The 115343-nt window shown below is 66.4% G+C and carries 102 protein-coding genes, 1 pseudogene and 1 riboswitch (1 of these 104 running past the window's edge); of the genes and pseudogenes, 43 read left to right on the top strand and 60 right to left on the bottom strand.

The genetic code is table 11. The features are described from left to right. Both ACW2Q0_RS21985 and nadA read right to left on the bottom strand, forming a co-directional pair. Positions 1 to 479: the beginning of an L-aspartate oxidase gene (locus tag ACW2Q0_RS21985; RefSeq protein ID WP_457192771.1), read on the bottom strand. It extends 1240 nt beyond the left edge of the window; only the first 479 of its 1719 coding nucleotides appear in the window; its start codon is at positions 477 to 479; the stop codon falls past the left edge of the window. Positions 480 to 599: 120 nt separating this feature from the next. Beyond that, complete coding sequence (gene nadA, locus ACW2Q0_RS21980) at positions 600 to 1643, bottom strand: quinolinate synthase NadA (RefSeq protein WP_457192770.1); 1044 nt, start codon at positions 1641 to 1643, stop codon at positions 600 to 602. A 93-nt stretch (positions 1644 to 1736) separates the two neighbouring features. On the opposite strand from nadA, the gene ACW2Q0_RS21975 reads away from it, so the two are divergent. Next, the gene (locus ACW2Q0_RS21975; protein ID WP_457192769.1) at positions 1737 to 2495 is read left to right on the top strand and encodes an NUDIX hydrolase; all 759 of its coding nucleotides are present in this window, start codon (positions 1737 to 1739) and stop codon (positions 2493 to 2495) included. Between the two features lie 94 nt (positions 2496 to 2589). Here the strand turns inward: ACW2Q0_RS21975 and ACW2Q0_RS21970 are convergent, their stop codons facing one another. The 4 genes from ACW2Q0_RS21970 to bioB all read right to left on the bottom strand — a co-directional run bounded on the left by ACW2Q0_RS21970 (position 2590) and on the right by bioB (position 5235). Further along, on the bottom strand, positions 2590 to 3123 hold the full coding sequence (locus ACW2Q0_RS21970) for a DUF1353 domain-containing protein (RefSeq protein ID WP_457192768.1): 534 nt from the start codon (positions 3121 to 3123) through the stop codon (positions 2590 to 2592). 92 nt (positions 3124 to 3215) lie between these two features. Beyond that, complete coding sequence (locus tag ACW2Q0_RS21965) at positions 3216 to 3944, bottom strand: DUF2567 domain-containing protein (protein ID WP_457192767.1); 729 nt, start codon at positions 3942 to 3944, stop codon at positions 3216 to 3218. Further along, positions 3944 to 4159, bottom strand: a complete 216-nt coding sequence (gene bsaP / locus ACW2Q0_RS21960) for a biotin synthase auxiliary protein BsaP (RefSeq protein WP_457192789.1) — start codon at positions 4157 to 4159, stop codon at positions 3944 to 3946. Before bsaP ends, ACW2Q0_RS21965 begins: the two co-directional genes overlap by 1 nt. 62 nt (positions 4160 to 4221) lie before the next feature. Next, positions 4222 to 5235, bottom strand: coding sequence for a biotin synthase BioB (bioB, locus tag ACW2Q0_RS21955; protein ID WP_457192766.1), 1014 nt, complete (start codon positions 5233 to 5235; stop codon positions 4222 to 4224). Between the two features lie 180 nt (positions 5236 to 5415). Between bioB and ACW2Q0_RS21950 the strand changes: the two genes are divergently transcribed. After that, positions 5416 to 6000 (top strand): TetR/AcrR family transcriptional regulator C-terminal domain-containing protein, encoded by a 585-nt coding sequence (locus ACW2Q0_RS21950; protein WP_457192765.1) that lies wholly within the window; start codon positions 5416 to 5418, stop codon positions 5998 to 6000. A 425-nt stretch (positions 6001 to 6425) separates the two neighbouring features. Here ACW2Q0_RS21950 and ACW2Q0_RS21945 read toward each other — a convergent pair whose 3' ends face one another. The 8 genes from ACW2Q0_RS21945 to ACW2Q0_RS21910 all read right to left on the bottom strand — a co-directional run bounded on the left by ACW2Q0_RS21945 (position 6426) and on the right by ACW2Q0_RS21910 (position 15254). Then, positions 6426 to 7655, bottom strand: coding sequence for an MFS transporter (locus ACW2Q0_RS21945; RefSeq protein ID WP_457192764.1), 1230 nt, complete (start codon positions 7653 to 7655; stop codon positions 6426 to 6428). Positions 7656 to 7767: 112 nt separating this feature from the next. Continuing rightward, a complete protein-coding gene (locus ACW2Q0_RS21940; RefSeq protein WP_457192763.1) occupies positions 7768 to 9111 on the bottom strand; it encodes an LLM class flavin-dependent oxidoreductase in 1344 nt (447 codons plus the stop codon). Beyond that, a complete protein-coding gene (locus ACW2Q0_RS21935) occupies positions 9108 to 9857 on the bottom strand; it encodes an ABC transporter ATP-binding protein (protein WP_457192762.1) in 750 nt (249 codons plus the stop codon). The genes ACW2Q0_RS21940 and ACW2Q0_RS21935 overlap by 4 nt, the downstream gene beginning before the upstream one ends. After that, complete coding sequence (locus ACW2Q0_RS21930; RefSeq protein ID WP_457192761.1) at positions 9833 to 10699, bottom strand: ABC transporter permease; 867 nt, start codon at positions 10697 to 10699, stop codon at positions 9833 to 9835. Before ACW2Q0_RS21930 ends, ACW2Q0_RS21935 begins: the two co-directional genes overlap by 25 nt. Positions 10700 to 10701: 2 nt before the next feature. Next, the gene (locus tag ACW2Q0_RS21925) at positions 10702 to 11790 is read right to left on the bottom strand and encodes an ABC transporter substrate-binding protein (RefSeq protein WP_457192760.1); all 1089 of its coding nucleotides are present in this window, start codon (positions 11788 to 11790) and stop codon (positions 10702 to 10704) included. Positions 11791 to 11958: 168 nt separating this feature from the next. Continuing rightward, positions 11959 to 13125, bottom strand: coding sequence for an alpha/beta fold hydrolase (locus tag ACW2Q0_RS21920; RefSeq protein WP_457192759.1), 1167 nt, complete (start codon positions 13123 to 13125; stop codon positions 11959 to 11961). Between the two features lie 306 nt (positions 13126 to 13431). Continuing rightward, a complete protein-coding gene (gene bioD / locus ACW2Q0_RS21915; protein WP_457192758.1) occupies positions 13432 to 14109 on the bottom strand; it encodes a dethiobiotin synthase in 678 nt (225 codons plus the stop codon). Beyond that, positions 14106 to 15254: an 8-amino-7-oxononanoate synthase gene (locus ACW2Q0_RS21910; RefSeq protein ID WP_457192757.1), complete on the bottom strand. Its 1149-nt coding sequence runs from the start codon at positions 15252 to 15254 to the stop codon at positions 14106 to 14108. Before ACW2Q0_RS21910 ends, bioD begins: the two co-directional genes overlap by 4 nt. A gap of 134 nt (positions 15255 to 15388) precedes the next feature. Here ACW2Q0_RS21910 and ACW2Q0_RS21905 point away from each other — a divergent pair, with 134 nt between their 5' ends. Continuing rightward, positions 15389 to 15709, top strand: a complete 321-nt coding sequence (locus tag ACW2Q0_RS21905) for a hypothetical protein (protein WP_457192756.1) — start codon at positions 15389 to 15391, stop codon at positions 15707 to 15709. 10 nt (positions 15710 to 15719) lie between these two features. Here ACW2Q0_RS21905 and ACW2Q0_RS21900 read toward each other — a convergent pair whose 3' ends face one another. Then, positions 15720 to 16988 carry an adenosylmethionine--8-amino-7-oxononanoate transaminase gene (locus ACW2Q0_RS21900; RefSeq protein ID WP_457192788.1) on the bottom strand — a complete coding sequence of 423 codons (1269 nt, stop codon included), beginning with the start codon at positions 16986 to 16988 and terminating at the stop codon, positions 15720 to 15722. Positions 16989 to 17079: 91 nt separating this feature from the next. Here ACW2Q0_RS21900 and ACW2Q0_RS21895 point away from each other — a divergent pair, with 91 nt between their 5' ends. Genes ACW2Q0_RS21895 through treY form a run of 3 tightly spaced genes read left to right on the top strand, consistent with a single transcriptional unit; the run spans position 17080 to position 21916 of the window. Beyond that, entirely contained in the window at positions 17080 to 17286 is a 207-nt protein-coding gene (locus tag ACW2Q0_RS21895) for a hypothetical protein (protein WP_457192755.1), read from the top strand. Between the two features lie 59 nt (positions 17287 to 17345). Further along, positions 17346 to 19466: a glycogen debranching protein GlgX gene (gene glgX / locus ACW2Q0_RS21890; RefSeq protein ID WP_457192754.1), complete on the top strand. Its 2121-nt coding sequence runs from the start codon at positions 17346 to 17348 to the stop codon at positions 19464 to 19466. A gap of 11 nt (positions 19467 to 19477) precedes the next feature. Then, positions 19478 to 21916 carry a malto-oligosyltrehalose synthase gene (gene treY / locus ACW2Q0_RS21885; RefSeq protein WP_457192753.1) on the top strand — a complete coding sequence of 813 codons (2439 nt, stop codon included), beginning with the start codon at positions 19478 to 19480 and terminating at the stop codon, positions 21914 to 21916. A 167-nt stretch (positions 21917 to 22083) separates the two neighbouring features. On the opposite strand, the gene ACW2Q0_RS21880 is transcribed toward treY, so the two are convergent. Both ACW2Q0_RS21880 and ACW2Q0_RS21875 read right to left on the bottom strand, forming a co-directional pair. Continuing rightward, positions 22084 to 22857, bottom strand: coding sequence for an MspA family porin (locus ACW2Q0_RS21880; RefSeq protein WP_457192752.1), 774 nt, complete (start codon positions 22855 to 22857; stop codon positions 22084 to 22086). Positions 22858 to 23191: 334 nt separating this feature from the next. After that, positions 23192 to 23407 (bottom strand): hypothetical protein, encoded by a 216-nt coding sequence (locus ACW2Q0_RS21875; protein ID WP_457192751.1) that lies wholly within the window; start codon positions 23405 to 23407, stop codon positions 23192 to 23194. A gap of 86 nt (positions 23408 to 23493) precedes the next feature. Between ACW2Q0_RS21875 and ACW2Q0_RS21870 the strand changes: the two genes are divergently transcribed. Together ACW2Q0_RS21870 and ilvA are read left to right on the top strand one after the other, a co-directional pair. Then, a complete protein-coding gene (locus tag ACW2Q0_RS21870) occupies positions 23494 to 23928 on the top strand; it encodes a nitroreductase family deazaflavin-dependent oxidoreductase (RefSeq protein ID WP_457192750.1) in 435 nt (144 codons plus the stop codon). Positions 23929 to 24012: 84 nt separating this feature from the next. Then, a complete protein-coding gene (ilvA, locus tag ACW2Q0_RS21865; protein WP_457192749.1) occupies positions 24013 to 25371 on the top strand; it encodes a threonine ammonia-lyase IlvA in 1359 nt (452 codons plus the stop codon). Positions 25372 to 25560: 189 nt separating this feature from the next. Here ilvA and ACW2Q0_RS21860 read toward each other — a convergent pair whose 3' ends face one another. Together ACW2Q0_RS21860 and treZ are read right to left on the bottom strand one after the other, a co-directional pair. After that, positions 25561 to 26811 (bottom strand): serine hydrolase domain-containing protein, encoded by a 1251-nt coding sequence (locus tag ACW2Q0_RS21860; protein ID WP_457192748.1) that lies wholly within the window; start codon positions 26809 to 26811, stop codon positions 25561 to 25563. Between the two features lie 99 nt (positions 26812 to 26910). Next, positions 26911 to 28635 (bottom strand): malto-oligosyltrehalose trehalohydrolase, encoded by a 1725-nt coding sequence (gene treZ, locus ACW2Q0_RS21855; protein ID WP_457192747.1) that lies wholly within the window; start codon positions 28633 to 28635, stop codon positions 26911 to 26913. A 99-nt stretch (positions 28636 to 28734) separates the two neighbouring features. Between treZ and ACW2Q0_RS21850 the strand changes: the two genes are divergently transcribed. Continuing rightward, positions 28735 to 29349: a class I SAM-dependent methyltransferase gene (locus ACW2Q0_RS21850; protein ID WP_457192746.1), complete on the top strand. Its 615-nt coding sequence runs from the start codon at positions 28735 to 28737 to the stop codon at positions 29347 to 29349. Positions 29350 to 29391: 42 nt separating this feature from the next. On the opposite strand, the gene dnaE is transcribed toward ACW2Q0_RS21850, so the two are convergent. Then, positions 29392 to 32943 (bottom strand): DNA polymerase III subunit alpha, encoded by a 3552-nt coding sequence (gene dnaE, locus ACW2Q0_RS21845; RefSeq protein WP_457192745.1) that lies wholly within the window; start codon positions 32941 to 32943, stop codon positions 29392 to 29394. 247 nt (positions 32944 to 33190) lie between these two features. Beyond that, positions 33191 to 33589: a DUF3052 domain-containing protein gene (locus tag ACW2Q0_RS21840; RefSeq protein WP_457192744.1), complete on the bottom strand. Its 399-nt coding sequence runs from the start codon at positions 33587 to 33589 to the stop codon at positions 33191 to 33193. A gap of 365 nt (positions 33590 to 33954) precedes the next feature. Here ACW2Q0_RS21840 and ACW2Q0_RS21835 point away from each other — a divergent pair. After that, positions 33955 to 34026 (top strand): annotated as a pseudogene (locus ACW2Q0_RS21835) (DUF6529 family protein); the annotation flags it as partial. Positions 34027 to 34038: 12 nt separating this feature from the next. After that, positions 34039 to 34494, top strand: a complete 456-nt coding sequence (locus ACW2Q0_RS21830; RefSeq protein WP_457192743.1) for a Rieske (2Fe-2S) protein — start codon at positions 34039 to 34041, stop codon at positions 34492 to 34494. A 63-nt stretch (positions 34495 to 34557) separates the two neighbouring features. On the opposite strand, the gene ACW2Q0_RS21825 is transcribed toward ACW2Q0_RS21830, so the two are convergent. Then, positions 34558 to 35031 (bottom strand): VOC family protein, encoded by a 474-nt coding sequence (locus ACW2Q0_RS21825; protein ID WP_457192742.1) that lies wholly within the window; start codon positions 35029 to 35031, stop codon positions 34558 to 34560. Positions 35032 to 35123: 92 nt separating this feature from the next. Further along, positions 35124 to 36077, bottom strand: a complete 954-nt coding sequence (locus ACW2Q0_RS21820) for a hypothetical protein (protein ID WP_457192741.1) — start codon at positions 36075 to 36077, stop codon at positions 35124 to 35126. 89 nt (positions 36078 to 36166) lie between these two features. On the opposite strand from ACW2Q0_RS21820, the gene lspA reads away from it, so the two are divergent. The 3 genes from lspA to ACW2Q0_RS21805 are packed head-to-tail and all read left to right on the top strand — an operon-like array spanning position 36167 to position 38431. Beyond that, on the top strand, positions 36167 to 36856 hold the full coding sequence (gene lspA, locus ACW2Q0_RS21815) for a signal peptidase II (protein ID WP_457192740.1): 690 nt from the start codon (positions 36167 to 36169) through the stop codon (positions 36854 to 36856). Further along, complete coding sequence (locus ACW2Q0_RS21810) at positions 36853 to 37779, top strand: RluA family pseudouridine synthase (RefSeq protein ID WP_457192739.1); 927 nt, start codon at positions 36853 to 36855, stop codon at positions 37777 to 37779. The genes lspA and ACW2Q0_RS21810 overlap by 4 nt, the downstream gene beginning before the upstream one ends. After that, on the top strand, positions 37772 to 38431 hold the full coding sequence (locus tag ACW2Q0_RS21805) for a hypothetical protein (RefSeq protein WP_457192738.1): 660 nt from the start codon (positions 37772 to 37774) through the stop codon (positions 38429 to 38431). Before ACW2Q0_RS21810 ends, ACW2Q0_RS21805 begins: the two co-directional genes overlap by 8 nt. A gap of 18 nt (positions 38432 to 38449) precedes the next feature. On the opposite strand, the gene ACW2Q0_RS21800 is transcribed toward ACW2Q0_RS21805, so the two are convergent. Both ACW2Q0_RS21800 and ACW2Q0_RS21795 read right to left on the bottom strand, forming a co-directional pair. Next, a complete protein-coding gene (locus ACW2Q0_RS21800) occupies positions 38450 to 39268 on the bottom strand; it encodes a PhzF family phenazine biosynthesis protein (protein ID WP_457192737.1) in 819 nt (272 codons plus the stop codon). Positions 39269 to 39347: 79 nt separating this feature from the next. Continuing rightward, the gene (locus ACW2Q0_RS21795) at positions 39348 to 41774 is read right to left on the bottom strand and encodes an HAD-IC family P-type ATPase (protein WP_457192736.1); all 2427 of its coding nucleotides are present in this window, start codon (positions 41772 to 41774) and stop codon (positions 39348 to 39350) included. Between ACW2Q0_RS21795 and rarD the strand changes: the two genes are divergently transcribed. After that, a complete protein-coding gene (gene rarD, locus ACW2Q0_RS21790; RefSeq protein WP_457192735.1) occupies positions 41773 to 42741 on the top strand; it encodes an EamA family transporter RarD in 969 nt (322 codons plus the stop codon). The genes ACW2Q0_RS21795 and rarD overlap by 2 nt on opposite strands. Positions 42742 to 42987: 246 nt before the next feature. On the opposite strand, the gene ACW2Q0_RS21785 is transcribed toward rarD, so the two are convergent. Continuing rightward, positions 42988 to 43491, bottom strand: coding sequence for a hypothetical protein (locus ACW2Q0_RS21785; protein ID WP_457192734.1), 504 nt, complete (start codon positions 43489 to 43491; stop codon positions 42988 to 42990). Positions 43492 to 43587: 96 nt separating this feature from the next. After that, the gene (locus tag ACW2Q0_RS21780) at positions 43588 to 45024 is read right to left on the bottom strand and encodes a DNA polymerase IV (RefSeq protein ID WP_457192787.1); all 1437 of its coding nucleotides are present in this window, start codon (positions 45022 to 45024) and stop codon (positions 43588 to 43590) included. Between the two features lie 376 nt (positions 45025 to 45400). On the opposite strand from ACW2Q0_RS21780, the gene ACW2Q0_RS21775 reads away from it, so the two are divergent. After that, complete coding sequence (locus ACW2Q0_RS21775; protein WP_457192733.1) at positions 45401 to 46276, top strand: UTP--glucose-1-phosphate uridylyltransferase; 876 nt, start codon at positions 45401 to 45403, stop codon at positions 46274 to 46276. A 102-nt stretch (positions 46277 to 46378) separates the two neighbouring features. On the opposite strand, the gene ACW2Q0_RS21770 is transcribed toward ACW2Q0_RS21775, so the two are convergent. The 23 genes from ACW2Q0_RS21770 to ACW2Q0_RS21660 form a co-directional block, all read right to left on the bottom strand. After that, positions 46379 to 46930, bottom strand: coding sequence for an NlpC/P60 family protein (locus ACW2Q0_RS21770; RefSeq protein WP_457192732.1), 552 nt, complete (start codon positions 46928 to 46930; stop codon positions 46379 to 46381). A gap of 359 nt (positions 46931 to 47289) precedes the next feature. Next, positions 47290 to 50412: an isoleucine--tRNA ligase gene (ileS, locus tag ACW2Q0_RS21765; RefSeq protein WP_457192731.1), complete on the bottom strand. Its 3123-nt coding sequence runs from the start codon at positions 50410 to 50412 to the stop codon at positions 47290 to 47292. Positions 50413 to 50705: 293 nt separating this feature from the next. Beyond that, positions 50706 to 50906 carry a hypothetical protein gene (locus tag ACW2Q0_RS21760; protein WP_457192730.1) on the bottom strand — a complete coding sequence of 67 codons (201 nt, stop codon included), beginning with the start codon at positions 50904 to 50906 and terminating at the stop codon, positions 50706 to 50708. Between the two features lie 87 nt (positions 50907 to 50993). Next, positions 50994 to 51860 carry a DivIVA-like cell division protein Wag31 gene (wag31, locus tag ACW2Q0_RS21755; RefSeq protein WP_457192729.1) on the bottom strand — a complete coding sequence of 289 codons (867 nt, stop codon included), beginning with the start codon at positions 51858 to 51860 and terminating at the stop codon, positions 50994 to 50996. A gap of 80 nt (positions 51861 to 51940) precedes the next feature. After that, positions 51941 to 52231, bottom strand: a complete 291-nt coding sequence (locus ACW2Q0_RS21750) for a YggT family protein (protein ID WP_457192728.1) — start codon at positions 52229 to 52231, stop codon at positions 51941 to 51943. 125 nt (positions 52232 to 52356) lie between these two features. After that, the gene (locus tag ACW2Q0_RS21745; RefSeq protein WP_457192727.1) at positions 52357 to 53133 is read right to left on the bottom strand and encodes a cell division protein SepF; all 777 of its coding nucleotides are present in this window, start codon (positions 53131 to 53133) and stop codon (positions 52357 to 52359) included. A 105-nt stretch (positions 53134 to 53238) separates the two neighbouring features. Further along, positions 53239 to 53988 (bottom strand): YggS family pyridoxal phosphate-dependent enzyme, encoded by a 750-nt coding sequence (locus ACW2Q0_RS21740; RefSeq protein WP_457192726.1) that lies wholly within the window; start codon positions 53986 to 53988, stop codon positions 53239 to 53241. After that, positions 53985 to 54680 carry a peptidoglycan editing factor PgeF gene (pgeF, locus tag ACW2Q0_RS21735; protein WP_457192725.1) on the bottom strand — a complete coding sequence of 232 codons (696 nt, stop codon included), beginning with the start codon at positions 54678 to 54680 and terminating at the stop codon, positions 53985 to 53987. The genes ACW2Q0_RS21740 and pgeF overlap by 4 nt, the downstream gene beginning before the upstream one ends. A gap of 195 nt (positions 54681 to 54875) precedes the next feature. Next, complete coding sequence (gene ftsZ, locus ACW2Q0_RS21730) at positions 54876 to 56114, bottom strand: cell division protein FtsZ (RefSeq protein WP_457192724.1); 1239 nt, start codon at positions 56112 to 56114, stop codon at positions 54876 to 54878. A 322-nt stretch (positions 56115 to 56436) separates the two neighbouring features. Beyond that, complete coding sequence (locus ACW2Q0_RS21725) at positions 56437 to 57129, bottom strand: cell division protein FtsQ/DivIB (protein WP_457192723.1); 693 nt, start codon at positions 57127 to 57129, stop codon at positions 56437 to 56439. 6 nt (positions 57130 to 57135) lie between these two features. Next, positions 57136 to 58575: a UDP-N-acetylmuramate--L-alanine ligase gene (gene murC / locus ACW2Q0_RS21720; RefSeq protein ID WP_457192786.1), complete on the bottom strand. Its 1440-nt coding sequence runs from the start codon at positions 58573 to 58575 to the stop codon at positions 57136 to 57138. A gap of 248 nt (positions 58576 to 58823) precedes the next feature. Continuing rightward, positions 58824 to 59951, bottom strand: coding sequence for an undecaprenyldiphospho-muramoylpentapeptide beta-N-acetylglucosaminyltransferase (murG, locus tag ACW2Q0_RS21715; RefSeq protein WP_457192722.1), 1128 nt, complete (start codon positions 59949 to 59951; stop codon positions 58824 to 58826). Beyond that, positions 59948 to 61504, bottom strand: a complete 1557-nt coding sequence (gene ftsW, locus ACW2Q0_RS21710) for a putative lipid II flippase FtsW (protein ID WP_457192721.1) — start codon at positions 61502 to 61504, stop codon at positions 59948 to 59950. The genes murG and ftsW overlap by 4 nt, the downstream gene beginning before the upstream one ends. Next, the gene (gene murD / locus ACW2Q0_RS21705; protein WP_457192785.1) at positions 61501 to 62943 is read right to left on the bottom strand and encodes a UDP-N-acetylmuramoyl-L-alanine--D-glutamate ligase; all 1443 of its coding nucleotides are present in this window, start codon (positions 62941 to 62943) and stop codon (positions 61501 to 61503) included. Before murD ends, ftsW begins: the two co-directional genes overlap by 4 nt. Before the next feature lie 49 nt (positions 62944 to 62992). After that, positions 62993 to 64069, bottom strand: a complete 1077-nt coding sequence (mraY, locus tag ACW2Q0_RS21700; RefSeq protein ID WP_457192720.1) for a phospho-N-acetylmuramoyl-pentapeptide-transferase — start codon at positions 64067 to 64069, stop codon at positions 62993 to 62995. Positions 64070 to 64225: 156 nt separating this feature from the next. Beyond that, complete coding sequence (locus ACW2Q0_RS21695) at positions 64226 to 65809, bottom strand: UDP-N-acetylmuramoyl-tripeptide--D-alanyl-D-alanine ligase (RefSeq protein WP_457192719.1); 1584 nt, start codon at positions 65807 to 65809, stop codon at positions 64226 to 64228. Next, entirely contained in the window at positions 65806 to 67596 is a 1791-nt protein-coding gene (locus tag ACW2Q0_RS21690; RefSeq protein ID WP_457192718.1) for a Mur ligase family protein, read from the bottom strand. Before ACW2Q0_RS21690 ends, ACW2Q0_RS21695 begins: the two co-directional genes overlap by 4 nt. Before the next feature lie 89 nt (positions 67597 to 67685). Next, positions 67686 to 69608, bottom strand: coding sequence for a peptidoglycan D,D-transpeptidase FtsI family protein (locus ACW2Q0_RS21685; protein WP_457192784.1), 1923 nt, complete (start codon positions 69606 to 69608; stop codon positions 67686 to 67688). Positions 69609 to 69610: 2 nt separating this feature from the next. Continuing rightward, positions 69611 to 70426, bottom strand: a complete 816-nt coding sequence (locus ACW2Q0_RS21680; protein WP_457192717.1) for a hypothetical protein — start codon at positions 70424 to 70426, stop codon at positions 69611 to 69613. Continuing rightward, positions 70423 to 71400 (bottom strand): 16S rRNA (cytosine(1402)-N(4))-methyltransferase RsmH, encoded by a 978-nt coding sequence (gene rsmH / locus ACW2Q0_RS21675; RefSeq protein WP_457192716.1) that lies wholly within the window; start codon positions 71398 to 71400, stop codon positions 70423 to 70425. The genes ACW2Q0_RS21680 and rsmH overlap by 4 nt, the downstream gene beginning before the upstream one ends. Positions 71401 to 71607: 207 nt before the next feature. Then, entirely contained in the window at positions 71608 to 72039 is a 432-nt protein-coding gene (gene mraZ, locus ACW2Q0_RS21670; RefSeq protein ID WP_433598612.1) for a division/cell wall cluster transcriptional repressor MraZ, read from the bottom strand. A 448-nt stretch (positions 72040 to 72487) separates the two neighbouring features. Continuing rightward, a complete protein-coding gene (locus ACW2Q0_RS21665) occupies positions 72488 to 72910 on the bottom strand; it encodes a DUF3040 domain-containing protein (RefSeq protein WP_457192715.1) in 423 nt (140 codons plus the stop codon). A gap of 122 nt (positions 72911 to 73032) precedes the next feature. Next, positions 73033 to 73473 carry an SAV_6107 family HEPN domain-containing protein gene (locus ACW2Q0_RS21660; protein WP_457192783.1) on the bottom strand — a complete coding sequence of 147 codons (441 nt, stop codon included), beginning with the start codon at positions 73471 to 73473 and terminating at the stop codon, positions 73033 to 73035. Between the two features lie 150 nt (positions 73474 to 73623). On the opposite strand from ACW2Q0_RS21660, the gene ACW2Q0_RS21655 reads away from it, so the two are divergent. From ACW2Q0_RS21655 to ACW2Q0_RS21635, 5 genes are all read left to right on the top strand, one after another. After that, complete coding sequence (locus tag ACW2Q0_RS21655) at positions 73624 to 74241, top strand: GNAT family N-acetyltransferase (RefSeq protein WP_457192714.1); 618 nt, start codon at positions 73624 to 73626, stop codon at positions 74239 to 74241. After that, positions 74238 to 75806 carry a phytoene desaturase family protein gene (locus tag ACW2Q0_RS21650; protein WP_457192713.1) on the top strand — a complete coding sequence of 523 codons (1569 nt, stop codon included), beginning with the start codon at positions 74238 to 74240 and terminating at the stop codon, positions 75804 to 75806. The genes ACW2Q0_RS21655 and ACW2Q0_RS21650 overlap by 4 nt, the downstream gene beginning before the upstream one ends. A gap of 140 nt (positions 75807 to 75946) precedes the next feature. Further along, positions 75947 to 76870, top strand: coding sequence for a carotenoid biosynthesis protein (locus tag ACW2Q0_RS21645; RefSeq protein ID WP_457192712.1), 924 nt, complete (start codon positions 75947 to 75949; stop codon positions 76868 to 76870). Between the two features lie 85 nt (positions 76871 to 76955). Further along, positions 76956 to 77732, top strand: a complete 777-nt coding sequence (locus ACW2Q0_RS21640; protein ID WP_457192711.1) for an LppM family (lipo)protein — start codon at positions 76956 to 76958, stop codon at positions 77730 to 77732. A gap of 8 nt (positions 77733 to 77740) precedes the next feature. After that, entirely contained in the window at positions 77741 to 78889 is a 1149-nt protein-coding gene (locus ACW2Q0_RS21635) for a glycosyltransferase (RefSeq protein WP_457192782.1), read from the top strand. Positions 78890 to 78959: 70 nt separating this feature from the next. On the opposite strand, the gene ACW2Q0_RS21630 is transcribed toward ACW2Q0_RS21635, so the two are convergent. Next, positions 78960 to 79658: a hypothetical protein gene (locus tag ACW2Q0_RS21630; RefSeq protein WP_457192710.1), complete on the bottom strand. Its 699-nt coding sequence runs from the start codon at positions 79656 to 79658 to the stop codon at positions 78960 to 78962. A gap of 329 nt (positions 79659 to 79987) precedes the next feature. Next, a riboswitch (SAM riboswitch) is annotated at positions 79988 to 80081 on the top strand. A 10-nt stretch (positions 80082 to 80091) separates the two neighbouring features. Here ACW2Q0_RS21630 and ACW2Q0_RS21625 point away from each other — a divergent pair. The 10 genes from ACW2Q0_RS21625 to ACW2Q0_RS21580 all read left to right on the top strand — a co-directional run bounded on the left by ACW2Q0_RS21625 (position 80092) and on the right by ACW2Q0_RS21580 (position 91336). Beyond that, positions 80092 to 81117 carry an amino acid ABC transporter permease gene (locus tag ACW2Q0_RS21625; protein WP_457192709.1) on the top strand — a complete coding sequence of 342 codons (1026 nt, stop codon included), beginning with the start codon at positions 80092 to 80094 and terminating at the stop codon, positions 81115 to 81117. After that, complete coding sequence (locus ACW2Q0_RS21620) at positions 81114 to 81905, top strand: amino acid ABC transporter ATP-binding protein (protein WP_457192708.1); 792 nt, start codon at positions 81114 to 81116, stop codon at positions 81903 to 81905. Before ACW2Q0_RS21625 ends, ACW2Q0_RS21620 begins: the two co-directional genes overlap by 4 nt. Before the next feature lie 19 nt (positions 81906 to 81924). Beyond that, positions 81925 to 82899, top strand: a complete 975-nt coding sequence (locus ACW2Q0_RS21615; protein ID WP_457192707.1) for an ABC transporter substrate-binding protein — start codon at positions 81925 to 81927, stop codon at positions 82897 to 82899. Positions 82900 to 82903: 4 nt separating this feature from the next. Continuing rightward, positions 82904 to 84040: an LLM class flavin-dependent oxidoreductase gene (locus tag ACW2Q0_RS21610; protein ID WP_457192706.1), complete on the top strand. Its 1137-nt coding sequence runs from the start codon at positions 82904 to 82906 to the stop codon at positions 84038 to 84040. After that, positions 84037 to 85656, top strand: a complete 1620-nt coding sequence (locus tag ACW2Q0_RS21605) for an ABC transporter substrate-binding protein (RefSeq protein WP_457192705.1) — start codon at positions 84037 to 84039, stop codon at positions 85654 to 85656. Before ACW2Q0_RS21610 ends, ACW2Q0_RS21605 begins: the two co-directional genes overlap by 4 nt. A 2-nt stretch (positions 85657 to 85658) precedes the next feature. After that, a complete protein-coding gene (locus ACW2Q0_RS21600; RefSeq protein WP_457192704.1) occupies positions 85659 to 86663 on the top strand; it encodes an ABC transporter permease in 1005 nt (334 codons plus the stop codon). Between the two features lie 101 nt (positions 86664 to 86764). After that, positions 86765 to 87637: an ABC transporter permease gene (locus ACW2Q0_RS21595; RefSeq protein ID WP_457192703.1), complete on the top strand. Its 873-nt coding sequence runs from the start codon at positions 86765 to 86767 to the stop codon at positions 87635 to 87637. Then, entirely contained in the window at positions 87634 to 89385 is a 1752-nt protein-coding gene (locus tag ACW2Q0_RS21590) for a dipeptide ABC transporter ATP-binding protein (protein WP_457192702.1), read from the top strand. The genes ACW2Q0_RS21595 and ACW2Q0_RS21590 overlap by 4 nt, the downstream gene beginning before the upstream one ends. Then, on the top strand, positions 89382 to 90188 hold the full coding sequence (locus ACW2Q0_RS21585; protein ID WP_457192701.1) for a DUF1684 domain-containing protein: 807 nt from the start codon (positions 89382 to 89384) through the stop codon (positions 90186 to 90188). The genes ACW2Q0_RS21590 and ACW2Q0_RS21585 overlap by 4 nt, the downstream gene beginning before the upstream one ends. After that, positions 90185 to 91336: an LLM class flavin-dependent oxidoreductase gene (locus ACW2Q0_RS21580; RefSeq protein ID WP_457192700.1), complete on the top strand. Its 1152-nt coding sequence runs from the start codon at positions 90185 to 90187 to the stop codon at positions 91334 to 91336. Before ACW2Q0_RS21585 ends, ACW2Q0_RS21580 begins: the two co-directional genes overlap by 4 nt. A 32-nt stretch (positions 91337 to 91368) precedes the next feature. Here the strand turns inward: ACW2Q0_RS21580 and ACW2Q0_RS21575 are convergent, their stop codons facing one another. Then, the gene (locus ACW2Q0_RS21575) at positions 91369 to 92421 is read right to left on the bottom strand and encodes a methylenetetrahydrofolate reductase (RefSeq protein ID WP_457192699.1); all 1053 of its coding nucleotides are present in this window, start codon (positions 92419 to 92421) and stop codon (positions 91369 to 91371) included. Between the two features lie 176 nt (positions 92422 to 92597). On the opposite strand from ACW2Q0_RS21575, the gene ACW2Q0_RS21570 reads away from it, so the two are divergent. The 4 genes from ACW2Q0_RS21570 to ACW2Q0_RS21555 all read left to right on the top strand — a co-directional run bounded on the left by ACW2Q0_RS21570 (position 92598) and on the right by ACW2Q0_RS21555 (position 98065). Beyond that, positions 92598 to 93743: a polyprenyl synthetase family protein gene (locus tag ACW2Q0_RS21570; protein ID WP_457192698.1), complete on the top strand. Its 1146-nt coding sequence runs from the start codon at positions 92598 to 92600 to the stop codon at positions 93741 to 93743. Between the two features lie 24 nt (positions 93744 to 93767). Further along, positions 93768 to 95348: a phytoene desaturase family protein gene (crtI, locus tag ACW2Q0_RS21565; protein ID WP_457192697.1), complete on the top strand. Its 1581-nt coding sequence runs from the start codon at positions 93768 to 93770 to the stop codon at positions 95346 to 95348. Between the two features lie 63 nt (positions 95349 to 95411). Next, a complete protein-coding gene (locus ACW2Q0_RS21560) occupies positions 95412 to 97130 on the top strand; it encodes an alpha-(1->6)-mannopyranosyltransferase A (RefSeq protein WP_457192696.1) in 1719 nt (572 codons plus the stop codon). Then, entirely contained in the window at positions 97127 to 98065 is a 939-nt protein-coding gene (locus ACW2Q0_RS21555; RefSeq protein WP_457192695.1) for a phytoene/squalene synthase family protein, read from the top strand. The genes ACW2Q0_RS21560 and ACW2Q0_RS21555 overlap by 4 nt, the downstream gene beginning before the upstream one ends. 4 nt (positions 98066 to 98069) lie before the next feature. Here ACW2Q0_RS21555 and ACW2Q0_RS21550 read toward each other — a convergent pair whose 3' ends face one another. Further along, positions 98070 to 98438 (bottom strand): Rv2175c family DNA-binding protein, encoded by a 369-nt coding sequence (locus tag ACW2Q0_RS21550; RefSeq protein WP_457192694.1) that lies wholly within the window; start codon positions 98436 to 98438, stop codon positions 98070 to 98072. Between the two features lie 358 nt (positions 98439 to 98796). On the opposite strand from ACW2Q0_RS21550, the gene pknB reads away from it, so the two are divergent. Continuing rightward, the gene (gene pknB / locus ACW2Q0_RS21545) at positions 98797 to 100788 is read left to right on the top strand and encodes a Stk1 family PASTA domain-containing Ser/Thr kinase (protein ID WP_457192693.1); all 1992 of its coding nucleotides are present in this window, start codon (positions 98797 to 98799) and stop codon (positions 100786 to 100788) included. A gap of 48 nt (positions 100789 to 100836) precedes the next feature. Here pknB and ACW2Q0_RS21540 read toward each other — a convergent pair whose 3' ends face one another. Then, positions 100837 to 102222, bottom strand: a complete 1386-nt coding sequence (locus ACW2Q0_RS21540) for a class II 3-deoxy-7-phosphoheptulonate synthase (protein ID WP_457192692.1) — start codon at positions 102220 to 102222, stop codon at positions 100837 to 100839. Between the two features lie 123 nt (positions 102223 to 102345). Here ACW2Q0_RS21540 and ACW2Q0_RS21535 point away from each other — a divergent pair, with 123 nt between their 5' ends. Next, a complete protein-coding gene (locus ACW2Q0_RS21535; RefSeq protein ID WP_457192781.1) occupies positions 102346 to 102849 on the top strand; it encodes a polyadenylate-specific 3'-exoribonuclease AS in 504 nt (167 codons plus the stop codon). A gap of 57 nt (positions 102850 to 102906) precedes the next feature. On the opposite strand, the gene qcrB is transcribed toward ACW2Q0_RS21535, so the two are convergent. From qcrB to ctaE, 4 genes are all read right to left on the bottom strand, one after another. Continuing rightward, positions 102907 to 104520, bottom strand: a complete 1614-nt coding sequence (qcrB, locus tag ACW2Q0_RS21530; protein WP_457192691.1) for a cytochrome bc1 complex cytochrome b subunit — start codon at positions 104518 to 104520, stop codon at positions 102907 to 102909. After that, the gene (gene qcrA, locus ACW2Q0_RS21525; RefSeq protein ID WP_457192780.1) at positions 104517 to 105692 is read right to left on the bottom strand and encodes a cytochrome bc1 complex Rieske iron-sulfur subunit; all 1176 of its coding nucleotides are present in this window, start codon (positions 105690 to 105692) and stop codon (positions 104517 to 104519) included. The genes qcrB and qcrA overlap by 4 nt, the downstream gene beginning before the upstream one ends. A 263-nt stretch (positions 105693 to 105955) precedes the next feature. Next, positions 105956 to 106834: a cytochrome bc1 complex diheme cytochrome c subunit gene (gene qcrC, locus ACW2Q0_RS21520; RefSeq protein ID WP_457192690.1), complete on the bottom strand. Its 879-nt coding sequence runs from the start codon at positions 106832 to 106834 to the stop codon at positions 105956 to 105958. 62 nt (positions 106835 to 106896) lie between these two features. Further along, positions 106897 to 107508, bottom strand: a complete 612-nt coding sequence (gene ctaE / locus ACW2Q0_RS21515) for an aa3-type cytochrome oxidase subunit III (RefSeq protein WP_457192689.1) — start codon at positions 107506 to 107508, stop codon at positions 106897 to 106899. A 280-nt stretch (positions 107509 to 107788) separates the two neighbouring features. On the opposite strand from ctaE, the gene ACW2Q0_RS21510 reads away from it, so the two are divergent. The 3 genes from ACW2Q0_RS21510 (at position 107789) to ACW2Q0_RS21500 (ending at position 109754) form a co-directional block, all read left to right on the top strand. Further along, positions 107789 to 108211 carry a hypothetical protein gene (locus ACW2Q0_RS21510; RefSeq protein WP_457192688.1) on the top strand — a complete coding sequence of 141 codons (423 nt, stop codon included), beginning with the start codon at positions 107789 to 107791 and terminating at the stop codon, positions 108209 to 108211. Between the two features lie 67 nt (positions 108212 to 108278). After that, the gene (gene trpD / locus ACW2Q0_RS21505; RefSeq protein ID WP_457192687.1) at positions 108279 to 109334 is read left to right on the top strand and encodes an anthranilate phosphoribosyltransferase; all 1056 of its coding nucleotides are present in this window, start codon (positions 108279 to 108281) and stop codon (positions 109332 to 109334) included. A 141-nt stretch (positions 109335 to 109475) separates the two neighbouring features. Beyond that, a complete protein-coding gene (locus ACW2Q0_RS21500) occupies positions 109476 to 109754 on the top strand; it encodes a hypothetical protein (RefSeq protein ID WP_457192686.1) in 279 nt (92 codons plus the stop codon). A 7-nt stretch (positions 109755 to 109761) separates the two neighbouring features. Here the strand turns inward: ACW2Q0_RS21500 and ACW2Q0_RS21495 are convergent, their stop codons facing one another. Then, entirely contained in the window at positions 109762 to 110037 is a 276-nt protein-coding gene (locus ACW2Q0_RS21495; RefSeq protein ID WP_457192685.1) for an Lrp/AsnC family transcriptional regulator, read from the bottom strand. A 4-nt stretch (positions 110038 to 110041) separates the two neighbouring features. After that, the gene (locus ACW2Q0_RS21490; protein WP_457192684.1) at positions 110042 to 111811 is read right to left on the bottom strand and encodes a DEDD exonuclease domain-containing protein; all 1770 of its coding nucleotides are present in this window, start codon (positions 111809 to 111811) and stop codon (positions 110042 to 110044) included. Positions 111812 to 112416: 605 nt separating this feature from the next. Between ACW2Q0_RS21490 and ACW2Q0_RS21485 the strand changes: the two genes are divergently transcribed. From ACW2Q0_RS21485 to ACW2Q0_RS21475, 3 genes are all read left to right on the top strand, one after another. After that, positions 112417 to 112989: a C40 family peptidase gene (locus ACW2Q0_RS21485; RefSeq protein ID WP_457192683.1), complete on the top strand. Its 573-nt coding sequence runs from the start codon at positions 112417 to 112419 to the stop codon at positions 112987 to 112989. 223 nt (positions 112990 to 113212) lie between these two features. Continuing rightward, on the top strand, positions 113213 to 114250 hold the full coding sequence (locus ACW2Q0_RS21480; protein ID WP_457192682.1) for an NlpC/P60 family protein: 1038 nt from the start codon (positions 113213 to 113215) through the stop codon (positions 114248 to 114250). A gap of 6 nt (positions 114251 to 114256) precedes the next feature. After that, positions 114257 to 115255, top strand: a complete 999-nt coding sequence (locus tag ACW2Q0_RS21475) for a hypothetical protein (protein ID WP_457192681.1) — start codon at positions 114257 to 114259, stop codon at positions 115253 to 115255. Positions 115256 to 115343: the final 88 nt, after the last annotated feature.

Raw genomic sequence — 115343 nt, 5'->3', positions numbered from 1 at the left:
AGTGCCGCGGTGCCGAACAGGACCGGCAGTCCGGCTGCGTTCAGCGCACGCTGCACCTCGGCGCCGGTGGCATCACCCCCGGCGTGGATGATCCGCCGCGCGCTGTGCCCGCCCTCGCGGGTACGCGAAATCTGACCGTCCCGCGCGAGATCGAAGACCGCGCCCAGATCGGTCAGTGCGGCGACAGCGGCCTGTCCGCCTTCTACGATCGAGCGCACCGCCGCCTCGTCGCATAGTCCGGCACCGGCTTCTACCGTGTCGCGCACATGCGATTTCACCGAATCCTCATGCGGCGCAACGACGGCGATACCGCCCTGGGCGTACTGGGTCGCGGTATCCGTCGGGCCGCCTTTGCTGAGGATCAGTACCCGCAAACCGCGCAGCGATGCCGTCCGTGCCGCAGTCAACCCGGCGACACCGCCGCCGATCACGACGAGGTCGGCGGCGGCTTCCCAATCGATCCGCGGCGCGGTACTCATGCCTGCGCCTCGCTGACGCTCGACTGCGCCATGACGACCGGGGTGCTACCGACCGCCACGGCGGTCATTGCGCACCGCCACTCCGGACGAGCACGCACGTCGCGCTCCGATCGCGGCCGCTCATTCGCCGCCGCCCGGATTACCGATTTCGATCATGCGCTGCACCGAATTGCGGGCCAGCGCGGCGGTTCCCAGGTCGACGTGCACCTCGTCGGTGTTCTCCACGAGCGAGCGCAGCAGCGCCGCCGGGGTGATCATCTTCATGTACTTGCAGGACGCACGGTCGTTCACGGCCTGGAAGTCGACGCCGGGGGCGGCCTTTCGCAGCTGATGCAGCATGCCGATCTCGGTGGCGACCAGCACCTGATTCGACTTCGCGGCCTTGGCGGCGTCGATCATCCCGCCGGTCGACAGAATGTGCACCCGGTCGGCCGGGAACGAGCCCTCGCCCGCGAGGTACAACGCCGAAGTGGCGCAACCGCATTCGGGGTGCACGAACAGTTCCGCATCCGGGTGGGTGCGGGCCTGTTCGGTCAGTTCGTCACCGTTGATTCCCGCGTGCACGTGGCATTCGCCCGCCCAGATGTGCATATTCTCGCGGCCGGTGACCCGCTTGACGTGCGCGCCGAGGAACTGATCCGGCAGGAACAACACCTCGCGGTCGGCATCGATGGAGGCGACCACATCGACGGCATTCGAGGAGGTACAGCAGATATCGGTGAGCGCCTTCACCGCGGCGGTGGTGTTCACATACGAAACGACCACGGCATTCGGGAATTCGGCCTTCCAGGCACGCAATTCGTCGGCGGTGATGGAATCGGCGAGGGAACAGCCCGCCCGCTGGTCCGGAATGAGCACGGTCTTCTCGGGGCTGAGGATTTTGGCCGTCTCGGCCATGAAGTGCACACCGCAGAACACGATGGTGTCCTCTGGCGCCTCGGCCGCGATGCGGGACAGCGCCAGCGAGTCACCGACGTGGTCGGCCACGTCCTGGATCGCGGGCAACTGGTAGTTGTGCGCGAGAATCGTCGCGTTGCGCTCGCTGGCGACGCGCTTGACCTCGGCCGCCCACTCCGGTGTGGCCTCGACGCCGGCGAATCCGGTTGGACCATCGAATACCTGCCCCATCAGCGGGAGCGCCAGTTTCACACCCGTCGTCGCCATGGATGGCTCCTCTCCTCGTGCGCCCGGCCCTTGTGCCTATTCACACGCCAGCCGATTCGCACCAAACCAGGTTTTCGACTTACAATCGAAAACGTGCCCCATAGTAACACCATCCATGAAACGCTCACCGCGGTGTTCCAGGTTCGGCGCTTCCCCGACGACATCACCGCAGGTAGCAGCCCTACGCACATAACAGATGAGCTGATTCGGCCATGTCCGCCGGGTCAGCGGACCGAACTCGCGGTGCTGCTGTGGGAGCGTGCATTGAACCCGCAAAAGGGCACCTGGTCGCTACCCGGCGGACGGCTACGCGACGACGAGGACCTCAATGTCTCGGCCCGCCGCCAGCTCGCCGAAAAGGTCGATGTGCGTGAGCTGACGCATCTGGAGCAGCTGTCGGTATTCAGCAATCCGGACCGGGTGCCCGCACCGCGCCGAATCGCTTCGGCCTACCTGGGGCTGGTGCCGCTGACCGCGGACCCGCAACTACCCTCGGACACCACCTGGCATCCGGTCTCCCAACTGCCGCGAATGTCGTTCGATCACGGCACGGTCGTCGAACACGCGCGCACCCGGCTCGCCGCGAAGCTGTCCTACACCAATATCGCCTTCGCTCTGGCACCGGATCGTTTCACCATGTCCACGCTGCGCGAAATCTATTGCGCCGCACTAGGTTACGAGGTCGACACCACGAATCTGCAGCGAGTTCTCGCCCGCCGCAAGGTGATCAAGCCGACCGGCGCGACCGCATCCCCCGGCCGGGCGGGTGGACGCCCCGCGGCGGTCTATCGGTTCACCGACTCCATGCTCCGGGTCACCGACGAATTCGCCGCTCTGCGCCCACCCACCTGACCTCCCCGCGATGTTCTGCCCGACGATCGCCCGGGTTCGGCGACCGCTCCCCCGAAACGATCACCGAGTTCGACATGGACTGTGCCGTGGCCACTCATGCGGTCTTCATCTGTGGTTGTGGCGGCGGGGCCTCGGTGCGCTGCCCGACTCGCGCCACCGCCCAGAACACCAACTCCACCAACCAGAACAGCCACAGGAATACCTGCACCACGATAGCCGGGATCGCCAGGAACAGCACTGAGGGAATCGCGACGAGCAGGAACTGTGCGATATCGCCGAGAGTCGCGCCGCGCAGGCGAGAACCCAAACGCACTGCGGCCCACATCATGTAGCGGCGCGGTATCGAGACCCGGAACTCGCGCAGACAGCGCCGGAAGATGCCGTCCGCGTCGGCCGTATTCACCACATTCGAGCTACGCAGGTAATCGTGGAGGATGGCGGCACGGGTGTAGACGCCGTATCGCGGCACCAGCCAGACCAGAGCCCTTGGCACCGATGCGAAGTCGGTGCGAAAGCCCGCGGGGATGACGAATTCTTCTGTGGCACCGTGATAGACCAGCGGCTCGACGACCCGCCAGAATTTCGCGTCGAGTTCCTCGACCACCGGTCCGCTACCGACGAACGCCATGATCCGTTCCTCTCTGAACGCACAGCGTGTCCCATAATTCTAGGCCGCACTGGACCGTCTGTGCCGCCGCGCGGGCAACGGTTCGGATAACGTCAGCGAGCACGATCCGAACCGGGCGGTCCGAAGCCGCCATGCGGGACACCGTAGGGCACCGGCCCGCCGTTCACAGCGCAACGATTTGAATCGGCATTGTCGACGGTCGCGAATCCGCTTGCGGCAGTGAAGTATGGCCGCGCATCGCCGAACGGTCCGCGCAAGCCGGTGCCGAGATCCTCTGTCGGACTGAGCGCCGCGAGGAAAAGCACGATCAGCGAGGCGAGCAGCGGTTGCACGATCAGCACCAGCCAACTGCCGACCTCTACCGGCAGCCGCACGATCTGGCCGACCGCCGGGTCGTACGGCATCGGATGCTGCCACCGCATGATCTGCTCGCCGACCTTCGCCATCACGTAAGCGCCTGCGCCGGAACCGATCAGCAGGCCCAGTTGCGGCAGCGGTCCGCGCGCGCGACGCCAACGCCATACGCCGATCGCCGTCAGCACTCCCAGTACCGCGCCGATGCAGACGAAAATCGCCAGCGCGTCGAACCGGTGCACACTTTCCCCGGTCAGTGCCGCCCCCTTGGCCGGAACCCCATCGGCACGCGCCTTGACCACCAGATACTGCTCGGTGGGCGCGATGAAGGCCCACACGACACCGCCGAGCGCACTGAGCAGTACCACTGCGACCGCGATCAGACCGGCCGCCCGCACCTCACGCCGCACACCCACCAGCCGGGCCGATCCGACCGGCTCGCTGACATCGCCGTATTCGGCCACCACTAGCGGTGTTCCAGATTCTTCGAATCCAGCACGCCGTGCCGCGAGCACTTCGCCCACCAGCCGTCCGGGCTGACCTGCACGATCATGCGCCGGCCGCACTGCTCGCAGAAGCGCGGCGGTTCCAACCCCAGCGCCGCGGCGGCCGGGATCGGATCGTCGAGACCCGCCACGATGCGTTTGCCGGTGAACGGGTTGTAGCGCTCGTCCATATCCATGACAGTACTCACGGCACCAGCCTCTTTCGTGATGCTTGCGTACCCAGTATTCGGCAGCCGGATCAGAGTGTTTCGTTGAGCGCCTTGATCGGCATCTTCAGCTCGCCGAGCAGATCCAGATCCGCTTCGGCGGGCCGGCCGAGGGTGGTCAGGTAGTTGCCGACGATGACGGCATTGATACCGCCCAGGATGCCTTGCTTGGCCCCGAGGTCGCCGAGGGTGATCTCGCGACCGCCCGCGAAGCGCAGTATGGTGCGCGGCAGCGCGAGCCGGAAGGCGGCCACGGCGCGCAGTGCGTCGGCGGCAGGCAGCACCTCCAGGTCGCCGAACGGGGTGCCCGGACGCGGGTTGAGGAAGTTCAGCGGCACCTCGTCGGGCTCGAGTTCGGCCAGGTTCGCCGCGAATTCCGCACGCTGCTCCAGGGTTTCGCCCATGCCGAGGATGCCGCCGCAGCAGACCTCCATACCGGCCGCGCGCACCATGCGCAGGGTGTCCCAGCGCTCTTCCCAGGTGTGCGTGGTGACGACATTCGGGAAGTACGAGCGGGAGGTCTCGAGGTTGTGGTTGTAGCGGTGCACACCCATGGCGGCGAGCTGGTCGACCTGCTCCTGGGTGAGCATGCCGAGCGAACACGCGACCTGGATGTCGACCTCGTTGCGGATCGCCTCGACACCGGCGGCGACCTGTGCCATCAGTCGCTCGTCCGGACCGCGCACGGCCGCGACGATGCAGAATTCGGTGGCGCCGGTCTTGGCGGTCTGCTTCGCGGCCTCGACCAAGCTGGGGATATCGAGCCAGGCGGCGCGCACGGGCGACTGGAACAGACCCGACTGCGAGCAGAAGTGGCAGTCCTCGGGGCAGCCGCCGGTCTTGAGGCTGATGATGCCCTCGACCTCGACCTCGGGACCGCACCACTTCATGCGCACCTCGTGCGCTAGGGCGAGCAGTTCCTCGAGCCGGTCGTCGTCGAGCCGGAGCACCTCGAGGGTCTGCTCCTGGGTCAGGCCTTCGCCCCGCTCGAGCACTTGCTCGCGCGCGGTCGCCAGAATATCGGTGTGGACGGGTGCCTGGGTCACTGCACGAATCCCTTCGTCCGGCCGAGGTGGCCGTGCAACTTGAACGGTGTTCAGGCTAGGGTAGCGGTAACAGTGAGTCAAAATACGCGCGGCATGAGCGACAGGCCCGGAGGCGGCGGCGAAGCGTAACCACGGACGGCCCGGGAATGCCGCACATCGAATACAGCGGAAGGAAACACCGTGCAGCTGCACCGCGCGGACGTGGTCGACGGCGCCATCGCCATACTCGACCAGTACGGTCTCGCCGACCTGACCATGCGCAGGCTCGCCGGTTCACTCCAGGTCCAGCCGGGTGCGCTGTACTGGCACTTCCCCAATAAACAGGCATTGCTCGGCGCGGTGGCCGACCAGATCCTGGCTCCGATGGAGGATCCGATCGAGGCCGCGGACTGGTCGGGCCAGATCACCGAATTGGCGCATCGACTGCGCGGCTGCCTGCTCGCCTATCGCGACGGTGCCGAATTGGTCTCGGCGACCTACGCCTCCCGGCTCACCACGAGCAAGGGCCGGGAACGACTCGTCGGCGCCGCGATCCGCGGCGGAATGACACGGCCGGAAGCGGAACTCGCGGCGTACACATTGCTGTATTACGTGCTCGGGCAGACGGTGGACGAACAGTCCAGAATGCAGATGGATTCGGCCGGTGCGCTGACCGAAGACGCCTCACCATTGAACGAAACCCCCGACGCGACAGCACGTTTCGACTTCGGTCTGCAACTGTTCATCGGCGGTGTACGGCATCTGCTCGGGACCCGCGTAAACTGAACCCTTCGTCGGCGCATAACGCCCGGAAGGGATATCAGCGATGCCCGTCTCCGATCATTCCGAAGCGGTGGGGTCACCCGAGGTGGTCGGGCGGGTGGTTTCGGCACAGGAATGCGACGCGCTGTGGGCAGCGTGGACGCCTGCCGAAGTCGCGCAGCGGCTGTCGGTGTCGCGACAAAGACGAAGCCGACTTCCGCCGCGCGCTGCCGTTGATGGACCGAACTCAAAAGTCCCGGCTGTTCGACTGGCTGTCTCGGGTACACCCCGATCACCCCTGGCTGGAAAGAATTTCGACCCACCAGGATTGAGTAGGCGCGAACCTCTGATGGAGAACATCACCGGCGGGGATTTCCGACGGACACGGCCGCCGCGGGAACAGCAGCTGCCCCGCTCGCCTGCGCCCGGGTGGTGCGAGTGCGACCAGCTCAGTCGGGTGTCGGGGTACGGGCGTGACTTGCGTCGGCGAACAGGGCGGGGTAGGCACCGGGGAACCAGCGGTGTATGGCCATCGCGCCGGTGAATACCGCTGCGGCGATGGCGAGCGATGAGGCAGCGAGAACTGTTGCGGCGCTGATCAAGCCGACGGCTATGGGACCGGCGAACATGCCTATGTCGTGGGTCAGACGCCAGGCACCGAGGAATTCCGCACGATGGCTCGGCGGGGCGATGTCGGCGCCGACGGTCATGATGATGCCATTGCTGACACCGTTGGCGAGACCGAGCAGTACTGCGGCACCGGTGAGTTCGAGCGCCGTCGAGGTGAGTGGAAGCGCCGCGAAGCCGAACGCGAACAGCAGCATCGACGGAACGCCGGTGGCGCGACTGCCGTACCGATCGAGCAGGATGCCGCCCGGATAGGACAGCAGCACGTCCATTGCCCCGGCGATGCCGAATATCAGGCTGGTAGCGGCCGCGCTGACGCCGATATGCGCGGCCCACAGCGGGAGCAGTGCGGTGCGGGTCGCCCGGGCAGCGCCCATCAGCAGCGCCGCCGAACCGAGTGTGCCCAGCACCCTGCGGTTGTCGAGGACCACCGAACGCAGCGTGTGATCGGCGGCGTACGTATCGTCGCCGTCGGCCGTACGGATGGCGAGCATCGCCGCTCCCGATACAACGGTCGTGCCGAACTGCAACCACAGCGCACCGCTCGGCCCCATCGCGTAGACCATTGCGGCCCCGATGAACGGCCCACAGAACGAGCCGAGGCGCGAACCGGCGGCCAGGGCCGAAAACGCACGACCCCGCTCGTCCGGTGGCACCACGGCCACGATGTAGGACTGTCGTGCCAAACCCCACACCGCACTGGCAGTCCCATTGAGCAGCACACCAACCGCCAGCACACCGGTGTGTGGAGCGAAGATCGCGCACAGCACCCCGATCAGGCCGAGTCCCGAACCCACGGCAATCGCCCGGCGCTCCCCGATGCGCGAAACCACCCGGCCCGCAGGCAGATCCGCCAGCACCATCCCCAACCCGCTCAGCGCAACGACAATTCCGGCGACACCGGCGGACGCGCCGAGGTCCAACGCGCGCAACGCGTACATCGGCGCGGCCGCACCGGATCCGATCCCGTAGAGCACCACCGGCACGAAGACTGTCCACACCAGCGCGCGCAGGCGAACCGACTCCGCGGTGGCGCCGACCCGCTCGCTCACAGTGCCTGCGCCGCGTGCAGCCGGCATCGAAGCGCCCGCACATGAATGCTGGAGCCTATGGCCCGACGATGCCGATCATCTCGCCGGGCTCGATACGGGCTGGTACAGGCGCTCACTGCGCGAGTGCCGGGCGCCGGGCGTACCGGCTCTGCGGTCGCGGTAGACCGAAGTGGTCACGCAATGTCGTTCCGGCGTATTCGGTGCGGAACAGGCCGCGCCGCTGCAGGATCGGAACGACCTGCTCGGTGAAGACCTCCAGACCACCCGGGTAGTAGGGCGGCATCACGTTGAAACCGTCGGCGGCGCCGTTGCGGAACCAATCCTCGATGGTGTCGGCGACCTGCTCCGGTGTACCGGCGAAGACCCGATGTCCGCGGGCACCCGCGAGACGATGGAGCAGCCCGCGCACGGTGGGCCGTTCCCGCCGCACGATCCCCGCGACTACCTGCCGACGGCTTTGGTCGTTATCGGTGACATCGCCCGCGTCGCTGAACAATTCGAGCGGCACGGGTTCATCCAGCGGCAGGTGCCGCAGGCTTTGGCCCGCGATACCTGCCAACTGCTTCAGCCCGTATTCGGGCACGGTGAGCTCGTTGAACTCCCGCTCCAACTGTTTGGCGGCCGCTTCGGTGTCACCGATGAACGGGCTGATACCGGGCAGGATCTTGATCTGGTCGGCGTCGCGGCCGAATTCGGCGGCCTTGGCCTTGATATCGGCATAGAACGCCTGCGCGTCCTCGAGGCGCTGGTGCGCGGTGAAGATCGCCTCGGCGTACCGGCCCGCGAAGGCCCGGCCGTCGTTCGACGCACCGGCCTGTACCAGCACCGGATGTCCCTGCGGGGTACGCGGCGCAGTGAACGGACCACGCACACTGAGGTATTCGCCGACGAAGTCGATGGGGTGGATCTTGTCCGGATCGGCGTAGATGCCCGACTCCTGATCCAGCAGGATGGCGTCGTCCTCCCAGCTGTCCCACAGCGCGACGACCGCATCGACGAATTCCCGGGCCCGCGCGTACCGCGTCGGATGATCGGGATGTTTCTCGAGCCCGAAATTCGCGGCGGCGAGGTCGGTTCCGGTGGTGACGATATTCCAGCCCGCCCGGCCGCCGGAGATGTGGTCCAGCGTGGAGAACAGCCTGGCCAGGTTGTATGGCTCGTAGTAGGTGGTCGATGCGGTGGCGATCAGCCCGAGATGGGTTGTGGCCGTCGCGATCGCGGTGAGCAGCGTGATCGGTTCCAAACCGGAGGCCGCATTGTGCTTGACATTGGTCCGCAGCGCGGGTCCGTCGGCGAAGAACACCGCGTCGAGTTTCGCGGCTTCGGCCGTGCGACCGATCTCCTGGTAATAGGCGACATCGTAGATCCGGTCGGGTCGGCTCTGCGGATGCCGCCAGGCCGCCTCATGATGTCCGGACGGGTAGATGAACGCATTGAGGCTCAGTTGGCGTGTCATGAGGCTTTCTTCGCATCGTGTAAGGCCGCGACGTCGACGCCGAGGCTGGCAAGCAGCAGCTCGCGCAGACGGTTGAAGTCCGGATCGATGTGACGGCGTGGACGTTCCAGATCAATGCGCTGGTCGACGGCGATGCGCCCCTCGTCGAGGACGAGCACGCGGTCGGCAAGCAGTACCGCCTCGTCGACATCATGGGTCACCAGCAGGACGGCGGGTTTGTGCTTGGCGCACAAATCCTGCAGCAGCACATGCATTTTGATACGGGTGAGCGCATCCAGCGCCCCGAAGGGCTCATCGGCCAGCAGAAGCTCCGGCTCCCGGACCAGCGACCGCGCCAATGCGACACGCTGTTGCTCACCGCCGGAAAGCTCCTTGGGCCACGCCTTTTCCCGCCCCGCGAGCCCGGCCTCGGCCAGTGCGGTCCGACCGCGCTCGGCGGCATCGGCACCCGACAAACCGAGCGTCACATTGTCCAGCACCCGATTCCACGGCAACAGCCGCGAATCCTGGAAAACCACCGCACGCTCCGTCGGCACCCGCAACTCACCCGAGCCGAGCACATCACGATCCAGCTCGGCCAGCGCGCGCAGCAAGGTGCTCTTACCGGAACCACTGCGCCCGAGCAGGGCGACGAATTCACCGCGCGCGATATCGAGATCGATACCGTGCAACACCACGCGGTCGCCGAAACCCCTACGCAGTCCACGGATTCGGACCACATTCAGTCCGCGATCGTCTGCCGCCATGACAGTGCCCTCCGTTCCGTCGCGCGCACGGCGAGATCGCCGAACAGTCCGAGCAGGCCGTAGATCACCAGACCGACCACGATGACGTCGATCTGCCCGTAGGTACGCGCCTGCGTCATCAGATAGCCGATGCCGCTGGTGGCATTGACCTGTTCCACCACGACCAGCGCCAGCCAGGAAATCGTGACCGCCAGCCGCAATCCGGTGAAGAATCCGGGTAGTGAACCCGGCAGCGCGATCCGACGAATGAAAGCCCACCGCGAAAGCCCCACTGTCGCCGCCAATTCCACATACCGGCTATCGACGCCGCGCAATTGCGCGTGGGTATTGAGATAGATCGGAATCGCGACACTGGTCGTGATGACGATGAGCTTCATATCCTCACCGATGCCGAACCACACGATGAACAGTGGGATCAGCGCCAGCGTCGGAATCGAGCGTTTGATCTGAATCGGCCCGTCCAGCAGCGCTTCACCGACGCGGCTCAGTCCGGCGATCAAGGCGAGCACCACACCGATCACCACGCCGAGCCCGAGACCCCAGCCCGCGCGCTGCAGTGAGGTGAGCAGATTCGACTGCAACCTGCCGTCGGCGAACAGATCGCGTGCGGTCTCGGCAACGGTCCACGGCGCGGGCAATGTCTGCTCATCCAGTGCGCCCGAGGCGGATCCGATCACCCATGCCGCGATCAGCAGCGTGGGCCCGATGGCGATTCCGAATGGAATCGGGCGGCCCGGTCCGAGCCGGGGCCGGGTCGATTTGCGGCGGGCCGATAACGGCTGCGCGGCAGTGCGCGAACTTTGTCCGATCCGGCCGAGTACGCCGACATCCACAGTAGCCATTGCTATTTCGCCTTCGATTCGAATGCGGCACCGCTCTCGGTCACCGCCTGGGTGACGACGGCGTCGAAACGCAGATCGAAACCGTCCGCCGCACGCACCTTCTTGGGCAGTTCGCCCGCCTTGTCGATCGCATCGATGGTGCTCTGCTGGCGGTCGATGAGCTGCTGATCCAGATGCGGAAAGACATTGGTGCCGAGCGAATCGACAATGCGCTTCGCATCATCGGCGCTGACCTTCTGGTTCTCGACGTAGTACTTGCGCGCCCATTCGTCCTGATGGGTATTGACCCACTGGTTGGCCCGGATGTAGGCGGCGACCAACGCCCGGGTCGCGGCTGCCTTGGCGGGATCGGTCACCGCGGCGCGGCGCGCGTACAGATAGGCAAGGCCGCCGTAGATACCGGTGGTCTCCGAATCCGGAACCAACGATGCGCCAGGGGTGCGCAACAGCCTGGTGACATTCGGCTCGATCAGTGGCGCGACATCCACCTGGCCGGTGCGCACGGCATCCAGGAATTCCGCGAGCTGCAACCGAACCAATTGCACGTCGGTTGGTTTCAACCCGGCCTTGTCCAATGCCCGCAGCACCGCGGCCTGTTGGGCGGTGCCCTCCGCATAGGCGATCTTCTTACCTTTGAGATCGGCAAGCGTGGTGACCGTCTTGCCCGGCGCCACCCCGAGTTTCAGTGCGCTGGGGCTGGATTGAATGGCCGCGATGATCGGCACATCCTGCCCGGCCACCTGCGCATGGATCGGTGGGACATCGCCGACCGTCGCGACATCGGCGGCCCCGGCCCGGAACGCCTCCAGAATGGCCGGTCCGCCGATGAAATTGGCGAATTCCACCTTGAACGGCAGCTTGTCGAGCTCGCCGGAGAACTGGAGTACCGACTTGAACCGCTCCTGTTGATCAGCCAGTACGAGCTTGGTGCCCGCGGGGATTTCGGTGGGCAGCGGGGCGTCGGTTTTACCGACCGGCTTATCGTCGCTCGCGCAGCCGGTCAACCCCAGGCTCGCAACGGTCGCCGCAGCGAGCAATGCGGCAATAGTGCGGCCGCGCAGGCCGGTCAGGAACGTACGTGGTCGGAACATGCGGTGATTGAATCAAGATGGATCCGGCACGCATACGGTTTGTCTTAGCCTGATTCCAACTGTGTTCACCCACCCCGCCGGCTCCGCCGGCTGCCATCCCCCATGTGTTCACCCACCCCGCCGGCTGCCATCCCCTGTGTTCACCCACCCCGCCGAATCCGATCCCCCTCAGCGCGCAGGCGCCGCCGCGATCGTCGCGCGCACCTGTTGCTGGTATCGCTGGATGAACGGCAGGATCTGCTGATCGATGATCTGGTTGTAGGCCTCGGGGCGCTGCATCGGATTGGCGTGCCCGGTATTTCGCGGCATGACCACCAGCAGCGAGCCGTCGACGCCACCGGCCCGCTCGATGAGCACCTGATGGGAATATTCGACATCGACCACCCGGTCGTTGTCCGGATCGCGCGGTCGGATGAAGACAATCGCCGGGCGCGGCTTGTCGTCGACGGGCCGGGACAACGCGCGCAGATCGTTGATCGCACCGCCCGCCACGATCGCCAGGAACTGCATTTCGATCAGGCCGTTGCTGGCCGCGTCACGGGAGAAGATCTTCTCGCGCAACACTTCTCCGACGACATCGCGCAATGGCTCGAGCCGGATCCCGGGCACCCCGTTGGCGCCGCGATCGACGAATCGGTCACGGCGCGCGTAGGTCTCGACAGCCAGTCGCAGGGTGCGGCTTTCCCGCGCCCCGGGCAGCCAGCCCATCCAGCGCACCATATCCTCGCCCGCACCGCGACTCTCCGGGCGCACCGCGTTCAGATCCACCGGTGTGCAGTCCAGGATCACTCCGACCAACCGCCGGTCGCTTTCGAGGTGGATATGCCGCGCGACCTCGAGCGCGATGACCCCACCCATACTGTGTCCGACCAGCACGATGTTCTTCAGCCCGGACATCTGGGCAGCGCGAATGATCAGATCCGCGATCACCTTGGTGTCGATACCTTGATTGTCGTATTCGATGGCCCAGACCACGCCCATCTCGCTGAGGGCGGGCAGTGCGGCCGCGGTATTGCTGGCATCGAGGCCGCCGAGTCCGACCATATCGACGACGACGGTGTCCCAATCGCGCTCGTGCACAGGGGTGGCGATCGGCAGCACGGCGGGTTGGGTGCGCGCGAGGCGATCGCGTTCCGGGGCTACGTCGTGCACCCAGTACTGGGCGAACACGATGAGCCCGGCGAGCAATACCAAGGCGACCCGCAGCAGCGCCAACCTGGTACGGCGCAACGTCTGCCACCCGTGCCCGAGACGAGTCTCCCGAAGCCGGGCCCTCCGTCGCGCGTCGTCCCAGTCCGAGACGGTGGACGGGTGCCGATCGTCCAACGGCGACATCTACTCCACTGTAGGTACGGTTCGCGAGTGCTGCCACGCAACCCGGTAGTGGCGGTGTGGAGCGGCCGCGATTCGCCCGTGGAGCAGTACCGATGATGTACGCACACATCCGGCACTATCCGCGTACCAATATCGAACCGTCGCTTGACGATTGCGGTGCCATTACCCGGTGTACCGCTGAAATCCGGTGCCCGCAGCCGCGCACGGACGGCGTGGTGTCAGTGCTGTCAGGGCAGTTCGCCGGTTTCGGCCAGGGTGGCGAGTCTGCCGAGTGCGAAGGCTACGCTCAGCCGACGAAACCGCGAACTACCGGCTGAGCGCGAACCAACCGGGAGTGAACCAACCGGGTGCCGCGGCACAGAAGCGCTCGCGATCCCACTCACCCACCCCCTCGGGCATCGCCCCGACCAGTTCGACACCGGTAACCCGGGGCAGATCAGTGCGATTGCACTCTTCGGCCAGCCCGGGCTGGTCAGGCCAGGAGCCGATCACCAGCCCCGCACAGCGGACACCGGCCGACGACAGTGCGCGCGTCGTCAATTCGCTGTGGTTGAGGGTGCCCAGCCCGGCCGCCGCGACCACGACCACCGGGGCGTCGAGCTTCTGGGCCAGCTCGAGCAGTGTGAATTCGCCGAGGCGGACCAGCAATCCGCCTGCCCCTTCGACCAAGGTCAGGTCCGCGTCGGCGAGCGCGTCGATGGCGGCGGCGGTTTCACTCAGCGTCAACAGCGGCTGCCCGCACCGGCGCGCGGCCGTATCCGCCGCCAATGGATCGGGATAGCGAGCGATCTCGAGCGTCCTGGTCACTCCGGACAGGCGTTCGACTTCGGCGAGATCACCGGGTTCACCCGGTGCGATACCGGTTTGGGCCGGTTTGCACACCGCCACCGAGCGACCGGAGGCCAGCGCGGCCGCGGCGAGCGCGGCGGTCACCACGGTCTTGCCGACCTCCGTCGACGTACCGGTTACGAAAAGCACACTCATGCCGTCACGAATCCACGCGCCTGCGCCAGCACCTCGCCGAGAACCATTGCGATGGTGTGGAGTTCGTCGGGAGTCAGATCGGCCCGCGCGGTGAGCCGCAGCCGCGATGTCCCCTCGGGCACCGACGGCGGGCGGAAGCAACCCACGTCCAAACCACGCGCGCGACAGACCTGCGCGGCGTCATAGGCGACCTGCGCCTCACCGAGCACCACGGACACTACCGCCGAATCCGGCTCCGCCACACCGGCGATGCGTGCGAGATCGGCGGCCCGCTCCAGCACCCGACCCGCCAGCTCGGGCTGCCGGCGCAACAGCCGCAACGCCGCCCGCGCCGCACCGACCGCGGCAGGCGCGAGCCCGGTATCGAAGATAAATGTGCGTGCCGCATCGATCAGATGCCCGCGCACCCGCTCGCCGGCCAGCACGACACCGCCCTGTGCGGCAAACGCTTTCGAAAGGGTCGCGGTGACAACGAGATCCGGCTCCCCGGCCAAACCGACCTCGTGCACAAGTCCACGTCCACCCACGCCGCGCACACCGAGCCCGTGTGCCTCATCCACGATCAACACCGCGCCATTCGCCCGGGTGACCCGATGCAACTCGGCCAGCGGTGCCAGATCACCATCGGCGCTGAACACCGAATCGGTAAGTACCAGTGCTCGTTCCTCGGTCCGCTCCGCCAGCAGACGCTCGACGGCCGCCACATCGCAGTGCGCGGCGATCTCCACGCGCGAGCGCGACAGCCGGCAGGCATCCACCAGCGATGCGTGACTGCCCGCATCGGAGACGATCAGCGCACCCCGACCGGCGAGCGCGGTCACCACCCCGAGATTGGCGGCATAGCCGGAGGCAAAGACCAAACCGGCCTCGACACCGACGAATTCGGCGAGTTCGGACTCGAGCTGCTCATGCTCGGCGGTGGTCCCGGTGACGAGCCGGGATCCGGTCGACCCGGTACCCCAGCGTCGCACGGCGTCGATCGCGCCCTCGATCACCTCTGGATGACGGACCAGCCCGAGGTAGTCATTGGAGGCGAGGTCGATCGATGGCGATTGCGCCGCGCGCGGGCGCAATTCACGGCGCAACCCGACGCGCGCGCGCTCGGCGGCGCGCTCGTCAAGCCAGCCCAACGGATCGGTAGTCACAGCTCCGCAGCATACTTGAACAGCGTTCAAGACGCATGCGCGGGGGTGGGTGCTGGTAACGTAGGAGCCAATCGTTGAGGGTTCGCCACCGACCAACGGTGGCGCGGCATTTCCGCCAAAGGGAGCAGGGCCGAATGCCACGGTGGGCGATAGTCGTCGAAGAGACAACAGGTTCCGGCGATCACAAGCGTTGGTCGCCGCGGATACTCGCGGAGGTGGTCGGCACTCGTGCGCAGGCTCTGACCAAATTGCACTCGCTCGTACCCACTTTCACCCCGCAGCATCCGAGACTTCCGGGTCGCCGGATTCTGCTGCGCGACGAGGACACCTATCTGCTGATCGCCTGTGGCTGGGCCGACGACTACCACTGCGTATTCCGAGTCTGGGAGATCGTCTCCGATACCGATCGCCCCGAGAGTGCGGGAAACGAGCACAACACCCGCAGGCACGCCTGATCCGGCCGCATCAGACTTGGGCGGCGGCAACCATACCGGCGGTAATGCGTTCGATGTCCTCGGTCGTGCTGATGAAGGGCGGCATGGTGTAGATAAGATCGCGGAAGGGGCGCAGCCAGACGCCTGCTTCGACGGCGGCGTGGGTGGCCTTGCGCAGATCCACCGGATGATCGAGTTGCACAACGCCGATCGCCCCCAGTACCCGCACATCGGTCACCCCGGGCAGCGAACGCGCCGGAGCCAGACCGGCTTTCAGTTCCGATTCGATACGGGTCACTTCGGCGCGCCAATCCCGTTGCTGCAGCAACTCGATCGAGGCCACCGCGACCGCGCACGCCAGCGGATTACCCATGAAGGTCGGACCGTGCATCAGCCCGCCGTGCTCCGCGCTGATGGTCTCGGCGATCCGGGCAGTGCACAGCGCGGCCGCCAGGGTCAGATACCCGCCGGTGAGCGACTTGCCGACACACATCACATCCGGACTCACCCCGACGTGATCGGCCGCGAAAAGCGTTCCGGTGCGGCCGAATCCGGTCGCGATCTCATCGAAGATCAACAGCACCCCGTATTCGTCGCTCAGGCGCCGCAGGTCGGTCAGATACCGCGGATCGTGCCAGCGCATCCCACCCGCGCCCTGCACGAGTGGCTCCACGACGACGGCCGCGAGTTCGTCGGCATGCGCGGCCAGCAGCCGCTCGAATTCGGCCACATAGTCAGCCGAGTATTCGAGCGGCGGCGCCGGGGCGAAGAGCTGCTCCGCGAGCACATCGGTCCACAGCGCGTGCATGCCGCCTTCCGGATCGCACACGCTCATCGGCGTGAAGGTATCGCCGTGATACCCGCCGCGCCAGGTGAGCAGCCGCCGCTTCGCCGGTTTACCCATCGCGCGCCAGTACTGCAGGCACATCTTCACCGCGACCTCGACCGATACCGAACCGGAGTCGCACAGGAATACCTTGTCCAGACCGGCGGGTGTCAGCTTCACGAGCAATGCGGCCAGCCGCGCCGCCGGTTCATGGGTGAGCCCGCCGAACATCACATGACTCATCCGCTGCGACTGCGCCACCAGCGCGGCATCCAGTACCGGATGCCGGTAACCGTGGATGGCAGCCCACCACGAACTCATCCCGTCGACCAATTCCCGACCGTCGGCGAGGGTGAGCCGGGTTCCGGAAGCAGCGGAGACCACCAGCGGTTCGGTTGTCGCGGGAAAGCCGCCGTAGGGATGCCAGACGTGGTCGGCGTCGATGGCGGTGATCTCGGCAGGGGTCAGGGCAATGGCGGCCGGCGGAGCCGGCGGAGTGGGTGAGCTCGATGCCACAGGATTCCTCGCGGTCGCGTGACGGCCCCGGCCTACCAGGGATTGAACGGTGTTCAAGTTACCACTCGAGCTGCACGCACACGATCCCCCGTCGAATTCCGTGGTCGAGCCGACCGCGCGCGGGATTACCTGGACGGCCATCTCGCGGGCGTCCCGGGTGCGGCTGCAGCGTCTGGTATTCGGCGGATTCGCCCGGCCGCCCTCCCAGATCGGCTACCGGCGGCGCCGCCACGAAACCGGCCCCGACCAGGACTGACTCGCCCGGTCACAACCGTCCACACGGAGTACCCGCCGGCTGGCGCTAGTGTCGTTGACATGGCTCAGCCCGACGCAGCGCCCGGTGAGGTGACACCCCTCGGTGTCTGGCCCGGCACCGCCTACCCACTGGGCGCGACCTACGACGGCGCAGGTACCAATTTCTCGGTGTTCTCCGAGGTTGCCGACGCGGTCGAACTGTGCCTTATCGCCAAGGACGGCAGCCAAGCCAGAGTGCCGCTGGAAGAGGTCGACACCTACGTCTGGCATGCCTATCTCCCGACCATCGGACCGGGCCAGCGCTACGGTTTCCGGGTGCACGGACCCTACGATCCCGAGCACGGATTGCGCTGTGATCCAAGTAAATTGCTGCTCGATCCCTACGGCAAGGCTTTCGACGGCGAATTCGACAACGACTCCTCGCTCCACACCTACGGCCAGGATTCGCTGGGGCACACCATGACCGGTGTGGTGATCAACCCATTCTTCGACTGGGGCGCCGACCGTCCACCGAATCGGCCCTACCACGAGACGGTCATCTATGAGGCGCACGTCAAGGGCATGACGATGACGCACCCCGACATTCCGGAGGAGTTGCGCGGCACCTACGCGGGTATCGCACATCCGGCGATCGTGGAACATCTGAAGGAACTCGGCATCACCGCCATCGAACTGATGCCGGTGCACCAATTCCTGCACGACCGAGTCCTGTTGGATCAGGGCCTGCGCAACTACTGGGGCTACAACAGCTTCGGTTACCTCGCACCACACAACGAATACGCGGCCAGCGCACGCGGCGGCGCGGCGGTGACCGAATTCAAGGCCATGGTGCGCGCCCTGCATGCCGAGGGCATCGAGGTCATCCTCGATGTCGTCTACAACCACACCGGCGAGGGCAATCACCTCGGGCCGACCCTGGCCTTTCGCGGCATCGACAATGCCGCCTACTATCGCCTCGTCGACGACGACCCGTCGCACTATATGGACTACACCGGCACCGGTAACAGCCTCAACGTGCGCCATCCGCATACGCTGCAGCTGATCATGGACTCGCTGCGCTACTGGATCCTGGATATGCACGTCGATGGCTTCCGCTTCGACCTGGCCGCCACGCTGGCGCGGGAACTGCACGATGTGGACCGGCTGTCGACCTTCTTCGATCTGGTGCAACAGGATCCGGTGGTCAGTCAGGTGAAACTCATCGCGGAGCCGTGGGATGTCGGCGAGGGCGGTTATCAGGTCGGCAACTTCCCGGGCCAGTGGACCGAATGGAATGGCAAGTACCGCGACACCGTTCGCGACTACTGGCGTGGTGAACCCGCCACCCTCGGCGAATTCGCTTCCCGGCTCACCGGATCCTCTGATCTGTACGAGGCCACCGGCCGCAGGCCGAGCGCGAGCATCAACTTCATCACCGCTCACGACGGCTTCACTCTGCGGGATCTGGTGTCCTACAACGAGAAGCACAACGTGGCCAATGGCGAGGGCAATCGCGACGGCGAGAGCTACAACCGCTCGTGGAACTGCGGGGTGGAGGGCCCCACCGACGATCCGGAGATACTCGCGGTGCGCGCCAAGCAGAGTCGCAATCTGCTGGCCACACTGGTGCTCAGCCAGGGCACCCCGATGCTCGCGCACGGCGACGAGATGGGCCGCACCCAGCAGGGCAATAACAATGTCTACTGCCAGGATTCACCGGTGGCCTGGATGGATTGGTCACTGATGCAGACGAATTCGGACCTGTTCGAATTCACCAAGCGGGTGATCGCGCTGCGCACCGCGCATCCGATATTCCGCCGCCGCCGCTTCCTGGCGGGCCGGCCGATCCGACCGAAAGATCACGCCCACGATATCGCCTGGCTCACCCCGGCGGGTGAGGAGATGACACCCGCCGACTGGGACAGCGGTTTCGGCAAGTCGCTGGCGGTATATCTCAACGGCCTCGGTATCAACGAACCCGGCCCGCGCGGCGAACGCATCACCGACGATTCGTTCCTGCTGTGTTTCAACGCCCACGACCACGGCCTCGACTTCGTCCTGCCCGATCCGGATTACGGCGCCGAATGGACTGTCGCACTGGATTGTTCGATACCCGACGGCCGCGCCGATGCCACCTATCCGGCGGCGAGCACCATCGCCGTCCCCGCCCGTTGTCTGCTCGTCCTCCACTGCCCCGCATAACCGAAACGCCGATGACCGAGACGCCGAAGATCAAGACGCACACCCAGCACACCGACCCCATCTCCCGCGGCCGCAATTCGGCCCGGCCGACGGCGGTCCGCAGCACCTACCGACTCCAGCTGCGCCCCGACGCGTTGACCTTCACCGATGCCCGCGCGATCGCGGAATACCTACAGCAGCTGGGTATTTCGCATCTGTACCTGTCGCCGATCCTGACCGCGGCGGTCGGTTCGACGCACGGTTACGACGTCACCGATCCGACCACGGTGTCGGCGCCCCTCGGCGGCCCGGCCGGACTCAAGGCGCTCGCGGACGAAGTGCGCAGCCGCGGTATGGGTTTGATTGTCGATCTGGTACCCAACCACGTTGGCGTGGCCGATCCCCGCCAGAACCCGTGGTGGTGGGATGTGCTGCGCAACGGCCGTGAATCGCAGTTCGCGCATTTCTTCGATATCGACTGGAGTGCGGGCAATGGCGCGGGTGGGCGGCTGGCACTGCCGGTGCTGCAGAGCGAAAACGATCCGGCCGCACTGACGGTCGACCGGTCCGGTTCGGAACCGATGCTGGCACTGCACGATCTGCGCTTCCCCATCGCGGCGGGCACCGACGGCGACAACGCCCTGCGCATCCACGACAAACAGCACTACCGTCTGGTCAGCTGGAAGGCTGGGCTGTGCACCTACCGGCGGTTCTTCGCGGTCAGCAGCCTGGCCGCGGTGCGTCAGGAAGATCCCGAGGTCTTCGAGCTCACCCACCGCGAACTGGCCGCGTGGTGCGAACACGACCTGATCGACGGTGTCCGGGTCGACCATCCGGACGGATTGTCCTATCCCAGAGCGTATTTGACGAAGCTGCGGCGGCTGATCGGCCCGTACCGGCTACTACTCGTGGAAAAGATCCTCGCCAATCGCGAACCGCTGGACGCGACGCTACCGGTCGACGGGACCACCGGCTACGACGCCCTGTCCGACTACGGCGGCGTGCTGATCGACCCCGACGGCGAACAGACGCTGACCGAACTGTCACGCAAACTCGCCGGGCACGGCAGCGACCGGGCCTGGATCGGTGAGACCGAGCATCGGATCAAACGCGCAGTGGCGGAGAACATTCTGGCCCCGGAGATCCGGCGTCTGGTCGCCGCGATCAAGCGCGACGCACATGCCGAGAGCTTCGACACCATGGCTTTGACCAATGCCACCATCGAGGTGCTGGCCTTCATGCCGGTGTACCGGGTGGATTACGGGCCGCTGGCGGGTATGACCGGCGCGGTGATCGCCGAAGTGGAAAAGCGCAACAGCGAACTGACGGTGCCGCTGAGTGTGCTGGTGGCGGCGCTGGCATCCGACGGCGAGGCCGCCGTTCGATTCAGTCAGGTATGCGGTGCGATCACCGCCAAGGCCGTCGAGGACACCATGTTCTATCAGGCGGCGCGGCTGGTGTCGCTGCAGGAGGTGGGCGGCAATCCGGCCCGATTCGGCCACTCCCTCAACGAATTCCACCTGTCCAATAGCGAACGCGCGCAACGCTGGCCCGCCACCATGACCACCCTGTCGACGCACGACACCAAACGCGGTGAGGATGTGCGGGCCCGGATCGGGGTGCTTTCCCAGGCCGCGGATATCTGGGCGCGGGCCGTCGAATCCTGGCAGGAAATCACTCCCGGTCCCGACGGTGCGACGACATTGTTCCTGTTGCAGAACATGTTCGGCATCTGGCCCGCCGACGGTCGTCCGGCCTCGTCGGTGGCCGGACTGCGCGAGCGACTGCATCTGTTCGCGGAGAAGGCGATTCGCGAGGCCGGTGTCCATACTTCCTGGGAGGAACCGGAGGCCGGATTCGAGACGAAGGTGCACGGCTGGCTCGACGCGGTGATCGACGGGCCGGTCGGCTCCGAAATCGGCGATCTGGTGCATGAACTCGCCCCGCACGCCTGGTCGGATTCGCTGTCACAGAAGCTGCTGCAGCTGTGCGGGCCCGGAATTCCGGATATCTATCAGGGCTGCGAGCTGTGGGAGGACACGCTCGTCGATCCGGACAACCGCCGCCCGGTGGATTTCGCCGCCCGGGCGGGCCTGCTGCAATCCCTCACCGGCACACCGGCTTTGGATACCACCGGCGCGGCGAAGATGTGGATTGTCGCCTATGCGCTGTGGTTGCGTCGCGAACGTCCGGAATGTTTTGTCGGCGGCACCTACCTGCCCCTGTTCGCCACCGGCGAGCACGAGAGCAGGCTGGTCGCCTACGCGCGCGGCCGGACCGGTGAGACGCCCGAGGTGATCGTGGCCGCCACCCGGCACAGCCTCGCGCTGGCCGAAACCGGATGGGGGGATACCACTTTGGAGCTGCCGCAGGGCAACTGGACCGATCGGCTGACCGGCCATACCTTCCAAAGCCGGGCCCGATTGGAAAAGCTGTTCGCCCGGCTGCCGGTGGCGCTACTGGTGCGCTGAGGGCTCCTCCGGCGTGATAAAAGCCAAAGCCTCCGCCCCGGTTGCCGTCGAAACCCGCGTACTCGACTACCCGAATCATCGACCGTCCAATCGGCGACGTTAATGAAAACGCTGCCTTTCAATGGGAACACAGGCGGCAGGCGGGATTGCGCGAGTACCCGACGCGGCTACAACCAGGTGGGGTCGCCGAAGACCGCGCCCGAATCGTCGACCTCGGGCGAACTGGCGTAGACATAGGCGAATTGCCGCAGGGTAACCGGACCGGTGCAGGTATTGACCTTGATGTGGAAGTCCCGGACGACTGTCTGAATGAGCTTGCCGGGGATCATGTCCTTCTCCGCCAGCGCAACCTCCGCGACCTCGCCCGCTTGAAGGTTCACCGTGACCACCGGATTGGGATTAACGAAAACGGGGAAGAACTGGCCGCCCCCGCCCCCCGCCCCGGCCTCAGCCCCGGTCCCGGCCCCAGTCCCGGCCCCGTTCCCGGTCTGCGCGGCGTCCCCGTTCCCCTTTTTCCCGTTGGGCAGGTTCGGCACGTCGGGCAAATTAGGCGCGTTGGGCCTGGTGTTCCTGGTGTCCACGCCCAAGGGCAGAGGGACGATGATGTCGGGTGTCGCGCCAAGTGTGCCCGTACCGATCGTCACCGCACACCCGACGTGATACCCGACCTGGAGCTTGCCCGTGGCCGCCGCATCGATCTGACCGTAGGCGGTGGTGGTGACAAAAGCCTCCCGGGTAGTGGCCACCTGGTTCAGCGGCGCGATCCGATTGATCGTCTCGTCCCTGCTGCCCACCATGATGTTGCCACCGATCGGCGATGCGAAGCTCTTCTCGTGCGGCGCCATCGAGATGACCTCGGCCGACGCAGATGCCATCGATGACCCCGCGGCGACCAAGACGCCGCTGATCACCAGCGTTATCTTCATCAACTTGGAGGGCATAACCGCACTGTAGTAGCACATGGCTATGGAAATGGGCTGTGACACGGTCACGTATCCGATCGAGCAACATCGTGACCAACGGTCTTGGAAACCTTCGATCGTTTCGATGCCGCCCGCTGAACCGAACACATCCGCACCGAACTTCCCCCCCCCCTCGACGTCGAAGAGGTCTCGATCGGGATCAGGTGGAACTGGTGGCGGTGGCTACTCGCTTCGGCGATATCGCCACCGATCCCACCGGATCTTGAAACCCCGCCCCGCAGCTTCCTGCGTCAAGACCGGCGGCGGGCTCAGCGAGCTGCCACTCGACTCAAGCGCGACAGGTACCAGCCGACTACGGTCGACGGCTCGTAGCGACCTGCCCGACAAGCCAGCGGCCCGCCCCGACCCCGGCGGCGACCAGCACCGCAACCTGCAGGGATCCGGTAATCAGCGCGAGCACAACGCAGAGCGCCAACCCCAAGGCGATGGCCTCGAGTTTGTACATCGGCCACGCGCTACCTGCGATATCTACCGCCGTGGATCGGGTCGAAAGGGGGGCTACTGCCATGTAGTCAGGGTACACGGATCAGGAAGTTCGGGGTACCTAACATTTGGGTCGGGAACAGCGGCGGGCGGTGTGGTGTTGCGGGTGTTATGCCATTGACAGGTGAGTACGGGCCGAGCACATCCGATTGGGCCCGTGAGCAGGCCGAGCAAATCGAGAATTCCGGCGGGACCGAGGGCGTCTCCCTGCAGGGCAAGGCCGTCATCGTCCTGACCAGTAAAGGCGCGAAAAGCGGGCTGCTGCGCAAGACCGCGTTGATGCGAGTCGAGCACGACGGCGAATACGCCATCGTCGCCTCGCTGGGCGGGGCTCCGAAGCATCCCGTCTGGTATTGGAATATCAAGGCCGAGCCGCATGTCGAGTTGCGCGACGGCACCGTGAACAAGGACTACACCGCGAGAGAGGTCTTCGGCGCGGAGAAGGCGCTGTGGTGGGAGCGGGCGGTCGAGGTCTGGCCCGATTACGCGATCTACCAGACCAAGACGACCCGTGAGATCCCGGTATTCGTCCTCACGCCACGGTAAATCCGACCGGTAAACCGATCGTTTGCCACCTCCGATACCCACCCGCCGCGTCCGGCCGACGCGGCAGGTGGCAGCATATTTCGGGTGTCCAATCCGCTGGAACTCCTCGACGACCGATCCACATCTCGTCCCGCGCTGACCGCGGACGAGATCGACGCCGCCGCCAAGCGAATTTCCGACATTATCGAGCCCACTCCGCTGCAGCACAGTCCCCGGCTTTCCGCGCTGACCGGGGCGCAGGTCTATCTCAAGCGCGAGGACCTCACTGCCGTGCGCTCCTACAAGCTGCGCGGCGCCTACAACCTGATCGTGCAACTCAGCGATTCCGAACGGGCCGCGGGCGTGGTCGCGGCGAGTGCCGGTAATCACGCGCAAGGCGTGGCCTTCGCCTGCAATGCGATGGGCATCAAGGGCCGCATCTACGTTCCGACCACCACGCCGAAGCAGAAGCGCGACCGCATCCGGGTGCACGGCGGCGAATTCGTCGAGCTCATCGCGGTCGGGGAAACCTATGACGCCGCTGCAGCGGCCGCCGCCGAGGATGTCGAGCGCACCGGCGCGACCACGGTGCCGCCGTTCGACGATCCGCGCACCGCGGCGGGACAGGGCACCATCGCGCCCGAATTACTGGAACAGCTCGGCGGTCGGACCCCTGATCTGGTGGTGATCCCGGTCGGCGGCGGTGGTTGCCTGGCCGGCATCGGAACCTACCTGCGGGAGCGCTCGCCGAGTACCGGAATCCTCGGCGTGGAACCGGCGGGCGCGGCCTCGATGACCGCGGCGCTGGTCGCGGGCGGCCCCGTGACGCTGCCGGAGATCGATCCGTTCGTCGACGGCGCAGCGGTGCGCCGGATCGGCCAGGTGCCCTATGCGGCAGTCGCCGGATTCGGCGGCCGGGTGGTCTCGCACGGCTCGCTGCCGCTGCTGACCGCGACCGAATCACCAAGGGGCGCAGGCGCTTTCCGCTTGATTCAGGTCGACGAGGGCGCGATCTGCACCACCATGCTCGACCTGTACCAGAACGAGGGCATCATCGCCGAACCCGCGGGGGCCCTGTCGGTGACGGCGCTGGCGGAGATCGCGATCGAGCCGGGTTCGACGGTGGTGTGCCTGGTCTCCGGTGGCAATAACGATGTGTCCCGCTATGGCGAGATCATCGAGCGCTCCCTGGTACACAGCGGCTTGAAACACTATTTTCTGGTCGACTTCCCCCAGGAGCCGGGCGCACTGCGGCGGTTCCTCAACGAGGTGCTCGGTCCCGACGACGATATAACCCTGTTCGAATACGTCAAGCGCAACAACCGGGAAACCGGCGCCGCGCTGGTCGGTATCGAACTCGGTGCGCCGCAGGGGCTCGGTCCGCTGCTGGAGCGGATGCAAGAGTCGCCGATCCAGTGCGAGCGGTTGGAACCGGACTCCCCGGCCTACCGCTATCTCACCTGAGCGCCCATTCCGAATCCGAATCGGCCGCGCAGACATTGGTCCGCGCGGCCGGTCGGTACGCGTCCTGCCAGAATTCCAGCGCCACCGGCCGACACCCGGAATCACCGGGCCCAGCAGTGTCACGAGATCGTCAGCGCCAGCCACCGACATCTCCGGCGCTGCCGGGCAGAGGCGATGGCGGACAGTTGATTACGCAGCCTCGGGCGTCTGCACCGGTGCGGCGGGCCTGCGGGTCGTGCGCACACCCGTCATGACCATCGGCAGCAGCCAACCGGCAGTGGTCTGATCGAAGCTCAGCTGCGCGGCCGAGAGGCGGTTGTGGACGAATCCGACGGATAGACCTAGGCGGGGTTCGGCCCAGCCGAAGGAGCCGCCGAGGCCGATATGACCGAAGCCGCCGTGCGCGCCCGGCATCGGCAGCGAGTGATAGCCCAGACGCCAGAGCATCGGAGCGTAGAACAGGGCACGGTCGAGCCGGAAGGTCCGAATTCGACTGAGCGCCTTGATGGTTTGCGGCGACAGATACTGCACATCGCCAGCCATGCCGCCGTTAGCCAACGCGCCGTACATGGTGGCGAGGGCGGGTGCGGTGCAGACGCCGTTGCCCGCCCCGAGTTCGGTATCGAGGATCGGCGGCATCGCGCCCTCCAGGATGGTCTCCAGCCCAGGCAGGAACAGGCACCGCGCCGCGGCGCCGAGCGCACCGGGCAGACCGTAGCTGAGACCCAAAAACCTGGTGCTGACCGAGTTTCCGATCATGCTGAGCTGAGAGCCCGCCAACGGCGCGTAGACGGTCGACGATTGCGCGGACGGCTTGCCCAGATGCAGGCCGTCGATGCCGAGCGGTTCGGATACTTCGGTGCGGAACAGCTCCGCCAGCCCGTGGCCGGTAATGGCGCGGGCCAATCCGGCCAGCAGCCAGCCGAAGGTGAGCGCATGATAGGCCGGCGTGCCGAGCAGACGATCGGGTTTCGCGGCGGCGAGGCGCTGCTCCATGAGTTGGTGGTCGAGCACCTCCTCGAGTCCGGCCGCGATCGGGTTGAGGCCACCGAGTCCCGCGCTGTGCGTCATCACCTGACGAATGGTGATACGGCCCTTACCGTTCTGACCGAATTCCGGCCAGTATTCGGCCATCGGCGCTTCGTAGTCGAGCAGACCGCGATCGGCCAGCCGGTGGATGACGGTCGCGGTGATGCCTTTGGTGGCGGAGAAGACGATCGCGCCGGTGTCCTGGGTCCAGGGCTTGTCGCCTGCGCTCCCGATCCAGATATCGACCAGTGGCTCACCGTGCAGATGTACGGCCAATGCGCCGCCCGCCCCTCGGCGGCGCCCGAAGACCTTCGCGAATGCGCGTACCAATGGCGCGAATTCGGTGGCGGCGCTGCCACCCACCCCATCGGGGAGGTTCGCTAGGTCCCCGGGTGAAGCCACGTTGCTCATATTCCAACGGTAATGGCGCCGGTCATACGCGGCAATGTTGTGTCTCGGACAGTTATATTCAGCTTGTTTTCGGCAATCGCCGGCAGAGCCGAGGTTGCGCTATGAGCTCTCGAGTATCACGAACGAGTGGCCCGATATCTCCGTTCCGGAGACACCGTCGGTCGCGGGTTCCCACGACAGCACCGAAACACCGGCGATCGGTACCGTGACCTGCTCTTCGGAGAGATTGCACAGCAATGTCAGCGGGCCACGGCGCACCGCGATCCAGCGGGCGTTCTCGTCGTAGTCGACCGATACGTGTGTGAGCCACGGGTTCGTTATTTCGGCCCGATCGCGCCGAAGACCGATCAGCTTGCGATAGCAGGAAAGTAGCCTTTCGTGCCGATAATGCTGGTGCTCGGACCAGTCGAGCTTGGACCGCAGGAATGTTTCCGGGTCCTGTGGATCGGGAACGTCGTCACTGTCCCAGCCGTGTTCGGCGAATTCGTCCTTACGCCCGATGGCGGTGGCGGCCGCGATCACCGGATCGGTATGCGAGGTGAAGAACTGGAACGGGGTGCGCGCGCCCCACTCCTCCCCCATGAACAGCATCGGCGTGTATGCCGAGAACAGCACCAGGGCCGCCTTGATCGCCAGCTGCCCATCGGTCAGGTAGGCGCTGGGACGGTCCCCGATCGCCCGATTGCCGATCTGATCATGGGTGCAGGTGTAGGCGAGCAACGCACTCGCCGGGATGAGCCGGGTATCGATCGGACGGCCGTGGCTGCGACCGCGGAAGCTGGAATACGTTCCGGCGTGGAAGAATCCGTGCGTCAGTGTCTGGGCAAGACAGCGCAGCGAACCGAAATCGGCGTAGTAGCCCTGACGTTCACCGGACACCGCGGTATGCACGGCATGGTGCAGGTCGTCGTTCCACTGTCCGGTCAGGCCATAACCGCCGGCCGCGCGCGGGGTGATGAGCCGCGGATCATTGAGGTCACTCTCCGCGATCAACGTCAACGGTCTACGCACATGTGCGGCAAGGGATTCGGTGTCGGTAGCCAATTCGGCGAGCAGGTGGGTGGCAGTGCGGTCGACGAGCGCGTGCACCGCATCGAGGCGCAGTGCGTCGATATGGAAATCACGAAACCAGCGCAGGGCGTTCTCGATAATGAAGCGGCGCACCGAATCCGAGGCGGCACCGTCGAGATTGAGGCTCTGCCCCCAGGTATTGCGTCCCTCGGTCAGATAAGGCGCGAAGCGGGGCAGATAATTGCCGCAGGGGCCGAGATGGTTGTAGACGACATCGAGGGCGACGGCCAAACCCTTTGTGTGGCAGGCATTCACGAAGCGCTGCAAACCATCGGGTCCACCGTAGGGCTCGTGGACCGCATACCAGAGCACACCGTCGTAGCCCCAATTGTGGACACCGTCGAAGGCGTTGACCGGCATCAATTCGACCATGGTGACACCGAGGTCGACGAGGTGGTCCAGACGCTCGACAGCGGCGTCGAAGGTGCCCTGTGGGGTGAAGGTGCCCAGATGCAGTTCGTAGATGATCGCACCTGCCAGCGGGCGACCGGTCCAGCCCACATCGGTCCACCCGACCGGATCGAGGACGTGCAACGCCGAGCGACCGTGCACGCCGTCGGGCTGCCGTGGCGAGCGCGGGTCGGGCAGCACGGTCGGGTCGTCGTCGAGCAGATAGCCGTACCGCGCGCCCGGTGCGGCGCTCACCTCGGCCCGCCACCAACCAGCGCCGGACCTCGTCATCGGATGCACGGCGCCATCGACCTCGATACGCACCCGTTCCGGTAGCGGGGCCCACACCTCGAACACGGTCACCGAGCCAGCATCGCATGTCGCCGGGCATGCGGCCCGTCCACAGCGGACGCACCCTTCCGACCATTGCCTCTGACGTGCGATCCCTGACAGAGTGAGTACGTGGGCATCTACAACGATCAGTTCGTGCCGCGGCTGGTGAATCTGGTCTGCGGGGCCACAATCAATAATCCGCGGCGCCAGCGTGCCTGCGCCGGGTTGCGCGGGCGGGTGGTGGAGATCGGCTTCGGATCGGGACTGAATATCCCCTTCTATCCGGCCGCCGTCGAGTCGGTCAGTGCCGTGGAACCCGCCGACCTCGGCTGGCGCCTGGCGGATAAGCGGCTCGCCGAGGCCACGGTGCCGATCGAACGCGCCGGGCTCGACGGCCAGTCGCTGCCCTTCGCCGATAACAGCTTCGACTCCGCGCTCTCGACCTGGACGATGTGCACCATTCCGGATATCGCGGCCGCGCTGGCCGAGGTGCGCAGGGTGCTCGTCCCCGGCGGGACCCTGCATTTCGTCGAACACGGGCTCGCACCGGATCCGGGCGTGCAGGCATGGCAGCATCGCTTGAATCCGATCGAAAAGGCGGTCGCGGGCGGCTGCCATCTCGATCGCGATATTCGCGGAACCATCGAGAGCGCCGGATTCGCGATCCGCGAGCTCGACGAGTTCTATGCGGACGGACCGAGGTTTTTCGCCGCACTCTCACTTGGAGTCGCGATCTCACCGTAGTCACATCCACCACAACCGACGAACGGCAGACCCGCTCGCGCGCTAACTCGCGAGGCAGCCGGGACCGAGCAGGGCCTTGAGATCGCCCATCAGGGCCGAGGACGGTGAAACTCGCAGGCTGTCATCCAATTTCCACAGCGACGTATTGTCGCGCGCACCCACATGGCGGACGTGGACGTCCGCGGTGCCCGGATGTCTGGACAGGATGCGCTTGAGTTCACCGATCTTGTCCGGGGTGCACAGGCGGGTCGGCATGACGACCGCCAGCGGCTTGGCCACACCGATCGAGGACAGGTCGGGGACGACGAGATCGTTGGCGATCAAGGAGATCCGGTCGTCGCGCACCGACACCCTGGCCTTCACCAGGACGACCGCGTCCTCCACGACATCCGCGCCGTACACCGAATAGGCCTGCGGGAAGAACAGCGCCTCGATACCGCCGGTCAGATCCTCGATCTGCGCCGAGGCCCAGGCCAGGCCGTTCTTATTGATGCGGCGGTTGACCGAGGCGAGAATGCCGCCGATGGTCACCTGGGCGCCGTCTTTGATATCACCCTCGAGAATGGCCGGGATCGCCGTATCCGCCTGTGCCGCGAGCACATGTTCGACGCCGTTGAGCGGATGCCCCGATACGTACAGGCCGAGCATTTCGCGCTCGAGAGCCAGCTTGTGCTTGGTCTCCCACTCATCCTCGGGCACCTTGACATTGAAGACCGAGGCCACCGAATCATCACCGTCGTCCAACCCGCCGAACAGGTCGAACTGGCCGATCGCCTCGGCCTTCTTGGTGGACATCACCGCATCGATGGCATCGGAGTGGATCAGCAGCAGACCCTTGCGCGGATGTCCGAGCGAATCGAATCCGCCTGCCTTGATGAGGGATTCGGTGACCTTCTTGGTGCAGGCGATGGCGTCGATCTTGTTCAGGTAGTCGGAGAAATCGGTGAACTTCGACTTCTCCTTGCGCGCCTGGATAATCGAGGCGACCACATTGGTGCCGACATTGCGCACCGCGCCGAGGCCGAAGCGGATGTCCTTACCCACCGAGGCGAAGTTCTGCTCGGATTCATTGACATCGGGCGGCAGCACGGTGATACCGAGGCGTCGACAATCCGAGAGGTAGACCGCGGCCTTGTCCTTATCGTCGCCGACGGAGGTGAGCAGGGCCGCCATATATTCGGCGGGATAGTTCGCCTTCAGATAGGCGGTCCAGTAGGAGATCAGGCCGTAGGCGGCGGCGTGCGATTTGTTGAACGCGTAACCGGCGAACGGCAGGATGGTGTCCCACAGCGCCTTGATCGCCGCCTTGGAGTACCCGTTGGCCTGCATGCCCTCCTCGAAGCCTTCGAACTCGGCGGCCAGCACCTCGGCCTTCTTCTTACCCATGGCGCGGCGCAGAATATCTGCTCGACCGAGCGAATAGCCGGCCACTTTCTGCGCGACGTGCATGATCTGCTCTTGGTAGACGATCAGGCCGTAGGTCTCGCCAAGGATGTCCTTCAGCGGCTCCGCCAGCTCCGGATGGATCGGCTTGACTTCCTGGCGGTCGTTCTTGCGGTCGGCGTAGTCGTTGTGCGCGTTCATGCCCATCGGGCCGGGGCGGTACAGCGCGCCGACGGCGACGATGTCCTCGAACGCGGTCGGCTGCATGCGGCGCAGCAGATCGCGCATGGGTCCACCATCGAGCTGGAACACGCCGAGAGTCTCACCGCGGGAAAGCAACTCGTAGGTGCGCGAATCATCGAGCGGCAACCGGTCCATATCCAGATCGATACCGCGGTTGGCTTGGATATTCTCCAACGCGTCACCGATCACCGTCAGGTTGCGCAGACCGAGGAAGTCCATCTTCAGCAGGCCGATGGCCTCACAGGACGGATAGTCCCAGCCGGTGATGAGCGCACCGTCCTGGGGCCGCTTCCAGACCGGGATCGCGTCGGTGAGCGGATCACAGGACATGATGACCGCGCAGGCGTGCACACCCGCGTTACGGATCAGGCCCTCGAGGCCGCGCGCGGTCTCGTAGATCTTCGCGACATCCGGATTGCTCGCGATGAGTTCGCGAACCTCGGCAGCCTCCTTGTACCGCTCGTGTTCCGGATCGGTGATACCGGATACCGAGATGTCCTTGGCCATGATCGGCGGCGGCAGCGCCTTGGTGATCTGGTCGGCGATGGCGAATCCGGGCTGGCCGAACAGCACTCGCGCCGAGTCCTTGATGGCGGCCTTGGTCTTGATGGTGCCGAAGGTGATGACCTGGGCGACCCGGTCGGTGCCCCACTTCTCACTCGCGTAGCGGACCATCTCACCGCGGCGGCGATCGTCGAAGTCGATATCGATATCGGGCATCGAGACGCGCTCGGGATTGAGGAAGCGCTCGAAGAGCAGACCGTGTGGGATCGGGTCGATATTGGTGATGCCCAGTGCGTAGGCGACCAGCGAACCGGCCGCGGAACCACGGCCGGGACCGACGCGGATGCCGACGTCGCGGGCGTGGTTGATCAGGTCACCGACGACGAGGAAGTAGGCCGGGAAGCCCATCTCCAGAATGACGCCGATCTCGTACTGCGCCCGGTCCAGATATTCCTGGGGCGCGCCGTCCGGGAAACGGCGCCGCAGCCCGAGGTCGACCTCTCGGCGCAGCCAACTGGCCTGGTCGTGTCCCTCCGGCACCGGGAAGATCGGCATCCGGTCGCGGTGCTGCCACACCTCGTCGTAGGACTGCACCCGCTCGGCGATCAGCAGGGTCGAATCGCAGGCGCCGGGCACCTCCATATCCCAGATCGCCCGCATCTCCTGCGCGGACTTCAGGTAGTAGCCGTCCCCGTCGAACTTGAAACGCGTTGGGTCGCTGAGGGTTTTACCGGTCTGGATGCACAGCAGCGCCTCGTGATTGGTCGAGGCGTCCTTGGTGACGTAGTGGCAGTCGTTGGTGGCCAGCGGCCGGATCCCGAGCTTTTTGCCGATCTCCAGCAGCCCCTCGCGGACCCGGCGCTCGATGGACAGACCGTGGTCCATGATCTCGAGGAAGAAATTGTCCGGTCCGAAGATCTCCTGCCATTTGGCCGCCGCCTCCAGGGCCTCGCGGTCATGGCCGAGGCGCAGGCGGGTCTGCACCTCACCCGACGGGCAGCCGGTGGTGGCTATGATGCCCGCGGCGTGCTCGGCGATGATCTCCTCGTCCATGCGCGCCCATTTGCCGAGCTGACCTTCCAGCGAGGCGAGCGAGGACAATTTGAACAGGTTGTGCAGGCCGGTCGCGTTCTCCGCGACCATGGTCATATGCGTGTAGGCGCCGGAACCCGAGACGTCGTCGCCCTTCTGGCTGGGGTCACCCCACTGCACACGCTTGGTGTCGAACCGGGAACCCGGTGCGATGTAGGCCTCGATGCCGATGATCGGCTTGATATCGGCCTTCTTGGCGGAGTTGTAGAACTCCGAGGCGCCGTACATATTGCCGTGGTCGGTCATCCCGACCGCGTTCATTCCCAGCCGTTTCGCCTCGGCGAAGAGTGGAGAGATTTTGGCCGCACCATCGAGCATGGAGTACTCGGTGTGGTTGTGCAGGTGAACGAACGATCCGGACGAGGCGGCCAAGATGGTCCTTCCTCCCAAGGTCTCGACGGGGGTTGGCCTAGCGATTCTAGGCACGTCGGTGTGACAAGTTTCGGGAGGCTTGCACGCCGTGACGGGACGTCCCAGGAGGGCCCGGCGTGTCGGTGGTGCAGATCACCGGCGCGTCATCTGGGCAGCCTGCGTTGTCGTACGACACGGGCGCGGAGCTGTCCGAATTCCGCGAATGGAGCTTGGGGCGCGGAGCGATCGACACTACTCGATGGCGCGCCTACGATTTCTTCCGCCAGACGAATTTCAAGCCGGACCAATCGTTGTCGAGCGCCGCGACCTTCACATCGACCACGCCGATCGGCAGCAGCAATTCGCGCAGATCGTTCTCGGCGATATCGCTGACGTGCCCGCCCGCCTTGCGCGGCCAGGCGATCCACAGCATGGCCCCCTTCGCCAGCCGGGCAACAAGTTCCGGTGCCGCGTCGGCGAGTTCGGCACGGGTGCGGTAGAAAGCGAGCACCACCTCGGCCCGATCCGGTTGATCGGCGGCGATTTCCACCTCGGGTGGAAGATCCGGGATCCGCCAGCCCGGCGCGGCATTCAGGAGCACCACTCGGTGGCCGGGCTTGATACCGAGCTTCTTGGCCAAAGGGGTTCTGGAGTAGCCCGCGGTCATGGCACGACTGTATGCCGAAAGGATCGCCCGGTGGATTTGTTCGTCCGTCCGGATGACACGGCGTGATCTGCGCGGTTGACCATGTACTCACCGCGGACAACGCCGTAATCGGGCTATGAGATGGCAGCGCCGGCACCGGTCGGCGGGTGCGCTGTGACCACCGCCGTTGTCGCCGTCGGTGCGGCAGGGGTGCTGATCGTCGGCGCGCCGAACGGCTGCCGCGAATGCCCGTTTGAACCGGTCGACGGGTCTACCACGTAGTCCATCCGAACGGCGGCGCCTGACGGCCGCACATCGAGGAGACCGCATGAAACGACTGGGACCGTGGCTCACCCTGGCGGCAGTGGCCGTACTCGGCCTCGGTTCTCGCCGGGCTGACCGGCCTCTGGCTCACCTCCGCCCTGTGGTTCTTCCAGCACAACGGCATCACCTTCTGATCGGAGTCCGATATGACCAACGATGATTTCGTCCTCGACCGCCGCAGCGTGGTAATCGCGGGCGCCGGCGCTGCGGCCACCATGGCCGCGCTGACCGCGTGCACCACCTATGGCAAGGACAACGCCAGCGCGGCCGAACCCCCCAAGGCCGCCGCCGGCTCGACCGGCCAGAATCTGGCCGCCGGACAGCCGAATGCCATCGCATCGACCTCGGAGGTGCCGGTCGGCGGCGGTGTGATCAAGGGCGATGTGGTGGTTACCCAGCCGAGTGCCGGCTCATTCGTCGGCCTGTCCTCCACCTGCACACATGCGGGTTGCAAGGTCGCCTCGGTTTCCGGCGGCACCATCAACTGTGCCTGCCACGGCAGCAAATTCGGCCTCGACGGTTCCGTCGTCAATGGCCCGGCCACCCAGCCGCTCCCGCAGAAGGCCGTACACGTCGAGGGTGACTCGATCGTCGAGGGTTAGCCTTCCCGCACGGCGAACAAGGGCCGCGCGGCACAGCGACCGCGCGGCCTACCCCACGAACGCTCAGGCCCCGCCGAACAATTCGGCTATCCGCCGGTCCATCTCATCCGGCGCCACGTGCTCGACGTGCGTGGCCACGGTCCACCGGTGGCCCCACGGATCCTCGAACGCACCGCTGCGATCACCGTAGAACTGGGTGGTCATGGGGGTGAGCTCCTTGGCACCCGCGGCGAGGGCGGCGCTGAAGGCGGCATCGGCGTCTTCGACATAGACGTAGAGATTGACCGGCGTGCCGCCGACCGTCTTCGGGTCGAGGAAATCCATATCGGGGACCGGATCGCCGACCATGATGAGCGAATTGCCGAACGTGAGTTCGCAGTGTGCGATCGTGCCGTCCGGTCCCGGCATGCGCATCCGCTCCGACGCGCCGAAAATCTTTTTGTAGAAGTCGATGGCAGCCGCGGCGCCATCAATCGCCAATCCGGGCGAGACGACCGGATAACCCTCGGGGATCGGTTTCGGTTTCACATCGGACATGGGATACCTCCGATCGAGGCGTTTGTCGGACAGCTGCGAGCCTATTCCTCACCCGAGCCCGGCATGCCTGATCGGCGCAAACCGCTACGGACTCATTCGTTCCAGGTGACCTGCGTATTGATCGTCTGCTGCAGCATGCTCGCGCTGCGCGGGTCGCGGTAGGCCTGATGTCCGCCGACCGTGATAGTGCCCGCGACCGGCAGCGGCAGACCCAGGTCGACGGTGATCGTGCCCGAGCCCTGCATGAGGTAATCCTTGATATCGAGGGTGCCCGCATTATTGGGCAGCGACCACACCTGCGACTTCGGCTTCTGGGTCACCTCGAGTTCGATGGTCAGCCGGTCACCCTCACGCTTGGTCAGCGTCGCGGTGGTCACCTGATCGAGTGCGACCCCGCCGTCGACCTCCTGCCGCACCGTCCACACCGCACCCTCACCGACCGGTTGGTCGGGAAACGTTATCGAACGGTAGACAGCCTGGTAGAAGGCCTGTTCCAAGGCCGCGCGGGCGGCATTGGAGGTATCCGGTGCCGGGGCGAGGCGCAGCGCGGTGATCGCGCCGAGTTCGCTCATATCGAATCCGGCGTGCGAACCGCCGGCGGCGGTGAGCGCCTTGGCCAGCGACGGATCCGGGGTGGAAATGGTGCCGAGCGTCAACTCGACGCCGTCGCCATCGGTCTGCGCCGTCATCGGAATCGTCAGCGCGGGGGTAGAGAAATCACTCGGCGGCTGATCATTGATCTGCTGCTCGATGTGGTGATCGGTGCGCAGCGTCACCTGCTGCACCGTGCCCGGCGGGTAGTCCGGACGCAACAGCGACAGCGGCTCCTCACCCACCGAGACGACGCTGGCGACCGCGGCCGAAATCGGCACGGTCACCTCCTTACCGATGCCGATCGGCTCGGTGCTGTCGGACTCGACGCGCGACTCGGCACCGTCACTACAGCCGACACCGAGCGCGGATAATCCAACCGCGAGCACCATCAGCAGCACACCCGAACGCGCGATTCGCGGCGCGTGGGGGGAAGACAATACCGTCACGAGCATCAGCGTACGACCGCTTCCTGAGTGTCAGCTGGGACATGCGGGTGACCGCGCGCGTAGCGCATGTCGTTACTCGAGAGATGATGGTCGGCGTGAGTGACGACCGGCCATCCGAGGACAACTCCGCCGATCACGCGGTACCACCCGGCGACGACGCGGAAAATCGAATCCGAACCACCGAGCCGGGCAAGCCCGCCGCACGGCTGCAGCTGGGCACGCTGCTGATCATCGCCGCGGTATTGCTCGGCCTGGACCTGCTCACCAAGACCATTATCGTGGCCGAGCTGACCCCGGGCCATCCGGTGCCGATCATCGGCGATTTCGCGCGGTTGTCCCTGGTACGCAATCCGGGCGCGGCGTTCTCCATGGCCACCGGCATGACCTGGCTGCTGACCCTGGTCGCTGCGGCGGTGGTGATCGGGGTGATCCGCATCGGCCGCACGCTGCGCTCACTGTGGTGGGCGATCGGGCTCGGCATGGTGCTCGGCGGCGCGCTCGGCAATCTGGTCGACCGCTTGTTCCGCGCACCCGGACCGCTCCAGGGACATGTGGTGGACTTCATCGCCATCGGCTGGTGGCCGGTATTCAATCTGGCCGACTCCTCGATCGTGTGCGGTGCGATCCTGCTGGTGGTGCTGACAGTCTTCGGTTTCGAACCCGACGGCACGCGCACCGGACACGGTCACCCCGAACCGGCCGCCACCGAAACCGCCGCAGAGCCGGACACGTCCTCGGACAACGGAGCCAACGGCGCCGCGAGCAGCAAGGGGAATGCGGCGTGAGAGAAACGCGAACCATGCCGGTACCCGACGGACTCGACGGCCTGCGCGTCGACACCGGGCTGTCCCGGTTGCTCGGTCTGTCCCGCACTGCGGTCGCCGCGCTGACCGAGGAGGGTTCGGTACAGCTCGACGGCGTCGCGGCGGGCAAATCGGATCGGCTCGTGGCGGGGGCCTGGCTCGAGGTCGAGTTCCCGGAGCCGAAGCGCGAACTCACCATCGTGCCCGAGCCGGTGGAGGGTATGAAGATCCTCTACGCCGACGATGACATCGTCGCGGTCGACAAACCGGTCGGCGTCGCGGCGCATACCGGCGTCGGCTGGACCGGGCCGACAGTGGTCGGCGGCCTGGCCGCGGCGGGCTATCGCATCTCGACCTCGGGCGCGCACGAGCGCCAAGGCATTGTGCACCGGCTCGACGTCGGCACCTCGGGGGTGATGGTCGTCGCGCAGTCCGAACACGCGTATACGGTACTCAAGCGGGCCTTCAAGCAGCGCACCATCGATAAGCGCTATCACGCGCTGGTACAGGGACATCCGGATCCGAGCAGCGGCACCATCGATGCGCCGATCGGCCGGGCCCGCGGCGATGCCTGGAAGTTCGCGGTCACCGCGGATGGCCGCCCGAGCATTACCCACTACGACACCATCGAGGCGTTCCAGGCCGCCAGCCTGCTCGATATTCATCTGGAAACCGGGCGCACCCACCAGATCCGGGTGCATTTCTCCGCGATCCGCCACCCCTGCTGCGGCGATCTCACCTATGGTGCGGATCCGCGGCTGGCGGAGCGGCTGGGACTGGAACGGCAATGGCTGCATGCGCGCTCGCTGGGGTTCAACCACCCGGCCGACGGCCGCTATCTGGAGATCATCAGCGAGTATCCGGACGACCTGAGACACGCGCTCGACGTGTTGCGCAATGCCTGAAACTGTGCGCCGCATCGCCATTGCCGTCGGAGCCGTCGGTTTCGTGGTACTTATCGTGGTGTTCGGCGTGCTGAATCCGCCACGACCGTCCGGAATTTCGACCGACCGGCTCGGGCCGGAGCGCGGTGAGCAGGTCGCGGACTATCTTGTGCGGGCTCAGGATTCGCTGTCCGGTCCGGATACCGACGAGCACTGGGCGCTGGTCTCGTTCACCGAACCCCTTACGCCGAATCAGATTCCGGCGCACAGTGGCGGCCTGCGCATTGCCGCGGCAAGCCACCATGTGTCGATTCCACGGGTGAACACCCCGATCGTCACGGTGCAACTGCCCGCGGGAAATGCGGTAGCCGTGGCGTCCGCCGATAATGCCGCGTGGCAGCTACTGGCTCAGCAGGCCGCCGATAATCGCACCAACCGCATCAATGCGGTGTCGGCGGCTCGGCTGCGCGCCGGTTGCGCGTGCACCGTCGGCCTCGTGGTCCGCGGCACCCTCCCGCAACTGCGAAATCTCGCGGCCCAGAACCGAATTCGCGCCGTACAGGCCCTGCCCGCCGACGCTGTCGCCACCAGTTTCGCCATCGTTGCCTTACTACCGGAATACGCGGACCTCGCGCTACCGGGTACCGATGACGGCCCCGTCCCCGATCAGTGACGCCGCGGCCCGGGCCGGTCAATCCGGCAGTGTCACAACACCATCCAGATAGCGGCGGCAGCGGCCGATGAGCAGTACCCGATCGCCCGCGAGTTCACAGCGCAGCGTGCCGCCACGCCGCGATAGCTGACCGGCGGTGAGTTCGGCTCGGCCGAATTCGCGGCTCCACAGCGGAACCAGCTGTGCGTGCGCCGATCCGGTGACCGGATCCTCGACCACGCCGCGATGGGGACCGAAGACCCGGGAGACGAAATCCACGGTATCGCCGGGCGCGGTGATCACGGCATCGGAGGCCAGCGGCGGGAAGGCGGCGAAATTCGGCCGCGCGTCGCGCACCTCGCGCTCGGAACTCACCACGATCACCTCGTCGAATCCGGTGTAGGCGCGCACCGCGCGCACGCCGAGCACGTCCACCAGCACCGGATCGGGGGTGACTTCCTCGGATTCCAGCGCGGGCAGGTCGAGCACGTATTCGTCGTCATCGGTGCGGTCCACGTGCAGCCAGCCACTGCGCGTGAAGAAGCTCACCCGATCCTCGCCGGGATGGATGTCCTCGATGATCTGCGCGGCCGCCGCCATGGTGGCGTGGCCGCACAGATCGACCTCCCTGGTCGGGGTGAACCAGCGCAGGTGGACGGCGGGCCACTCGCCCGGCGGACCGCCCGCCTCGACGGGTAATTGCGAGGTGTAGAAGGCGGTCTCGGCGAGGTTGTTCGCCTCGGCCAGATGTTGCAACAGCTCGTCCGGCAACCATGCGGGCAGCGGCATGACCGCGGCCGGGTTGCCCGAGAACGGTGCGTCGGCGAACGCGTCGATCTGATGCAGCAGTACCTCCATAGTCGAGAAGGTACTCCAACTCTGAATGATCGCTTCGCACAAGGTATCTCGTGGCGCGGCGAGTCAGGCGTCCAGTTGTTCAGGCGCTCCCGCCGGGTGAACTCGGAAGTAGCGTGTGCTTCTCGCCCTGAACTGCGGCGGCGATCCACCAGGCCGCCTCGACGAGCACGATGCCGATGGCGCCGCAGAGGAACGCAGCGGTGGTGAGCCCGAGGTTCGAGGGATCGAGTTTGAAGAAATGCCTGGTGAACGGGATTGTGAACAACAGCACATACGCGAGGATCGAAGCGCCGATGAGCACCACCTTCCACCACACATACGGCCGGGCCACGATGGCCAGCACCCACACCGCGATCATGATCAGGGTGATGAGCGCGGTGGTGCCCATCTGCTCCTTCTGCTGCTCCAGGGTGTCATACGACCCCGCGTGGGCGATCAGGTAGGCGACGAACGTGGCGATACCGATCACCACACCGGACGGAATCGCCAAACGCATGACCCGCGAGACGAATCCCGAGCGGGCGCGTTCATTGTTCGGAGCCAGCGAAAGAATGAAAGCCGGGATGCCGATGGTGAACCAGGCCGCGATCGTGACATGCCTTGGCAGGAACGGATATCCGAGCGGTTCGTAGTCGAAGATCTGCGAGCCGATACCGGCGATACCGACCAAGAAGGCGAGCACCACCGAATACACCGTCTTGGTGAGGAATAGATTCGAAACGCGCTCGATATTGCCGATCACCCGACGCCCCTCGCCGACCACATACGGCAGGGTGGCGAATTTGTTGTCCAGCAACACGATCTGGGCCACCGCACGAGTGGCCGGACTGCCCGAACCCATGGCCACACCGATATCGGAATCCTTCAGCGCCAGTACGTCGTTCACGCCGTCACCGGTCATGGCGACGGTGTGGCCGCGAGATTGCAAGGCGCCCACCATGGCTCGCTTCTGATCCGGACGCACTCGGCCGAAGGTGGTCTCACGCTCCAGCACATCGGCGAGCGCGGCACGGTCCTCGGGCAGTTCGCGGGCATCGACCGCATGATCGCCGCGGGGCAAATCGAGCGAAGAGGCTACCGCACCGACCGAGACGGCATTGTCGCCGGAGATCACCTTGATCGAAACCTGCTGGCCGGCAAAGTAATCGAGGGTTTCGCGGGCATCGGGCCGCACCTTCTGCTCCAGTACGACCAGGGCCGCGGGGTCGACGGCGCCCGGTGCGTCGGCGGCGTCGACCGGACGGTCGCTGCGCGCGAGCAGCAGGATGCGCAGACCGGAGGAGCCGAGTTCCTCTGCGACGCGCGCATCTTCCGAACTCGGGTCGAGCAGCACGTCGGGCGCGCCGAGCAGCCAGTCGCCATGCTCGCCGTAGGAGAAACCGCTCCACTTCTTCGCCGAGGAGAACGGCGCGATCGCGGTGTGCCGCCAATCCGGCTTATCGGTGAGCTCCTCACCGATGGCCTGCACGCTCGCATTCGGGCGCGGATCATCGGCGGCCATGGCGGCCAAGGCCTGACGCACCTCGGCGTCGTCGAAGTTGCCGAGCGTCTTGATATCCGACAGGCGCATCCCGTTCTCGGTAAGGGTGCCGGTCTTATCCGCGCACACCACATCGACGCGGGCCAATCCCTCGATAGCGGGCAACTCCTGTACTAGACATTTGCGCCGGCCGAGTCGCACCACACCGACCGCGAAGGCGACCGATGTCATCAGCACCAGCCCCTCGGGCACCATCGGCACCAACGCCGCGACCATGCCCGTGACCGCGGGCCGCCAGGATTCCTTACTGGAGAACAACTGGTTATAGATGCTCAGCAGACCCGCCGGGATCAGCAAATAGGTGATGACCCTGAGGATGGTGTCGATACCGCTGCGCAATTCCGACTTCACCAGCGTGAACTTGCTGGCCTCTTCGGCCAGCTCGGCGGCGTAAGCGTCCTTTCCGACCTTCGTCGCACGGTAGGCGCCGGAACCGGAGACGACGTAGCTGCCCGACATGACCGACGCGCCGATCGGCTTATCCACCGGATCGGCCTCACCGGTGAGCAGCGATTCGTCGACCTCGAGCAGTGCGGATTCCTCGACCGTGCCGTCGACGACGATCTGGTCGCCGGGGCCGAGCTCGATCAGATCGTCGAGCACAACCTCCTTGGGCGCCACCTCGTGCGACTGTCCGTCGCGGCGCACAGTCGGCTTGGCCTGGCTGACAATGGCCAACTGGTCCAGGGTGCGTTTCGCGCGAATCTCCTGGATTATGCCGACCGCGCTATTCGCGATGATCAGCAGACCGAACATGCCGTCGATAATCGAGCCGGTTGCCAGCACCAGGACGAACAGCACACCGAGGATTGCGTTGATCCGGGTGAAGACATTGGCGCGAACGATGTCGCGAACGGATCGGCTCGCCCGGTCCGGCACGTCATTGGTCAGCCCGTCGCGGCGACGTTGCTCGACCTCCGCCGCGGTCAGCCCGGTGAGGGCCGTATGGGGCACGGTTATCGACATGACCGCCAGGCTACCGAGAACTACCGTCGGTAGGGTGCAGCGAAGCAGGGCGGTCCCAGGTGTGGTGTTCGGTACAGGCGCATTTCTGACCTGGGGGCTGTTTCCGGCCTACTTCGGATTGCTGGCCTTCGCCAATCCGGCCGAGGTGGTGGCGCAGCGGATTCTGTGGACACTGGTGCTGGTGCTCGTCGTGCTGGCCATAACGGGGCAGCTCGGTGGGTTGCGCGGAATCGCCCCGCGCACCTGGCGGATGGCGGCCGTGGCCATCGCGGCGCTATCGCTCAATTGGGGCGTGTACGTCTACGGTGTCACTTCCGGACATGTGGTGGAGTGTGCGCTCGGTTACTTCATCAACCCACTGGTGACGGTGGCCTTCGGCGTACTGATCTTCCGTGAGCGGTTGGCCGGGGCACAGTGGGCGGCGCTCGGGTTGGGTGCGCTGGCGGTCGCCGTACTCACCGTCGCCTACGGCCGACCGCCGCTCATCGCACTGGCACTGGCCTGTTCATTCGCCACCTATGGGCTGGTGAAGAAGGTGATTGCGCTGGACGCGCTGCACGGCATCGCGGCCGAGGGGCTGGTCGCCGCACCGTTCGCGCTGGCGTTCGTCATCGTCTTCGCGGTGACCGGGCGCAGCGAATTCGCCAGTGGTATCGCACATTCCGGACTGATGATCTCGACCGGTCCGGTCACCCTGTTGCCGCTGCTGCTGTTCGCCGTTGCCGCGCAACGGGTTCGGCTCTCGACCATGGGCCTGCTGCAGTACTCGACGCCCGCGCTGCAGATGGCCTGGGGCGTGGCCGTCGCACATGAGCCGATGCCCGCGTCACGGTGGGCCGGTTTCGCGCTCATCTGGGCGGCGCTGGCGATTTTCACCGCCGACGCCCTGGTGCGCGGCCGACGGCGAACCAGGGCCCCGCAAGCCGAACCGGCTGGTTCGGCAGACCGAGCTAGTAGGACGTATTGATGTGGCCCGGCGTCCAGAGGCCGGAGTGGCCAGGGTGCGGGGACGCAAGAGCATATTGGACCAGCCGAGCGGGCCGCCACCGTCGTGGCTTTGCCAGAGGGTGGTGATTTCGGCGCCCGGGCGGAGCCGTAACTGCCGAGCATCGGGGTGGTCGCCGGGTTAAGCCCGAAAGGCAGTGCAGCGGTGGTCTCAGCAAGCGCACCGCTGCCGCGGCCGACACCGGGTCCGCCGCGGCAGCTGGTCAACTCAGCCGCAAGCTGTCGACTGCTGGCCGAGGTTGGTCAGCATGGTGCAGGCCCAGGCCTTCTGGATCTTCCACTTGCCGTTCTCGGCGACGAACGGCACGTCGACAATGTTCTCCTGGCCGTTGAGCACGACCTTGGCCTTGGCATTGACACTGTCACCGAAGCTGGTCACATCGGTGACCGTGACGGAGATGTTGGCGCTCTTGGCGGCCTCGGCCAAACGGTTCGGCAGCTCCGGATCGGCCTCGGCGCCCTGTACGCCGTCGAGCTTCTCCGAACTCGGCACCGACGGATCGAGCGCACGCTGCAGCTGCGTGTTCAGTTCCGCGACGGAGGGAACCGGCGGCAGATTGGTGTTCGAGCTCGCACCGGCAGAGGCCTTGGCGCTGGTAGTGGTCTTCGCGGCCGGCTTGCTGTCTTTGTCATCGCTGCAGGCGGTCATGCCGAGTGCGGCGACGACGGCCAGGCCGGCGATGGCGATGCGTCCAGTCTTACGAAGCTTCAACTGCTCGTCCTTTGCGTTCGAGTAGGTACAGGTCGTTCCACCAACGGCAGCCGTCACCCGAACCGGCGACGCCGCACGAATGACCCAGGCTACCTGTCAGTGGAGACTGCCGAGCGGATCCGCCCGGGACAGACTGATGTCGTCGGCGGCAAAGGTACGCGCCGGACCGGGCCCTGTCGAACTGGTCTCGAACCGAACGGTAACCACACCGAGCCCGGCGCCCTGCACCCACCCATGCCCGAATTCGGGGTGCGTGACATCCATTCCCGGATACCACAGTGTCGCGCTGCGCACTTGCGAATCGCCCTGAGCTGCACCGACGCTCGACTGCGCGGTGGTGGCGACCCGGGCCGCACCCAATGCTGTCGCGGTATCTCCCACCGCGACGTCGACCGACGCCTCCGCGCCACCGTCCTCGGCAGCCGTTGATGCGCGCCAACCGTCGGAGTGAGACACATCGCCCTCCCAGACGTCGGTGTCTTCGATCGGTGCCTGATCGAGCTCCGGGAACAACGACTCCTGGCGAACGGTCGACAGCCCGCCATAACCCACCCCGACCAGCCGGATCGGCCCGAGTTCGGCCGGATCAATGGCCGAGCGCTGCGCCGCCGTCGTCAGCGTTGCCAGTTCGGTCGTCGCGTACGGCAAGGTGGACGACCTGGTCACGATGCTCATGTCGGATTTCTTCAGTTTGAGCACCACGGTGCGTGCGGCCCGGCCATCCTTTTCCAGACGACGGTGCGCGGCCGCTGCCATGGTCTCGATCGCCGGGCGCAGCTGGGCCATCGTGACGATATCGGTCTCATAGGTGTTCTCGGCGCTGATCTGCTTGGCCTCGGCCCGCTCGGCGACCGGCCGGTCGTCGATGCCGCGGGCCAGCCGGTGCAGCGCCGCGCCGATGCTGCCGCCGAGGATGGACACCGCCTCCGATTCCGGCAGGGCCGCGAAGGCGCCAACGGTTTCGATACCGAGCGAACGCAGGCGGCCCTCGGCCACCGGACCGATCCCCCACAGCTTGCGTACCGGCAGCCCGGCCAGCAGCCGCTGCTGCTCATCCGGTGAAACCACCCGAACTCCATCGGGTTTGGCCATTCCGGAGGCGATCTTCGCCAGCTGCTTACCAGTGCCGGCACCAACCGAGGCGACCAACCCGGTCCGCTCCCGCACCAGCGCGCGCAACTGCTCACAGAATTCACGCACCTGCTCGACCGTCGCGCCGACCAACTCGGCGGGCTCACCGAACGCCTCGTCGAACGAGAGCGTCTCCAATACCGGGATCCGGCTGCGCAGTGCGTCGAACACCCGCGCACTGACCACGCTGTAGACCGCACCCCGCGGCGGCACCACCACCGCGGTCACCCCGACCAGCCGCCGCGCCTGATGCATCGGCATCGCCGAGCGCGCACCGAATACCCGCGCCTCATAGCTCGCCCCCGCGACCACACCGCGCCCACCCGTGCCGCCGACCAATACCGGACGGCCGCGCAGCGTGGGCCGGGTCAACTGCTCGACCGAAGCGAAGAACGCATCCATATCGATATGCAGCACCCACCGCCGAGCCGTACGCGCGGACGGTGGCCCCACCCCAGCGGCCGCAGCGGTGTACTCGGTGCTCACGCACGGAAATCTACGCCGTCCTACCGACAGGTCGGCCAACCCGCGTAGCCCCGACGCGGGCACATACCAGTGCGCACCGGCGGGTCACCTGGGCACCGGGTGTGCGTCAGCCGGGTAGTTTCTGCGAGATCGCCACCGAACCTGAAGGCGCGATAGCGGGGCCGGTGCGGCGCCCTGCCCTGCGCAACGGTCCGTGACCAGGCCCGATAACGATATGTCGCCGCCTCGACATGCCCGAACCAAGCCTGGGGATCGCCGGTTCGGACCCGGTCGGGTATGTGATGATCGGACCATGAAGATCCGCAAGGCCGTGATACCGGCCGCCGGAATCGGCTCCCGGCTGCTCCCGCTGACCAAGGCCATCCCCAAGGAGATGCTGCCGGTCGGTGATAAGCCGGTCATCGAGCACACCGTCCGCGAGCTGGTCGCATCCGGAATCACCGATATCACCATCGTGGTCAGTGGCGGAAAGTCCCTGATCCAGGACCATTTCCGCCCCAATCCGGCGCTGGTCGCCCAGCTCAGGGCCGACGGCAAGGACGCCTTCGCCGATGCGGTGGAGGAGGTCGGCGAGCTGTCCCGGCTCGGGCATATCACCTACCTCGATCAGCACGGGCCGTACGGTAACGGCACCCCGGTGCTCAATGCCGCCCGCAATCTCGGCGACGAGCCGATGCTGGTGCTGTGGCCCGACGACGTCTTCGTCGCCGGAATACCACGCGCCCAGCAGCTGATCGACGCCTACGAGGCCACCGGTGCTCCGGTCCTCGCGCTGATGCCGATGGATCCGTCCGAATCCCAGCGCTACGGCGTCCCGGTCGTCGCGGACGACCAGGGCAACGGCCTGCTGCGCATCACCGGACTGCGGGAAAAGCCCAAGCCCGAGGACGCACCGTCGAACTACGCCGCGATCGGCGGCTATGTCGTCACCCCCGGCATCATCTGCGAACTGCGCAGGCAGACCGAGCGCTGGTACGAGCATCGCACCGGTGAGGTGTACCTCACCGATGCGATCAACGTGCACGCCGCCGACAACCCGGTCTTCGGCCAGGTCATCCAGGGCCGCTGGTATGACACCGGCAATCCCGCCGACTACCTGGTCGCCCAATTCGCCTCGGCGCTGGCGCATCCGCAGTACGGGCCGCTGCTGCGCCAGCTCGTCGACTGAGATCGGTTCGACCAGCGCGGTCGACGATGCCGAGTCTTGCGCTCGAGCACCTTACCTTCGCTGCGCGACCGCGCTGGTCGGTGGAACCGTAACCGATCCGGATCAGAATCGGCGGATCGTGTAGATATCGAATTTGCTCAGTGGGTGCAGACCGACCGGAACGCCCCAGTCGTGCGCATCCAGGATCTGCCCGAAGCCCGCGTAGATGCCGACATGCGAGGCATCCTCATTGAGGATGACGACATCGCCCGGTGACAGGGCCAGGAGCGGAACCGCCGCTCCGACCTTGGCCTGCTCCCAGGTGGTCCGCGGCAGACTCACCCCGACCTGGCGGAACGCCCACTGGACCAGGCCCGAACAGTCCCAGGAGAACGGGCCGGTGCCACCCCATTCGTAGGGTTTGCCGATCTGGGTGGCGGCCGCGACCAGTGCGCCGAGCCCGGCGCGACTCGGCACCGGGAGGGCCGCGGAGCCGCTGGAACTGCCGGAACTGCCCGAACTGCCCGAACTGCCGGATGCGGAGCCGGAGCCGCCCGAACCGGAGGCACTTCCGGAATCGGCGCGCACCGGTCCGGCCAGTACGAGCATCACAACAGTCGATATCAGAAACCCGAAAGCTATCCGGTGCAACGCCTTTCCATGCTCGCTGGTCATCTGCTCGCCCCTTCCGTCGACCCGGCCTACGCGCGGCACCGGCTTCGTCAGCGACGGATGGAACCGCACGTCACAGCACCTGCCCCGCAACACGTAACCGCATGCGGCGCAAGGTATTTCAGGTAGCGCAGTTCAAGCACGAACATTCACTGCTGCCTCAGAAGTCGATCTGTGCACCAGCAGTAACATCCCGATTGTGACGGGCACTCTGCGACCACGGATGGGAAATCAGCTAATTTACAGAATGTGATCTACATCACATTAAACCCGGTTGACTACGGATACACGTCGGGGCGGGATCCAAAGAACCCGCCCCGACCAGCGATCCAACGACCACGCTCCGGCCGAACCGCCGCGCGTCAGACCTTCGCGATCGACACCCGCACACCACCGACGATTTCGGCGGCAGCCGCGCCCGGATCACCGAAAGTCAGCTCGGTGGCGAGGATTTCACCAGCGACGAGGTCGCGGTGGGTCTGTGCCCACTCCTGCTTATCGGCGGGCACCGCGAGCACCACGGTGATGCGATCGGATACATCCAGCCCCAGCGACTTTCGCGTCTCCTGCAGATCGCGGATCACATCGCGGGCCCAGCCTTCGGCCTCGAGCTCCTCGGTTACCACCGAATCCAGTACGACCAGGCCCGCATTGCCGGGCAGGGCCGCGGTGGACTCCGGCTCGGCCGCGACCAGGCGCTGGGTGTACTCCTCCGGCAGCAGTTCGATGCCCGCCGCGGTGACCACACCGCTGGCGTTCTCGGACCATTCGCCTGCCTTCACCGCCTTGATCACCGTCTGCACCTGCTTGCCGAGGCGCGGGCCCGCAGCGCGCGCGTTCACGACCAGTTCGAAACGGCCGTGCACCGCGACATCGGTGGTCAAATCGACCTTCTTGACGTTCACCTCATCGGCGATGATGTCGGCGAACGGCCGCAGCCGCTCGGCATCGGACGCGGCGATGGTGACCTCGGCCAGCGGCAGGCGCACCCGCAGGTTCTGCGCCTTACGCAGGCTCAGCACCGTCGAGCAGACCACCCGGACCTCGTCCATGGCGGCGACCAGATCCGGATCCTCCGGCAGCTCACCCTCCTTGGGCCAATCAGCCAGATGCACCGACCGGTCGCCGGTCAGCCCGCGCCAGATCACCTCGGAGATCAGCGGCAGCAGCGGCGCGGCCAATCGGGTGACGACCTCGAGCACCGTATGCAGTGTGTCGACCGCATCCCGGTCCTCCTCCCAGAAGCGCGAACGCGACCGGCGCACATACCAATTGGTGAGCGCGTCGGCGAAGGCACGCAATTCCTCACAGGCGCCCGCGATGTCGTAGACCTCGAGCGCCTCGGTCATCGCATCCCGGGTCTCGGCCAGCTTGGCCAGGATGTAGCGATCCAGCACATGCGGCGAATCCGTGCGCCACACACCAACTTTCGAGGCGTAGAGCTGCAGGAAGGTCCACGCGTTCCACAGCGGGCGCAGCGCGTGGCCGACGCCCTCGCGGATACCGCGCTCGGTGACGATGAGATTGCCGCCGCGCAGGATCGGCGAACTCATCAGGAACCAGCGCATCGCATCGGAGCCGTCCCGGTCGAACACCTCGTTCACATCCGGGTAGTTGCCCTTGGACTTGCTCATCTTCAGCCCGTCGTCACCGAGCACGATGCCGTGCGCGACCACGGTTTTGAAGGCCGGACTGTCGAACAGCGCGGTGGCCAGCACATGCATCTGATAGAACCAGCCACGCGTCTGGCCGACGTACTCGACGATGAAGTCGCTGGGGTAATGGTTCTCGAACCACTCTTTGTTCTCGAACGGATAGTGCACCTGGGCGAATGGCATCGAGCCGGAATCGAACCAACAGTCCAGCACCTCCGGCGCCCGGCGCATGGTGGACTTCCCCGTCGGGTCGTCGGGGTTGGGGCGGGTGAGCTGGTCGATGTACGGCCGGTGCAGATCGGTCGGACGCACACCGAAATCACGCTCCAACTCGTCCAGCGAGCCGTACACATCGATCCGCGGGTAGGCCGGATCATCGGAGATCCACACCGGGATCGGGCTGCCCCAGTACCGGTTGCGGCTGATATTCCAGTCCCGCGCACCCTCGAGCCACTTGCCGAACTGTCCGTCGCGGATGTGCTCGGGCACCCAGGTGATCTGCTTATTGAGCTCGACCATCCGGTCGCGGAACTTGGTCACCGCGACGAACCAGGACGGCACCGCCATGTAGATCAGCGGCTGACCGGAGCGCCAGCTGTGCGGGTAGGAGTGCTCGATCGTCTCGTGCCGCAGCAGCTTTCCGGCCGCCTTGAGATCCTTGATGATCACCGGATTGGCGTCGAAGACCATCAGGCCCTCGTACGGCGGCACCATCGAGGTGAACTTGCCGCCCGGATCCAGCGGCTGCACGATCTCGATGCCGTTGGCGCCGGCGACATCCATATCCTCCTCACCGAAAGCCGGTGCGAGGTGCACGATTCCGGTGCCGGAGTCGGTGGTCACGTAGTCGGCGGTCAGCACGCGGTGCGCGTTGGGGTGGCCAACGAAGAAGTCGAACGGCGGTGCGTAGGACAGATCCGCGAGGGCGGCACCATCGAACTCGCCCAGGATCTCGGGCTCGTTGCCGAATTCGCGGGCGTAGTGCGACACCCGTTCGGCGGCCAGCAGATAGCGCTTGCCGTCGGTGCCGCGCACATGCACGTAGCGCACATCCGGATGCACCGCGATCGCGAGGTTCGACGGCAGCGTCCATGGCGTGGTGGTCCAGATCAGCGCGTTGGCCCCGTCGAGGTCGTACAGCGGATGCTCGGCGGGTACACGCAGCACCATATCCACGGTGACGGCCGGGTCCTGACGCATCTTGTAGGCGTCGTCGAGCCGGGTTTCCTGATTCGACAGCGGGGTCTGCTCGTACCAGCTGTAGGGCAGCACCCGGAAGCCCTGGTAGATCAGGCCCTTGTCGTACAGCGACTTGAACGCCCACATCACCGACTCCATGAAGTCGAGATCCAGCGTCTTGTAGTCGTTGTCGAAGTCGACCCAGCGAGCCTGACGCGTCACATAATTACGCCATTCCCCGGTGTAGCGCAGTACCGAGGATTTACAGGCAGCGTTGAATTCCGCGAGCCCCATGGCATCGATCTGTGATTTGTCCGTGATACCGAGCTGCTTTTCCGCTTCGATTTCCGCGGGCAGTCCGTGGCAGTCCCAGCCGAAACGCCGATCGACCTGCTTGCCGCGCATCGTCTGGAAACGCGGAACCACATCCTTCACATACCCGGTGAGCAGATGTCCATAATGTGGCAATCCGTTGGCAAACGGCGGGCCGTCGTAGAAGACGAACTCCGCCGCACCCGAGCGGTTCTCGATGCTGGCGCGGAAGGTGTCGTCGGTGGCCCAGCTGTCGAGTACCCGATGTTCCAGCTCGGGGAAGCTGCCGGCGCCCAGATCGACGCGCGGGTATGCGCTGCTGGAAGGTTCGTCCGCCATCGCGGATCCGTCTCCTCGTGCCGCCGCGCCGTGGCGCGTATGTGTCAGCACGGGGACGATGACGACGCCGGTGCGTCGAAACCGCGGTACCACCCCGCTTGCCCAGGCGGCACGCCGATCCGCGCGACCAACCAGGACCTCTTGTTATGAGCTGTGACGGGCTCACCCGTTCGGTTCTACTGAGTGCGGCCCGCGCACCGTTCTTCCGAAGACTCCCCGGTGATGGCCGGATCTACGCCGATTACATGTTTGATTCTAACCAGGATGGTCAAACCAGTTTGTCGGACCCACGGTTACCGTTTCGCATGCCGACCAGGTGGTGGCGCGGTATCGCTTTCGGAGCTGCGCATGGAAAGCGCGCTCACCAGCAACAGCACAGCACCCACGATGCAGACGAGGATGCACCCCCAGGCCCACAGCACCGACCCAGTGGTCAGCGCGGCCACTAACAGGGCGAACCCGATCGCGGCAAGGACCAGCGTCAAGACGAGCATGTTTACCCCCTAGGCATGCCAGGCGGCTCGGCGTACCTCTAGCTACTCGAATAGCAACTACAGCGGAGATATCTCTCTACTACGAGATTACTTGGCACCCTTGGCGAAGGAGGCGGGAGCGAGATTGTTCGCCGGGCTGGCGTCGACGAAGGCATCGCCGCCGTCCACCGGCACCGCCGAGCCACGGTTCTCCAGCTCCTCGAGCTGGGATTCCAGGTACGACTTCAGCCGCACACGGTATTCCCGCTCGAAGGTCTTGAGCTGCTCGATTCGGCTCTCCAGCACACTGCGCTGCTGGGTGATGGTGGCCATGATCTCAGCGTGCTTGCGCTCGGCATCGGCCTGCAGCTCGTCGGCCTTCTCCTTGGCCTGCCGTAGCTGGTTGTCCGAACGGGTCTGCGCATCCGACAGCATCGCCTCCGACTTCTGCCGCGCGTCGGCGACCATCGCCTCCGAACGGGTTCGCGCATCGCCGACCAGTCGTTCGGAATTGGCTCGCGCATTCGACAGCAGATTCTCCGCTTCGAGCTTCGCATCGGTGGTCAGCCGGTCCGCCATCTCTTGGGCGAGGCTGAGCACCTTGGCCGCCTGCAGATTCGCATCGGCGCTCGGCGCATCCTTGGCAACCGGTGCCGCGACCGGCATCGGAGGCGGCGGCGGAGCCTGCTGAACGGGTGGTTTGATGGGTTCGGGCTGTGGGGGCGGGGCTTGCTGAACCGGTGCTTTCACCGCGGCATTCGCATTGGCCGGACCACGATTCTTCTTGGCATCGGCCAGTTCCGCATCGAGTTCGGCAACCCGTTGGCGCAGGTCGGCGTTCTCCTCGATCAGACGCGAGAGCTCCTGCTCCACCAGATCCAGGAAGGCGTCTACTTCATCCTCGTTGTAGCCGCGCTTCCCGATCGGTGGTTTGCTGAACGCGACGTTGTGCACATCGGCTGGGGTCAGCGGCATGGAAGGATCCCTTCGCGCGTCTTTTGGAGATCTAGCAGATCTAGCAAGCTATCTTCTCGGTTCATTCTGTCACACCCGGGCTACCCGTCGGCGTGGCCGCCCACAAACGTCATCGAGATGAAGACGACGAAAAGCAGGACCATAATCGACAGATCGAGCCGAATTCCTCCCAATGACACCGGTGGTATCAGCCGCCTCAGGAGTTTCACCGGAGGATCGGTGATCGTGAAGATCAGCTCGAGGATCACGACGACGAACCCGCTCGGGCGCCAGTCGCGGGCAAAGCTACGGATGAACTCGACGATCACTCGGCTGATCAACAGCAGCCAGAAGATGAACAGCACGAAGTACAACACCGCAAACAAGGCCACGACCTTACTCTGCCCCAAAATCCGCGCCGCGCAAAGTGACCACACCGCTCGTGACGGCCCCCAGGTCGCTCGAAAACGTCAGCCCGATACCCAACGGGTCTAACAGAACCCCCGGATCACACGCGCTATTTCTGGTTGTAGAAGCCGGTTTCGGCGATCCTGCGGCGTTCTTCGGCCGAGACATCGACATCGGCGGGTGAGAGCAGGAACACTTTGGTCGCGACCTTGTCGAATGAGCCACGCAGCGCGAAGGCGAGGCCGGCGGCGAAGTCGACCAGCCGCTTGGCGTCGGCATTGCTCAGATCGACCAGATCCATGATCACCGGATTGCCCTCGCGGAAGCGTTCACCGATGATGCGAGCCTCGCTGTAGTCGCGCGGGCGCAGCGTCGTGATCTTGGACAAGGGACCTCCGTCCTCGAAGATCCCCGGCCGACGCGCGGGCGCGGGCTCGGGGCGCACGCGCTCCTCCAGTCGCCGCTCCTCGGCCTCGGGATCGACGGCGAGCGCACCGCGCGTGGCTCCCCGCAGCATCGGCGCATTGCCGCCCGCGCGGAATCGGGACGCTCCCGGTGCGGTATCGATCCTGGTGGGACGCGGCCGCGCGTCATAGCGGTCGTCCACGTAGGGCTCGTCGCCGTAATCGTCGCGCCGCGACACCGGGTATCCCGCCTTGTACGGCGACTTGTACGCCGGCTCAGGGTAATCCGGCTCATCGTCGTAGCGGTCCTCGGCATAGCGGTCCGCGCCGTAACCGGCGCGCTCGGAATAGTCACGGGGCCGGGGACGACGTGCGCCGCGCTCGTCCACGCTCCGGGGGGCGGGTTCGGCGACATAGTCGTCTTCGTAATCCTCGAGCGGAACCATGCCGAAGTACGCCTTGAACTTGTGCAGCGTGCTCATTTCATAGACCTTCCTTCGGCCCCGGTGGCGGCCGGGTGTTGAAGTCTTGCTCAGTCCTCTCCAGTCCCAGCATATGTGTCAAATGTGACTGATGAGGTTTCTTTGCTACGCCGAGGTTATCGGTCGAGCGCCCATCAAGGCGGTACCGACACGCACACACGTAGAGCCATGTTCGATTGCCGATTCCAGATCGTTCGACATGCCCGCGGAGAGTTCCGTCGCTTCTGGATGGTTCACACGCACCAGCTCATGCAAATGCGCAAGGCGTGCAAAAGCGTCGTCGGGCACGGCGTCGAGCGGGGGAATCGCCATCAGGCCCGCGAGCTGCAATCCAGGCGCGGTGGCCACCCGATCGGTCAGCGCCGCCAGATCTTCCGGAGCTACCCCACCACGACTCGGATCCTCGTCCAGGCTCACCTGAACCAATACACGAACCGGTTCAGCGCGCTCGCCCGCGTCCAAGGCCGACCGCGCCGCGGTGTCAAGGGCCGTTGCCAGGCGTTCGCTGTCGACCGAGTGCACGGCATGCGCCCAGCGCGCGACGATCCGCGCCTTGTTGCGCTGCAACCGACCGATCATGTGCCAGCGCACCTGCGCGAGATCGGCCAGTTCGGCGACCTTCGCGGTTGCCTCCTGCTCCCTGGACTCACCGAATTCCCTGCAGCCCAAGCGATGCAGGATGGCGACATCGGTGGCTGGGAAGAACTTCGTCACCGGCAGCAGCCGCACCGAGCCCGGATCACGGGCGGCCGCATGACAAGCCGCGCCGATGCGCTTGTTCAGATCGGCGAGATTCGTGGCGAGTTCGGCGGTCCGGCCGTCCATGGCCTCGGCCGCAACGGATTCCGCACTCATGCCTCCGCCTGCATCCAGATGACACCGGCCATGCGCCCGGTCGGTGCGCCGCGGCGATGGCTGAACAGCGTCTTGTCCTCGATCGTGCAGCGCGGATCGATGGCGACCGCGCCGATTCCGGCTTCGGTGAGCTGTCTGTTGATTCCGGCACGCAAGTCGAGTGCGGGCGTGCCCCGCGCAGTGGTTGTCGCGCTCCCGGGCAGATGCGCCTCGACATCGGCGCGCATCGCCGCGGGCACCTCGTACTGCCGACCCGATGCGGCCGGGCCGAGGAACGCACCGATGCGCTCGATGCGGGCACCCGCGGAAACCATTGCGTCCAGTACGCGCGGGACGATGCCGATGCGGGCACCGATCCGACCGGCGTGCACGGCCGCGATCACGCCCGCCTCGTCATCGGATAGCAGGATCGGTACACAGTCGGCGGTGAGCACCACCAATGCCAGCCCCGGCACAGTCGTCACCAATGCGTCGGTGGCGGACACCGGCGCATCCCGTGGCCCATCGACGATTTCGACAGTGCGCCCGTGGATCTGTTCCATCCACACGAGCCGATCCGGTGTCAGGCCGATACCCTCGGCCAGCCGGTCCCGGTTCCGCTGTACGGCCGCCGGGTCGTCCCCCACATGATCCCCGAGATTGAACGAATCGTATGGCGGCGCCGAAAAACCGCCCGCTCTGGTGGTCGTCACTCGTCGAACGACTCGCCCGCCTCCCCGGAACTTTTGCCGGTCGTCGTGCGCGTCGACGGCGCTGTCACGGGCCGACGGTCGTGTGTCCAGCTGGGCGCTGGACGTACCCGACGAGTTACCCATGTACGTACGAGATCAGTTGTTGCTTGGGCATACTGCCCAGTGTGCCAGTTCGAGCTACCGATGTGTTCTTGGCTACCGACGCATGAACGAGGGCACATCGACATCGTCGTCGTCATCGGAATCCGGCGGCTCGATATGCGAGCGCGTATTGTGCGTCACCGTCGGCTCGGCCAGCGTGCGGGTCCGCTCGGAATCCCGGTAGCTGGGCACCGCGCCCCGAGTGGAGCCGGTTTGACCTGCGCCCGAAGCAGTTTCGGTGCGCGCGGCAGCGGCGATCTCACTCGTCCGGCTGCTCTGGCCGATCTCACCGGCCCGGCCCGAACCGATCGCGCTGCGGCCCGCCTCGAAAGTGCGTCGCGCCGGACCGCCGCCGTCGAAACCGGCCGCGATCACCGTGACGCGAACCTCATCGCCGAGCGAATCGTCGATGACGGTACCGAAGATGATATTCGCCTCGATATGCGCGGCCTCCTGCACCAGCGAGGCGGCCTCGTTGATTTCGAACAGACCCAGATCCGAACCGCCCGCGATCGAGAGCAGTACGCCGTGCGCACCATCCATCGAGGCCTCGAGCAGTGGCGAATTGATCGCCGATTCGGCGGCCTTGACCGAACGTCCCTCGCCGCGCGCCGAACCGATACCCATCAAAGCGCTTCCCGCGCCGGACATCACGCTCTTGACGTCGGCGAAGTCGACGTTGATCAGGCCCGGGGTAGTGATCAGATCGGTAATGCCCTGCACACCGTTGAGCAACACCTCATCGGCGGAGCGGAAGGCGTCCATCAGGCTGACCGCCGCATCGCCGAGTTGCAGCAGTCGATCGTTCGGGATGACGATGAGCGTGTCGCAGGATTCGCGCAGCAGGTTGATGCCCACTTCGGCCTGGTTGCCACGCCGCTTGCCCTCGAAGGAGAACGGCCTGGTGACCACGCCGATGGTGAGCGCGCCGAGTTTGCGCGCGATGCTCGCGACGACGGGTGCGCCACCGGTACCGGTGCCACCGCCCTCACCCGCGGTGACGAAGACCATATCGGCGCCCTTGAGCACCTCTTCGATCTCGTCCTTGTGATCTTCGGCGGCCTTGCGACCGACCTCCGGGTCGGCACCGGCGCCGAGACCGCGGGTGAGCTCACGGCCGACATCGAGTTTGACGTCGGCATCGCTCATCAGCAGCGCCTGCGCGTCGGTGTTGACCGCGATGAACTCGACTCCCTTGAGTCCCTGTTCGATCATCCGGTTGACGGCATTCACGCCGCCGCCGCCGATGCCGACGACCTTGATCACAGCAAGGTAGTTGTGCGGGGGCGTCATGGGCTCTCGCCTTCCTTCGATCTAAGTCTGTCGTTTTCGGATTCTCGACATTCGGTCTTCGGCAAGTCCGGGCAAACCCTAAACCTCAACCATAGGGTTAGCGTTATGTCAAGTATCCGACTGCTGCGGAACGCTATTCGCAGCCGCTGCGATAGGCGCGCAGGCGCGCCGAAACGACTGACAGAATCTTGTGTGATCCCTCTCGTCTCGCCGCGCAACACGTCGTATCGTGAACGGTTGCCCCCGAACCCCCGGTCTCGCTGGGCTGTTCCCACTGCGGTCACAGTTCCATCGAAAAACCCCTGGGCACAATGGGTATCGATCACTTTACCGTGACCAGATTCGGACTCGAAACATCGAACACCGTTCCATCGCGGGTCAACAGCGGCATCACCACGGCCGCCTTGCGTTCCGCGTCATTAGTTCCTCCCCACAGTACCGTGCGATCGTCGCGCAAGTTCAGCGAAATGTTCGAAATCGACCGCGCGACAACCTCGTCCACTTGTACGACCAGCGCAGCGGGCAGTGCCGACAAAACCGACACCGCCGCCTGGGTGACCGGATCGGCGCCACCGGGATTTTCGGTGGTGAGCTTCGGAACGCCGATGGGCGCGTCCTCGATCGCGAACTCCACACCTTCCGCATCCATCAGATGCGCGCCTTGCGGACTGTCCCAGAACAATACCGGCGTGCGCTCCACCACCGTCACCTTGACGGTGGACGGAAATACGCGCTGCACCCGTGCGGTGCGGACCTTCGGAATACTCGCCACCCGCCGGGCCATCGCATCGGTGTCGATGCGCAACATCGAGCGGCCGGACGGGATCTCGAGTTCGGCGCGCACCTGCTCCTCGGGCACCGCGACCAAACCGTCGATCTCGACCGTGCTCGCCGAAAACACCGGGGTGAACCAGGACAGTACGAAGACAACGGAAAGGATGCACACGCCGAGCAAGCTCCACCGGCGCAGGCGACCCCGGTGTACCCGGCCGAACCAGTCACCCGCGGTTCGCATCGCGGGTCACCGCCCGTATTGCGGACGCGCTCGCAGCCCATCGAGAATCTGGCTGCCGAGCATCGTCACATCGCCCGCGCCCATGGTGATCACCACATCGCCGGGCAGTGCCAGGCGCGCGACCTGACGGCCGACCCGCGACATATCCGGCTGGTAGTGCACGGGTTTGGTGACGGCTTGGGCGACGAGTGCGCCGTTGACCCCGGGCAGCGGCTTCTCCCGCGCACCGTAGACATCGAGCGCGACGACCTCGTCGGCAAGGCTCAGCGCCGCCCCGAAATCCTGGGCGAAGGTGGCGGTGCGGCTGTAGAGGTGCGGCTGGAACACCACGATGACCCGGCCCTGTCGGGAGCGCGCGCCGTCGCGGGCCTCCTGCTGCACCAGCTCCGCGGCCGCGCCGAGTACGGCACGCACCTCGGTCGGATGATGGGCGTAATCGTCGAAGACGCGCACGCCGTTCTCCCGGCCCACGAACTGGAACCGGCGGTGCACACCGCCGAAACCCTCCAGTCCCTGGACGATTTCGTCCACATCCGCACCGGCGGCGCGCGCGGCGAGCAGCGCGGCCAGCGCGTTCAGCGCCATATGCCGACCAGGCACCGCGAGCCGCAGGGCGCGCGGCGCGGCCTCATCGGCGAGTTGGAACTGGGCGAGTCCGCCGACATCGCGCGGCTCCCAACTGTGCAGCCGCACGCCCACCGGCACCGGCGCGTCGGACAGGTCACCCGATCCGTAGCCGAGCACCCGGACGTCCTTATCCGCCAAGCGCGTACCGACCCGCTCGGCCAGCGCCCGCGAACCGGGATCGTCGAGACACACCACCAGCAGCCCGCCCGGACCGAGCCGATCGGCGAAATCATCGAAGACCTGGACATAGGCCGCATCGGAGCCGAAGAAATCCAGGTGATCGGATTCGATATTGGTGACCACGGCGACATCCGGGTCGTATTGCAGCAGTGAGCCGTCGCTCTCGTCGGCCTCGGCGACGAAGATTTCGCCGGTGCCGTGGTGGGCATTGGTGCCCGCCTCGTTGAGCTCGCCGCCGACCGCGAAGGACGGATCGAATCCGCAATGCTGCAACGACACGATCAGCATGGAGGTGGTCGAGGTCTTGCCGTGCGTACCCGACACCAGCAGCGTGCGATGTCCCTGCATCAGCGAGGCGAGTACGGCGGGACGCAACAGCACCGGAATATCGCGCCGATTCGCCTCGACCAATTCGGGATTGGTCTTGGGGATGGCAGCGTAGGTCGTGACCACCGCGGTCGGGCCGCCGGGCAACAGATCGAGGGCACCGGCATCGTGCCCGATACGCACCTGCGCGCCGCGGGCCCGCAGCGCGAGCACACCGCGACTCTCCTTGGCATCCGAACCGGAAACCGCGCCACCGCGCGCGAGCAGAATGCGCGCGATACCCGACATGCCCGCCCCGCCGATCCCGACCATGTGCACGCGCGCCAATTCGGGCGGCAGGGCCGAGCGCGCCTCGTCGGCACCGGCAGTGTTGGATAGGCCGCGCTCGCGGTGCCCTGCGTGGTTACGCTCCGCTACCGCCTCCGGGCCCGTCGCTCCCGCGGCAGTGTTGGATTGGCCGCGCTCGCGGTGCCCTGCGTGGTTACGCTCCGCTACCGCCTCCGGGCCCGTCGCTCCCGCGGCGCCGACCGCCCCGGATTCGGTGGCATCGGCTCCCGTGGTCACCGGCCGCTCACCTCGACGACGATGCGCGCCACTTCGTCGGCGGCGTCGCGGTGTCCGGCGCCTGCGGCGGACAGGCTCATTTCGATCAGCCGTGCGCGGTCGGTCAGCAGCGGTATCACCTCGTCGATCACGTATTTCGGAGTCAGCTCGGCATCGGGGACGATTCTGCCACCGCCCTGGCGAACGATCGGCCTGGCATTGAGTTCCTGCTCACCGTTGCCATGCGGCAGCGGTACATAGAACGCTGGCAGGCCGACCGCCGACACCTCGGCGACGGTCATCGCGCCGGAACGGCAGACGACGGCGTCGGCAGCGGCATATGCCAGGTCCATCCGGGAAAGATACGGCACGGCGATATACCGCGCCCCACCCTCATCCGCATCCAGAACCTCGAGGGTGTTCTTGGGGCCGTGTGCGTGCAACACGGAAACGCCCGCCGCGGCAAGCTGCGGCGCCGCGCCGGAGATCGCCTTGTTCAACGAGACCGCACCCTGCGAGCCACCGAAGACCAGCAGCACCGGCCCCTCGGCGGGCAGGCCGAAATGGGCACGGGCCTCGGCCTGCAACGCGGTCCGATCCAGCGAGGTAATGGACCCGCGCACCGGAATACCGATGACCTGGGCCTTGGCCAGACCCGAATCGGGCACCGCGGCAAGCACTCTGGCCGCGCGCCTGGCACCGACCTTATTCGCGATTCCGGCCTTGGCATTCGCCTCGTGTACCACCACCGGCACCGGGCGCCTGCGCCCGAGCACACCACGGCCCGCCGCGAGGTAGGCGGGCAGTGCGACGTAGCCGCCGAAGCCGACGATCACATCGGCCTCGACCGCATCGATGACCGACCTGGTCCTGGCCACCGAAGCGCGGACCCGGCCGGGCAGCCGCAGCAGATCCGCGGTCGGCTTGCGCGGCAACGGCACCGGCGGGATCAACTCCAGCGGATACCCGCGCTCGGGCACCAGTTTGGTCTCGAGGCCGCGTTCGGTGCCGAGTGCGGTGACCCGGATCGAATCGTCTAGTCGGCGCAACGCGTCGGCGACGGCCAGCGCGGGCTCGATATGTCCCGCGGTACCACCGCCCGCGACGATCACCGACAGTGTCTTGCGGGGTCGCTCCGCACTCACCTGGATCTTCCCCGATCTCTCGCATGGTTTATCGGATAGCTCGGCTCCCACGCCCTGGTCGCCCGCAGCGAACTCGTCCCCCGGCTCTCGGACGCCCGCCGTCGACCGGGGTCCGACTGGGTCCGCCGGCCCTGCGGCAACGCGGCCCGCGCCCGGTCGGCCTTGGCCCGTTCAGCCCGCGCCCGCTGTTCGGCCACCTTGGCCTTTGCCGCGGCCGAGCGCGCACGCGCCGCTTCCGCCTTGGCCGGTGAATACACCTCCGGCTTGGGCAGTCGCAGCAGTCGGCTGACCCTGCCGTCCTGTCCGGCCTGCAGCGCCGCGATCGCCTCGGGCTCGTGCCGGGCCGCATTGGCGATGATGCCGAACATGAACAGGGTGATTGCCAGCGACGAACCGCCCGCCGAAACCAGCGGCAACTGCAGACCGGTCACCGGGAGCAGGTTGACCACATAGCCGATATTGATCAGCGCCTGGCCGGTGATCCAGGTCGTCGCGGTCGCGGTGAGCAGCCGCAGGAACGGATCGACCGAACGGCTCGCGATGCGCAGGCCGGTGTAGACGAACAGCGCGAACAGGCCCAGAACCAGTGCGCAGCCGAGGAATCCGAGTTCCTCGCCGATGATGGCGAAGATGAAGTCGTTGTGCGCATTCGGCAGGTACTGCCATTTGGCCCGGCTCTGGCCGAGTCCCCGGCCCCAGATCCCGCCGTCGGCCAGCGAGTACAGTGCCTGGCGCGCTTGGTAATTGATGCCCTGCGGATCGTCACCCGGATTGAAGAAGGCGCGCATCCGGTCCGAGCGATAACCGGCGGACAGCGCGAGGATCCCCGCGGCGATCATGCCCGAAATCGCGATGGTCACGAACAGCCGCACCGGCAGCCCGCCGAACCACAGCAGTGCGGCGAGCACGATACCCAGCGCGATGGTGGTCGACAGATTCGGCTCCAGCACGACGAGCAGACACACCAGCAGACCGGCGGGCACCAGCGGCACCAGGATGTCCTTGAGTGCGGCCTGTTCCGAGCGACGTGAGGCGAGCAGATGCGCCCCCCACACCACCAGCGTCACCTTCACGATCTCCGACGGCTGCACCGAGATCGGCCCGAGGAAAAACCAGCGCCGGGCACCCTGCACCTGGGAGCCGATGCCGGGAACCAGCACCAGCACCAGTGCCAGCACCGAGACCGCGAACAGCGGAAACGACCATTGCCGCAGTCGACGCAACGAAATCCGCAGCGCCAGATAGAACAGCACCGTGCCGATCGCGGCGAACATTGCCTGCTGGATGAACAGCGAGTACGCCGATCCGCCGTCGACATACGCCTCGACGCTCGACGCCGACAACACCATGACCAGACCGAGCACCGTCAGCAGTGTCGCGATCGTGACGACCAGATGGAACGACGCGAGCGGGCGTGCCAGCCAAGCGCCGAATTTGGTGGCCGCCAGCCGATTCCGCCGTGTCTGATTTGCGGCGCTCCCGGGGCCCTCCGTGGTCACGCTCCGCTGCCGCCTCCGGGCCCTGAGCTCACGCCGCGGAGTCGTCTCGGTCATAGAGGCCGCCCGATGTCACCGTCTTCCAGTGCGGCCACCGCCGCGGCGAAACTGCGTCCTCGGTGGGTGTAGTCGGCGAACATATCCAAGGATGCCGCGGCCGGAGCCAGCAGTACGGCGTCCCCGGCACGGGCGAACCCGGCCGCGGCACGTACGGCCCGCGCCATGACAGCGTCGGCCGCGGACTCATCGATACCGGCGTCACCCATGCCTGCATGGTCTCCCGCGCGGACCTCGACAAGGGGGACCTCGGGCGCGTGTCGCGCCAATGCGGCAGCGAGCACCGGCGCGTCGGCCCCGATCAGCACGGCGGCGACGAGGCGATCAGCGATCTCCTCGACCATATCCTCGACCGACGCACCCTTCAGTTGCCCACCGGCGATCCAAACCACCTGCGGGTGACCGAGAATCGACGAGCGGGCGGCATGCGGGTTGGTGGCCTTGGAGTCATCGATGAATTCGACCCCGGCCACCTCGCGCACGAACGCGGCTCGATGCGGACCGACCTTGTGCTCGATGAGGCCTTCCCGCACGAACTGCGGTGCCACATCTATGGCCCTGGTCAACGCGGCGGCAGCGAGTGCGTCGGCGACACCGGCGGGTCCCTTGGGGCTGATATCGCCGACCTCGGCCAGGATGGCCGCCTTGGTGAAGGCGCGGTCGAGCAGTTTGCCGTCCACGACACCGAGTTCGCCGTCGGCGGGTACGCCGATCCGGAACCCGACCGTTCTGCGAGCCTTACTGCGCCGGGCCAGCGAGGCGGCCACCGGATCGTCGAGTCCGACGACACCGACCCGGCCGTAGAGCGCCCTGGACTTGGCGCCGGCGTAGGCATCGAGGCCACCGTGCCAATCCAGGTGATCCTCGGCCACATTCAGCACCACACCGGCCTCGGGCCGTACCGAAGGCGCCCAATGCAATTGGAACGAGGACAGTTCGACGGCGAGGACCTGCGGACCGGGATTGCGGCGCAACGCATCCAGGATCGGCAGTCCGATATTGCCGCAGGCGACACTGGCGATACCGGCCGCGCGCAGAATGGAGTGCACCATCGAGGTGGTGGTGGTCTTGCCGTTGGTACCGGTCACCACCAGCCATTTGCGGACCGGACCGTAGATCCTGGCCTGATCGACCCACCAGGCGAATTCGACATCGCCCCAGACCGGGGTGCCCTCGGTCACCGCGGCGACGAGCACCGGCGAATCCGGCCGCCAGCCCGGACTGGTGATGACCAGCGCGAAGCGGTTCCAGTCCGCGGATTCCAGTTCCGTGCAGGTCGCGATGTCCAGACCGAGACCGGCCGCCTCGGCCAAGGCGGCGGCACCGCCGTCGGTGACCACCGGACGCGCGCCGATATCGCGCAGCGGTTCGATCAACGAACGGCCCGAGACACCCCATCCGGCAACCAGTACGTCACGGCCACGCAGGAATTCGAGCATGGGCCCCGGTGTTCGCAGGACCCGCGGAGAATGTTCGACCATCGCTACTTCACCCGACCGCTGAGAGATATTCGCTGTAGAACAGGCCGAGTCCGACCGCCGACGCCATGGCCGCCAGCAGCCAGAACCGAATAATCACCGTAGTCTCGGCCCACTTGCTGAGTTCGAAGTGATGGTGGAACGGCGCCATCTTGAATAGCCGGTTGCGGGTTGTGCGGTACACCGCGACCTGCAGCACTACCGAGGCGGTTTCGGCGACGAACAGCGCGCCGATCACGACCATCAGCAGTTCGGTGCGGGTCGTGATGGACAGACCCGCGAGCATGCCGCCCAGGGCCAGCGAACCGGTATCGCCCATGAAGATCTTGGCGGGCGCGGCATTCCACCACAGGAAGCCCACGCACGCGGCGCCGGCCGAGGCGCAGACCAGCGCCAGGTCCAGCGGATCGCGCACGTTGTAGCAGCCGGCTTCCGGAATCGTCGCGCAGGCATTGCGGTACTGCCAGAACGTGATGATCACGTAGGCACCGAGCACCAGACTCATCGAACCCGCGGCCAGACCGTCCAGGCCGTCGGTCAGGTTCACCGCATTCGACCAGGCCACAACCAGCAGACAGACCCAGCACAGGAAGATGATCACGCCCATCGACACCGTGGTGATATCGCGGACGTAGGACAGGTGCTTACTGGCCGGCGTCAACCCGTTGCCGCCACGGAACTGCAATGCGAGGATCCCGAAAAGGACCGCGGCGCTGAGCTGACCGATGTACTTGCCAGCGGCCGACAGCCCCAGATTGCGCTGCTTACGCAGTTTGATGAAGTCGTCGAGGAAGCCGACCACACCGAGTGCGGTGGTCAGCCCGAGCACCAGAAGGCCCGAGGCCGACGGCCCGTCGGCGTCGTAGCCGATGCCGATCAGATGTGAGCCGAGGTAGCCGGCCCACATGCCGACCAGGATGGCCACACCACCCATGGTCGGGGTGCCGCGCTTGGCCTGATGACTGGCCGGACCATCGACCCGGATCTCCTGGCCGAAACCCTGCCTGGCGAAGATCCGTATCAACAGCGGCGTCAGCAGGATGGAGACCGCCAACGCGATCCCTGCCGCGAACAGAATCTGCCTCACGATTCCGCCTCGCTGACGCTCGGCTCCATCGTTCGGCAGGAAGCCGCTGCATCCATGGTTCGCTCGCTCCGCTCACTCACGATTCCGCCTCGCTGACGCTCGGCTCCACCGTTCGGCAGGAAGCCGCTGCATCCATGGTTCGCTCGCTCCGCTCACTCACGATTCCGCCTCGCTGACGCTCGGCTCCACCGTTCGGCAGGAAGCCGCTGCATCCATGGTTCGCTCACTCACTCCAAGCGCCTCCGTGCTACCCCTGGTTCCCGCACGTTCCGCGCCGGTCAAATGTTCGGCGACCGCCCACAGTCCGACCGCCTTGGACGCCTTGACCAGCACCACATCGCCCGGCTCGACCTCGTCGTCGAGCAGCGCGATGGCCGCGCCGATATCGGGCACGAGGATCGACTCCTCGCCCCACGAGCCTTCCATCACCGCACCCTGGTGCATCGCGTGGGATGGCCTTCCGGTGCCGACCACGATCAGCCTGGAGACATCCAGGCGCACCGCGAGGCGGCCGATCCGGTCGTGTTCGATGACGGATTCCTCGCCCAGTTCACCCATTTCGCCGAGTACGGCCCAGCTGCGGCGCGGGGTGTCGGCCGTACGTGACATGGTCACCAGGGCCTTGAGCGCGGCGCGCACCGAATCCGGATTGGCGTTGTAGGAGTCGTTGACGACGGTGATGCCGTCGGCGGTGGTCCGCACATCCATGCGGCGGGCCGATGCGGCATGCGCGCCGCCGAGTGCCTGCGCGATGGTGTCGAGGTCCGCACCGCATTCGAGCGCGACTGCGGCGGCGGACAGCGCGTTGCCGACCTGGTGTTCGCCGTGCACGGCGAGCCGCACCGGGATGCTGCCCTTACTCGTGTGCAGGGTGAAACCCGCGCGTGCCTCGCCGTCGAGATGTACATCGGTGGCGCGGATTTCGGCATTGCCCGCCTGGCCTACCGTCACCACGCGAGCCCGCGTCCGTGCGGCCATGGCGGCCACCTGCGGATCGTCGGCATTGAGTACCGCCAGCCCCGTCGGCGGCAGTGCCTCGACGAGTTCGCCCTTGGTCTGCGCGATCGCTTCGCGACTGCCGAACTCACCGAGATGGGCGGTGCCGACATTGAGCACGACGCCGATCTTCGGCGGCGCGACCTGCGCGAGCGCGGCGATATGCCCCGGACCGCGCGCGGACAGTTCCAGCACCAGGAAGCGGGTGTCGGCATCGGCGCGCAGCGCGGTCCACGGATGACCGAGTTCGTTGTTGAACGAACCGGGCGGTGCGACGACCGGACCGAGCGGTGTGAGCACGGCCGCCAGCAGATCCTTGGTCGAGGTCTTGCCCGAGGAACCGGTCACCCCGATCACGGTGAGTCCGCCTGCCGCGGAAAGACGTTCGACGCTCACTCGGGCGAGCGTAGCGAGCGCGGCCAGTACCGCTGCACCCGATCCATCCGAATCACCGGCCAGCGCAACGGATTTCGGGGGCACGGTGCCGGGGCTGGGCACTACCACGATCGCGGGTACGCCTACCGGGCGGGCCGCGAGCACCGCGACCGCACCGGCGTCGACAGCGGCCTTCGCATAGTCGTGGCCGTCGGCGTGCTCGCCGGGCAGCGCCAGGAAAAGATCCCCGGAACCGATTCGGCGCGAATCGAATTCGACCGAACCCGTTACCGTCACCTCCGGGTCGGGGGCGTCGTGCAGCGTGCCGCCGACGACCTCCGCGATCTCCCGCAGTGTCATCTCGATCATGAAACCGTCAAGTCCTCCGCGTCCGACCCCTGCGGACTCTGCTCAGTATTGGATCGGCCGCGCTCGCGGGGCCCCACGTGGTCACGCTTCGCTACCGCGTCCGGGCCCGTCGCTCCCGCGGCGGTGTTGTCGTCCTGCGGGCCCCGCTCCCGTCGCTCCAACGCCACCGCGAGCACCTCGCGGTCGTCGAATGGATGCTTCACACCCTGGATCTCCTGCCCTGCCTCATGTCCCTTACCCGCCACCAGCACCACGTCACCCGGACGAGCCCAGTCGACGGCGGCGGCGATGGCCGCGGCCCGGTCTCCGATTTCGCGCACCTCGCCGCGTTCGGCCGCCGGCACCGCCAGCGCGCCGCGGCGCAGCGCGGCGCGGATCGCCGCCGGATCCTCGCTGCGCGGATTGTCATCGGTAATGATCAACAGATCAGCGCCGCGCGCACCGGCCGCACCCATCAGCGGTCGCTTACCCGCGTCCCGGTCGCCGCCCGCGCCCACGACCACGGCCAGCCGACCACCGGTATCGGCCGCGGATTCGCGTTGCTCGCGGTGCCTTCCGTAGTCACGCTCCGCTACCGCTTCCGGGCCTGTCGCTCCCGCCGCCAGATGACCGCGCAGCGTGGCGATCACCGACTCGACCGCCGCGGGCTTGTGTGCGTAGTCGACGATGGCCAGGAAGTCCTGTCCGCGCTCGACCCGCTGCATCCGCCCCGGCACGTCGACGGTCGCCAGTGCGGGTGCGGCGACAGCGGGATCCACTCCGGCCGCGGTGCAGACCGCGACCGCCAGCAGTCCGTTGGCGATGTTGTAGCGCCCCGGAAGCCGCAGGCGCACATCGACATTCGCCTCCGGTCCGGCGGCGGTGAATTCCTGCTCACCGCCGTGCGCGGATACCGCGCCGGTCAGCTGCCAGGTGCCGGAACCGGTGGTGGATACCGTGATCGGATCCGCGAGATCGGCGGCGAGGCGCTGGCCCCACTCGTCATCGACGCAGATGACCGACGTGTGTGCGGCGATCGGCGATTCGGCTTCGAAAAGCCTGCGCTTGGCGGCGAAGTAATCCTCGAAGTCGGCGTGGAAGTCCAGGTGGTCCTGGGAGAGGTTGGTGAACGCGCCAACGGCGAAGCGCACGCCGTCCACCCGGCCCAGCGCCAGCGCGTGGCTGGAAACCTCCATCACGACCGCGTCCACGCCTTGCTCGACCATCAGTGCGAACATGGCGTGCAACTGCGGCGCCTCGGGCGTGGTCAATGCGCTCGGCACTCGGCGACCGCCGATCCTGGTCTCGATGGTGCCGATCAGCGCCGTAGACCGGCCGGCGGCGGCCAGCCCGGCCTCCACCAGATACGCGGTGGTCGTCTTGCCCGAGGTGCCGGTGATGCCGACGATGCGCAGCCGCTCGGACGGATTGCCGTAGAGCGCGCCGGAGAGCTCACCGAGCACCGACCTGGGCTGCTCACGCACCAACACCGGCACATCGAGCTCTCCCACCAGTTCGGCACCCGCCGGATCGGTGAAGACCGCGACGGCACCCCGTTCGACGGCGTCGCGCGCGAATCGGGCGCCGTGCGCCTGCGCGCCCGGCAGTGCGGCGAACAGATCACCCGGCTGCACCGCATGCGAGCGCTGCTCGATGCCGGTGACCTGGATCTGCGCGAGGTCGGCTCGGGACGAGCCGGCACCGGTCATGGCCAGCACGGTGGACAACGACGTCGACCGCGGCTGGGTCGGCCGGAGTACGTGCTGGCTGGACTGCGCGGGCACAGGGCTCCTCTCGGGAATCGGCATGGACGGAACTGGGTGGATCAATAGGAAGCGCGGGAACGTCGAGTCAGGTTACCGACGTCGGCTCACGACCGGGCAATGCGGCTCCAATCTTATGAAGCCTGCAGAACGAATCGTCGCGACGGTTCGGCTGACGGCGGGATCCGATCGCGCTGCAGCGCCCAGGAAGCGATGTTGTGGAACAGCGGTGCCACCGATCCGCCACCGCTGCCGTCGGAGCTGCGGATCGGCGCGTCGAGCATCAGACCGATGACGTAGCGCGGGTTGTCCGCGGGAGCCATACCGGCGAAGGTGATGTAGAACGACGAAGTCGAATAGCAGCCGCAACTCGGGTCGACCTTCTGCGCGGTGCCGGTCTTGCCCGCCACCTGATAGCCATCGATCGCCGCGGACGCACCGGTGCCCATCTGCACACCCATCGGATCGCGCTGCACGACCGCCTGGAACATCGTGCGCAGCGTGGCCGCGGTCTGTTCGCTCACCACGCGCACACCGTCGGGCTGCGGCTCCTCGGTGCGGGTGCCGTCCGGTGCGGTCTCGGCCTTGACGATGCGCGGCGGGATCCGCACGCCGCCATTGGCAATGGCCTGGTACATCCCGGTCATCTGCAGAGTCGTCATCGAAAGGCCCTGTCCGATGGGCAGGTTGGCGAAGGTACCGCCGGACCACTGGTCGCGGGCGGGCACCTGGCCGGGACTCTCGCCGGGCAGCCCGACGCCCGTGCGCTGGCCGAGGCCGAAGCGGTTGACCATATCCGCGAATCGGTCCTCACCGACCCGCTGCGCCAGCATCAGCGTACCGACATTGGAGGACTTGCCGAAGATGCCAGTCGTCGTATACGGCATGGTGCTGTGCTCCCAGGCGTCATGCACGGTGACACCGGACAGCCGGATCTCGCCGGGTACCTGCAACACCTCATCGGGATTGGTCAAGCCGTATTCGATGGCGGCGGCCGCGGTCACGATCTTGTTGACCGAACCGGGTTCGAACGGATCCTGCACCGAGGGGTTCTGCATTTCGGCATTACCCCAGTACTGCGGTCCCAGTGCGGGGTTGAAGGTGTTGTCGTTCGACATCGCCAGAACCTGGCCGGTCTTCGCATCCAGCACCACGGCCGAGGCCGCGTTCGCACCGGACATCTCCTTGGCCTGCTGCACCTGCTGCTGCACGTAATACTGCAGATCCGAGTCCAGGGTCAGTTGGACGGAGTAGCCGTTCACCGCGGGCTGCTTATCGCGCCAGCTGCCCGGAATGACCGCACCGTCGGAGCCGCGGTCGTAGGTCTGCGAGCCGTCGGTACCCGCCAGCAGCGAGTCCAGCGACGATTCGAGCCCCATCTGGCCGTGTCCATCCCAGCCGGTGGTGCCGAGTACATTGGCCGCCAGCGAGCCACCCGGATAGTCGCGCAGATCCTGGCGCTCCGCGGCAACCTCCGGGAACTTCGTTTGGATCGCGGTCGCCGCCAGCGGATCCACATTGTAGGCCAGGTACACGAACGGGTCGTCGCTGCGCAGCTTGGCCAGCAGGTCTTTCTCCGGCGTGGCGTCGCCGAGCTTCTCATGGATGAACGTGGCGATGGCCTTCAGCCGGTCATCGGGGTCCGGAGCAGAGGAGTTCTTCTCGCGCGCCTCGGTCAGTTGCTTTCGAACCTGCACAGGCTGGAAGCTGAGCTTCTTGGCAGCGACAGTGAACGCCAGCAGTTTGCCGTACCGGTCGGCGATCGCACCGCGGGTAGCCGGATCAAGCTCTGTCATCTTGCGCTGCTTAGCCGCCTGCGCGGACAGGCTGGGCGCGGAAATGCTTTGCACCCACAGCAATTGGAGCGCGACGACCGCCAGTGCGACCAGCATGATCACCCTGCCGACGCCGAGCCGCAGGCGCAGCGGACGATCGGGGGTGGCCGTGCGCGGTCTGGATGCGGTTGCCGCCCCCGACGTTGCGGCGGCTCTGGCGGAGCCGGCCTTGGCTGCCGATGGCCCGCGGCGCTGCTGCGATGCGGGCCGGGCCTGCCGCATACTCATCGGGCGCCCTCGTCCGGGGTGAGCGCTGGTTGGGTCGTCTCGGGCTGCGGCACTCGGGCTTGCGCAGGTACGGGGAGCGGAGTTTCCGGTTGCGGCGTCTCCAGCGGAGCCTGCGCGACCGGACTCGGCGTCGGCGCCGGACTCGCGGGTGTCGGGCTCGGCATCGGAGTCGTCTGTCCCGCAACGGCGTTCGCGGGCTGTCCGGTGTTCGGCGGGTTGGATGGCGCGGACGGCGTGGTCGTCACCGGTATCAGTCGTTCACCACGGGCCAGGGCATTGCCCGTCGGTGCGGGCGTGGGGGTGGCCGGCGAGCTGTTCAGCGGCGGCACGGGCGCGCCCTGCGCGGGCGTCGGTTTGCCGATCACCGTCACCCCGCCATCCGGTCCGATCACCAACCGGGCCGGATCCTTGGCCGGGATCATCCCGAGTTCGCGGGCCCGGGCGGCGAGTTCGGGTGCGGAGTCGGCGGCCTCCACCTCACGCTGCAGCGCCGCGCGTTCGTCGGCCAGTTTACGGTTGGTCACCCTGGCGTCGCCGAGCTGATAGCTGTCCTCGGCCGAGCGGGTGGTGAGCAGCAGGGTGAGTGCGAGACCGCAGCTGAGCAGCGCGATGATGGCCGCCACGAACGGAATTCGCGCTGCCATCCCCGACGCGCGCTGCCGGGGCAGATCGTGGTGGTCCCCCGAGTGCTCGGCACGCATCCGGCGCTTGGTGTAGGCCCGTTGTGCGGCACCCGATTTCACCCGTTCGGCGGCCTGAACCCGGCGGGCGATCCGGCCCGGCGCCTCGACGGTACGCGTGCGCACACTCATGCTGTCCCCTCCTGAATTCTCTCCGCCGCGCGCATCCGCACGGGCGCCGCCCTCGGGTTCTCTTCGATCTCTTGTTCGGTTGCCTTCTCGGCGCCCCGGGTCAGCAACTTGAATTCCGGCCCCATACCGGGCAATTCGACCGGCAGGTCGATCGGTGTCCGCGATGTGGTGCGCGGCGTCAACTCCTGTTTGACCACCCGATCCTCGAGCGACTGATAGGACATGATCACGATCCGGCCGCCGACCCGCAGCGAGTCGAGGGCGGCGGGCAGGGCGGCGCGCAGCGAGTCGAGCTCGCCGTTCACCTCCACCCGCAACGCCTGGAAGGTGCGCTTGGCCGGATGACCGCCGGTCCGCCTGGTGGCGGCCGGGATTGTGGCATAGAGCAATTCGACCAATTCGGCACTCGTGCGAAACGGCCGCTGCTGCCGACGGCGCACCACCTCGGATGCGATCTTGCCCGCGAAGCGTTCCTCGCCATAGGTTTTCAGCACACGCGCCAGATCACCGTGGCTATAGGTATTGAGCACATCCGCGGCGGTAATGCCGGTGGTCGGATCCATCCGCATGTCCAGCGGCGCGTCGACGGAGTAGGCGAAGCCGCGCTCGGCCTCGTCGAGCTGCATCGAGGACACACCGAGATCCATCAGAATCGCGCTCACCGAACCGATGGTCGGCAATCCGGCCTGCTTCAGCGCGGCCGCGATTCCGTCATATCGGATGTGTACCAAGGTGATTCGGTCCGCGAACGGCGCCAGACGCGCACCGGCCAAGGCCAGCGCATGGGTATCGCGATCGAGTCCGACGAGATGGATATTCGGGTAGGTCCGCAGGAAGTGTTCGGCGTGTCCACCCAAACCCAGGGTTGCATCGACATACACCGCGCCGGGCCCGGTGAGGGTCGGGCCCAGTAGTGCATCGGCTCGCTGGAGCAGAACCGGAACATGGCGAGGACCGTCCTGTTCACGGTTCACCTCGACCTCCCGGAATCCTGCCTCGCGTCGTCGCGCATCGAGCCGTGCCAGTGGGATCACTCGCTGCGGGGTCGCCTTGTTGCACAGCTACTTCGAAAATACGAATGCCGCGGGGTCTCTGACCGGAGCCTCGGCACCTGGCGTCGGGGAAGTACGTCAGGGTCCGCGCGTCCGGGCAGAGACCGCGTGGCACTCGTTCGCTCAGGGCTAGAAGATTCCGCCCAGCGACTCATCTCTCGCTTGCGCGTAGTCCTCCTCGTGCTCGGCGAGGTAGGACTCCCACGCCTGCTTATCCCATATCTCGAGGAAGTCGACCGATCCGATCACCACGCAATCCCGCGAAAGGTTCGCGTAGCGACGATGATCGGCCGACAACACGATCCGGCCCTGGGCGTCCGGACGCTGTTCATCCGTACCGGCCGCGAGTGCCCGGACGAACGCACGCGCCTGCGGATTGCTTCGAGACGCCGCCGCGGCTCGCCGTGCGAGTGCGGTGAACTCTTCCCTGGGATATACGGCAAGGCTATGGTCCTGACCCTTCGTGACCATCAACCCTCCCGCCAGATCGTCTCGAAACTTCGCAGGCAACGTCAGTCGCCCCTTGTCATCCAACCGAGGTGTGTAGGTACCGAGAAACAACTCGCTACCTCCCGGATCAACCCCGTCTATCGGGGAGCACGATCACCTCGGATGTATGCCCTTCCTCTTGTGCGCGCTCCACATTACCCCACTTTCCCCCACTTTCAATCGAAACTCGGGGTGATCTGGCTCCCCGCGTCACCGATTACGCAGGTCATCCCAGCTATCACGGTGGTGGAGAACTTTTTCCGTGTTCTGGCGACACGCGCCGCACGGCGATACGAGCGCCCGACAACTGTCAGCAAACGCCCTGGTTCCCACGGTTTCGGCGGGTAACAGGGGCACCGCCGAGGTGGATGGTGGGAAGTTGCGGGGGAGGATCGTGGGGCGTTGTGGGAACCGCGCCCGGCGCGCATCCAGCAGCCTGTTGGTTCACCCACGAGAACGCGCCGCCGCACCTGTTCGGTGCGGCGGCGCGTTTCGATATGTCGTTGTCGGCTACGGCGCGCTATTCCTGATCGAAGCGGCGGCGGAACCGATCCTCCATGCGCTCGGAGAAACCACCGGACTTGCGCTGTCGCCCACGTCCGCCCGATCCGCCACTCGCGCCACCGGATTGGGCATTGCCCGACCGGCTGCCCTTGGCGATTCTCTTGGAACCACCGAGAAGCAACAGCACGCCAGCGGAGAACATCACGATGAATCCGATCAGGCTGATGATCGGAAAGTCGCCGAGCTTCACCGGAGCGGCTATGCCGGCGACGAGTAGAAACAGGCCGAGGACGAACAGGGCCGCGGCCTGGAGTCTGCGACGACTCGAGGTCGAGCGAAGGCGTCCGCCGCGGACGGACGACGCGAACTTCGGATCCTCAGCATAGAGCGCGCTCTCGATCTGTTCGAGCATGCGCTGCTCGTGCTCGGAGAGTGGCACGGTACCTCCCCCGGCACTAGGACGTGGCTGTCGCCTCCGGGTAGGCGACAGATAGCCAAGGTCGGCTATCTGCCACCAATGATACGAGTTCGATCAGTGCCGTACCACCTACTCGCCGATAACTAAGCGGTCATGCCGCCGGACCAGCCCGGGGCGGGACGCAATCGAGCCCCGGCATTGAGCAGATCTTCCACGTCGTGGAGGAATGCGCCCACCCGCGAATAGAACTCGTCGGCCAGGTGATCATCCACATCGCGATCCAGCCCCGCCTCCAGCGCCGCCCGGATCTCCGAACGAGCGCTGAAGTAGTCGGCCCACATGACGAATTCGGGCGCGGCGCGCTGCATCAGCACCCAGGCATTGCGCGAGCGCGCCCGCGGCGCGGCGTCCGCCCCGGTAAACGCGAGCACGGCCCCGGCACCGCGCAGTGCGGCCAGATATGCGGTTCGAAAACGCTCGCGCGGGTCGCGTTCCCCCGCTGCCTGCATCAGCAAGCCGTCCGCCCGCTGCAGCAGCTTGCCCGCCTTGCCGGGTTGCCCCGGGTATCCGATCCGACCAGACATCAGCCGTCCCTCCGAGTCGCTCACCTGGCCTATCCTGTGCGCGAGTACCGAGTTCCCAGCACCGCGCGGATCGAACAGGTATTCGAACGTTTGAATTGAGATTGAATATAGGGACACCCACCGACAACTTTCCGCGGACCGACGAGAGCCATGACAGCCGTCAAGCCCAAACACACCCCCGCCAACGCACCTGTCGTCATCGACCTGTCCATCGCGGCGCTGCGCTCCCGGCTGCACGATGCGCTGGCGGTGTACGTCGCGGCAATGGAATATCCACACGGCACCGAACACCATCGCGCGCCGATGTGGACCGAGCACACCACCCGTGTCGGCTGGCAGGGCGTCGCCGCCGTCATCCCGGATGATTCCGGGCAGATCGACCTGCGGACCGCGCCGATCGTGGCCATCGCCTACGGCTATCGCGGTGCCGGCCACCAGTGGTGGCAGCAGCAGGTGCACAGTGGGATGCGGCGTTCGGGCTGGCCGGAACACTCTGCGCGCGAACTGCTTTCGGACTATTTCGAACTGACCGAGCTGCATGTGCATCCGTCGGCACAGGGTCGCGGCGTCGGCGGCGAACTGCTCACGCGACTGCTGGCGAATCGCACCGAGACCGCGGTGCTGCTGTCCACACCGGAGGTGCGTGGCGAGGCCAACCGGGCCTGGAAGCTGTATCGGCGACTCGGCTTCACCGATGTGATCCGGGATTTCGTTTTCGCCGGGGACACCAGGCCGTTCGCGATCCTGGGCCGGCGGCTGCCGTTGTGACGGTTGTCGTCGTCGGATCGGGCCACAATGCGCTCGTCGCCGCCTGCTATCTGGCGCGGTCCGGCGAGCGGGTCGAGGTGCTCGAACGCGACGAGGTGCTCGGCGGCGCGGTGTCGACGGTCGAACGCTTCCCCGGTCATCTGGTCGATCGCGGATCGTCGGCGCATATCATGGTGCGCCACACCGGGATCATCGAGGAGCTGGAGCTGACGCGCTTCGGGCTGCGCTATATCGATTGCGATCCATGGGGTTTCACGCCCACGGGGCCCGACGGCGGTGCGCCGATCGTATTCCATCGCGATCTCGATCGGACCTGCGCCGCAATCGCGGAGGTCTGCGGCGCGCGGGACGCGGCGGCGTATCGGCGCTTCGTCGGCAGCTGGGGGCCACGGTCGGCGCGGGTGATGCGCGCGTTCGGCGGTGCGCCGACCCCGGGTCGGCTGCTGCGCTCGTTCTGGGGGCTCGACGCGCGCGACGGCGGCAGTGCGTTGTCGCGGGAGTTCCTGCAGACCGGCGATGCCCTACTGGACAGCTACTTCGACGACGAGCGACTCAAGGCGTCACTGGCCTGGTTCGGTGCGCAGTCCGGACCGCCGATGTCGGAACCGGGAACCGCGCCGATGGTCGGATTCGCCGCGCTGATGCATACGCTGCCGCCGGGACGAGCGGTGGGTGGCAGCGGGGCGCTGACGACGGCGTTGGTCGCGCGACTGCGCGCCGACGGCGGTGTGGTGTCGGCGGGCGATGCGGTCACCGAGTTGCGGCAGATCGGTGCGGGCTGGCAGGTGCGTACGGCGTCGGGCCGAAATCTGCGCGCGGACACCGTTATCGCGGGCACCCATGTGCTGACCACGCTGGATCTGCTGCGAGACGGCGGCTTCGACGGTGCGGTGCTCGACGACTGGCGGCGGCGGATCCGGGTCGGACCCGGAATCGGCATGGTGGTCCGGCTCGCGAGCTCCGCACTGCCACAATATCCCGGTAGCTCGACTGCCCAATCCGCCAATGGTCTGCAGTTTCTCGTCTCGGATCGGCGGCAACTGCGCCGGGCGCACAGTACGGCGCTGGCCGGTGATCTGCCCCCGCGTCCGGTTGTGCTGGCCATGAGTTTCAGTGCGCTGGATCCGAGTATCGCCCCGGCCGGTGAGCATCAGCTCTCGCTGTGGGCGCAGTGGCATCCCTACCAGCTTGCCGACGGGAGTGACTGGGCCGCGCACGCGGAGTCGGAGGCCGATCGGATCATCGCCGAAGTCGACTCCTACGCACCGGGTTTCGGGGCGAACGTGCTGCGTCGGCATGTACAGACGCCGGTCGATCTCGAGCGCGAACTCGGCTTGCGCGGCGGGAATGTGATGCATGTGGAGATGTCGCTGGATCAGATGATGCTGTGGCGGCCGCTGCCGGAGTTGTCCGGACAGCGGGTGCCCGGCGCGCCCGGGTTGTATCTCACCGGTGCGTCGACGCATCCGGGTGGTGGGGTGTCGGGAGCGAGCGGGCGCAGTGCGGCGCAGTTGGTGCTGCGCGATCGGCGGCGCGACCGGTTCCCCCTGCTGCGCAGGCGATGACGGAGCGCACCGCGCCGGAGCCGCACGAGGGACCAACGCCACAGACCGACGTCCCTGGCCGGAAGAGGACCGGGCGAGCGGAGTCCGCCGATGCACCAGACATCGGTACTGACGCGATACCGGCGAGCCGACGGCGGTCGGTGGCCGCTTGGCGATGGACGCCGCGATTTCTGGCACCCGCTGTCTCGGCGGCGCTGCTCATGCTGGTGCAGATCGGTTATCCGCTCACCTCGGGCGTCACCCGTGACCGGGTGACCGTCGCGGTCGTACTGCTTTCGGCGGGGACGGCACTGGTGCACGCGGTGACGACGCGTGGGGTGCGGTACGCCCTGGGATTCCTGGTGATCGTCTCCGGGCTCGGCCTGCTGGCCGAAATTATCGGCACCACAACGGGTTTCCCGTTCGGTTGTTACGACTATGCCGCCGGCAGGCTGGGGCCCGCGGTGGCAGGAGTGCCGTTGGTGGTCGCACTGGCCTGGACCGGCGGGCTGTATCCGGTGTGGCTGGTGGCCGGGTTGTCGACTCGACGATGGCTGGGGCGAGTTGTTTCGACCGCGGTCGGGGCCGTCGGTTGGGATCTGTTCCTGGATCCGCAAATGGTGGCCGACGGGCAGTGGACGTGGTGTGCCACCGGTCGGGGACTGCCCGGACTCACCGAGATTCCTTACACCAACTATGTAGGGTGGTTCGCGGTGGCGCTGGTGATGGCGTCGCTGCTGACCGGCTTCGATCGCGCTGTGCGGACGCGGGGTACGAATACGTTTGCGGCGCCGACGGTGGCGGCACCCGATGCGGCAACCACAGGCATGGCGGCGGAAAGCCCGGCGCTGAAGTTGAGAACATCTGACGCGACCAGTCCGAAGTGCCGGTCGCGAGAGCCGGGATCCCCGATTTCGGCCGACGTGGTCGTGCCGGTGGCGGTGTTCATGTGGACCTGGTTCGGCTCGACGCTCGCGCACGCGGTATTCCTCGGGCTGCCGTATTCGGCCTGGTACGGGTGTGTCGGGCTGGGAGTGCTCGGCGTGCCGCTGCTCATACGGTTGGTCGCGGCCCGGCGAGGGTGAAGCGGTGCGGATACCATCGGTCCGACACCTCGGTCGGCCCGCGTTGCGCCCGTCGCGTGGCAATTCGGGGTGACCGCCTGGCACGATGTGTGCCGTGCAGCCGAGTCCTCTCACCGCGATACCCGACACACCGGTTCTACCGCCACGTTCGCCCCGGCCCGGAGTGCGGGTGGCCGCGGCAGTACTGCTGGCCGCGATGCTGGTGCCCATGCTCGCGGGCTGCCTGCGGGTGCAGGTATCCATGGGCGTGTCGTCCAATGACCGGGTCTCTGGTCGGATCGTGGCGGCGGTGGTGCCCGCGGACGCCAATGACAAGGGCCCGCAGCTGAAGGCCCCCGATTCGCTGGCCGCGAAGGTGCGGGTCGAGCCCTACAGCCAGGACGGCTATGTGGGCAGCAAGGTGTTCTTCGAGGATCTGTCCTTCGGCGAGGTCGGCCAGCTCGGCGCGCTCTCCGATCAGACCCAGGGCATGTTCAACCTATCGTTCCAGCGCACCGGCGACCTGGTCAGCCTCAATGGCCGGGTCGATCTGAAATCCGTGCCGCCGCACGGCTCGGATGTGCAGTTCACCGTGGCGTTCCCGGCCCGTGTCGCCAAGACCAACGGCAATCGCGAGGACGACTCCACCGTCTCCTGGAAACTGCCGCCCGGCGATGTCTCCACGGTGCGCGCCGAAGTCAGCTACGCGGATCCGAATACCCGCTCCTTCGCCGGCTGGGCCGGCATCGTCGGCGGTATCACCCTCGCTGTCGCCGCGATTGTCGCCGCCATCGCCTATATGAACCGCAACCCGGCGCCGCCCGGCGCACCCGAAACCAACTTCTCCCTGAGCAATCTGTGGCGTTCGCTGATCCGCCGCTGACGCGCACCCTGCGCGCCGGCGCGGCGATCGTCGCGTGGACGGGCGCGGGTATCGCGCTGTCGGGTTGCGCGACCGCGTTATTCAACCGCGCGACGGTGCGCGAGTTGTCGGCCGGACCGCATACGGTGATCGAGCCGGTGGCGGTATGTATCCCGGCGCGCGATGAGGCACAGCGCCTGCCCGAGTTGATCGATGATCTGCGCGGCCAGGTGGGTGTGCCCCGACTACGGGTGCTGATCCTCGACGATGCGTCGTCGGATGGGACCGAAGCGGCCGCGCTCGAAGCGATTGCGGGCGATGCGCGATTCGCGGTATTCCGCTCGCAGGCCGAACCCGCGCCCGGATGGATGGGGAAGGCCGCGGCCTGCGCGCGACTCGCCGAGTTGGCCGATGCCACGGTGCTGATCTTTCTCGACGCCGATGTGCGACTGGCACCGAATGCGATTGCCGCGGCGACCGTCGAATTGCGCCGCAGCCGGGCCGCATTGCTGTCACCGTGGCCGTACCAGGTGGCCGAATCACCGGCCGAGGCGCTGGTGCAGCCGCTGCTGTGCTGGTCGTGGGCGGCGAGCCTGCCGATCGCGGCGGCCAATCGCAGTCTCCGCCCCTCGACTGCCGTCGCCTGCGGCCAGTTCCTGGTCTTCGACACCGCCGCCTACCACGTCGTGGGCGGTCACGCCGCGGTAGCCGCGAGCCCCACCGAGGATCTGGATATCGCTCGCGCACTGCGTCGTTCGGGTCGCCGGACCGCGCTGGTCGCGGCAGGCCGCGCGGCGAGTACCCGGATGTACCGTGACGCGGCCGAACTGGAAGCCGGTTACACCCGCTGGCTGTGGTCCGCCTACGGTGGCTCGGCCATCGGCGGCGTGGCAGTGGGAGCTGTCGCGGCGCTGGCCTACTGGGTGCCTCCACTGGCCGCGATCGGTGGTCGAGGCTCCCTACGCGCCGCCGGTCTCATCGGCTACTGCGCCGCGGTCACCAGCCGCCTGCTCGCTCGCTCCCTGGAACGCGGCACCGCAACCCGCACCGATCCCCTCGCAGCCCTGACACACCCCCTCGCCATCGCCGCCTACCTTCGCCTCTGGACCCGCTCCCGCCGTGCCCACCGCACCAACACCTTGACCTGGAAATCCCGCCCCCTAGCCCTCAACCGCTGATCAAGATCAGGTGGAATCCATGGCGGCCTCGCCCGAAGACCCCGCCGCCGGTGCCACCTGATCTCGAGCCTCAGCGCACCGAGGTGAGTCCTACCGTGGGGAGGAAGAAGCAGGACTTGCCGCCGTTGTCCACGGTCCCGAAGACCGCGGCGAGTACCGTGCCCGATCCGGTGTCCACCGGAACCGCGCGTACCCCGCCGACCGGGAAGGCGGCGAAGAGGTCCTGGATGGCGCGTTCGGCGAGTGGTCTTATCGCGGTCGGGATTTCGGCGGGCACCATCGTGCGCACGACATCGGAGATCGGTCCCATGGCGGTGATGCCGCTGCGGCCGTTGGCCAAGTTGACCCAGGCGAGGTTCATACTCGTAGCGTTCGAGCCGTCCGGGCCGAGGCCGTAGGGCACGAAGGTGAACATGACTTGGCCCGCCTTGACGGCGGTCGGGTCGAGTCCGGGAACGGCCACGGTGGTTGTGGGCCACGGTCCGGGTACGGCACCAGCCATCGCCGGGACAAGACCGAATGCGCCGGTATCGGAGCAGAACGGCGCGACCGCCGGATACAGGAACGGCTCGACACCGATGGTGCGCAGCGCCTCGACAACGGCGCGGTAAGCGGCGAACAGATCACCGGGCCCGGCCTGAGCGGTCGGGGCACTCGCGGCGGGTGCGGGCAGTGGAGCCGCGGCGGCGACGCTCGGGGCGGCCAGTGTCAGCGCGGCCGTACCGGTCGCGATGGCGGTGAGCGTGGTCAGACGGCGCAGCAGGGTCACGACGAACCTCCTCATCGTCGGGCACGAATCGTGGTCCGAGACTACTCCGGCAAACCTTCGCAACAGCGTCTATTTCGGCCGTGGACACGTTCGCGCCACACGCCCCGGCCGATCGCCGCAGCATCGCACCGGCGGGCAATCCGGACGAAAAGCACCGGGGAAACCGGGCCCGAAATGCCGCTATGCACTGCATGACCGGGCCAATAGTGCCTGTTCACGCCCATCCGGACAAGGTCTGCGCTCACGCTGATTCGTATCCTTGTGCCGGACTTCGCCTGCTTCGCATGATATTTCGGCTAGACCCGTTGACCGACCCCGCTCGGCGTCGGACACCATCCAGAGCGACCGAGAGACCTGGCTCGTCGACGTCGCAGCAACCCCCCGGTCATCGGGTGCGGGTGCTTCCGCCGGGAACGATGGAGGAAACGAAATCATGAGCGCGTCCGTCGCAACCGATGCCCCGGTATCGGATGTTCCGACACCGGGTGCCCACCCGCCCGATGCCACGGCACCGGGTGCACCCCCCGCGACGATAAACACCGCAGAAGCACCGGCCATCGCGAGGTCCTGGCACCCGTGGCGCTGGGTGGTCAGCGCCGTCGCACTCGTGGTGCTCGCGCAATTCATCCACGGACTGGCCACCAATCCGGGATGGGATTGGCCGGCATTCGCCAAGTACTTCACCGCGAAATCGGTGCTGTCGGCGCTGAAGGTCACCGTGGAGCTGACCCTGTGGGGTACGGCACTGGGATTCCTGATCGGTACGGCGCTGGCAATCGCCCGATTGTCGAATAATCCGGTGCTGCGGGTGATCTCGTGGGTCTATATCTGGGCTTTCCGCTCGATTCCGCTGATCGTGCAGCTGCTGTTCTGGTTCAATATCGCCTACCTGTACCACACGCTTTCGCTCGGCATCCCGTTCGGCCCTTCCTTTCTCACCTTCGAGGTGAACGGGGTGATCAGCGGATTCACCGCGGCGGTCATCGGACTCGCATTGCATCAGGCGGCTTATGCGGCCGAGATCATCCGGGCCGGATATATCTCGGTCGATCCCGGGCAGCTGGAAGCAGCGGCGGCACTGGGTATTCCACGGGTGCGCCAGTTCCGCACGGTCATCGTCCCGCAGGCCATGCGCTCGATCCTGCCGAATGCGACCAATGAGGTGATCAGCCTGTTCAAGGGCACCTCGATCGTGTCGGTCATGGCGATCGCGGAACTCTTCTACCAGGTCCAGGTGATCTACGGCCGCAATGGCCGAGTGGTCCCGCTGCTCATGGTCGCCACCGTCTGGTACATCGTGCTGACCACGATTCTGTCGGTGGTGCAGTTCTATATCGAACGTCACTACGCCAAGGGCGCGCAGCGCACGCCGCCACCGACACCGGTGCAGCAGGTGTGGCGCAGGCTGCGCGACATCGCCGAAATCGGTTCCGCCGCGCCGCGCGGAGCGACCCGGTGAGCGCGCCGGTCACCGTCGAGGTGGATCGGGCCGCCGCGGTCGAGGTGCGCGGGGTGCGAAAGTCCTACGGCAGCACCCAGGTACTGCGCGGCATCGACCTGACCGTGCGCGCCGGTGAGGTGGTCACCGTGATCGGACCGTCCGGCTCCGGCAAGTCGACGCTGCTGCGGGTGGTCAACCATCTGGAATCGCTGGATGCGGGGACCGTGCATATCGACGGTGAACTGATCGGATATCGGCTGCGCCGCAATAAGTTGCATGCGCTGTCGGACCGCGAGGTGCGCATGCAGCGCTCGCATATCGGCTTCGTCTTCCAACAATTCAATCTCTTCCCGCATCTGACGGTGCTCGACAATGTCACGCTCGCACCGATTTCCGCGCAACGTCGCCCGCGTGCGGACATCGAGGCCGAGGCACGGGAATTGCTCGCGCGGGTCGGTATCGGCGAACTGACCGACGCCTATCCGCGGCGGCTGTCCGGCGGACAACAGCAGCGCGTGGCCATCGCGCGCGCGTTGGCGCTGCGACCCCCGGTGATCCTCTTCGACGAACCGACCTCGGCCCTGGATCCGGAGCTGGTGGGCGAAGTCCTCGATGTGATCCGCGATCTCGCCGACGGCGGCACCGCACTGGTGATCGTCACCCACGAAATCGGTTTCGCCCGCGAGGTCGCCGACACCGTCGTATTCCTCGACGGCGGCGTGGTCGTCGAACAGGGTCCGCCCGCCGCCGTCCTCGACAACCCACAACACCCGCGCACCCGCGCATTTCTGTCCCGAGTCCGTTGAGCGCGGTGCGCGCTCCCCGATGAACAGGTATTCGATGAAGCTCTCTGCCCTGGTCGGCCTGGCTGCCACGGTCGCCTTGCTGACCACCGGCTGCGGCACTGATCCGGACGCGGAAAACTCCGCACAGCCCGCCGGTGCGATCACCTTCGATCTCTCCCCCGGCCAGTCCGGCCGGATCCACGCGCCCAAGGTCGATGCCATCGCCGCCGAACTGCCGCAGGCCGTTCGCGACCGCGGCACGCTGGTGGTCACCGGGTCGGGCGGTGCCGCACCGCCACTGCGGTTCTACGCCACCGACGATAAGACGATCGTCGGGTCCGAGGTCGATTTCGCCTCGCTCGTCGCCGATATCCTCGGGTTGAAACTCGTCGCACAGGTGGCCGATTGGTCGCAGAACTTCGTGCGGATCGACTCCGGCGAGGCCGATGTGTTCATCTCCAACGTCACCGTGACCGAGGAGCGCAAAGAGAAATACGACTTCGCCACCTACCGCAACGACACCGTCGCGCTGGAGATCCCGAAGCAGAGCACGCTCGAGTACAAGGATCGTAAGAGTCTGGCGGGCAAGCGGATCGGCGTCGGCAGCGGCACCAATCAGGAGCAGCTGCTGGTGAAGTGGAACGAGCAGAATATCGCCGAGGGTCTGCCTCCGATCGATATCGCCTACTTCCAGCAGGTCACCGACTATTACCTGGCGCTGGCCTCGCAGCGTCTGGACGGCTACATCGGCCCGAATCCGTCCGCGATCTACCACAGCACCACCGCGAATCAGACCAAGATCGTCGCGACCTTCTCCGGCGCCGGTGACGCATTGCAGGGCGAGATCGGTGTGCTCACCAAGAAGGACAACGGGCTGATCGGCCCCATCAACAAGGCCATCAACAACGCCATCCAGACCGGCACCTACCAGCAGGTCATCGATCGGTGGGGATTGAAGACCGAGACCGTGCCGAGTTCGCGGATCAATCCGCCCGGCCTACCGAAGAAGTCGTGATCGCATGAAGTTTCTGCTGTTCACCCTCGTCAGCCGAGTGCCGGATCCGAATACCGGTCGGCTGCCCGAGACCAGGGCGCGATTGCTCGATGTCATCGGCCAGGCCCGCGTCGCCGAGGAACTCGGCTACGACGGGTTCGCCGTCGGTGAGCGGCACGAGGATCCGTTCCTCTCGGCCGCACCACCGGTGATCCTGTCCCATATCGCCGCGCTCACCTCGCGGATCAGTCTGTTCACCGCCGTCACCACGCTGAGTCTGTTGGATCCGGTGCGCGCGTTCGAGGACTATTCGACGCTGGACAATCTCTGCGGCGGCCGTCTCGAACTGATCATCGGCAAGGGCAACGGCACGGCCCAGGCGAAGCTGTACCACGTCAGCACCGAGGACCAGTGGGATCGTAATCGCGAAGGCTACGAACTGTTCCGGGCGCTGTGGGACGGCGACACCGTGACCTGGTCGGGCCGATTCCGGCCGGAACTGGTCGAAGCCAAGGCGCTGCCGCGGCCCTGGCAGCCGCGCATCCGCATCTGGCACGGCAGCGCGACCAGCCGCGATTCGGTGGAACTCGCCGCGCGCCACGGTGATCCGCTGTTCTCGGCGAATGTCACCAATCCGATCGAGCCGTATGCCGAACTGGTACGCCACTATCGGGAGCGCTGGGCGCACTATGGGCACGATCCGGCCGAGGCCCTGGTCGGCGCGGGCACCGCGGGATTTCATGTGGCGCGCACCTCACAGCAGGCCCGCGACGAATACCGCCCGATCTTCGAGGCCCGACTGGCATTGGCGCGCAAGCTCGGCCTGCCGATCGTCTTCGAAACGCTCGACGATTTCGTCGCGCGCAGTTCGGCGCTGGTCGGCAGCCCGGAGCAGGTGATCGACAAGGTCGGGCGCCAGCACGAGGCGTTCGGGCACGAGGTGATCCACCTGTCCGCCGAACGCGACGGACGCACCGAAGCGCAATATCGCGGCAGCCTCGAACTCTTCCAGGCCGAGGTCGCACCCGAGCTGCGCCGACGCATTCCGAGCCGACCACTGGCCACCGGCCCCAACGGTCGCACCACCGCTCGTCCCACCGACTACGACATCGATTTCCGCGGCGAACTCGTCCGCACCGAAACATCTGGAGTATCACAGTGATCCGTCCTCGCCACCGAATCGTGGCCGCGGCCGTTGCCGTCACCGCGGCCGCGAGTCTGGCCGCCTGCGGTAGTGATTCGGCTACCGATAGCGGCGACGCGGGTCCGCCGCAGCCGGGCGGCACGCTGCGCTATGGCCTTTCGCAGGCGCCGACCTGCTCGGATCCGGCGCAGTCGGGCACCAATCAGACGCTGTATGTGACCCGCCAGATCGTGGATTCGCTGACCGATCAGGATCCGAAGACCGGTGAGATCAAGCCGTGGCTGGCCAAGAGCTGGGAGATCTCCGCCGACGCGAAGGTGTTCACCTTCCACCTCGCCGACGGCGTCACCTTCAGCGATGGCACCCCACTCACCGCGGATTCGGTGCGCAACACCTTCGATTCGGTGATCAAACTGGGTGCGGCCAAGTCACCGCTCGGCGCTAGTTACCTCACCAACTATGCCGGCACCACCGCGGTCGACAAGCTGACCGCACGGGTGGAATTCAGCAAGCCCAATGCCCAGTTCCTGCAGGCATCCTCGACCGCAGCGCTCGGCATTCAGGGCGATGCCACCACAGCCGAGCCCGCCGATCAGCGCTGCCTGGGTGACAATGTCGGCAGCGGTCCGTTCACCTATGCGTCCTGGCGCCAGGACGCCTCGGCGACCCTGGCCAAACGCGCGGGATATACCTGGGGTTCGGCGGTCTTCGCCCATCAGGGCGAGGCGTATCTGGACAAGATCGAGTTCACGGTCGTCCCCGAATCCGGCGTCCGCACCGGCAGTCTCATCTCCGGGCAACTCGACGCCGTCAGCGATGCGCTGCCACAGGACGCACCGCAGATCGAGGCCGCGAGCGGGCGGGTGCTGAACACCGCCAATCCCGGTGTGCCATTCGGCTTCCAGACCAACGTCACTCGCGGGCCGCTGCGCGATACTGCGGTGCGTCAGGCGCTGCTGCCGGCGATCGACCGGAAACAGCTGGTGGACACCGTTCTCGGCCCACAGTTCAAACCCGCCACCAGCACATTGGCGAGCACCACGCCCGGCTACCAGGATCTGTCGGCCCGGCTGAGCTATGACCCGGCCAAGGCACGCACCATCCTGGACCAGGCGGGCTGGACGCCGGGCGGGGACGGTGTCCGCGCGAAAAATGGTGAACGCCTGTCCTTTTCGGTGCTGTTCAGTCAGGTGTTCGCGGGCAATCAAGCCATCCTGGAGCTGGTGCAGCAGCAACTGCGCCAGGTGGGTGTCGAGCTGAAGCTGGATCTGGTGTCGACCCCGGAGTACACGGCTCGGCAGAACGCCAAGGATTTCGACACCATCTACTACAACACTACCCGCGCCGACGGTGACATTCTGCGCACTTCCTTCAGCGTCGACGGCCGTAATCTCAATGCCCGTGACCGCATCCCGGCGCTGGACGAAGTCCTCGACGCTCAGCTCAGCACCTCGGATACCGCCGCGCGCACCGCATTGATCCGCACCGCGCAACAGGCGGTACTCGATGCGGGACTGTGGATTCCGACGGTCGAACTATCGCAGGCCATCGGTGCGGCACAGCGCGTGCACGATCTGAAGTTCGAGGCATCGGCCCGGCTGCAGTTCTTCGACACCTGGCTCGGCGGGCGGTAGTCGTGGCTCGATATGTGATAGTGCGGGTCCTGCAGGCGATATGGGTGCTGTGGGCGGCCTTCACCATTTCGTTCGTGGTCCTCTACCTACTGCCCGCCGATCCGGTCTCGATCGCGGCCGATGGCGCGGGTGCGGGCACCCCGATCGACAAGGCCGCGATCGCCGAATTACAGGCGCGATATGGACTGGACCGCCCGCTCTGGGAACAATATTGGACCGCGCTGACCCACGCGCTGAGCGGCGACCTGGGCCACTCCATCGTCACCGGCCAGCCGGTGACCAGCGCACTGGGTGCGGCACTGCCCAACACCCTCGGATTGGCCGGTCTGGCACTGCTTTTCGCGGTCCTCGGCGGGGTGGGTCTGGCCTTCGCGGCGACCTATGTCCGCCGCCCGTGGTTGCGCGACACCCTCAGCTCGCTGCCCTCTCTCGGGGTTTCGGTGCCGACCTTCTGGACCGGACTGCTGCTGCTGCAACTGTTCTCGTTCCACTGGCGGCTCACCCCGGCCTTCGGCGGACACGGATTCACAGGCACGCTGCTGCCCGCGCTCACCCTCGCCATCCCGATCGGCGCGGTCCTCGCGCAGGTGCTCGCGGCAGGGTTGTCCACGACTTGGCGACAACCGTTCGTCGATGTGGCACTGGCGAAGGGTGGTTCACGGGGCTGGGTGCTGCGCAAACATGTACTGCGTCCGGCCAGTATGGCGACCTTCACCATCGCCGGTGTGCTGGTCGGCAATATGCTCGTCGGATCCGTGGTAGTGGAGACCGTTTTCGCCCGTCAGGGCGTGGGTCGTCTCACCCAGACGTCCGTACTGGCCCAGGATATTCCGGTAGTGCAGGGCATCGTGCTACTCACCTCGACCGTCTTCGTCACCGTGAATCTGGTGGTGGACCTGCTGTATCCGCTGCTCGATCCGCGCATCGCCGGTCGATTCCGCGGTGTGCCAGCCGATTCGAAGACCGCGGACACGGCCGTCGCGCAGGAGGTGGTCGTGCGTGCCTGAGCCACTCATTCCCCACTCCGGCGCGGGGCGCGACTACGCCCTACCAGCACCGACACCCGAAATCCTCGCGCCCGCCGACCTTGGACAGCAGGTGACCGATCATGGTTGATGTCGCTGAAGAGTCGCGGCGCGTCGCACTCCCCGGACTACGCCGACCGGTACTGAGGTGGAAGTCGGTGCGCGGCAATATCGTAGTGATTCTGTCCGGTGCCGTCGCGGTTTCGGCGCTCGGCTGGGCGCTGTTCCCTTCGGTTTTCGCCAGTGGCGATCCGCTGACCGCAGTCCCCGCGCAGAAGTTCCAGGGACCGAGCGCCCGACACTGGTTCGGCACCGATAATCTCGGGCGCGATCTGTACACCCGGATGGTGCACGGTGCCGGACTCTCGCTCACCGCCACCCTGTCCGCGGTCGCCATCGCGCTGATCGCGGGATCGATACTCGGGCTGCTGTCGGGATCGCTCGGCGGCTTCGCCGACACGGTCATCATGCGGTTCGTCGACGTGTTGCTCTCGATCCCGTCGCTGCTCTTATCCCTCGCGCTGGTCACCGTGCTCGGCTTCGGCACCCGAAATGTGGCGGTAGCGGTGGGGGTTGCGCTGATCGCCAACTTCGCGCGGGTCATGCGCTCGGAGGTGCTTCGGGTGCGGCAGGAGCCGTATGTGGAGGCGGCCCACGCCGCCGGAGTCCGCTGGTACACGGTGCTGGCCCGCCACGTCCTACCGAACTCCTTCCAGCCGGTCCTAGCCCTGGCCGCCGTCGAATTCGGTATGGCGGTGCTATCGGTTTCGGCGCTGAGCTTTCTCGGCTACGGCGCGAAACCGCCCACCCCCGAATGGGGTTCACTGATCTCGGAGGGACGCAACTTCCTCGCCACAGCGTGGTGGATGACCACCCTGCCCGGCCTGGTGATCATTGTCGTCGTCCTCTCGGCCCAACGCCTCGGCCGCGCCGTAGGAAGGAGTCACAGCGCATGAGTACGCGCGGCGCGTCCGCCGATCCGACGGACGCGCGCACCGACGGTAGGCCGCAGACCTGCGACGTCACAAACGGACCGGGCGGCCACAACTCCACGACGGCGGCATTGTTGCGTATCGAGGACCTGCATGTGCGCTACGCCTCCGACAGCGGCGACGTCGCCGCACTCAACGGGGTATCCCTCACCGTCGCACGCGGCGAGGTCGTCGCCCTGGTCGGCGAATCCGGTTCCGGCAAGTCGACTCTCGCGCAATCGGTGATCGGACTACTCGGCCCCAGTGCCGAGATCACCGGTGGGGCCGTCATCTTCGACGGGGAGAAGGTGGATACCGGATCCGAGCGCGCACTGCGGCGGATTCGCGGCGCCCGGATCGGATTCGTACCGCAAGATCCGGGATTGTCGCTGAATCCGGTGCGACGCGTGGGTGATCAGGTCGCCGAGGCGCTACTCGTGCACGGCCTCGCCGATAGCCGCGATGCGGCCACACGGGCGATCGAATTGCTCACCGACGCCGGGCTGGACCTGCCGGAATTGCGGGCGACGCAATATCCGCACGAACTATCCGGTGGCCAGCGACAGCGGGTGTTGATCGCGGCAGCGCTCATCGCCGGGCCGGAGTTGGTGATCGCGGATGAGCCGACCAGTGCATTGGACGCTACGGTGGCGCGCCGGGTGCTCGACAAACTCGCCGCCCAGACAGCGGCCCGCGACACCGCGGTGCTGCTGATCACCCACGATCTCGCGATCGCCGCCGAGCGGGCCGATCGGATCGTGGTGCTCAGCGGCGGCGAGATCATCGAAGCCGGGCCGACCGCGACGGTGCTCAGGGAACCGCGTCATCCGTATACGAAGCGGTTACTCGCCGCCTCGCCGAGTCTGGCGCCGTTCGACGGGTTCCGCGCGCCGCGGATGAGCGCCGGTCCACCGCTGCTCACGGTGCGGGATGTGCACAAACGCTTCCGGGCACCGGCCGGTGGTTCGGTCATCGCGGTGGCCGGCGTCGGCTTCGAACTCGGTCGCGGTGAAACCTTGTCGCTCGTCGGCGAGTCCGGCTCCGGCAAGTCGACCACGGCCCGCATCGCATTGCGACTCACCGAACCCGACAGCGGTGCCGTCACCTTCGACGGGCAGGACCTGACCGCCGTCAAGGGTGGACGGCTGCGCACGCTGCGCCAGCGCTTCCAGGTGGTCTACCAAAATCCCTATGGCTCGCTGGATCCGCGCTGGCGGGTCGGCTCGATCATCGAGGAACCGCTGCGAGCCTATGCTGTCGGCGATCGCAAGGCCAGGCAGGAGCGGGTGCGTGAACTGCTCGGCCAGGTCGCGCTGCCGGAGAACTTCACACACCGCCGCCCCGCGGAACTATCCGGCGGACAACGTCAACGCGTCGCCATCGCCCGCGCCCTGGCCCTGCACCCGGACCTGCTCGTACTCGACGAACCGGTCTCGGCGCTCGACGCCTCCGTCCAGGCCCAGATCCTGGAACTGCTGGACCGCCTGCAAACCGAACTCGGACTGAGTTACCTGTTCATCTCGCACGATCTCGCCGTGGTCCGCCGCATCAGCGACCGCGTCGCGGTCATGCGCGACGGTCGCATTGTGGAATCCGGCACCACCGCCGACATTTTCGACAACCCACAGCACGAGTACACCCGCGAACTGCTGTCGGCCATTCCCGCCCCGCACGTCACCGCACCGGGCGCGGCCCGCACCATCCCCACACTCGAAGGAGTACGAGCGTCATGACGACCAGCATCACCAGCCTTTTCGAAACCGAGTGGGCGCATTGGCATTACGCCAGGGAGGACCAGTTGCGCGATCCGCTCGGCTTCCTGAGCCTCACCGGATTGCATTGGCTCACCGACCAACCCGAGCGCATCCCAGACCTGCCCGGCACCTGGTGGGTCACCGACGACAAGGTGTTCATCACCGCCCAGCCCGCCGACCGGCTGCGGTTCGATGGCACCGACATCGCGGGCGTGCGGATCGTCACGCCGGCCGAAGGCGCACCGGGACTCGATGTGCGGCACGAAAATCGGGTACTCGAGGTGATTCGCCGGACTGGCCGCTACGCCGTGCGCGTGCACGATCCGGCCGCACCCACATTGTCGAGCTTCGAGGGCATCCCGGCCTACGCCCCCGATCCACGCTGGGTGGTCGAGGGTCGTTTCGAACCGTTCGACGTGCCACGCACGATCACCACCGGCGCCGTGGTAGATGGTCTCGAACATCACCACACCGCCTCGGGCACCATCGAATTCACCATCGGCGAGGTCACCGAGCGCGTCATCGCCTTCGGCGCGCCGGCCGAGCTGCGGGTGCTGTTCACCGATGCCACCAGTGGCGTCACCACCTACCCGGCTGCCCGCTCGCTGGCCGTCGCGGCACCCGACGCCGATGGCGTCGTCCGCCTCGATTTCAACCGAGCGGCCAATCTGCCCTGCGCCTTCACCGATTTCGCCACCTGCCCGCTGGCACCCGCGCAGAACCGATTGCGGGTGGCCATCGAAGCGGGCGAACAGCATCCGCGCCTAGGACGGTCCGCATGACGATCCCGCTTTCCATCCTCGATCTGGCCCCGGTCAGCGCCGGATCCACCGCACAGCAGGCCCTGCGCAACACCATCGATCTGGCCCAGCACGCCGAACAGTGGGGTTACCGCCGCTACTGGCTGGCCGAACACCATTTCGTGTCGGTTGCGAGTTCGTCGTCCATCACGCTGATCGGCCTGGTCGCCGCGGCCACCACCCGGATTCGCGTGGGTTCGGCCGCGGTTCAGGTCGGCCACCACACCTCGGCGTCGATCGTGGAGGCATTCGGCACCATCGACGCCCTGTACCCGGGACGACTCGACCTGGGCTTGGGCCGGTCGGGGCATCGCCGCAGCCAGTTCGGCGCACAGCCCACCCATCCCAAGGGCGGTAAGCCGGTCGTCGCTACCGTGACGGGGCGCACCGAGGTACGCGACGGTGTGGTGGTACCGCCGCCGTTCGATCCGGGACGGATCACCGACAGGTCGAGGTTCATCGCCTCGCTCGGCGCGCTGCAACAGCCGGGCGCGCACGCACCGGAGTTCCCAGACCAGATCGACGAGGTACGCGCGCTGCTCAACGGCACGTACCGAAGCGCCGAAGGTACTGCGCTGCATGCCGTTCCGGGTGAAGGCGCACAGGTCGAGCTGTGGTTGTTCGGTAGTTCGGCGGGCGAAAGTGCGGAATTGGCAGGCAAACTCGGTCTCCCCTTCGCCGCGGCCTACCATGTCTCCCCCGGCACCGCCCTGGACGCGGTCGCGGCCTACCGGGCGGCCTTCCGTCCCTCGGCCGACCTCGCCGAACCGTATGTGGTGATCTCCGCGGACGTGGTCGTCGCCCCCGACGACGCGCGCGCCCGGCATTTGGCCGCCACCTACGGTCACTGGGTGCACAGCATCCGCAGCGGTGCGGGCGCCGCCGAATACCTCGATCCGGATACCGCCACCCCGCTGACCCCGGAGCAGCGCCGACTCGTCGACGACCGCCTCGCCACCCAGTTCGTCGGCAGCCCGCGCACCGTCGTCGAACGCCTACAGGCCCTGCAACGAGTCGCCGGCGCGAACGAACTCCTCGTCACCAGCATCACGCACCGCCACGAGGACCGTCTCGAATCCCATCGACTCCTCGCCGATGCCTGGGGGCTCCGGACGGCACGCGCCGCGTAGCCGACATGCTGCTGCCAGCCCCCGCCCCCGACCTAACTGTCGGCCCACGACGCCACTGACGTGGCGCCAACGACCGGCCGAAGGCTCGGGGACGTGGGTGCGGCGGTGACGCCGTAGCCGAGGTTGGCGAGGACCTCACCGGTGGCCTTGGCGAAGTTCAGCGTAATGAAGTGCAGGCAGGGTGCACCCTCATCGATGAGGCGCTGACCCATTTCGGTGGCGATTTCGATACCGACCTCGCGGACCGCCGCATTGTTCTCCTCCGGCCCGTCACCGGCGGCCTTGTGCAAACGCTCCATGACCGCGGGCGGCAGCGGACGTCCGCACAGGTCCTCGGCGCGTGTCACCGTGCGCAGCGAGGTGATGGGCATCAGCTCCGGGATGATCGGCTTTGCGCCCTCGACCGGATCGAAAGCGGTGAGGCGATCGCGCAGGCGCAGATAATGCTCGACGTCGAAGAACATCTGGGTGATCGAATACTCCGCGCCCGCACGCAGTTTCGCGGCCAGGTATGCGGTGTCGTGCGCCAGATCCGGGGAGCGGTGGTGGCCTTGCGGGAACGAGGCGACGCCGACATGGAAGTCGCCGAGATCGCGCACGATGCGCACCAGTTCCTCGGCGTAGGCCACACCGTCGGGATGTTTGCACCATTCACCGAGCGGATCGCCCGGCGGGTCGCCGCGCAGCACCAGGATATTGCGGATGCCCGAATCTGCGTACGCGCCGACCAGCGAGCGCAGTTCGGCGACGCTGTGTTCGACGGCGGTCAGATGCGCGACCGGCAGCAGGGTCGTTTCCTCGGCCAGCGCGCCGGTGATACGCACGGTGCGATCGCGAGTCGTACCGCCGGCACCGTAGGTCATCGAGACGAAGGCCGGATGCATGCGCTCGAAGGTGCGCACAGCACGCCACAGCTGCGCCTCGCCCGCGGCATCACGCGGCGGATTGAACTCCACTGAGAAGGGCACCGACCCCCCGGCATGGGTCCGAAGACTCTGAACGACCGAGGGCGTTTCAGAGACGATCGGTGGCGCCGGGGACGGCCGGCCAGGGGTCGAACTTCCCCGTACGTTATCGAAAGTCACCGGTTCAGTGTAGTAGTGACCGGCCACCGGCCCGTCAGGCCGTCACGCCTGTACGCGTATTCTGCGACGAGACGACATATTCGCTATGGCCGGGCGACCCACGCGACCGTCGCCGTCCGGCACCGATGTACCCATAGCGCCCACCAACCACCGCGTACACCAGCACCCGCACGACCTTGGAGGCTCCCCTGTCCGCCGGACCCGGTATCCAGACGCCCCAGGACACTCCGCCCGCGAACCACCCGCCGGCGCCGGGCACCCCCTTCGTGGCGGCGGTCGAGGACGCGCTCAAAGCCTTCTTCCTGAGCCGTCGCCCCACCGTCGAACCGCTGGGTCCGACTTTCATCCAGGCGGCCGACGCGCTCGAACTGTTCGTGCTGCGGGGCGGCAAACGCACCCGCCCCGCCTTCGCGTGGACCGGCTGGCTCGGCGCAGGCGGCGACCCCACGGGCCCGGACGCGGCCGCGGTCCTGAACGCCTGTGCCGCACTGGAATTGGTGCAGGCCTGCGCATTGGTCCACGACGACATCATCGACTCCTCGCGTACCCGCCGTCGCTTCCCGACCGTGCACGTCGACTTCGAACAGCGCCACCGCGACCACGGCTGGGCCGGTGATGCCGAACACTTCGGCACCTCGGTCGCCATCCTGATCGGCGATCTGGCGCTGGCCTGGGCCGATGACCTGGTGCACAGCGCCGGACTCGACGCCGCCGCGCTCGGCCGCTTCGCGCCGGTCTGGGCGCTCATGCGCACCGAGGTACTCGGCGGGCAACTGCTCGATATCCACGGCGAATCGGCGGGCGACGAATCCGTCGCGGCCGCGCTGCGCATCAACCGCTACAAGACGGCGGCCTACACCGTCGAGCGCCCGCTACACCTCGGTGCGGCACTCGCCGACGCCGATCCAGACCTGATCGAGGCCTACCGGACCTTCGGCACCGATATCGGTATCGCCTTCCAGCTACGCGACGATCTGCTCGGCGTCTTCGGCGATCCCGCGGTCACCGGAAAGCCCTCCGGCGACGACCTACGCGAGGGCAAACGCACCGTCCTGGTCGCCGAGGCGCTGCAGCGCGCCGATGCCGGCGACCCGGCCGCGGCCACCTTGCTGCGCACCAGCATCGGCACCGACCTGACGGCGGACCAGGTCGAGCGGCTGCGCACGGTGATCACCGCACTCGGCGCGGTCGACGAGGTGGAGCGCCGGATCACCGAACTAACCGAGCAGGGCCTGACCGCACTGGCATCGAGTACCGCCACGCCCGACGCCAAGGAGCGCTTGCGCGCCATGGCCGTGGCCGCGACGAGTCGCACGCACTAGCCGCGACCGAGCGAGGAGATCCACATGAAATCCGTGGCGGGACCGACCGATCGCGTCGTGGTGGTGGGCGCCGGGCTATCCGGCCTCGCCGCGGCCCTGCATCTGACCGGGGCCGGTCGCACGGTCACGCTGCTGGAACGTGCCGATCATCCCGGCGGCCGAGTCGGGCTGTACCGCGGCCCCGACTACGAAATCGACTCCGGCGCAACAGTACTCACCTTGCCGGAGCTGATCGCCGATGCGCTCGCCGCCGTCGGGAGCACCCCCGAAACCTGCACTCCGCCACTGCGCATCCACCAGCTCGCCCCGAGCTATCACGCCCGCTTCGCCGATGACTCGAGCATGCGCGTCTACGCCGATCCCGAGGCCATGGCCATGGAGGTGGCCCGGGTTTGCGGTGACGACGAGGCCCTGCGCTACCGACGGCTGCGTGCCTGGCTGGCCGCGGTCTACCAGGCCGAGTTCACCGAGTTCATGGATACGAACTTCGATTCGCCGCTCGATTTGGTCCGTCACCCGGCCAAGCGCCGCGCCCTCGCCACCCTGGTACGACTCGGCGGATTAGGCAGGCTCGGCCCGCGTGTCTCCCGCTTCCTACGCGATCCCCGCCCGGCCCGACTGTTCACCTTCCAGGCGCTCTACGCGGGCGTGGCCCCGGCGCAGGCAATGGCCGTATACGGTGCGATCCCACACATGGACACTTCGCTCGGCGTCTACTTTCCCGAGGGCGGCATGCGCGCCATCACCGCCGCACTCGCGGACGCCTTCACCGCGGCGGGCGGCGCACTCGAGCTGAACACCGAGGCCACCGGGATCGAGTACACGGGCGGGCGGGCCAGGCAGGTCCGCACCGCGGACGGCCGCACCTTCGACTGCGACGCCGTGGTTCTCACGGCCGACCTCGGCGCGCTCGAACGCTTCGGCGTGCGTCGCCGCCGTCGATTGCGCGCCGCACCGTCCGCCGTCGTCGCACATGGCACCATCCCCGCCACGATCGCCGAAACCTGGCCGATCCAGGCCCACCACACCATCGATTTCGGCGACGCCTGGGATCGCACCTTCGACGAGATCGCCGCCCGCCCCGGCCGCGGCCGCCTGATGAGCGACCCATCCTTGCTGCTCACCCGGCCCGCACTGACCGATCCGACGCTCTATATCGACCGCGCCGACGGCAGATACGAGCCGTTCTCGCTACTCGCCCCCTGCCCCAACCTCGAGGCCGCACCGTTGGACTGGGACCGACTCGGCCCCAATTACCTGCGTGAACTCCTGCAGGTGTTGGCGGAACGCGGATATCACGGCATCGAACACTTCGCCGTCGACCACCTCGACACACCCGGCACCTGGCGTGATCAAGGCATGTTGGCCGGAACACCCTTCTCGGCAGCGCATCTGTTCCGGCAGACCGGACCATTTCGTACACGCAATTTTTCCGGCGGCAGCGACAACGTGGTTATCGCCGGTTGTGGCACCACTCCGGGTGTCGGCGTGCCGACCACTCTGCTGTCCGGAAAACTGGCGGCAAACCGAATTATCGGGGCCGCGCTACCCGCTCGGGATGAATCCCCACGCACCAGCGGGATAGTGTTCCCGGCGAGCCGATAAACTATCGCGCGACCTATTCGCCTGCGGTTGCGACCGCCGACTACTCCGGGGGACCGACACCATATGCATCCCCCTGAGACGACGGCTCCCACGCCCACCGGCAACTCGATCACCGCGACCGAAGACCAGGCGCGTCCATCGAGCGCCCCGGTGCGCGGGCAGACCCCCGCCGTCGCAGAACACGGATTCCGAGCCTGGGCGCGGACGACCGCCGACTTCGCCCGCAGCCCCGAAGGACATTCGGCGCTGCTCGGTTTCTTCGGCGCGCTGATGATCACCTTCGGTGGATTCGGCGCGGGCAGCGTCCGCAAACGCGATCCGCTGCTCGAGGCGATGCATCTGTCCTGGCTGCGATTCGGGCACGGCTATGTGCTGTCCACCATGGTCATCTGGGTCGGGGTGCTGTTGATGATCACCGCGTGGGTGCGCTTGGGCCGCACCACGATCGGCTTCGGCGATCGACCCGACGCCGGGGTCACGCTGAACGAATTGCGCGTGATCGTCGGCATCTGGATCTTCCCGCTGCTGTTCGCGGTGCCGATGTTCAGCCGCGACGCGTATTCGTATCTGGCCCAGGGCGCGCTGCTTCGCGACGGTTTCGATCCCTATGTCTCTGCGCCGGTCGCCAATCCCGGTGTACTGCTGGACAATGTGAGCCCGGTCTGGACCACCACCACCGCGCCCTACGGTCCGATCTTCCTGCTACTCGGCAACGCCATCACGGCGATCACCGGCGATAACGTGGTCGCGGGCACCATCGCGCTGCGGCTGGTCATGCTGCCCGGCCTGGCACTGATGATGTGGGCGGTGCCGTATCTGACCAAACACCTCGGCGGTAAGCCGACCGTCGCACTGTGGCTGGCCGTGCTCAACCCGCTGGTGCTGATCCATCTCATCGGCGGCGTGCACAACGAAATGCTCATGGTCGGGCTCATGTGCGCCGGTATCGCACTGGTGCTGGAGCGCCATCATGCCGCGGGCATCGTGGTCGTCGCGATCGGTGTCGCCATCAAGGCCACCGCCGGTATCGCACTGCCATTCCTCGTGTGGATCTGGATGCTGCACGAGCGCGAACGCCGAGCGATACAGCGCGCCGCACAATCACCGGGTGCGACCCAGAGCGTCGAGAGCGAGGCCGAACCGGCACGACCGAGTGCGGAAGTGCCGCATCCGGCGCTGATGTTCGCCAAGATCGCCGGACTCGGTCTGAGCGTCTTCGCGCTGGTCTTCGTGGCCGCCTCGGCCATCGCCGGGGTCGGCATCGGCTGGCTGACCGCGCTGTCGGGCTCGAAGAAGATCATCAACTGGCTCTCGCTGCCCACGATCATGGCGCATATGGTCCGCTGGGTGACACCGTTCCCGATGGATCCGGTGCTCGCGGTGACCCGCGCACTGTGTGCGCTGGCACTGATCGCCGTGCTGGCGTGGACCTGGTGGCGGTTCCGGCACAGCGAGCGCGAGGCGGTCTTCGGCATCCTCATCGCCTTCGTCGCCATCGTCATCCTCTCACCCGCCGCGCTGCCCTGGTACTACTCCTGGCCGCTGGCACTGGCCGCCGGATTCGCGCTGTCCACCACCACGCTGATGGTGCTGGTCGGGCTGTGCACCTGGTTGATGCTGGTATTCCAGCCGGACGGCTCCATCGGGCTCTACAGCTTCACCCATGTCGCCGCCGCGACCTTCGCGGCTGTGGTCGCGGCCCTATCGCTTCGGACGGTCGACCCATTGCGATTGCGCGCCACCCCGCCACAGAGCAATCCGGTCGCCGTCACCCGGTCATGACCAAGGACGCGCCGACCGACCGCGGCTCGGAACTGGCCGCGGCCTACCGCGTCTGCCGTGCGATCGCTGCCACACACGGCCGTACCTACTTCCTCGCCACCCGACTGCTGTCCGCGCGACGGAGACCCGCGGTGCACGCGCTGTATGCCTTCGCGCGCATGGTGGACGACATCGTCGATCACCCGACGTACGACGCCGAGCGCGGCCCCGCGGGCGAACTCGATCTGGTCGAGAAACAACTGTGCGTCGCCTTGGAGCAGGCCAGGCCGCCCGTCGACCGGCGCACCCAGGTGCTCGCCGCGCTGGCCGACACCATCCAGCGCTACGACATTGCGCCCCAGCACTTCTGGACCTTCCTGGATTCCATGCGCATGGATGTGCCGGGAACCGCGCACTTCCGCGCCCACTACGCCACCATGACCGAACTGCGCGAGTACATGCGCGGATCCGCGGCCGCGATAGGTCTGCAACTGCTACCGGTACTCGGCACGGTCGTCCCGGTGGCCGAGGCCGAACTCGCCGCCGCCGCACTCGGTGAGGCCTTTCAGCTCACCAACTTCCTGCGTGATATCGCCGAGGATCTCGACCGCGGCCGGATCTATCTGCCCACCGATGAACTCGCGGTCTTCGGTGTCGATGCGGACCTGCTGGCCCATTGCCGCCGGATCGGGCACACCGAACGGCGGGTGCGTCGCGCATTGGCCCACCTGATCGCGATCAATCGCGACCTCTACCGTTTCGCGAACCCGGGCATCGATCTACTCGACCCCCCAGTTCGCCCCGCCATTCGCACCGCGAGCACGCTCTACTCCGGCATCCTCGACGAAATCGAACACTTCGACTATGCGGTGTTCGCGCGCCGCGCCGTGGTCCCCCGCCACCGACGCCTGCGTGTCGCGGCGGTGGAATTCGCCACCGCCGCATTGCGCGGATAATAACTCAGAAGGGCTCGGCCGCCGCGCGGCGCAGCACCTCGCGCGCGAGCGGACCGCGTAATGCGTCGACGGGCTTACCGGGCAGACTGTCGTCGTCGGTGAAGATCCACTCCAGGATCTCCTCATCGGTGTACTTGGCGTCTTTCATGACGGTGATCAAGCCCGGCAGCGACTTCACAATGGCGCCGGTATCGTCGAAGAATCGCTCGGGCACGCCGGCGACGCCATCGCGGCGCACAGCGAGCAACTGATGGTCGCGCAGCATCTGATGCACCCGGGTCACCACGAGCCCGAGCTTGTCGGCCACCTCGGGCAGCGGGATCACCGCCTCCGACCGGGGAAGAACATCATCACTGCAAGGAAATGCACTCACCCGGATAACGGTAGACGGTCCCGCGCCGCACGGCTCGAGACACCCTGGACCGTTTCCACACGATTCGACCTGGTGATAGCAAGTTCGTGGCCACCAACCATCGATTGCGCCACCCATAGCAACCACCACGGAGCGAGCCTCACGAGCGAGGAGTTCGCGGCCCGTCTCGCGTCCGAGCCGTCGAAGCGCATGCGACGAAGTCGCGAGTCTCGACAGCTCGGACGCGACACACCAGGAGGCCGCGAACCCGCCGCGCCCGCGCGGCCAAAAACACCGCTTTTCGACACGGCTACGATCGTGGGCGGGCCGCATGGAGCGGTCGTTCGCTTGTCGCATCGGAGCGAGGGGTGAGAGCTTTGTGAAGGCCGGAGGACATCATTTGATCGGGCAAATCCTGGAGGGGCGCTATCGGATCGACGCGCCGATCGCGCGGGGCGGGATGTCGATGGTCTTCCGAGGTGTGGATACCCGGCTGGACCGTCCGGTGGCCATCAAGGTGATGGACCCGAAGTTCGCCGCCGATCCCCAGTTCCTGTCCCGGTTCGAATTCGAGGCGCGCGCGGTCGCCAAGCTCAAACATCCGTCCCTGGTCGCGGTCTACGACCAGGGCGTCGACGGCGAACATCCATTCCTGATCATGGAGTTGGTCGAGGGCGGCACGCTGCGCGAACTTCTGCGCGAACGCGGTCCGATGCCGCCGCACGCGGTCCGCGCGGTCGCCGAACCGGCACTGGCCGCGATCGGCGTCGCGCATTCGGCGGGCCTGATCCATCGCGATATCAAACCCGAGAATGTGCTGATCTCCGACTCCGGTGAGGTCAAGATCGCCGATTTCGGTCTGGTGCGGGCGGTCGCGGCCGCGAACACCACCTCGGCGAGCGTCATTCTAGGAACCGCCGCATACCTGTCCCCCGAACAAGTGACCGCGGGCACCGCCGACTCCCGCAGCGACGTCTACTCCTTCGGTATCCTGATCTTCGAGCTGCTCACCGGCCAGGTCCCGTTCACCGGTGACACTTCGCTATCGGTGGCATATCAGCGCATCGAGAACGATGTGCCCAGCCCGAGCGAATTCATCGCGGGGATCCCGCCGGAGTTCGACGATCTTATCGCGCGAGCCACCAATCGCGAACCCGCGCATCGCTTCGCCGATGCCAACGAGATGGCGGCCGAACTGCATTCGATCGCGGTCGCGCTGAATCTGCCGCCGTATCGGGTGCCCACACCGCGGGAATCGGCCGAACACCTCAGCGCCAGCTACCAGGCGGCCGCACCGAACCCGCAGCAGGCCAGGGCGGCGGCACCGCCTCCACCGTCGGCACAGCACACCAAGGTCGTCACCACGGCGCGCCCGCGGGTGCCCGACTACGGTCCGCCCGATAACTACGGACCGCCGGACATCTACGGACCGCACGCTCATCACTACGCACCATCACATTCGCCGCAGCCTTCCCCTTTCGAGGACGACCGGACCAAATCGCGGCGCACGGTCCTGCTTTGGGTCGCCATCGTAGCGATCCTGACCCTGCTCGTCGGGATAGGCGGCTGGTGGTTGGGCGTCGGGCGCTACTCGGCGGTCCCTTCGGTCGCCGGGAAAGACCAGGCCAGCGCGATTTCGGCGCTGTCGAGTGCCGGGTTCGACACCGAGATCAGACAGAAGACCTCCGACACCATCCCGGTCGGTGGGGTGGTCGGCACCGATCCCTCGGCCGGATCCAAGGTCACCAAGGGCTCGACGGTGGCCGTGCTGGTCTCCAGCGGCAAACCCCGGGTGCCGGATGTCACAGCGGGCGACGACATCTCGAAGGTAAACCAGCTCATCCGCGATGCCGGACTGCAACCGGTGGACGCGGGCGAAACCGGCAGCACCGCACCCAAGGGCAGCTTCGCGAAGGTGGATCCGGCTCCCGGCACCGTCCTGCCGCTGGCCGCGCAGGTCAAGGTGTACCGCAGCAAGGGATCTCAGCCCGTGAAGATACCCGATCTGCGCGGTAAGACCACCGATGAAGCGAACAAAGTGCTCACCGCGGCCGGAATTACGGTGCGCGAGACCAGGACTCAGTACGACCGGACGGTCGAGGCGGATAGGGTCATCGCCACCGAACCGGCCGCGGGCACCACGATCCAGTCCGGCGACGGCATCACCTTGATCGTCTCGAATGCCGTGAAGGTGCCCCTGCTGGTCGGCTCGAGCGTCGCGGACGCCCGCTCCAAGCTGCAAGCGCTCGGCCTGGTGGTGGCGGTGCGTCAGCTCACCCCGTCCGACAGCTCCGTGGTGATCGGCCAAGTTCCGGGCGTGGGGTCCAATGTCGAGGCGGGCAGTACCGTCTCGCTGACGGCACTACCCTGACGACAAGCAGCGCCGCACAATCGCGGCGCTCCTGTCGGAAGTTCTTGGTCAGCGCAGCATTTCGGCGACCAGGAAGGCGAGTTCCAGCGACTGCTGGGTATTCAACCGCGGGTCACATGCGGTCTCATAGCGACCGGACAGATCCAGATCGGAGATGTCCTGGGCGCCGCCGAGGCATTCGGTGACATCCTCGCCGGTCAGTTCGATGTGCAGACCGCCGGGATGCGTACCCAGTGCGTGGTGCACCTCGAAGAAGCCCTGCACCTCGTCGATGATCCGGTCGAAGTGCCGCGTCTTGTAGCCGGTGGAGGCCTCGTGGGTATTGCCGTGCATGGGATCGCACTGCCAGATGACCTGGTGTCCGGTCGCCTGCACCTTCTCGATGATGGGCGGCAGCACATCACGAACCTTGGTGTTGCCCATGCGCGAGACGATGGTCAACCGGCCGGGCTCATTATTGGGATCGAGCCGCTCGACGTATTCCACGGCCTGATCCGGCGTGGTGGTCGGGCCGATCTTCAGGCCGATCGGATTGGCCAGCAGTTCCGCGAAAGCGATATGCGCGCCGTCGAGCTGACGGGTGCGCTCGCCGATCCACAGGAAGTGCGCGGATAGGTCGTAGAGCACCGGCTCGCCCGCCGCGTTCTCGCCGAGGCGCAGCATGGCGCGCTCGTAGTCCAGCACCAACGCCTCGTGGCTGGCGTAGATGCGGGCCGACTGCAGGCTCGGATCATTCACCCGACAAGCGGTCATGAAGGCCAAACCGCGGTCGATCTCCTCGGCCAACGCCTCGTAGCGCGCACCGGCGGGCGACTTGGCGACGAAGTCCCGATTCCAATCGTGGACCCGATGCAGATCCGCCATGCCCGCGCTGGTCAGGGCGCGTACCAGATTCATGGCCGCGCTGGCGTTGGCGTAGGCGCGCACTAGTCGCGAAGGGTCGTGCGCACGCATCTTCGCATCGGCGACCAGGGAGTTCACCATGTCACCGCGGTAGGACTTGAGGCCGAGGGCATCGGTGTCCGCGGAGCGCGGCTTGGCGTACTGGCCTGCGATGCGCGCGACCTTGACCACCGGCAGGCTGGCGCCGTAGGTCAGCACGACGGCCATCTGCAGCAGGGTGCGGATATTGCCCCGGATATGCGGTTCGGTGTTGTCGGCGAAGGTCTCCGCGCAATCACCGCCCTGCATCAGGAAGGCCTCGCCGCGCGCGACCTCCGCGAGCTGCCCGCGCAGTTCCTCCACCTCGGCGGGCACGCAGATCGGCGGCACGCTCTCCAGCACCGTGCGCATCATTGCCGCCTGCTCCGGATCCCACGCCGGCTGCTGCAGCGCGGGACGCGCGAGCGCGTCGTCCAGCCGCCTACGCAGCTCCGCGGGCAGCGGCGGCAGCTCCGGCAGGCGATCGATGGGTACGTCGACGGTCCAGTTCACCCGTTCAGAATACGGACCCTCCCAACCGCGCAGGTACCCGGTATCAGGGGTGGATTCTGCCCACCTAGGGTGAATAGCCGGGCACTATCGCCGCACCGTACCGATCTTTTGGAGGAGAGTCCGATCTCGCTTCGATATTTTTATGACTGCGAATTCATCGAGGACGGGTCGACGATCGACCTCGTTTCGATCGGTGTGGTCTGTGAAGACGGCCGCGAATACTACGCGGTCTCAACCGAATTCGACGCCGAGCGAGCCGGCCCCTGGGTGCGCCGCCATGTACTCCCACAGCTCCCGTCGCCGTCCTCGCCGCTCTGGCGCAGCCGCGAACAGATCCGCAAAGATCTCTACGAATTCCTCGTCCCGCGCCCCAGCGTCACCCCCGAACTGTGGGCCTGGGTCGCCGCCTACGACCACGTCGCCCTGTGCCAACTCTGGGGCTCCATGATCGACCTGCCCAACGCCCTCCCCCGCTACACCAATGAACTGCGTCAGCACTGGGAGGCCCATGGCCGTCCCGAACTCCCCTCGGTCCCCCCGGACGCCCACGACGCCCTCGCCGACGCCCGGCACAATCTGGCCAAATTCGAGGCCATCGAGGCGGCACGCCGCCGGGTTTCCCGTTGACAGCGAGAGGCCCCGAGTCGAATTCGACTCGGGGCCTTCTGCTTTCGAGCTAGGTGCTCAGTGGCCGGACTTGCCGGTTGCCCGCTCCTGGACCCGCTGCAGCACGGCGAGCTGCTTGTGTTCCTCCGCGTGCTCGGTCTCGAAGGCTTGCTCGATCTCGTGCGCGGGGTCGGCGCGCAGGAAGCTACCGGTGCCCGGCTGACCGGCCAAGCCCAGCTTGTTCATCTTCTTGGGCACCGTCGCGCCCTGGTACTCCAGCGGGATCGGGTGGCCGTGCTCGTCGACCGGGCCCAGCGGCTGGTGCATCTCGATGTACTCACCGTGCGGCAAGCGCTTGATCACACCGGTCTCGATGCCGTGCTCGAGCACCGCGCGGTCGCTGCGCTGCAGACCGATGCAGAACCGGTAAGCCAGGAAATACGCCACCGGCGGCGCCACCAGCACGAGAATACGGCCCGCCCAGGTGGTCGCGTTCAGCGAGATGTTGAACTTCAACGCCAGGATGTCGTTGTTGCACGACAACGTAAGCACCACATAGAACGCGATCGCCATCGCGCCGATAGCGGTACGCACCGGCACATCGCGGGGACGTTGCAGCAGATTGTGGTGCACCTTGTCGCCGGTGAGGCGCTGCTCGATCCACGGGTAGGCGATCAGCACCGTGAAGACCAGCCCCATTACCAGCAGAACCCAGAACGGTGCCGGAACCGTGTAGCGACCCAGGTACAGCTCCCACGGCGGTAAGAGCCGCAGGAATCCGTCGGTCCACATCATGTAGAAGTCGGGCTGCGAACCCGCCGAGACTTGAGCTGGGTTGTACGGACCCAGGTTCCAGATCGGGTTGATCTGCAGCACACCCGCCAGGATCGCCACGATACCGAGGGTGAAGGCGAAGAACGCACCCTGATCCGAGGCGAACACCGGCACAATGCGCGCACCGACGACATTGCTCTCGGTGCGACCCGGACCAGGGAACTGCGTGTGCTTCTGGTACCAGACCAACGCGACGTGCGCGGCGATCAACGCCAGCATGATGCCGGGGAACAGCAGCACGTGCGCGATGAACAGACGCGGAATGATGATCTCGCCGGGGAAGTCACCACCGAACATCAACCAATGCACCCAGGTGCCGATGATCGGGATACCCATCACAAGGCCGCCGAACGCGGCCCGCAGACCGGTACCCGAGAGCAGATCGTCAGGCAACGAGTAACCGAAGAAGCCCTCGAACATCGCCATGATCAGCAACAGGCAGCCGATGACCCAGTTCGCCTCACGCGGCTTACGGAACGCACCGGTGAAAAAGATCCGGAACAGGTGCACGATGATCGAGGCCGCGAAAAGCAACGCCGCCCAATGATGCACCTGGCGCACGAACAGACCACCGCGCACCTCGAAGGTGATATTCAACGCCGTCTCGTAGGCCCGCGACATGGTCACACCACGCAGCGGCTGGTAGGCGCCGTTGTACACGACCTCGCTCATCGACGGATCGAAGAACAGGGTCAAATACACACCCGACAGCAGCAGGATGATGAAGCTGTAGAGCGCGATCTCACCGAGCAGGAACGACCAGTGGGTCGGAAAGACCTTATTGATCGACCGCTTCAGGAACGCCGCGGCACGGTACCGCTCGTCCGCTGCGTTGGCTTGGGCTGCAACCCGACTCATGAACGACGCTCCCAGTAGGCCGGTCCGAGCGGCTCGATGAAATCGCCTGCGGCGACCAGGTAGCCCTCGGAGTTGACGGTGATCGGCAGCTGCGGCAGTGCGCGAGCGGCGGGACCGAAGACCGGCTTACCCCATTCGGTCGCCAAGAACTGCGACTGGTGGCAGGGGCACAGAATCCTGTTGGTCTGCTGCTCGAACAGTGACGTCGGACAACCGAGGTGGGTGCAGATCTTCGAATAGGCGAAGTAGTCGCCGTAGTTGAAGCTTTCCTGCCCCTTACGCTTGACGGCCTTCTGCGCGTCTTCGGTGCGCAGCCGGATCAGCATGACGGCATTGCGGATACCGCGCAGGGACTGCAGCGTCGCGTGCTCGTCACCGCGCCACTTCTCCTTCCACGGGAACACCGTCTCCATGGCGCCCGCGTCCAGATCCTCGGGACGCACCAGCAACACGTCCTCGGGGCGACCGGTGTCACGACGGATGTAAATCGTCTCGCCCGGGAAGTCGGGGGTCCAGCCCGAGACCCACAGCGGCGACTTGTCGCCCTTGGCCCACGGGTTCTTGACCATGCCGCCGACGAAGACCAGCAGCGCGCCGATACCGAGCACACCGACACCGGCGCCCGCGGTCCGGGTGATCATCTTCCGGCGACCAAGCGTGGAGGTGTCGAGCGCATCCTGCAGCTCGGCGACCAGGGTGCGACGCTCGACCTCGGGCGAGGCTCCGTCGTGGCGGACCTGAATCGACAGCTCGGCCGGGATGAACTTCTTGCGGATCAGCACGACCGCGATACCGATGACCAGCACCGCGATACCGAAGCTGAGGCCGACCAGCGGGGTGAACAGAGAGTAGGCGGTGTGACCTTCCTCGTCCTTGCCCTTGAACTCCCAAGGCCAGAACAGGAAGACCCCGACCAAGACCGCGGCCGCGATGCCGGAGACCGCGAACCAGAACGAAACCTGGCGCTCGGCGCGCTTCTCGGCACGGGTGCCCGGCACCGGGAACCGTTCGCGCCGGTAGGCGACGTCGACGCCGTCGCGCTCGGTACCGAGCTTGACCAGCTCGTCGCGCGACATCGCGTCGAGTTCTTCCTCGGTGGGCTCAGCCGGTGTGGAATTCACCTGCTCGTTCGACGGCTCCGTGCCGTCGTGGCCCTCATCCGGCCGACCCATGTCAGTTGGCTCCTTGCTATCGCTCATGCCTGCGCCTCGCTAGCGCTCGGCTCCGTCATGACCGATAAATCGGCTGTGTTTGTTGTTCGCTCGCTACGCTCACTCATGCCTGCGCCTCGCTAGCGCTCGGCTCCGTCATGACCGATAAATCGGCTGTGTTCGTTGTTCGCTCGCTACGCTCACTCATGCCTGCGCCTCGCTAGCGCTCGGCTCCGTCATGACCGATAAATCGGCTGTGTTCGTTGTTCGCTCGCTACGCTCACTCATGATCGAGATCCGATCCACATCGCGGAACCCACGAGCACTGTGATACCGACCACCCACATGGCCAGACCCTCGGTCGCGGGACCGAATCCGCCGAGGTCCCAGCCGCCGGGGCTCTTCTCCTCGGTGGCGTTCTTGACGTAGGCGACGATGTCGCGCTTCTCTTCCGGACTCAGCTGCCGGTCGGAGAACTTCGGCATGTTCTGCGGACCGGTGAGCATCGCATCGTAGATCTGCTGCTCGCTCGCGGGCTCCAGCGGCGGTGCGAACTTACCGGAGGACAGCGCGCCACCGCGGCCAGTGAAGTTGTGGCAAGAGGCGCAGTTCATCCGGAACAGTTCCGAACCGCGGGCGACATCCGGACCGCGCAGCGATTCCTGGGCGATTTCGCCGTTGGCGTCGCGAACCACGCTCGGGCCACCGCCGTTCGATGCGACGTACGCGCTGAGCGCGTCGATCTGGTGCGCGTCGAACTTCGGTGGCTTGCGCTCGGCCTGGGCCTCATTGCGCGCCATCGGCATGCGACCGGAGGAGACCTGGAAGTAGACGGCCGCCTCGCCGACGCCGATCAGGCTCGGACCGCGGTCGGGCACGCCCTGCAGGTTGGCGCCGTGACAGGTGATGCAGGAGGTCTCGTAGAGCTGCTTGCCGTCGCGGATCAGCGCGGACTGGTCCTCGCGCGCGGTCGCGACCTGCGGGTCCGGCGTGATCGCGGTGGCGAGGAATCCGGCTCCGACGAGGCCCACCAGCAGCGCGAGCCCACCCGCGATGCGACGCCGCATGCGGCGCTGCTTGCGCGTCTTGCTGGCCGCGACATCTTGGCCGATCGCCGCGCTGGGGCTGGCGGGCTCTGGCGCTGACGGGGGAGATGAACTCATCTGTGTCCCTTTGGAGTAGACGGAACCGACTTGTGCAAAAGGTTTGGCGTTACTGGCCCGGCTCAGCGGACGAAGTAGATCGTGGCGAACAGCCCGATCCAGACGATGTCGACGAAGTGCCAGTAGTACGAGACGACGATCGCAGCGGTGGCCTGTGCCGGGGTGAACTTACTGAGCTTGGTGCGGACCAGCAGGAATACGAAGGCGATCAGACCGCCGATGACGTGCAGACCGTGGAAACCGGTGGTGATGTAGAACACCGAACCGTAGGCACTGCTCGAGATCGAGGTGCCTTCCTTGACCAGGTTGGTGTACTCGTAGCCCTGACCGGCCACGAACATCGCGCCCATGATCAGGGTGACGACGTACCAGCGGCGCAAGCCGAACACATCGCCCTTCTCCGCCGCGAACACACCCATCTGGCAGGTGAACGAGGAGGCGACCAGCACGGTGGTGACCGGCACGGCAAGCTTCAGGTTCAGCTCGGTCGGTTCCGGCGGCCAGTTGCCGTGGGCCTGGGCGCGCGCGACGAAGTACATCGCAAAGAGCCCGGCAAAGAACATCAGCTCGCTGGAGAGCCAGATGATGGTACCGACGCTCACCATGTTGGGCCGGTTCAGCGAATGCACGCGCTGAGTAATGGCCGATCCTGGGGTCCCTACTGCGGTCGTCACGGGGGTAAGTATGACTCGTCGTAGTACGACGCAAGTACTCGGGTGCGAAACTCGGCCTCTCGCGTCGGAAAACGCACGGACGAACAGTGTTTGACAGCCGCGCCTTCGGCGCGGCGTGTCGGCGGCCGCGAGACCGGCCGCCGACGGTCGCTCGTAAGGCTCGCTCCGTTGTGATGATGTAGGGGTGTGAATCTCGCGCGACCACAGGATTCGACTACCGGATTACAGCCTCCGATGGTGACAGGCGCGGATAAGGAAAAGCTGAGATCAGGAGGCGGATGTGACGCGGTGGTGGCAACGGCTGTTCGGCGGGGACGAACCCGAACCGCTGGATCCGACCCGTTCCGACCTGGTAGTCGTCGTGGAGTGCTTCGAAGACTCCGAAGCGTGTTCGACAACACTCACGCGCGCCTCGGCTCTCAAACCCGACGAGCCCGCACTGCTGCGCCATCACTTGCGTATTCCTCCTGATCGGATCGATGAGGTGTGTGCGATAGCGGCCCAGGATGGCTACGCCGCGGCGCCACGCACCTCGGGGCCACACGAGCTGGAAGCGCTGATCCTGCATCGCGTGCAACTGCTCGACGCACTGCACTGTTCGCAGGAACGGGCCAGGATGGCCGGTCTCGCGCAACGCCACGACGGCGTCGCGGACGGCTGGGATGCCCTGCAACCGGGTTCCGCGACCGCGCAGCGGTCATAACATCTCGACCACTACGCTCTTTCGCGACAGACTGGTGCGCGAACCAGTGGTGACAGGAGAAGTGGACATGCGCAGCTGGCCCCAAATACTCGGGACCCTTGCCGATGGTGGCGATCTGGCGGCGGAGGACACGACCTGGGTAATCGACGAGATCTTCACCGACAATGCGACGCAGGCGCAGATCGCCGCCTTCGGTGTGGCGATGAAGATCAAGGGCCCGACTCCCACGGAGCTGTCCGGTATGGCCGCGGGCATGCTCGGCCACGCCCGCCTGGTCCACATCGACGGCGATGCGGTGGACATTGTCGGGACCGGTGGTGACCGGTCCGGTTCGGTGAATATCTCCACGATGTCCTCGATCGTGGTGGCCTCGGCCGGAGTTCCCGTGGTCAAGCACGGCAACCGCGCGGCCTCCTCGAAGAGCGGCGGCGCCGATGTGCTGGAGGCATTGGGCGTGAAGCTGGCCCTCGGTCCCAAGGCCGTCGCGCGCTGCGTGCGCGAGGTCGGCATCGGCTTCTGCTTCGCCGGGCTGTTCCACCCCGCGTTGCGCTTCGCCGGTCCGGCCCGCAAAGAAATCGGCATACCCACCGTTTTCAACGTCCTCGGTCCGCTCACCAACCCCGCGCAACCGCGCGCCGGGCTGGTCGGCTGCGCGTTCCCCGAACTGCTGCCGGTGATCGCCGGGGTCTTCGCCGAGCGCGGCGCGAGCGCGATCGTGGTGCGCGGCAATGACGGTCTGGATGAGATCACCACCTCCGACACCACCGCCGCCTGGGTGGTGTCGGGCGGACAGTTGCGGGAAACCACCATCGATCCGACCCGCATCGGCATCGCGCGCGTCGATCTGAATGCCTTGCGCGGCGGCGACGCGGAGATCAACGCGGGTGTCGCGCGCAGCGTATTCGCGGGGACCGCGGGCCCAGTGCGCGATGCGGTACTGCTCAACTCGGCCGCCGCCATCGTCGCCTACGACTTGTCCCGAGGGGTCGGTGATCCGAATGTCGATGTCCACGACGCCATCGCCGCAGGCATTGATCGGGCCGCCGAAGCCATCGACACCGGCAAATCCGCCGCCCTGCTCGAGCGTTGGGCCAAACTCACCAACACCCTGGGCGACAACTGAGGCCGACAGCGCGAACTATGCGCTATGCGCCGTATTCAGCAGACCTCTTGTGGCGGTGGAGGTTACAGTGACGACCGCAATCCGGCACGACCCCCTTTCGCGTCGGGCACACGCTGCCCGGCTCGATCGCTGGAGCACATGATGAAGCGGGGCGTTTACGCGGCACTCGGTCCGTCGGTGATCGCCGGCGGACCCGTCGCACACGCGGCACCGGGCAGTCTGGTCGTCAACGGCACCGCCTACCGCGAACCGTCCGGCTGCGTGCAGATCGATGTCGGCGCCGCCCCCTTGGCCATCGAGAACCACACCGACGCCATCGTTACCGTCTTCTATACCGTCGGGTGCGGGGGCCAAGCCGGCGCCGCACTCCCCTCCGGCGGCTCCCGTCCCCTCGCCGGCTCCGCCATCCGCATTTCCTGAGTACGGCTCACTCCCCGAGGGAGAACCCGGCTTCGACGTCGGCACGGGAATAGGACTTGAAGGCGATGTGGGTGGTAGTGCGAGCGACGCCAGGGGTCTTATCGATCCGGCCGGTCACTACCTCGGCGATCTCCTCGTGGTCGCGCACCCGCACGATCGCGATCAGGTCGACATCGCCCGCGCAGGAGTAGACCTCGGTGACGCCCTGGGTGTCGGCGACCGCCTGTGCAGTCTCCGGAATGCGGGTGTTCTCGGCCTGGATCATCACGATTGCGGTAATCATGGTGTCAGCCTAGGCGGTCACCGCGTTTGCGTACCGAGAGTTCGGCGCCCTGCTCGGTGTCGGGCCGGGCGGCCGCATCGGCGAGATCGGCCCACCTGGCCCAGCGTCCGGCACCGCGGATCGGTTCGCCGTATCCCTCACTCGTGCGCACGATCCGCACTCCCGGTCGTCCCAACCATCGCGTCACCAGCCCCACCTCCTCCGGCGACGCACCACGCAACGGCGGCACCGGATCCGGCAATACGGTCTCCGACGCCGCGACGATGCGTTCGATCACCGGCATCGGCGGCACACCGCGCGCCGAGGTGCCGGCCCCCGCCAGCCGCCCATAGCGGATCACCGCGTACTCCCAACCGCCGGCGCCATCCGGATGCGCCACGATCAGTTCGGCGATCCGCGCCACCGCGGCCAGTCGTTGGGTGCGATGCAGTGCCCGCAGCACCGCGACGGTCCGATCGCGCAATCGGGCGGCCGCCTCGAAATGTTCTGCGTGCGAATAGTTTTCGATGCCATCGAGCATGGCCCGCAACGGCGCGTCGGAGTGGCCCGCGAACAGTGCCCGAACAGCCGCGGCGGCGGGTTCGTATTCCTCTCTATATATAGGAGTGCCGCCCGCGGTGGCCGCCGGGCATCCGCCGACCACCGCGGGCGCACAGTCGTGGCGGCCGTCGCGCGGCAGTCGCGTGGCGCAGGTGCGCAGCCCGCTGTGCTCCGCGATGGTCAGCGCGATGTCGTTCGCATCCACCCGAGAAGGGAAGGGCCCCAACGCATCCACGGTCGGCGTGCGCGCGATCGCGAAGCGGGGAAACGGTTCTTCGGTCAGTGTTATCCACCAACCCCGCTTCGGAAATTTCGAGCGCCGGTTGTAGGGCGGGGTATGCGCGACTATCAGTCGCAACTCGCGCACGCCGGCCTCCAGACCGTGCGCGCACACCACATGGTCGACCCGAATGGCAAGGGAGACCATCTCTTTCATCCGGCCGCGGGTCTCGGATCCGGTGAAATAATTGCGCACGCGGCGACGCAGATTCACCGCCGTCCCTATATAGAGGACTTCGTCGGAGGGCCCGCGGAAGAGATAGACACCGGGGCTCGACGGCAGATCGTTGGCGAGAACCCGTTTGGCGCGTTGGCGCGGTGTGACATTCGGCAGATAGTCGAGCAATTCGGTCAGGCTGTGTACGCCCAGATTGCCCACCCGTCCGATGAGGGCGTGCAGCACATCCACGGTCGCCCTGGCATCGTCGAGGGCACGGTGGTTCGGCTGGGTGCTCGCACCGAGCAGCGGCGCGAGCACACCGAGCCGCACCGACGGGGCTTCATCGCGGGCGAGTACACGCCGCGCCAACTTCACGGTGCACACCACCGGCCCGCTCGGCCATGCCGTATCCATGCGGGCCGCCGCGGCACGTAGGAAGGCCATATCGAACCGGGCGTTGTGCGCGACCAGCACGGCGCCCTTGGCGAACTCGAGAAAACCCGGCAGCACCGCCTCGATCCGGGGTGCCTCGTAGACCATCGCGGTGGTGATCCCGGTGATCTGCACGACCGAGGGCGGAACGGGCCGTCCCGGGTTCACCAGGGTCGCGAACTCCCCCAGCACCTCACCACCGCGCACCTTCACGGCGCCGATTTCGGTGATCGCATCGCCGCGAGGGCTGGTGCCCGTGGTCTCCAGGTCGACGACCACGAAGGTCGTGTCGTAGAGCGGCGTCTCCAGCTCGTCGAAGGCCAACTGCAGTGCGGCGGCCTGGCGCGGCGTCGGATCGGGCACGGCGTGCAGCGTAGGGTCTCGGTACGACAGGAACCGTCGCAAAAGCCACCCGGATTTCACCAGAGAAATGTCTGAATTACACGGTGCGGATTTCGCGCTAGTTCCCACAAAATGATCTAGAACACCAAAATATGGCGCACATCACATTGTTTAGCAAATTGCATCAATGTGGCGGACGCACCCGGACGCTCGGAGTCGGGACCTTCGGCGCGCCGTCCGCGACCCGCACAAGAAGACCCATCGGTCCGAATCGCCTAGGCTGCCGAAAGTTGAAACACCCTTACTACCTGGGCAAATTCCGTAAAACCAGCCTTCCGAGGCGCGCCTGAGCCCGCGGCCGCCCCGCTCGACGACGACACCTGAATCTCCGAACAAATGCAGGTTGTTATCGTTTCGTGATTGCTGTGACATAAGTCGCACATATTCCACGAAAAATTTGTTGATCATCGCCATTTCGGATGAGCCGGGCTTTACAAAACACCGTGATGTGTTCGTAACCTTTTCGAGACCTCACGGAGTTCGGCGCACCACCCGACGGTGCATCGACGCGGAGTCCGCCGCACCACCGGGTGCGGCGTCGTGGGGCAGATTGGAAGTACCGCATCATGGCGACCAACACCGTCAAGCGACATGCCAAGCGTGCCGTCGCGGCCGGAGCCGTCGGAGCTGCCACGCTCGGCGTCTTCCTGTTGCCCGCCGCGCCCGCCTCGGCCCAGCCGGTCACCATCCCCGGCGTCGGCACCTTCGACGTGCCGAACGAGATCCAGATCCCGCAGGGTATCCCGGGCATCGAGGTGCCCGGCCCCGCGCCGCTGCCGTTCATGGCCCCCAAGAAGACCGTCGGCGATATCGCGCTCGACGCCGCGATGAGCAAGCTGGGCGCTCCGTACGTCTATGGCGCCGCGGGCCCGAACGCGTTCGACTGCTCAGGCCTGGTCAAGTGGTCTTACCAGCAGGCCGGACTGGAGTTGCCGCGCACCAGCGGTGAGCAGCTGAACTCGGGCACCCCGGTCTCGCTCGACGACCTGCGGCCGGGCGATCTGGTGTCGTTCTACGGCGGCAGCCACTCCGGTCTGTACGCCGGCGACGGCAACGTCGTGCACGCCTCCACCGCCGGCACCCCGGTGAAGCTGGCGTCGATCTCCTCCATGCCGGTCGCCGGCGCGCGCCGCTTCTGAGCGGCTCCGCCCGGCCGTACCGAGCGGCCGGGCGACGGGACGGCTCGAGTGATCATTTTGTGGCCCACTGGACACAGGCCTCCGCCGTTCCGTAACCTAATCGAGACCTTCCCGGGTTGCGGGGTTCGCCCTAGAAGTTCCGCAGCTTACGGAGGCGACAAGATCGCTTCACGAGAGATACGGGGCTTGGCGCGCTGTGACAGCAGATCACCGGAGACAACGCATGAAACGTCTGGTGGGAGGGGCATTAGCGGCCGGAGTCCTGGCCGCCGCGCTCTCCAGTGGCAGTCCAGCCGGAGCCGATCCCGCCACCATGCCGACCACGGCCAGTGAAGCCGTACAGCGAATGATCGACCTGTCTCGCCAATCCGAGCAGCTCAATCAACAGGAACTCGAAGCACAGGCCGACCTCGATACCAAACTCGGCGTGCTGCACGATGCCGATGCCAAACTCGCCGCGGCCACGCAGACCGCCGATGCGGCCCGCGAGGAAGTCCGTAGGTTCCAGCCGATCATCGATCGCACCGTGATCGCCGCCTATCAGGGCGCGCGGAACAACCGGCTCTCGTCCGTCCTGCTCAGTGATTCACCGCAGCATCTGCTCGACCAGATGTCGACCATCGACGTGATCTCGGCCAAGAACTCCGAGCAGCTCAATCTCTACAAGCGGGCCACCGCCACCGCGACCGAGGCGGAAAAGGCCGCGCGTACCGCCGCGGACACCGCCCGCGCCGCCTCCGACAAGGCCGATCAGGTGCGCGCCGATCTAGAGCGCAAACGGGTCGGTCTATCCGGATCCATCGCGCAGGTGGTCGAAGCGTGGGGGCAGTTGTCCACCAAGGACAAATCGGCATTGGCCGGATCGCCCTTCCCGCCCGGTTTCGATACCGACACCCTGCTGCGCGGGCTGGTTCCGGGTAGCGGTACCAGCGCATTGGCCGCCGGACTCACCCGCATCGGCGACCCCTATGTCTGGGGCGCGACCGGACCGCACCAGTTCGACTGCTCCGGCCTGGTGCAGTGGGCGTTCAAACAGGTCGGCAAGGATGTGCCGCGAACCAGTTCGCAGCAAGCCACCTACGGCACCCCGGTGGACAAAAACGATCTGCAACCCGGCGATGTCGTGTTCTTCTACTCCGATATCTCTCATGTCGGTATCTATGCGGGTAATGGATTGATGTTGCACGCCTCTACGTTCGGGGTTCCGGTAGCCGTTGCGCCGATGGGGTCGACGCCCTATCACTCGGCTCGGCGATACTGATCAGCTATGAGTAGCTTTGGGCGGGCCCGCGCCTGGTTTCTGGCGCGGCGCCGCTTCCAGTTCGTCGCCACCGTCGCGATGGTGACCATACTGACCGGCACCTGCGGCGCACTGCTGATGGTGCCGAATTCGGTACTACCGAAACTGCATGCGGCCCAACAGACTTCGATCGGCAGTCGGCGCGCCGCCGAGGACGATCCACGCCTCGCGGCGGTGCGGCGCACGCTCGAACCCTTCGGACAGCTCGTCACGGAGCAGGTGCCGACCGGCAACGGCCAGCAGTCCCTGGTCGTCGGTCATCCGGCGCAGCGGGCCGAGATCGATACCCTCGCGGGCGAACTCGCCGCCGCGACCACGGCCGTCACCGGAGTGTGGGGTCCGGGCTGGGCGCAATCCGCGATGGTGGTCGTCGCGTCGAATCCGTCGGAGTTCGCCGCTCTCGTGCGCTCGGGTGCGAGCATGCCCGCCGATGTGGCCGCTGCCTCGGTCGCCGATCCCTTCGTGCCGGGCACCCAGCCGACCGGCCAACGCGTGGTTTTCAGTTCCGATGCCGGACGTCGCCTGGACGCCGACGGTCTGCGCATCCTGCTGCGTCATGAACTCACCCATATCGCCACCCGAGCGCAGACCGTCGATGGCGCACCGCAGTGGATGCTCGAAGGTTTCGCCGAATTCGTCGCCCACCTCGACACCGGACATCATTTCGCCGATATCGCGCCGACGGTTGCCACCCGTATCCGCGCCGGAGATATCCCGCGCGATCTCCCCACGGCCGCCGATTTCGCGGGCAGCGGCGTCGTCGTCGCATATGAGCAGGCCTGGTCGGTCTGCGCGTTCGTCGCCGACAAGTTCGACCAGCCGCGCCTGGTCGAGCTCTACCGCCGCATCGCGGCGGGCAAACAGGACCCCGCGACCGAGGACCGCATCATGCGCGATGTCCTCGGCACCAGCCGCGACGATCTGGTCACCGACTGGCGCGTCTGGTTGTCTGCCCGCGCCACTTGATTCGGACCGCTACCGCCCTGCCAGCCACCACGGAGCGAGTCTTACGAGCGACGTTCGCGGCCCGTCTCGCGTCCGAGTCGTCGAAGCG

It is taken from the genome of Nocardia citri (assembly GCF_054065835.1).
This window is presented reverse-complemented; position numbering and strand designations above follow the sequence as displayed.

Coding starts and splice junctions, on each gene's coding strand:
- nadA (WP_457192770.1), bottom strand. CDS start 1,643: ATGGCGACGACGGGTGTGAAACTGGCGCTCCCGCTGATGGGGCAGGTA.
- ACW2Q0_RS21970 (WP_457192768.1), bottom strand. CDS start 3,123: ATGGCGTTCGTCGGTAGCGGACCGGTGGTCGAGGAACTCGACGCGAAA.
- bsaP (WP_457192789.1), bottom strand. CDS start 4,159: ATGGATATGGACGAGCGCTACAACCCGTTCACCGGCAAACGCATCGTG.
- ACW2Q0_RS21940 (WP_457192763.1), bottom strand. CDS start 9,111: ATGACACGCCAACTGAGCCTCAATGCGTTCATCTACCCGTCCGGACAT.
- ACW2Q0_RS21935 (WP_457192762.1), bottom strand. CDS start 9,857: ATGGCGGCAGACGATCGCGGACTGAATGTGGTCCGAATCCGTGGACTG.
- ACW2Q0_RS21930 (WP_457192761.1), bottom strand. CDS start 10,699: ATGGCTACTGTGGATGTCGGCGTACTCGGCCGGATCGGACAAAGTTCG.
- ACW2Q0_RS21925 (WP_457192760.1), bottom strand. CDS start 11,790: ATGTTCCGACCACGTACGTTCCTGACCGGCCTGCGCGGCCGCACTATT.
- ACW2Q0_RS21920 (WP_457192759.1), bottom strand. CDS start 13,125: ATGTCGCCGTTGGACGATCGGCACCCGTCCACCGTCTCGGACTGGGAC.
- bioD (WP_457192758.1), bottom strand. CDS start 14,109: ATGAGTGTGCTTTTCGTAACCGGTACGTCGACGGAGGTCGGCAAGACC.
- ACW2Q0_RS21905 (WP_457192756.1), top strand. CDS start 15,389: ATGCCACGGTGGGCGATAGTCGTCGAAGAGACAACAGGTTCCGGCGAT.
- glgX (WP_457192754.1), top strand. CDS start 17,346: ATGGCTCAGCCCGACGCAGCGCCCGGTGAGGTGACACCCCTCGGTGTC.
- treY (WP_457192753.1), top strand. CDS start 19,478: ATGACCGAGACGCCGAAGATCAAGACGCACACCCAGCACACCGACCCC.
- ACW2Q0_RS21880 (WP_457192752.1), bottom strand. CDS start 22,857: ATGCCCTCCAAGTTGATGAAGATAACGCTGGTGATCAGCGGCGTCTTG.
- ACW2Q0_RS21875 (WP_457192751.1), bottom strand. CDS start 23,407: ATGGCAGTAGCCCCCCTTTCGACCCGATCCACGGCGGTAGATATCGCA.
- ACW2Q0_RS21870 (WP_457192750.1), top strand. CDS start 23,494: ATGCCATTGACAGGTGAGTACGGGCCGAGCACATCCGATTGGGCCCGT.
- ACW2Q0_RS21860 (WP_457192748.1), bottom strand. CDS start 26,811: ATGAGCAACGTGGCTTCACCCGGGGACCTAGCGAACCTCCCCGATGGG.
- ACW2Q0_RS21840 (WP_457192744.1), bottom strand. CDS start 33,589: ATGACCGCGGGCTACTCCAGAACCCCTTTGGCCAAGAAGCTCGGTATC.
- ACW2Q0_RS21830 (WP_457192743.1), top strand. CDS start 34,039: ATGACCAACGATGATTTCGTCCTCGACCGCCGCAGCGTGGTAATCGCG.
- ACW2Q0_RS21825 (WP_457192742.1), bottom strand. CDS start 35,031: ATGTCCGATGTGAAACCGAAACCGATCCCCGAGGGTTATCCGGTCGTC.
- ACW2Q0_RS21820 (WP_457192741.1), bottom strand. CDS start 36,077: ATGCTCGTGACGGTATTGTCTTCCCCCCACGCGCCGCGAATCGCGCGT.
- ACW2Q0_RS21805 (WP_457192738.1), top strand. CDS start 37,772: ATGCCTGAAACTGTGCGCCGCATCGCCATTGCCGTCGGAGCCGTCGGT.
- ACW2Q0_RS21800 (WP_457192737.1), bottom strand. CDS start 39,268: ATGGAGGTACTGCTGCATCAGATCGACGCGTTCGCCGACGCACCGTTC.
- rarD (WP_457192735.1), top strand. CDS start 41,773: ATGACCGCCAGGCTACCGAGAACTACCGTCGGTAGGGTGCAGCGAAGC.
- ACW2Q0_RS21795 (WP_457192736.1), bottom strand. CDS start 41,774: ATGTCGATAACCGTGCCCCATACGGCCCTCACCGGGCTGACCGCGGCG.
- ACW2Q0_RS21780 (WP_457192787.1), bottom strand. CDS start 45,024: ATGGATGCGTTCTTCGCTTCGGTCGAGCAGTTGACCCGGCCCACGCTG.
- ACW2Q0_RS21775 (WP_457192733.1), top strand. CDS start 45,401: ATGAAGATCCGCAAGGCCGTGATACCGGCCGCCGGAATCGGCTCCCGG.
- ACW2Q0_RS21770 (WP_457192732.1), bottom strand. CDS start 46,930: ATGACCAGCGAGCATGGAAAGGCGTTGCACCGGATAGCTTTCGGGTTT.
- ileS (WP_457192731.1), bottom strand. CDS start 50,412: ATGGCGGACGAACCTTCCAGCAGCGCATACCCGCGCGTCGATCTGGGC.
- ACW2Q0_RS21760 (WP_457192730.1), bottom strand. CDS start 50,906: ATGCTCGTCTTGACGCTGGTCCTTGCCGCGATCGGGTTCGCCCTGTTA.
- wag31 (WP_457192729.1), bottom strand. CDS start 51,860: ATGCCGCTGACCCCAGCCGATGTGCACAACGTCGCGTTCAGCAAACCA.
- ACW2Q0_RS21745 (WP_457192727.1), bottom strand. CDS start 53,133: ATGAGCACGCTGCACAAGTTCAAGGCGTACTTCGGCATGGTTCCGCTC.
- ACW2Q0_RS21740 (WP_457192726.1), bottom strand. CDS start 53,988: ATGAGTGCGGAATCCGTTGCGGCCGAGGCCATGGACGGCCGGACCGCC.
- ftsZ (WP_457192724.1), bottom strand. CDS start 56,114: ATGACGCCCCCGCACAACTACCTTGCTGTGATCAAGGTCGTCGGCATC.
- ACW2Q0_RS21725 (WP_457192723.1), bottom strand. CDS start 57,129: ATGCGAACCGCGGGTGACTGGTTCGGCCGGGTACACCGGGGTCGCCTG.
- murC (WP_457192786.1), bottom strand. CDS start 58,575: ATGGTCGGGATCGGCGGGGCGGGCATGTCGGGTATCGCGCGCATTCTG.
- ftsW (WP_457192721.1), bottom strand. CDS start 61,504: ATGACCGAGACGACTCCGCGGCGTGAGCTCAGGGCCCGGAGGCGGCAG.
- murD (WP_457192785.1), bottom strand. CDS start 62,943: ATGCTCGAATTCCTGCGTGGCCGTGACGTACTGGTTGCCGGATGGGGT.
- ACW2Q0_RS21695 (WP_457192719.1), bottom strand. CDS start 65,809: ATGATCGAGATGACACTGCGGGAGATCGCGGAGGTCGTCGGCGGCACG.
- ACW2Q0_RS21690 (WP_457192718.1), bottom strand. CDS start 67,596: ATGCCGATTCCCGAGAGGAGCCCTGTGCCCGCGCAGTCCAGCCAGCAC.
- ACW2Q0_RS21685 (WP_457192784.1), bottom strand. CDS start 69,608: ATGCGGCAGGCCCGGCCCGCATCGCAGCAGCGCCGCGGGCCATCGGCA.
- ACW2Q0_RS21680 (WP_457192717.1), bottom strand. CDS start 70,426: ATGAGTGTGCGCACGCGTACCGTCGAGGCGCCGGGCCGGATCGCCCGC.
- ACW2Q0_RS21660 (WP_457192783.1), bottom strand. CDS start 73,473: ATGTCTGGTCGGATCGGATACCCGGGGCAACCCGGCAAGGCGGGCAAG.
- ACW2Q0_RS21655 (WP_457192714.1), top strand. CDS start 73,624: ATGACAGCCGTCAAGCCCAAACACACCCCCGCCAACGCACCTGTCGTC.
- ACW2Q0_RS21640 (WP_457192711.1), top strand. CDS start 76,956: ATGTGTGCCGTGCAGCCGAGTCCTCTCACCGCGATACCCGACACACCG.
- ACW2Q0_RS21625 (WP_457192709.1), top strand. CDS start 80,092: ATGAGCGCGTCCGTCGCAACCGATGCCCCGGTATCGGATGTTCCGACA.
- ACW2Q0_RS21615 (WP_457192707.1), top strand. CDS start 81,925: ATGAACAGGTATTCGATGAAGCTCTCTGCCCTGGTCGGCCTGGCTGCC.
- ACW2Q0_RS21610 (WP_457192706.1), top strand. CDS start 82,904: ATGAAGTTTCTGCTGTTCACCCTCGTCAGCCGAGTGCCGGATCCGAAT.
- ACW2Q0_RS21595 (WP_457192703.1), top strand. CDS start 86,765: ATGGTTGATGTCGCTGAAGAGTCGCGGCGCGTCGCACTCCCCGGACTA.
- ACW2Q0_RS21590 (WP_457192702.1), top strand. CDS start 87,634: ATGAGTACGCGCGGCGCGTCCGCCGATCCGACGGACGCGCGCACCGAC.
- ACW2Q0_RS21585 (WP_457192701.1), top strand. CDS start 89,382: ATGACGACCAGCATCACCAGCCTTTTCGAAACCGAGTGGGCGCATTGG.
- ACW2Q0_RS21580 (WP_457192700.1), top strand. CDS start 90,185: ATGACGATCCCGCTTTCCATCCTCGATCTGGCCCCGGTCAGCGCCGGA.
- crtI (WP_457192697.1), top strand. CDS start 93,768: ATGAAATCCGTGGCGGGACCGACCGATCGCGTCGTGGTGGTGGGCGCC.
- ACW2Q0_RS21560 (WP_457192696.1), top strand. CDS start 95,412: ATGCATCCCCCTGAGACGACGGCTCCCACGCCCACCGGCAACTCGATC.
- ACW2Q0_RS21555 (WP_457192695.1), top strand. CDS start 97,127: ATGACCAAGGACGCGCCGACCGACCGCGGCTCGGAACTGGCCGCGGCC.
- qcrB (WP_457192691.1), bottom strand. CDS start 104,520: ATGAGTCGGGTTGCAGCCCAAGCCAACGCAGCGGACGAGCGGTACCGT.
- qcrA (WP_457192780.1), bottom strand. CDS start 105,692: ATGGGTCGGCCGGATGAGGGCCACGACGGCACGGAGCCGTCGAACGAG.
- qcrC (WP_457192690.1), bottom strand. CDS start 106,834: ATGAGTTCATCTCCCCCGTCAGCGCCAGAGCCCGCCAGCCCCAGCGCG.
- trpD (WP_457192687.1), top strand. CDS start 108,279: ATGCGCAGCTGGCCCCAAATACTCGGGACCCTTGCCGATGGTGGCGAT.
- ACW2Q0_RS21500 (WP_457192686.1), top strand. CDS start 109,476: ATGAAGCGGGGCGTTTACGCGGCACTCGGTCCGTCGGTGATCGCCGGC.
- ACW2Q0_RS21495 (WP_457192685.1), bottom strand. CDS start 110,037: ATGATTACCGCAATCGTGATGATCCAGGCCGAGAACACCCGCATTCCG.
- ACW2Q0_RS21485 (WP_457192683.1), top strand. CDS start 112,417: ATGGCGACCAACACCGTCAAGCGACATGCCAAGCGTGCCGTCGCGGCC.
- ACW2Q0_RS21480 (WP_457192682.1), top strand. CDS start 113,213: ATGAAACGTCTGGTGGGAGGGGCATTAGCGGCCGGAGTCCTGGCCGCC.
- ACW2Q0_RS21475 (WP_457192681.1), top strand. CDS start 114,257: ATGAGTAGCTTTGGGCGGGCCCGCGCCTGGTTTCTGGCGCGGCGCCGC.